Raw genomic sequence first — 113,367 nt, 5'->3', positions numbered from 1 at the left:
GGGCGGACGGGTCCAGCAGCGCCACACCCCACTTCATACCAAGGTCGATGGCCGTGTTGCCGCCAGCGCTCAGGGTCGCAATGTGGGCGACCAGTTCGTCACGATCAGAGCTGTGCGCGATGACAGCGCCATAAGTCCCGGTCGGGCACCACGAATCAGGTGTCACAACCGTGTTCTGATCCAGCGTGTAGGGATCGAAATGCGCCAGACGCTGCAACGCTTCGGTCGGGGAAATCGCACGAGACGTAAACGCGCTGTCCGGGAAGATCGCACAGTTCGAGATATTGTGCTCGTTGGTCAGCGTGTAGTGCTGCCCCACCGTCGGGCCAAGGCTGACCGTCGCGTTGTAGGGAACGATGCTGATCGTCGTCAGGCCGGCATCGTCGTTGTTGATGACGGTTTCGACGAATTCGGTTGCCGCAGTGCGCAGGTTCTCGATCTTCTCGTTCTCGCCCATGGAGCCGGAGATATCGAGGATCAGCGAAATCTCGATATTCGAAATCCGCTCTTCCGCGGCAGCAAGGCCGGTTGTCTTGAGCTGGTCGAACCCGAGGATCTGGAGGAAGTTCGCATTGAACGTCCGCTCTGCTTCGGCGGTGACCGTCCGGAAGTTCAAGCCCGAATCAACCGAGATGTTCACGTTCGCAAGCGTGTCTTCCAGATTCATCTTCGTCAGATAATCCTGAACGAGGGTCGTCGGGTCGATCTGTTGTTCAAGGTCCGCAGCCGCAAGAACGGCACGGTCCAATGTGTTTTGCAGACGGGTCCGTTCCACTTCGGAATAGATCATGTCGATCCCGATTCCGCCGTAGACCAACATGATGAAAACACCGGCAATCCCGAAGATTGTCATGTTGCCATCGGTTTCCCGAGTGTAGCGGGACAGAATCGAGGTCGCGCTCGACCGCAACTTCGACTTGCTCCGCATCTCGGTCCGCACCCTTGGCAGAAGGTTGCTTAATCCGATCATTTGTTACCTCTTCCCCGCCCTTTCAGGACGGTCTGACACCCCACTTAGATATTGGAAGATGTGAAGGCGAAACGCGGCGGGATTGCGGCTGGAAATGTGAAGAAAATAAGGAGCGTATTGTATTTTATGGATAATTCAGTGCCTAAAGGCCTTATTGATGCCCCGTGTGAAACAGTTGGCCACATTTCGCCATTTCGTTCTCTAAACCTTGTCTCAGATAAAGCGTTATAAAGTTAACCAAGCTGTCATAGGCTGGTGGAATAACGCGGCGAAGTGCAAAAAGCTCGGGAGGAATACATGAGCTCGATACCAGCCAATGAACCGACATTTCGGGAGTCAGTCGACCTGATGTTCAATCGCGCGGTTGCGCTGATGGATCTCCCGCCCGGTCTTGAAGAAAAAATCCGGGTTTGCAATGCGACCTATACTGTCCGGTTCGGCGTGCGGTTGCGCGGCCAGATCAAGACGTTCACGGGGTACCGCTCGGTTCATTCCGAACATATGGAGCCGGTCAAGGGCGGCATCCGCTATGCCCCGTCTGTGCATCAGGACGAGGTTGAGGCGCTTGCCGCGCTGATGACCTACAAATGCGCCCTGGTCGAAGCCCCGTTTGGCGGGTCCAAAGGTGGTCTGCGGATCGACCCGCGTGAATATGACGAATACGAGTTGGAACAGATCACCCGCCGCTTTGCCTATGAACTGGCGAAGCGCGATCTGATCCATCCGGCCCAGAACGTGCCCGCCCCCGATATGGGGACAGGCGAACGTGAGATGTCGTGGATCGCGGACCAATATGCCCGCATGAACACTACCGACATCAACGCGCGTGCCTGCGTCACCGGCAAACCGATCAACAATGGCGGGATCGCCGGACGGGTCGAAGCGACTGGTCGTGGCGTTCAATATGCGCTGCGGGAGTTCTTCCGTCATCCCGAAGACATCAAGAAGGCCGGTTTGTCCGGAACGCTTGATGGCAAACGGGTTGTCGTTCAGGGCTTGGGGAACGTGGGCTACCACGCGGCCAAGTTCCTGTCCGAAGAAGACGGGTGCAAGGTCATCGGCATCATCGAACGCGATGGGGCGCTTTATAATGAAGCGGGCCTGAACGTCGATGCGGTGCGCGATTGGATCGTCAAGCATGACGGCGTGACCGGCTATCCGGATGCCCGCCATACCGCCGAAGGGCCAGATGTGCTCGAGGCGGAGTGCGACATCCTGATCCCGGCGGCACTTGAAGGGGTGATCAACCTGACCAACGCGGCCCGTATCAAGGCTCCGCTGATCATCGAGGCGGCGAACGGCCCGATTACTGCAGGCGCCGACGACATTCTGCGGGCCAAGGGAACGGTCGTGATCCCGGACATGTATGCCAACGCAGGTGGTGTGACGGTGTCCTATTTCGAATGGGTCAAGAACCTGAGCCATATTCGTTTTGGCCGGATGCAGCGCCGTCAGGAAGAAGCGCGGCACCAGCTGGTCATCGACGAATTGCAGCGCCTTGATGACATGCTTGGCGACAAGTGGTCGATGACGCCGGACTTCAAGCAGAAGTACCTTCGCGGTGCGGACGAGCTTGAACTGGTGCGGTCGGGACTCGATGACACGATGCGGATCGCCTACCAGTCGATGCGCGAAGTCTGGCACGGGCGCGACGACGTCGAAGACCTGCGCACCGCTGCCTATATCGTGGCGATCACCAAGGTCGCAGCAGCGTATCGGGCCAAGGGTCTCTGACGGATGACAATGTGATTGGGCTGGGTTAGGTGTTGACCAGACCCGGCCCAATTCACGAGGACGTCCATGATCCGCAGTTTGCTTGCCACTTTTGCTCTGACCATCAGCCTGTCGGTTCCGGCCATGGCGCAGGACAAGGAAGCCGAGTGTCGCAAGATCGGCCAGATCGCGACAAACATCATGACCGAGCGGAAGAACGGCTCGAATGAACGGCGGGCGGAACGCCGGGTTTTGCGCGGCATCCCCAACATGTCCAAGAATGACGAAGTGCTCACGGTCAACCTCGTCAGTTGGATCTATTCGCTGCCCGAGGAAAAGCTGACGCCCGAAGTCAGCAATGCGCTCTATCAGACCTGCATTTCACAGTAACCCTGTCCTCAAAGACGCCCGCTCGGGGCTGCTGGGCCACTGGACTCTCGGCCCTCGAAACCCGATATTCTTGGAATGAGTTTGCCACCCAATTTTCTGGATGATCTGCGCACCCGCATCAGCCTGTCTCAGGTGGTGGGGCGCAAGGTGCTTTGGGACACGCGCAAGTCCAATCAGGCCAAAGGCGACATGTGGGCGCCATGCCCGTTTCATCAGGAAAAGTCCGCCAGTTTTCACGTCGATGATCGCAAGGGCTATTACTATTGCTTCGGCTGTCACGCCAAGGGCGACGCCATCTCGTTTGTGCGCGAGACCGAGAATGTCAGTTTCATGGAGGCGATCGAGATCCTCGCAGCCGAGGCGGGGATGCCGATGCCTGCCCGCGATCCAAAGGCGCAGGAAAAGGCGGACCACCGGACACAGCTGGTCGAAATCATGGAAAAGGCTGTACGCTTTTTCCGGCTTCAATTGCGCGGCGGGGCAGGGTCGGACGCCCGCGATTATCTTCTGCGACGCGGTCTGGATGACGCGACGCAGGACCGGTTCGACATCGGCTTTGCAGCACCGGGTTGGCAAACTCTGTGGGACCATCTGACCGGGCAGGGGATCGCGCCGGACAAGATCATCGAAGTCGGGTTGGCGAAACCGTCGCAGAAAGGTGGAAAACCTTACGACACCTTCCGCAACCGCATCATGTTCCCGATCCGCGATGCGCGTGGCAGGACCATTGCCTTTGGCGGCAGGGCAATGGACCCGGACGACAACGCGAAATACCTCAACAGCCCGGAAACACCGCTCTTCGACAAAAGCCGGACGCTTTACAATCAAGGTCCGGCGCGCGAGGCGGCGGGCAAAGGTCAGTCGTTGATCGTGGCCGAGGGCTATATGGACGTGATCGCGCTGGCTTCGGCCGGGTTCGAGGCGGCGGTGGCGCCTTTGGGTACGGCTGTGACCGAAACCCAGTTGCAGATGCTCTGGCGCATCACGGACGAGCCGATCATGGCGTTGGACGGGGACAAGGCCGGGCTGAACGCAGCGTACCGCGTGATTGATACGGCCCTGCCGCTGTTGGAAGCGGGCAAATCCCTGCGTTTTGTGCTGCTGCCACAAGGCAAGGACCCGGACGACCTGATCCGGTCCGAAGGGCGCGATGCGATGCGCGCGCTGCTGGAAACAGCACAGCCCATGGTGCAGTTGCTGTGGCGGCGCGAAACCGAGGGACGGGTTTTTGATAGCCCGGAACGCAAGGCGGCACTCGACAAGACGCTTCGAGAACGCATCCGCACGATCCAGGACCCGTCGCTGCGCAGCCACTACGGTGAAGAGATCAAGCGCTTGCGGTGGGAACTGTTCCGGTCGCCTGCCAAACGTGACAACACATCGGCACGCCGGTTTGGTACAGGCGTACCCTCAAAGCCTGTAGAAGGAACGCGGGCGTCCATGCTTGTTGCCGGTGGCTCAGGTGTCGAGACTCGTTTGCGTGAGGCGGTGATCCTCGCGGCACTGATTGTTACGCCTGATCTGATTTCGGAATTTGAAAGCCAGATCGAGGATATGTCCTGTGTTGACCCCGATCACGCGACGATCAGAACGTGCCTCTTGCGCCATGCTGGCGAACCTGCGCCTGTCGTTCAGGCCGCAGTAGATGCGCAACTTGGCGAGCCCGCCCTTGAAAAGCTGTGCCGTGCACGCCATGTGGCCATCACACCATGCCTTCGTAATCCCAGCGATCGTGAAACGGCCCGTTTGACCATTGCAGAAGAGCTGGCGAAACTGGAGGCGGGCACTGGTCTGGATGCGGAAATTGCCGAAGCGGCCGAAGACTTGTATGGTCCGGCAGATGAAACGCTGACATGGCGACTGGGACAGGCAGCCGCAGCACGCCAAATTGCGCAACGTGCGCAGTCCGAAGACAAGGCTGAATACGATCTTGGTCCAAACGGGGCCCCGATCAATCGAGAAGAACGCAGCGCATTTGCCGCTTTGATGGAAACCATTCGCTTCGAGAAACCCCGGAGTTGACGGTGTTTTGCTAAGGAACGCGTAAACAAAAAAAGGTAAACGGGTGTGCGAATCACCATTTCGCGCTAATGATTCGGGTCAATCGAATCGCCCCGCCTCGACAGGAGCATCCATGGCCGCCAAAGATAACGACGACGCCAAGACCGAAGATCGCGATGACGATGTAAGCCTCGACATGAGCCAAGCAGCGGTCAAGAAAATGATCGCCGAAGCCAGAGAGCGCGGGTACATCACCTATGATCAGCTGAATGAGGTATTGCCTCCCGATCAGGTCAGTTCCGACCAGATCGAGGATGTCATGTCGATGTTGTCCGAGATGGGAATCCAAGTCACCGAAGATGACGAGGATTCCGAGGACGATGACGACAAGGGCACAACGGACCTTGTGCAGACAGCTCGGCCCGGTGAAATCACGCTGGCGTCCGGGACTGCTGAAAAGCTGGACCGTACCGACGACCCGGTCCGCATGTATCTGCGCGAGATGGGCAGCGTCGAACTGCTGAGTCGTGAAGGCGAAATCGCGATTGCGAAACGGATTGAGGCCGGCCGCAATACGATGATTGCCGGGCTTTGCGAAAGCCCGCTGACCTTTCAGGCGATCACCATCTGGCGCGAAGAACTTCTGAGCGAAGACATCCTGCTGCGCGACGTGATCGACCTTGAAACCACGTTCGGCAACCAGATGGGTGACGATGAAGTGGTGTCGCCCGGTGTGGTCTCTGGTGGCGACGGCGGGTCCGACAGCGATTCTGGCGATGCGCAGGAACTGGATGCCGACGGCAACCCGATCAGCCGCGAAGACGATGATGACGAGGACGAACAGGCCAACATGTCCTTGGCCGCGATGGAAGCCGCGCTCAAGCCGCGCGTGCTCGAAACGCTGGATCGCATTGCGCAGGACTACGAAGAACTGGCCAGCATGCAGGACAACCGTATCTCGGCCACGTTGAACGAGGATGGATCCTTCAGCAAAGGCGATGAAGAACGGTATCAGAAACTCCGTTCCGAAATCGTTGTGCTGGTGAACGAACTGCACCTGCACAACAACCGCATCGAAGCGCTGATTGACCAGCTTTACGGCATCAACAAGCGCATCATGTCCATCGACTCTGCGATGGTGAAGCTGGCCGATCAGGCCCGCATCAACCGCCGCGAATTCATTGACGCCTATCGTGGACGAGAGCTTGACCCGAACTGGCTGGACGAAATGGCCGAAAAGGCGGGGCGTGGCTGGCAGATGTTCATCGAACGCTCGCTGGACAAGGCCGAAGAACTGCGCGCCGACATGGCGCAGGTTGGTCAGTATGTCGGTCTAGACATCAGCGAATTCCGTCGCATCGTCGCACAGGTCCAGAAGGGCGAGAAAGAGGCCCGTCAGGCCAAAAAGGAAATGGTCGAAGCGAACCTACGTCTCGTGATTTCCATCGCCAAGAAATACACGAACCGCGGTTTGCAGTTCCTCGACCTCATCCAGGAAGGCAATATCGGCCTGATGAAGGCGGTCGATAAGTTCGAATACCGCCGCGGTTACAAGTTCTCGACCTACGCCACATGGTGGATCCGGCAGGCGATCACCCGCTCCATCGCGGATCAGGCGCGCACGATCCGTATCCCGGTCCACATGATCGAAACGATCAACAAGCTGGTCCGCACCGGTCGCCAGATGCTGCACGAGATCGGCCGCGAACCGACGCCGGAGGAACTGGCAGAAAAGCTGCAGATGCCTTTGGAGAAGGTGCGCAAGGTGATGAAGATCGCCAAGGAGCCGATCTCTCTCGAAACCCCCATCGGGGACGAGGAAGACAGCCAGCTTGGCGATTTCATCGAGGACAAGAATGCCGTGCTGCCTTTGGACAGCGCCATTCAGGAAAACCTCAAGGAAACCACGACGCGGGTTCTGTCGTCGCTGACTCCGCGCGAGGAACGGGTTCTGCGGATGCGCTTTGGCATCGGCATGAACACCGACCACACTCTGGAAGAGGTCGGCCAGCAGTTCAGCGTGACGCGCGAACGGATCCGTCAGATCGAAGCTAAGGCGCTGCGCAAGCTCAAGCACCCCAGCCGGTCGCGCAAGCTGCGGTCGTTCCTGGATCAGTAAGCGATGTCGTTTCTCAAGAAACTCTTTGGCGGAGGCGGTGGATCAAACACACCGCCTTCGGCCCCTGCCGAGACCCATAACGGCTACACGATCTATGCCGAACCGGTCAAAGATGGCGGGTCGTGGCGCATTGGTGCCCGCATCGAGAAAGAGATCGACGGCGAGGTCAAATCGCATTTCATGATGCGCGCAGACACGTTGCAGGATTTCGACACAGCCGCGAAAGCGTCGATGGACAAGGCGCGCATGTTGGTGGACCAGCAGGGCGATACGATTTTCCGGTGATCACTGAATGAACCGCGTGCGGACCCTGATGGCCTATCTGCCGTGGTCCATCCTCATCTTGGTGTGTGCAACGCTTGGACTTGCCCCATTTGTGCCCGAGCCGCACATTTGGGAAAAGCTCAGGATGCTGGTCTCCGGTCAACTAACACAACCGGTGGATATCTTTGACTTTTTGCTGCACGGCACGCCATGGGCACTGCTGGTGCTCAAACTGGCCCTTCGAGGCACGACGCCGGCGAAATAAGACCCCCAACCAAGTGGCGGGGGGTCTTGTCGTTTGCCACGTGAGCGAAACCGTTCTTTAGTGCGTCGGCATCAGGAACACTTCCTGAATGGTCGCACGCAGGTCGGCTTCCAAAGCAAAGAGAACCGAACGTGCCACGTCTTCGGGCTTCAGCTTGTCGGGCTTCGCGTCGTCAAAGAATGGGGTATCCACCATGCCCGGTGCGATGACCGTGCAGCGCCCACCCCAGTCGCGCATTTCCTCGGCGATGTTGCCGCCATATCCATGCACAAACCATTTCGACGCGCCATAGACCGACCCCTTGATATGGCGACGGCCAGCAGCCGAGCCTGTCATTAGAAGGTGACCTTTGGACTGTTTCAGATGCGGCATCGCCGCCTTGGTCGTCCAGAGCAGACCCATGATGTTCAATTGCACCATGGTTTGCCATTCCTCGGGATCGCCATCATCCGTGCCGGAAACGCTCAGACCGGTGCCGGCGTTTGCGAAGGCGGCATCGACCGATCCGAAAGTGTTGGCCAGCTTGGCCAATGCGTCGGTCTGCGACGCAAGATCGGTTGCGTCACCGGGAAGGGCCACGCCGTAATCACCGAATTCATCGGCAAGAGCGGTCAGTTTGTCCTCGGACCGTGCGAAAAGGCCGACATTCCAACCGTGTTCGACTGCAGCGCGCGCGGTTGCTTCGCCGATGCCGGTTGAGGCGCCGGTGATGAAAAGGGTCTTGCGTGTCATGAAGTGTCCTTCGGCTTGGTGTCTGTTGTCAGATCACCAACCCGAAGAGGGCGGTCCGGGTTCCCCCGGACCCTCCGATCCGTTCAGCTCAGGTGTTCGTTGAAGAACGCGATCGTTCGATCCCAAGCGAGTTCCGCCGCCGCTTCGTCATAACGGGGCGTGCTGTCATTGTGGAAACCATGGTTCACGCCCGGATAGATATGGGCGGTATAGGTCTTGCCGTGTTCTTTCAGCGCAGCCTCATATGCAGGCCAGCCTTCGTTGATGCGCTCGTCCAGTTCGGCGTAATGGATCAGCAGTGGGGCCTGAATCTTGGGCACATCTGCAGCATTGGCCTGACGGCCATAGAACGGCACGGACGCGCCCAGTTCGGGATAGGCCACCGCCATCGCATTGCAGACGCCGCCGCCGTAGCAAAAGCCGACACAGCCCACTTTGCCCGTGGTGTCCGAATGCCCGGCAAGGAATTCGTAAGCTGCAAAGAAGTCGTTCATCAGCTTTTCGCCATCGACCGTGCGCTGCAATTCACGCCCTTCCGCATCGTTGCCCGGATAGCCGCCGACGCTTGTCAGCCCATCGGGGGCCAAAGCGATGAAGCCGGCTTTTGCCACGCGGCGCGCCACGTCTTCAATATAGGGGTTCAGACCACGGTTCTCATGGATGACCACAACGGCGGGTGCCGGACCTGTCAGGTTGGCGGGCTTCACCAGATAGCCGCGCACCTCGCCATGGCCGTTGGGCGAAGGATACATGATGTATTCCGGCAAAATGTCAGGGTCGTTGAAACTGACCTGCTCGGCCAAGGCATAGTTCGGCGACATCATGTTCAGCAGCGCCGCTGCCGTCAGGCCACCCACCGCGAACTTGGCCGCACGATCAAGAAACTCGCGCTTGGTGATCTGGCCGTGTGCGTAATAATCGTAAAGCTCAAGCAACTCTTGATCAAAGTCCTTGGCCGTCATGCGTTTGGTCGGGGTAATCTCGTTCATGGCAAATCTCCCTGTGACACCGTCGCGTCGCCTTTTGCAGCCCGCGTCCGTGGGAAAGAGGATAGCGCTCTGCGGTGGTCCGGCTATTGTTCATTTATGCAGACCGTTTTTCAGATAAACACAACCGGGCCGGGCCTGTACGAATTCACCGAGGAGGTTGCTGGCTGGGTTGCAGGCAGTGGCGATCTCACGCTGTTCATACAGCACACGTCGGCCAGCCTTCTGATCCAGGAAAACGCGGACCCCGAGGTCAGGACCGATCTGGCCGCCTTTTTTCATCGGCTGGTGCCGCCAACCACTGATCCATCCATGTCCTACCTGACCCACACTTACGAAGGACCCGACGATATGCCCGCCCATATCAAAGCGGCGCTGCTTCCAGTCAGCTTGTCTATTCCCGTTCTGAACGGGCGCATGGCGCTGGGAACGTGGCAGGGCATTTACCTGTTCGAGCATCGCAACGCGCCCCATACCCGCCGGGTGGTGGCGCATCTTCGCTGAGAACCTCCGGACAAACCCCGGATATGATGCATCCGGACCACCACAGTTTGCGGCTTGAATTCCCCTCTACCCAAAACTTCGCGGCTCACCTATAGTAACTGTGGATAAGTGGGAATAACCCACAGTCTGAGGCAGAGACGAAAAAAGAGGGGAACGGCCAATGCGCTGCCCGTTTTGCGGAAATATTGATTCTCAGGTGAAAGACAGTCGTCCTGCGGAGGACCACGTTGCCATTCGGCGCAGACGCTTTTGCCCGGCCTGCGGAGGCCGATTTACAACTTATGAACGCGTGCAACTGCGGGATCTCGTTGTCATCAAGACAAGCGGCAGGCGCGAGGATTTTGATCGCGACAAGCTGGAACGCTCGATCCGCATGGCGATGCAGAAACGTCCGATTGATCCGGAACGGATCGACCAGATGATTTCCGGCATCGTGCGCCGTCTGGAAAGCCTTGGTGAGACCGATATCGCATCGAAACAGATCGGTGAGATCGTCATGGAGACACTCGCCCGGATCGACACGGTCGCCTATGTGCGCTTTGCGAGTGTTTACAAGAACTTCCAGGAAGCCGACGACTTCGACAAATTCGTCAGCGAATTGCGCCCGAACGAAAAAGACAAACCCAAATCCGAAGAGTGACGCTGTCTCATGCGCCCGGATGATGCGCGCCATATGCACCGGGCGTTGGAACTGGGCCGACGCGGGATGGGCAACACATGGCCCAATCCTGCGGTGGGCTGTGTCATTGTTCAAGGCGAGACGGTGGTCGGAGAGGGATGGACCCAACCGGGCGGCCGCCCGCATGCCGAGACCGAGGCGTTGGCGCGGGCAGGCACGGCAGCACGGGGTGCTACGGCCTATGTCACGCTGGAGCCTTGCGCCCATCATGGACAGACCCCGCCCTGCACTGATGCGCTGATCGCCGCCGGAATTGCCCGTGTCGTGGCCCCCTTTGTGGACACGGATCCGCGCGTGTCGGGCCAAGGCTTTGACCGGTTGCGCGCGGCGGGTGTCGAGGTGGCGACCGGCGTTTGTGCCGATGAGGCGGCAGAGGACCATGCCGGGTTCTTCAGCCGCATCGAAACCGGACGCCCACTGCTGACGCTGAAGCTTGCCACAAGCCTCGACGGGCGGATTGCCACCGCAAGCGGCGACAGCCAGTGGATCACCGGACCTGACACCCGCGCCTACGTTCATCACCTTCGCGCGACGCATGATGCGGTGATGGTGGGGGCAGGGACCGTACGGGCGGACGATCCATTGCTGACGGTTCGGGGTATTGACGTGCCCCGGCAACCGGTGCGCATCGTCGTGTCGCGCAGGCTTGACCTGCCCATCAACAGCAATCTTGCCCGCAGTGTCGACATCGCGCCGGTGTGGTTGTGTCATGCAGACGACGCGCCAGAGGATGCCCGGCAAGCTTGGTTGAGCCATGGAGCCAAACTGATCGAGGTGCCGTTGCATGGGCGGCAGGTCGAGATTGTCGCTCTCATGCAGGCGCTAGGGGGTGCCGGTCTGACCCGCGTGTTCTGCGAGGGTGGTGGCGAACTGGCCGCGAGTTTGCTCGCCGCCGATGTCGTGGACCGATTGGACCTACATATGGGTGGCGTCGTGATCGGTGCCGAAGGTCGCCCGGCGCTGGGCGCTTTGGGTCTGGGCAAATTGGCGGACGCCCCGCGTTTTGAGCTCAAGTCCTTGCGGCAAAGTGGCGATGACGTGGTGCAAAGCTGGACGCGTCAGCGCCGCCAAAGCCAGGCATAACTGGCCATCACGCCTTGGGCCTTTGCCAGCAGGCGCAATCGCTTGGACGAAGGAACACCTCCCGCAGCCAGTCGATCCAGCGCCACTTCGATTGTGCAAGCCTGTTCGGTGATTGGATCGAAATAGCGCGGATAATCAATCAGCGCAGCATGCACCAACATCTCGAGCGTGACGACCTTACCGCGGCGTGTTGGAGTGGGGCAGAGATCTGTCGTCAGTCCCCATCCGGCGTAGAACGGCAATCCCAGCGTTGTCACGGGCACGTCGCGCAGCAACGCCTCGAACCCGGTAAGGGACGTCATGGTCCAGACCGCATCGACCTGTGCCAGCAGGCGCGCCATCGGGATGTCGGTCACAACCTCGTCCGCCCATTGGGTCGCATCGGCAACCAGACCGGGCCGCAGGCCAGCCACCACATCAGGATGCGGTTTGTAAAGGATGTGCGCCTCGGCATTCGCGTCGCGCACCCTTTTGAGAAGGGCTGCATTGGTCTGAATTTCCGGGCTGCCGATGATCACTGACGCGTCGTCTTCGACCTGTCCAGGAACCAGTAGGACAGGGCGTTTGCCCTCCATGTCCAATGGATTTGACGGAACACCCGTCGCGTATTTGGTCACCTGCTCGATCAGGATGCGCCTGATGATCCGGCGGGCACGGGCAAGCGCGTGATCCGGCAAGTCGATGCTTTGTGCGATGAGCGACTCCAGTCGCGATGGCCGGTTCGGGTCGTAGTAGATGCCGGTCTCGTCCAGAACGAGCGACAGTGGCGGAACCAGTTCCGCGCCAAGCCCCTGCGACCGGATGAACCCGTCTTCGACGCAAACCTCACCGTCTTTCGCAGCCATGCCCCAAGCCATGACCTTGGCGCCTTCGGTCGGATGCGCCCCGCGGAACCGCATGGGGTTCTGGCTGCCGAACATGGCTTGCATATGGGGGCGTTTCCACAAGCGGATATTGCGCCCGACCCAACCGTTTCGGTCCTCAAGATAGGCACGCTGCGTCGCTTCCAATGTTCCGATCACGCGCTCCAGATCGCACAGACGGTCGTGATAGGGATCGTACCAGACCGGGTAGCGCATCATCGCACCCGCAAACAGTTGCGCGCGGGTCAACTTGCGCTGTCTGCGGATCAATTGATGTTCGTCCTCCGTCAGCCCCCAGCCCGCATAGAAGGGCGTTCCGAATACGCGGGGTTTGTGGCCCGCAAGGATCGCCTCGAACCCCATATGCGAAGACAGCGTGTAAACCGCGATGGCCCCTTCGAGCAGGTCCATTGGGGCATACGCACCATCGACAAAGGAAATCCGTCCCTGCGCCTGGTCCTGGGTGTAATGTCCCTGCCGTTTGCCCGCCTGCGTTTCAGGATGTGACCGGATCAGAATACGCGCTGCCGGGTGTTCTGTCTGCGCATAGTAGAGCATCTCGGCAAACCGGGCGCGTGCCATGTCAGCCCCGGGCACCGAGGCTAGAACCGAGGCATCGCCTTCAACCTGGTCGATCACCAGCACATAGCCCGGCTCGGGCACAGTCAGGTCAGGATCGTAGGCGCTGTATTTCGACAGGCGCGACCGTTGGATCCGCCCCATCAGGTCCCGAGCCGAGTTGAGCAACGCGGAATCGTCCAGCGGATCGTCGATCAACAGGCGCTCCAAGTCGGACGGTTGAGACGCATCGAAATGCAGACCGGTCTTGTCCAGCACCAGTCCCAAAGGAGGTTCGCGCTCTACGCGTCCCGGATGCAAAGAGCGCAAGAATGCATCTTCGACCCGCAGCACCGGCGTATCGCGGCCCTCGGCCACGGCGAGCCCCCGCTCTGCGCTTGGGGCAGCGCCCCAGACGCCGATCCAATCATCGCCTGACGGTCGGCCAAGTGAAACGGACCACCCCGCAAGGTCGAGGATGCGTTTGACGCGGGCCTGCGTCAGAAATCCTGAATTGTAGACGTACAAACGCCGGGAAGTGATCTCCCCGGCGTTTGCCAATGATGACGAAGCCCGCATTACCCTGTTACGGCGAAGTGGTTCCGCCTGTGGCCACACTCCCCAGGCTCTGTGCGCTTCCAAGCGTACCGGTGATCGACGCGATGGTGCGGTTCCATTGAACGATCGGTGCTTCGGTCACATAGATCGTGTCTCGATCGCGGATCAGGAAGTCGCGGGCGATGAAAAGACCATTCGGCTCTGTCAGGTCCATCACGTAGATCAGGCGCTGTGCGCCAACCAGATCGTTCCGGCCGAGGACAGCGTTTGCGATTTCGGCTGGTTCATTGCGGAAGACAAAGACACCCGTCGGGTCTGCCGTGGATGCGCTCAGCCCGCCAAGCTGCGCCAAAGCCTCGACCAGCGACAAGGTCTGCGTGTCGAACGTCAAACGCGTTTGCGTCCCTGCAGCGCCAAGCGCAGTGAACGACCGTTGATCCGCCTGGATCAGGATGCGGTCGCCATCGCGAAGCGCGATGTCCAGTTGCGGATGGTCGTAGAGGTCTTCGAACCAGATGGTTTCGCTGACATTTCCGCGTGTGAGGGTGATCTGCGCAATCTCTGCAGCTTCACCGATCCCGCCCGCGCTCGCCAGCATCGCGGCAAGGGTCCGTGTCGGACGGGTGATCGGGAACACGCCCTGAACTCCGGCAGAGCCGAGGATGGAAACCGTGGCCCCATCACCGGCAGTCCGGCGCACTTCGACCTGCGGATCAGGCGTCTGTTCCTGAAGTTTTTCGGTGATGATCCGGCGAATGGCCTCGGGCGTATTGCCCGCCGCCTTGATCCGTCCGGCATAGGGCACAAAGATAAAGCCCGACCCATCGACCTGCACACCTTCGAGCGCGGTCGCATTGGCGGTCGGCCCGGCCAGAAGCCCGTCATCGACGTTTTCCCAGATGGTCAGACCCAGAACGTCACCGGGTCGAATGATATCGGCGCTTTGCACGCCCGCGTTTTTCAGATGATCGGAAAAGCCGAGCGCCGGAACAACGGCGGTTGTGCGTGTCACACGGTCATTGATGGCGACAACAAAGGCATCGCCTTCGCGCTGAACGGACCCCGCGAAGATCTGGTTTTTGGTCGGGCCAACACCCGGCAGGCCACATGACGCCAACACCGATGCCGACAGCACCACAGCGATGGACCGCGCCCACCGGAATTTTGAACTGAACACTGCTCGGTCTCCTCGACCAGTTATTGACTGCCTCGGTTTATATTTTTCAGGTAAGTTACCGGAATCCAGTCAGTTTGGCCAGTACTAGGGCTGGTGCATTTCAGCGAACGACACGCAACTGTTGCGCACCGGTCTCGCGGCGCTCCAAGCGGAGGTCATAGGGATCGTCGGGCGACAGCATCCTGTCGACCACCTGACGCAACAACTGGGACCGCCCCTTGGTGGAATAAAACCCGCCGGGAATTTGGCTCGTTTCGAGCAGAAACTGGCGATAGATGGCATAGGCGTTGGGGTCCGGGGGCGTTGGATCGGCAAAGAAATCGGGCAAGGACTGATGCGATACCAGTCCGGGTTTGTCATAGACGCTGACCCCAAAGCTGCGCACCGGGAGACCGCGCCACAAGGCCTGATGCGCCGAGGTCGAATTGACCGTCACCGCAGAGCGCGCCGCCTGCAGCAGGTAAGCCAGCTTACCACCGCGCACGAAATGGACGCGATCCGACACACCTTGGGTCTTTGCGCTGTCTCGGATCGTGCGTTCCAATGGGGCGCGCCCGTCTTCCAGAGGATGTGCCTTGAAGACCAGCCGGTGATGCGACGGGGCGCCCTGCGCAAATCCTGCGATCACCATGTCCACGAAGTCGGTCTGTGAGGCGAAATCCGAAAAGGCCCTGAAACTGGCGTCATGTTCAAGTTGCAACAGAACGACGTGATAGGGGCGGCCACCTGTGCGGATGCGGCGCGTGGTGATCCAGCGTTCGACCATGTAGCGGGGCCGCCGCAGCAATCGCAGCAGTTGAAGGCGAAATTCTTCGGCGACGGTCTGGTCACGGTGCGGGCGGTAGTGCGGAAAGCGTTGGTTCCGGAACAGCACATGCCAGTGATACAACGCCCCATGGACCATGTGCATCCGCAAATCACCCCACCGGTCTGGTGGCAGGGCGGGCACATCCGCTGTTCGGCTCAACGCGTTCTGCATCTGCTCCAGCGTGATCTGCATGAGCTTGGAATTGCCGTTCGACCCGTCGCGTTCATAGGTCGCCCAATAGGGGCGCAGATACCCTTCCTCGAACACATGCACTGTCAGACCGGCAGCTTTGGCGATCCTGATCGCATCGGAATGGTGACGGCGCACATCGCCGTAAAGCACGAGGTCCGTGGCCTTCGTCGTTACGAGCCAATCTTTGAATGTGCCCGGCCACTCGGACAGATCGCTTCGAAAATCCAGCAAAGACAACCTGTCCCGCCACCGTGATCCGTCCCCGGCGTTGAACGCCACACGAAAACACCTTGCCCCGGTCTCCCGCAAGCGCTCTGCCAATTCGCTGAAGAACGGGCCGTGTGGCCCCTGCAGGAACAGAAAAACGCGGGGTGCGTGGGTCTTGGGCTTGCCCGTTGTGTTTGTCATGTCGGCGCAGTATCCCTCGGACTGCCTGAAGACTAGCACAACAGGCGGCATTCTGAGAATCAAAATCCGCTAGGTTTTGCGCGGATGACGTCAGTGAGGGCAAGATCATGTTTACCGGTATCGTGACCGACATGGGCGACATCCGCAGCCTCGAACGGCGCGGCGATTTGCGGGCCCGGATCGGGACACATTACGACACCCAGAGCATCGACATCGGCGCGTCCATCGCGTGCAGCGGCGTTTGCCTGACCGTGGTGCAGCTAGGGCCGGACTGGTTCGATGTGGAGATCAGCGCGGAAACACTCGACAAGACCAATGTCGGCGCGTGGGTCGAGGGGCAGAAGATCAACCTGGAACGGGCGCTCAAACTCGGTGACGAATTGGGCGGTCATATCGTGTCCGGTCATGTCGACGGTCTGGCCGAGATTGTCGAGATGCGCCCCGAGGGGGACAGCGTGCGGTTTACGTTCGACGCCCCCCGCAGCCTGGCCCGCTTCATCGCGCCCAAGGGTTCGGTTGCATTGGACGGTACATCCCTGACGGTTAACGAGGTTGAGGACACGCGCTTCGGCGTGAACATCATTCCGCATACGCAAGAGGTCACGACCTGGGGCGCGTCCAAGGTGGGCGACAAGGTCAATCTCGAGATCGACACGCTGGCGCGGTATGTCGCGCGTCTGGCCGAGATGCAGGGCTGACGAACGCGCGGACGTGTTCGGTGTTTCAGTCGACTGAAACACGCCCCGCGTCCATCGCCGCGACAGCCCGGCGCCCGACAATCCAAGTGACCAGCACTCCGCCCCCATACGCGGTGATCAGGAACAGGAACGGGCCCAACACGGGCGCACCTTGATAGAGCGCGATCAGCAGCGGCGTTCCGCTCAGGTTGCCAAGGTTGCCCATCTGCGCCAACGCCCCGTTCGCCAAAGCTCGCGATGGCGCATCCGCGTTGATCTGGGGCACCACGGCAAAGCCCGCGCTTTGCACGAGGGCCATGCTGGCGAAGAGCAACAGCACGGTTGCCGTTGTGAACCCCACGAACAGGATCGCGACAGCCACACCTGCACACAAGGCGAAGCCCAGGGTCACAACAGGCTGCGCCGGGCGTCGCGACAGGATGGCGACCCCCACGGTCAAAGCGACTGCGATGGACACCAAGGGCGCGATTGCGGCCAGCCATGTCGGGGCCGTGCCCCCGGTCAGCAGCGGCAAGGCGGTCAGAACAGACACGAAGGTCAGCGTATAGCAGAGCCATGCCAAGGCGGGTGTGGCGATGCCGGGGGTCGCGTAGGCCGTCATATGACGGCGCAGGACCGAGATCCGCGTGGCTGGCGCAGGCGTGATGACGGGATGCGGCAGGACCAGCAGAATGGCCCCGCAGGCTACTGTCATCCAGACCCCATGCGCGCCGATCAGCAGCGACAGCCCGCCTTGTGCGATCACCCATGGGGCGATGACGGCGGTCAGAGCGAAGGCCACACCGAAGAATGTGCTCCAGAGCGTCAGTGCGGCGGGGCGATACCGATCCGGCACCGCCTCGGCGATGAGGGTCGGTGCAGCGACGACGATCAGCAAGTGCGATGCGCCCTCCAGAACACGGCTCAGCATCAGTACCGGGAGCGACGGCAGGGTTGCCTGCCAGAATGACATCACGGCCCCCAAGGCCAATGCCGCCACCAAGGCCCGCCGCGCACCGATGCGCGACACGACAATCCCGGCGACCAGCCCGAGGATCAGCCCGACAAGGCTGATCAGCGACACTGACAGCCCAAGGATGGCTTCGCTCTTGCCGGAATAGACCTGCGTCAGGGCGAGAAAACTCACTGCCAGTTTTGAGAACTGCCCAGCCGCGCCAAGCCCCGCCAGATAGAGCGTCAGGGTCAACAAAAGCGGATGAGGGGTGCGCATGTCTTGGCCTTTCGGAAGTGCGCGCACCATCTGTCATGCCGATCCGGCCTGCAATGCGCGATGCACGTTTTTCTTTGCCCAAGGGCGGCATATGTAGAGGGCATGACCGCTTTGCCCGCTTCCCTTCAATCCTGGTTCGACACAAGAGGATGGTCGATCCATCCGCATCAGCAGGAGATGCTGAACCGGGAGTCCGATCCTTGCCTGCTGCTCATCGCGCCGACCGGGGGCGGCAAGACTTTGGCGGGTTTTCTGCCGACGCTGGTCGAGTTGGCCAATGATCCGCGCGACGGGTTGCACACGCTTTATGTCAGCCCGCTCAAGGCGTTGGCTGCCGACATCAAGCGTAACCTGCGCACGCCCATTGACGAGGCCGGACTGCCGATCCGGGTCGAGGACCGCACCGGCGACACCTCGGCCCATATCAAGAAACGCCAACGCGCTGACCCGCCGCATATCCTGCTGACCACGCCCGAGTCACTGGCGTTGCTCACCAGCTACGAGGACGCGCCGCGCATGTTCAAAGGCGTGCAGCGGGTGGTTGTGGACGAGATCCACGCCTTGGCCGAAAGCAAGCGTGGCGATCAGTTGATGCTGGCGCTGGCCCGGTTGCAGGCCATGTGCCCCGACCTACGCCGCGTCGGCCTGTCCGCAACTGTCGATGATCCGGCTGCCATTGCAAAGCTGCTCGCGCGCCACCCCGACCCCTGCGAAATCATCGTCGCCGATCCGGGCCCCGAGCCGGACATCGCCATGCTGGTCACCGATGAGCCGCCGCCATGGTCCGGGGGTGGGGCGAAATACAGCATTCCGGCGGTGTTGGAGCAGGTCAAACAGCACAAGACGACGCTGATTTTTCACAACACCCGCGCTCAGGCCGAGATCTTCTTTCACAATCTCTGGCTCGCCAATGAAGACGCCTTGCCCATTGGTATCCATCACGGGTCACTCGACCGGCAACAACGTGAAAAGGTCGAAGCGGCGATGGTGCGGGGGGATCTGCGCGCGATCGTCTGCACGGGAAGCCTTGATCTGGGCATCGATTGGGGCGATGTGGATCTGGTGATCCAGATCGGTGCGCCGAAGAACGTCAAACGCCTGGTGCAGCGCATCGGGCGGGCAAACCACCGCTATAACGCGCCGTCCAAGGCGCTGCTGGTGCCTGCCAACCGGTTCGAAGTGGTCGAATGCGTGGCTGCGTTGGAGGCGGTCAAGGCGCATGATCTGGACGGCGACTGGCGCGGGCGCGGACCACGCGATGTGCTCTGCCAGCATATCCTGATTGCCGCCTGTTCCGGGCCTTTTGAGGCCGATGCGCTCTACGGCGAGATGACAAGCGCCGGGGCCTATGCCGATCTCAGCCGCAAGGAATTTGATGCGTGCGTGGAGTTTTGTGCCACTGGGGGTTATGCCCTGCGGGCCTATGATCAATGGCAGCGGCTCAAGCAATTGCCTGATGGCCGCTGGCAGTTGCGCGACCCGCGTTCCGCAGCGCGCATCCGCCAGAACATCGGCACGATTCAGGACACCGACACGCTCAAGGTCAAATGGCGGGGCCGGGGAGGCGCGCCTCTGGGCGAGATCGAGGAAGGCTTTGCCGCCACACTGACCAAGGGCGACACTTTTCTGATCGGTGGCCAGATCGTCCGCTATGAAGGGCTGCGCGAACTAACCGTCGAGGTCACCCGCGATCCGGGGCGTAAGCCAAAAATCGCCACTTTCATGGGCACGAAATTCGCCACATCCACCCAGTTGTCGAACCGCATCCTGCGCATGTTCCAGCAGGATGACTGGCCTGAGTTGCCCGCGCACACGCGAGACTGGCTGCACATCCAGCGCCGCGTCAGCCGCCTGCCCGAACCGGGTCGATTGCTGATCGAAAGCTTCCCGCATGACGGGCGCGAGCAACTGGTGGCCTACGGCTTTGCCGGGCGCAACGCGATGCAGACGCTCGGCCTCTTGCTCACCAAGCGGATGGAAGAGGAAGGGCTTGCGCCCATGGGCTTTGTCGCCACCGATTACGCCGTTCTGATCTGGGGGCTGGACGCGGTGATCGACCCCGCGCCGCTGTTCGATCTCGCCGCTTTGGAAGCCGGGTTGGACGGTTGGCTGGCGGGCAATGCGGTGATGAAACGGACCTTCCGGGCCTCCGCCACAATTGCCGGGCTGATCGAACGCAATCTGGGTGGACAGCGCAAGACCGGGCGGCAGGCGACCATGTCATCCGACATCCTCTACGACACACTGCTTAAGTACGACCCCGACCACCTGCTCATGCAGATCACCCGCGAAGAGGCGATGCGCGGATTGGTGGATTTTGCCCGCATCCGCGAGATGGCAGAACGGGTGGGCGACCGCATTGATTTGCTGCGGCTGGATCGGGTCACGCCGCTCGCTGCGCCTTTGTTCCTCGAACCGGGTCGCGTGCCCGTGCGGGGGCAGGCGGATGAACGATTGCTGGAAGAAGAGATCACCCGGCTGATGGAGACCAGTGGTCTGGCGCAGGTCGAGGCGCAACCAAGCAAGCCGAAATGGCGGGTGCCGTATTGATGAGATAAGCCGGGCAGATGCCCGGCTTACAGGGTCGTATCACACGTAGGCCGGGGCATCTGCCCGGCACGCCATCAGGTCACATCCCGGTACGAGATTTCCTTGACGTCCTTGCCGGTCTTGCCCCGCCGGACGATCAACCGGTTGAGCGCATGGATATAGGCCTTGGCCGACGCCACTACCGTGTCGGTATCCGCCGATTGCCCTGTGGCGATCATGCCGTCCTCTTCCAGCCGCACACTGACTGTGGCCTGCGCATCGGTTCCTTCGGTCACGGCATTCACCTGATAAAGCTGCAACCGCGCCTTGTTCGGATGCAGCATGCGGATCGCCTTGAAGGTCGCATCTACCGGCCCGTCGCCTTCGCTGACTGCCGATTTGTCCTCGCCGTTGATCTCCATCTCCAGCGTCGCCTCAGCCGGGCCGCCAGTGCCGCAAACCACCTTGAGGTTCACAAGCTGCAGCGCGTCATCGCCTTCGGTCGTGGCCGTCACCAGCGCGAGGATGTCGTCATCGAACACCTCTTTCTTGCGATCGGCCAGATCCTTGAAACGTACGAAGATATCCTTGAGCTGGTTGTCTCCGACCTCGACACCCAATTCCCGCAACTTGGCGCGCAGTGCAGCCCGGCCCGAATGTTTACCCAAAGGCAGGGACGTGCCAGCGATGCCCACATCCTCGGGGCGCATGATTTCGAACGTCTCGGCGTTCTTGAGCATGCCGTCCTGGTGGATGCCGCTCTCATGCGCAAAGGCGTTTTTACCCACGATGGCCTTGTTGAACTGCACCGGGAAACCCGACACGGTCGCCACGCGGCGCGAGATGTGCATGATCTTCTTGGTGTCGATGCCGGTGGTGTAGGGCATGATATCGCCCCGCACCTTGAGCGCCATCACCACCTCTTCAAGCGCGGTATTGCCGGCACGTTCGCCCAGACCATTGATCGTGCATTCGATCTGCCGCGCACCGCCTGCGACTGCAGCCAAGGCATTGGCGGTCGCCATGCCAAGGTCATTGTGGCAGTGCGTGGCGAATACCACGTCATCCGCGCCCGGCACGGTCTCGATCAACCGCCGGATCAAATCGGCGCTTTCCACCGGTGCGGTGTAGCCCACGGTATCGGGGATGTTGATCGTCGAAGCGCCCGCCTTGATCGCAATCTCGACCACGCGGCAGAGATAATCCCATTCCGTGCGCGTTGCATCCATCGGTGACCACTGCACGTTGTCACAGAGGTTGCGGGCATGGGTCACGGTCTGTTCGATCCGTTCGGCCATTTCGTCCTTGGTGAGGTTCGGGATCGCCCGGTGCAGCGGCGAGGTGCCGATAAAGGTGTGGATGCGCGGCTGCTTGGCGTTTTTCACCGCCTCCCAGCAGCGGTCGATATCGGGCAATTGCGCGCGGGCAAGGCCGCAGATCACCGCATCCTTGGTGCGATGCGCGATCTCGCTCACCGCGCGAAAATCGCCTTCCGAAGCGATGGGGAAGCCGGCTTCGATGATGTCGACCCCCATGTCATCAAGAAGCTCGGCAATCTCGAGCTTTTCGTCATGGGTCATGGTGGCCCCCGGCGATTGCTCACCGTCGCGCAAAGTGGTGTCGAAGATGACCACGCGGTCTTTTTCAGTCTGTGTCATTGTCTTGATCTTTCTGTCTTGTCCAAACCCGTCGGCGCGAAACGGTCATCCTCTGAGCGGTCGCGCCGGTTGGGCCGCGCTCAGAGGCGGATTAGGAGAAGACGGGTGGCCAGCGCAAGAGGCGCGCAGGAGCGCGTGCGGATTGCGATATGGGCCAAACGTGTCATGGGCGCGACTATACGCTGCAAATTTCGGATGAAAACCCTGTTTGTGAATTTTCAACGGCGTGTGTTTTTTCGTTTCCGATGTGGAATGGCCTTCTGGAATTTTGGCACGCCACATCGGCCCTCGTGACCAGAGCGCGCAGGCTCGCTACCGGAATCGACATCGGGTCAATCCCGATGTTCATCACAGCCACTGAAAGGCGCGCTTCAGAAAAGCCTGCGCGTCTTCGGTCACCGGTGTGCCATGCGCCATGACAACCCGCTGGATCGGCCAGTCGAGGATCGTGTCCACCCTGCGCCGCGCTGCGTCACGGTCGGAGATCGCAATACGGAACTTCCGCGGCACGGTGGGTTCGTCTTCTGTTATCAGGTCCAGCCGTGCCACCCATGAACGCCATCCTTTGTACCAGGTGCGAGGCATCTGTTGCAGCAAATCGGTGAACAGCACGGTGCCACTCGCATGATGGAAGAAGACGGCTTCTGACGTGATCCGCGTCTCAAGAAGGATATGATCAATTTCGCCGGGCCATAGCGAATACCCTGTTTCCGTCAGAAACGTGTCAATCAAGAGATCGCGGCGCTTCTTCTCAAGACTTGGGACAGCAACCACTTCGGCATCGGGACAGGCACGGACCCAATCCGCCAGATGCATATGGTGCAACCCGTTCGGAGCGATGAGGGCGTAGATCGGGCCAAGCTGCTGGATTTCTTCCAGACCTTCAGGCGTCACGGCGGTCGGGGACCAGATTGCCACGCTTCCGTCCAGAAGCCGCATCACCGCCATCCGTGTCGGATAGTGAAAGCCAAGCGCTGCCTTTATGGGCGCACCGTCAGACAGCCAGATCTCTGGGCCGAAAGGCTGCAACATCGCCGGCTGTCCCGTTTACGCACTTCAACTATGGGTTGTGATACAAAAAAGAAGCCCCTGCAAGCAAGGGCTTCTTTTCAACTTGGGTCGATGTGTGATCGCAGGGGCGTGGTGTCCAGCACCCCCGCGCGAAGTTCCGTTCGTCAAATCTTAATGGGTTGGGCTGAGAGTCTTCGTACGAAGACTCTTGAGCCGCGCCATAAAATCTTAGAGGTCAGGATAGATCGGGAAGCGTGCGCAAAGTTCGGCCACTTCGGCACGCACCTTGTTCTCGACCGCGCTGTTGCCGTCTTCGCCGTTGGCGGCCAGCCCATCGACCACTTCGATGATCCAGTCCGCGATCTGCCGGAACTCGGCCTCCATGAACCCGCGCGTGGTGCCCGCTGGCGACCCCAGACGAATGCCCGACGTGATCGTCGGCTTTTCCGGGTCGAACGGAACGCCGTTCTTGTTGCAGGTGATATGCGCGCGGCCCAATGCCTTTTCGGTCGCGTTGCCCTTCACGCCTTTCGGGCGCAGGTCAACAAGCACCACATGGGTGTCGGTGCCATGGGTCACGGTGTCCAGACCGCCCTTGATCAGCTGGTCAGACAGCGCCTGTGCGTTGCGGATGACGTTCTGCTGGTAGGTCTTGAACTCGGGGCGCAGCGCTTCGCCAAAGGCAACCGCCTTGGCCGCGATCACATGCATCAGCGGACCACCCTGAATGCCCGGGAAGATGGCCGAGTTGAACTTCTTGGCCAGCGCCTCGTCATTGGTCAGGATCATCCCGCCGCGCGGACCACGCAGGGTCTTGTGTGTGGTTGTTGTCGCGACATGGGCATGCGGAAACGGGCTGGGGTGTTCGCCCGCCGCCACGAGACCGGCAAAGTGCGCCATGTCCACATGCAGATACGCGCCAACCGAGTCCGCTATCTCGCGCATGCGGGCAAAGTCGATCTGACGCGGGATGGCCGACCCACCGGCGATGATCAGCTTCGGTTTGTGCTCATTGGCGAGCGCCTGAACCTGATCGTAGTCCAGCATGTTGTCCTCGCGGCGCACTCCGTACTGGATCGCGTTGAACCACTTGCCCGACTGGTTCGGGGCCGCGCCGTGGGTCAGGTGACCACCGGCATCAAGGCTCATGCCAAGGATCGTGTCACCGGGCTGCAAAAGCGCGGTAAAGACACCCTGGTTTGCCTGAGAGCCGGAGTTCGGCTGCACGTTGGCGAAGCCGCAGTTGAAGAGCTGGCACGCCCGCTCAATGGCAAGGTTCTCGGCCACGTCGACGAACTGGCAGCCGCCGTAATAGCGACGGCCCGGATAGCCTTCGGCGTACTTGTTGGTCATCACCGAGCCCTGCGCTTCCATCACGGCGCGGCTGACGATGTTCTCAGAGGCGATCAGCTCGATCTCGTCGCGCTGGCGGCCCAGCTCATCAGTGATCGACTTGAACAGATCCGGGTCGCTGTCGGCCAGCGATTTGGAGAAAAAACCAGTGTCACGGTGCGGAGCGTTCATGGGCAGGGCCTCCTTGAAGCGGGTCAAACTTTGGCGGTTACGTATAGGAGTTGCGCCAAAAGGCAAAGGTTGGAAAGCGACCACACGACACAAAGCTGCGCCATGTCTGGTATGCGGCAGGCGTTTGTGTTTGTTTCGGAACGGCATGACCCCGATAGGAACTCGAACATATGTCCCTGCGCATTGCCTTTGCTGCCAGCTCCGCGCCGATTGCCCAATCGGCCAAGGCGGGACTGACCCGTCGCTATGGCGATCACAACGAAGACGGCGCGGATGTGATTGTGGCCTTGGGCGGGGACGGGTTCATGCTGGCCACGCTGCACCGAACTCAGGACCTGCCCGCCCCTGTCTACGGCATGAACCGGGGAACTGTCGGCTTCCTGATGAACGAATATTCCGAACACGGGCTGGAAGAGCGGCTTGAGCAGGCGCAGGAAGAGGTCATCAACCCGCTGTCGATGCTCGCCACGTGTCGGGATGGCAGCACGCAACGGGCGCTGGCGATCAACGAAGTCTCGCTTTTGCGGGCAGGGCCTCAGGCGGCGCGTCTCAGGATCAGTGTCGATGGCAAGGTACGCATGTCCGAACTCGTCTGCGACGGCGCCTTGGTCGCAACGCCAGCCGGATCCACCGCCTATAACTATTCCGCGCACGGGCCGATCCTGCCCATCGGGTCTGACGTGTTGGCGCTCACCGCGATGGCCGCGTTTCGGCCCCGTCGTTGGCGCGGCGCGCTCTTGCCCAAGACGGCTGAGGTGACGTTCGAAGTGCTTGATCCTGACAAGCGCCCTGTGATGGCCGAAGCGGACGCCCGTGCTGTACGTGACGTTGTGCGCGTCGACATTCGTTCCGAACCGTCCATCGCACACAGGGTCCTTTTCGATCCCGGCCATGGGCTGGAAGAACGGCTGATCCAGGAGCAGTTCGTCTAAACTCAGGTCTCGTCGCAAAATCGCCAAGCTTGCGCCATGTCGGGCAGTTACCCTGCACACCGGTCAATGGTGAAAGGCGCGGGTCATGCGGGGTCTCCAAATTCTGTTTCTGGCAGCGCTGATGTGCCTGCCCACCGCGACATCGGCGCAGGAACGCGACCGCCTCGACAATCGCGGTGAAGTGCTGGGCTGGGAGGGCGTTGGCCGTCTGGACACGTCGATTGGCACGTGTACAGGCACGCTGATCGCCCGCGATCTGGTTCTCACCGCGGCTCATTGTGTGGTGGACGAGGCCACCCGCACCGTGCTGCCGAACGACCGTATGCGCTTTCATGCGGGGCTGACCCACGATTTCACCGCCGCTGTCCGGGGTGTCACCAGGATCGTACTGTCCGATGGCTATCTCGAGTTGTTTGACGCTTCCCTGACCGAACAGGTGCGCACCGATCTGGCGCTTCTGCGCCTCGACAGTCCTATTTTCGGCACCGAAGCCGAACCCTTCCGCATTCACGACCGCGCCATGGATGTGGGCTCGGTGATCCTCGTGTCCTATGGCCGGGGCAGAAACACATCGCTGCAGCGCGAATCCGGGTGTCGGCACAAACAAACCTATCGCGGTGGGCTGATGACGTTTGACTGTGATGTGACCTTCGGTTCGTCAGGTGCGCCGGTCTTTGTCAACGATCAGGGGCGGTTGCGCATCGTATCCGTGGTGTCGATGATGTCCACCGCGCCCAATGCCGAGAAAGAGGCCATCGGCATGTCACTGCCCGACTCGGTCTCGGCGATGATGCGCGACATGCGCAACGATGCGGCCCGGGCACCCGTGACCGCAGGAGCGCGCCGCGTGACCGTTGGTGAACGCGCCGGTGGGGCGCGGTTCGTCAAAGTGGATTGATCACCGCGGCAAGGGCAGGGCGGTGTCGTCCTTCAACTGGTCCATCACGATCTGACTGTGGACCCGCCCAATGGTGTCATGCGGCAATAGCACCTCCTGCACCAGCCGATTGAGTGCCGCCAGATCAGAGCAATAGACCCGGAAGATGTAGTCCGCCTCGCCGGTCAGGGTCCACGCCGCGACGATCTCGGGCGTCGTAGCAACAAGGCGTTTGATCGACTGATGCGTCCCGGTGCTTTGGGCGCGCGTTTCCACCTGAATGAACGCCTGCACCGAAAGCCCCAGTTTGTCGGGGTTCAGACGGCAGGGCGTGCCGATGATATAACCTTCGGCCTCCAACCTTTGGCGGCGGCGGCTGATTTGAGAGGCCGACATACCCAGATGTTCGGCCAGTTCCTGAGCCGAGGTTTGCCCGTCCTTCTGCAATCGGGCGAGCAGCTTGAGGTCTTTGGAATCCAACGCAGTCATGCGTCAATCGTGCGCTATTTTGTTACGACGTGCAATAATCTTGCATAATTTCGATCAAAGGGCTCAATGATTGCCCGCAATCCGCACCGGTTTCGGCGTAGCTTTCACGCAAACAAGGAGAATGCCATGGGTCCGTTTCCGCACGATGCGCCGAAAGCAAAGATCAGCAATGAAAACCCCGCCGGAACCGACGGGTTCGAATTCGTCGAATTCGCCCATCCCGATCCGGACGCGCTGCGCGAGCTTTTCACCAAGATGGGCTACACCCACACTGCCACGCACAAGACCAAGCAGATCGAGCTGTGGCAGCAGGGGGACATCACCTACATCCTGAACAATGAACCCGGCAGCCACGCCATGCGCTTTGTCGCGGAACACGGTCCTTGCGCCCCGTCGATGGGCTGGCGCGTTGTTGATGCCAAACACGCCTACGACCGTGCCGTGATGCTGGGAGCGACACCTTATGACGGTGACGACAAGGCGATGGATGTGCCTGCGATTGTCGGTATTGGCGGGTCGCTGATCTACTTCATCGACCAGTATTACGGCCAGAATCCATATAACGACGAATTCAACTGGGTTGGGACTGCCAATCCTGAAGGCGTGGGCTTCCATTACCTCGACCACCTCACGCACAATGTCCACAAGGGCAACATGGACACGTGGTTCGGCTTCTACGGCAAGATCTTCGGCTTCAAGGAAATCCGCTTCTTCGACATCGAAGGCAAATTCACCGGGCTTCTGAGCCGCGCGCTGACCTCGCCCTGTGGGCGCATCCGCATTCCAATCAACGAAGACCGGGGTGAGACCGGGCAGATCGTGGAATACCTCAAGCGCTACAAGGGCGAAGGCATCCAGCACATCGCGGTTGGTGCGCGCGACATTTACGACGCGGTAGACGAGATCGCAGAGCGTGGCCTGAAATTCATGCCTGCACCGCCCGACGCCTATTACGACCTCAGCAAAACCCGCGTGGTCGGCCATGAAGAGCCTCTCGACCGTATGAAGAAGCACGGCATTCTGATCGACGGCGAAGGTGTGGTCGGCGGCGGCGAGACCCGTATCCTGTTGCAGATTTTCTCGAAAACCGTGATCGGCCCGATCTTCTTCGAGTTCATCCAGCGCAAGGGCGATGACGGGTTCGGCGAGGGCAATTTCAAAGCCCTGTTCGAAAGCATCGAAGCCGACCAGATCGAACGCGGTGTGCTCAAGGCAAGCTGACCCGTGCGGCGCGGCCCTTAGCTTGGGTCGCGCCAGCGGTTCACGATGGGATAGCGCCGGTCCAGCCAGAAGGCGCGTTTCGACAGGCGCGCGCCGGGGGCAGATTGGAAGCGCTTGTATTCGCTGATGTAAAGCAGGTGCTCGATCTTCTTGGCATCCGCGCGGTCATAACCGGCGGCGACGCAATCGGCGATGGAGCCGTCTTCGTCCACCAAGATTTGCAAGATACCGTCCAGCACCGGATAGTCAGGCAGCGAGTCGCTGTCTTTCTGATCGGCGCGCAACTCGGCCGAGGGCGGTTTCGTTATGATCGCCTCGGGGATGACGACACCCTCTGGCCCCATCATCCAGCCGCGGTGGTGCGCATTGCGCCAGCGGCAGGCATCGAACACTCGGGTCTTGTACATGTCCTTGATCGGATTGTAGCCGCCCGCCATGTCGCCATAGATCGTGGCATAGCCCACAGCGACCTCGGACTTGTTGCCGGTGGTCAAAAGCATCTCGCCGAACTTGTTGCTGAGCGCCATCAACAGCAGACCCCGGATGCGGGACTGGATGTTCTCTTCGGTCAGATCGGGCTGGGTGCCTTCGAAGAGCGGCGCCAGCGTTTCGGTCACCGCATCACGTGTTTTACCAATTGGTACAAAATCGAAGCGACAGCCAAGGTTTTCGGCGACGGCCTTTGCGTCGTCCAGCGATCCTTGGGACGTGTATTCCGATGGCAGCATCACACAGCGCACATTCTCTGCGCCCAACGCATCGACCGCGATGGTTGCCACGATGGCCGAGTCGATCCCGCCGGACAGACCCAGCAGCACCTTTTTGAACCCGGTCTTCGCCATGTAATCCCGCAGCGCGGTGACCATGACGCGGTAGTCCTGTTCCATCGGCTCCGGATGGGTTGTGAAATCTCCATCGAGAACGTGCCAACCTTGGTCTCTGCGTTCGAGATCGACATGGCTGATCACCTCGTCGAAAATCGGGAGTTGGACAGCCGGCACCCCGCCGCGATTGAGCGCAAACGATCCGCCGTCGAAAACCTGATCGTCCTGTCCACCGACCATGTTGAGGTAAATCAGCGGCAATCCGCTTTCCACGACACGGGCGACCATGTGGTTCAGGCGGGTCTCGAACTTGTTGCGGAAATACGGGGAGCCGTTTGGCACAAGGACGACTTCCGCGCCGCTTTCCTCCAAAGCCTCGACCACGTCGGGATACCACGCATCCTCGCAGATCGGTATGCCAATGCGCACGCCGTTCACGGCCACCGGACCCTGCATCATGTCACGCGAGAAATGCCGTACCTCGTCGAAGACGTTGTAGTTCGGCAGGAAATACTTGTGCACGACCGAGGCAATCTTGCCGCCCTGCAGAACGAAATAGCTGTTGTGAAGCTTGAGGTCTTCGCCGACGGACGGCCCGCCAATCGACAACGCCGGACCGTCGGCGCAGGCTTTGGCCAAGGCGGCCAGTTCGGACTGCACATGGGCCACGAACGCAGGCTTCATGATCAGGTCCTGCGCCTGATAGCCGGTGATGAACATCTCGGGCAGCGCCACGAGATCGGCCCCTGCGGCTTTACCCTCTTCCCACGCGGCGCGGGCCTTGGCGGCATTGCCGGCAAGGTCGCCCACCGTAGGGTTCAACTGCGCCAGAGTGATGCGAAACCGGTCCGACATGGGGCGGTCCTTCCTTTCCCGATATCGCGGGTGACATAGCAGAACCCTGCGCGAGGGAAAGCGTCTTGTCGGATAAGACATTGTCTGACCCCGCCCGGTCGCTTAGGTTTCGGTCACAGGGTCATGGCAACGGACATGAGTGGGATAGCGAACAAATGAGACCGGGCAGCAACGTCTTTTTGGGTGCGGCAGTCGCACTCTTCCTCGCACAGGGTGCCGTGGCGCAGAACGCCGAGGTGCAGACCAAGCAATATGATGATGGAGGTGTCTACGAAGGCACTTTCCTCAACGGGTTGCAGCACGGCACCGGCACCTACCGTCTGCCAAATGGCTATGAATACACTGGCGATTGGGTCGAGGGCGAGATTCGCGGCAATGGCGTGGCGCGCTTTCCCAATGGGTCGGTCTATGAAGGCCAGTTCGCCAAGGGTAAACCCGAAGGGATCGGCAAGATCGTATTCGCGGATGGGTCGACCTACGAGGGGTCATGGCTCGACGGCAAGATCACCGGGCAGGGTGTGGCGCTCTATGCCAATGGCGTGCGCTACGAAGGGTCATTCCGCAATGCGCTGCATCATGGGCGTGGCACGATGCAAAGCCCGGGCGGCTATGTCTACGAAGGCGACTGGATCAACGGCGTCAAGGAAGGCAACGGGACCATCACCTACCCGGACGGGTCGATCTACGAAGGCCGCGTTGCAGATGGCGACCGTGAGGGTCAGGGCAAGCTGACCATGCCTGACGGACTGATCTATGATGGGATGTGGAAAGACGGCCAGATCGACGGGATCGGCACGCTGACGCAATCCAACGGCGATGTCTATGAGGGCCAGTTGGTGGCCGGTCGCCGCGAGGGGCAAGGCATTGTGCGTTATTCCAATGGCGATGTCTACGAAGGCGAGTTCAAGGACGACCTGCGCCATGGGCAGGGCACGTTCATCGGCACCGATGGCTATCGCTACGAAGGTGCCTGGGTCGCGGGGCAGATCGAAGGCATCGGCAAGGTCACCTATCCCGACGGGTCGGTGTACGAAGGCCAGTTCCGGGGGGATCTGGCCAATGGTGAGGGCAAGATCACCTATCCCGATGGCTCGACCTATGAAGGGGCCTGGGTCGATGGTGTGATCGACGGCAAGGGCCGTGCGGTCTATGCCAATGGTCTGGTCTATGAAGGCGATTTCAAGAACGCCCGCAACCACGGTGTGGGAGTGATGACCTACCCGGATGGGTACAAGTACGAGGGCGAATGGCTTGATGGCCAGCGCCACGGGCAGGGGACCGCGACCTATACCGATGGCACGGTCTATGTGGGCCAGTTCGCCGATGGGCAGCGTCACGGTCAGGGCGAGATCACCATGGCGGACGGGTTCAAATACGTTGGCGAGTGGCAGAACGGCGAGATCAGCGGGCAGGGGACCGCGACCTATGCCAATGGCGATGTCTATGAGGGCACGTTCCTTGATGGCAAACGTCAGGGCACCGGCACCATGCGTTATTCATCCGGGGAAACCGCCACGGGCGAGTGGGTCAACGGGGCTTTGACGGACGGCTGAGCCTGGGGTTTGCGACGCAGCGTCGAGCTATTCCCACCAGCGGTCCACCTCGGCGATCTCGTCATCGGTCCAGCCGAAGTGGTGCGCGATTTCATGCACGACGATATGGGTCACCAGATCCTGTAGCGTGACGGATTTCCGGTCGCGCCATTCGGCAAGGATCGGTTCGGCGTAAAGCCAGACCTGATCGGGAAAAGGCGACGGATCGCCCGCGGATTTCTCGGTCAGGGGGATGCCGTCATAGAGCCCGGTCAGCTCCAGCGGATCGTCGATCTCCAGCTCGTCCAGAATGTCCTGCGGTGGCCAGTCGATGACCTGCAGAAGAACGTCCTGGCATAGGTCGCGAAACGGCAAAGGCAGCCCGTTCAGGGCTGCCTCGGCATAACGTGTGATGTCGTCGATATCGTCTTGTGCGGTCATCCGTGCATCAGCACTCCGTTGGACGACCGCGTCAAGTCAAGATCAGAGCAACAGCTGATAGCTGTGCGGCACGTAGTGGAAGCCGTCACCGCGGGTTTCGACATAGCCCACACCCGGGAAGGGCATGTGGTAGCCGATGAACGGCACGGCATCGGTGGCCAGCATACCCAGCACGTTGCGGCGCGACGCGGCTGCGGCGGCTTTGTCCATGTCGAAGCGGACTTCCCAATCGGGGTGTGCCAGCGACCAGACATAGTGGTTGGTCAGGTCCGCAAGGATCAGAAGCTGCTGGTCGTTGCTGTCGAGCATGTAGGTCATGTGACCTGGCGTGTGGCCGAAGGCTGCCTTCGCGGTGATGCCGGGGGTGACACTGTCGCCGTCGCCAAGGAATGACATCTTCTCGGCCAGCGGTTTGACGTTGTTGGCAAAGCCTTCGTTGTCGGTGCCGGACCAATGGTCGAATTCCGCCTGCCCGGTGATGTAGGCGGCGTTCGCGAAGGTCTCGGCGCCATCAGTCATCAGGCCACCGATATGGTCGCCATGCATGTGGGTCAGGACAACATGAGTCACGGCGTCAGCGGAATAACCCGCCATCTCGACCGCCTGCGCGGTTGCGGCACCGTTGAGGCCGGTGTCGAACAGGATCAGCTCGGACCCGGTATTGACCAGTGTCGGCGTGAAGAAGAACTGCGCCTTGTCGACCGGAATCCGTGCCTCGGCCGAGGCGGCTGCAAATTCTTCGGCGCTGACGTTCATGCCGAAGATTGTTTGCGGTTCTTCCACTGTGCGGCTTCCGACCAGCATGGTGGTGACTTCGAAATCGCCGACGCCAAAGCGGTTGACGCGCGGGATCTGAGGCCCCTGTGCGTGTCCTGCCGCGTTTGCCTTGGTGATGCCAAGACCCGCTGCCATTGGAAGGGCGGCCGCCCCGGCAAGCAGGCTGCGGCGTGACATAGAAAATTCAGACATGATGATCGCTCCCCTGATCTAACTCGAAGGATGATAGCCTGTAATTGTGAAAGTGGATGTGCCTTCACGTCTTCGTGACTGTGCAATGGCGCAGAGACTTGGTGCGGGCCTTTCTGGACAAAAGCATCCCTTTGTGAGACAGCGCGGGCAACAGGAGACATCGTCCATGACAACCACCCGTTTCGCGCCGTCGCCCACCGGTTACATCCATGTCGGCAACCTGCGCACCGCTTTGTTCAACTACCTGATCGCCCGCAAATCCGGCGGCACGTTCATCCTGCGTATCGACGACACCGATCCCGAGCGGTCGAAGGAAGAATATGTCGATGCTTTGAAGCAGGATCTGGAGTGGTTGGGTCTGACGTGGGACCGGGTTGAACGGCAGTCAGAGCGGCTCGACCAGTACCACGCGGCAGCGGACACGCTGCGCGAGATGGGGCGCTTTTATGAGGCGTTCGAGACGCCGACTGAGTTGGACCTCAAGCGCAAGAAGCAACTGAACATGGGCAAGCCGCCGGTCTATGACCGTGCGGCGCTTGCGCTGTCCGACGACGAAAAAGCCAAACTGCGGGCCGAACGTGGCGATGGCGTCTGGCGCTTCAAGTTGGATCAGGAGCGCATCGAGTGGTCTGATGGCATTCTTGGCGACATCTCGATTGATGCGGCCAGCGTCAGCGATCCGGTACTGATCCGGGCGGACAAACAGATCCTCTACACGTTGGCATCCGTCGTGGATGACACCGAAATGGGTGTGACCCATGTGGTGCGCGGGTCGGACCACGTGACCAACACCGCAACTCAGATCCAGATCATCCGCGCGCTGGGTGGCACCGTGCCGTCCTTTGCACACCATTCGTTGCTGACCGGACCGCAGGGTGAGTCGCTGTCCAAGCGTCTGGGCACACTCGCGCTGCGCGATTTACGCGAGCAGGGCATTGAGCCAGAGGCATTGCTGAGCCTGATGGCGCGGCTGGGATCGTCGCAGCCGGTGGAACTGCGGATGTCGCTGGAAGAGATCGCGGACGGGTTCGACCTGAGCCAGTTCGGGTCGGCCCCGACGAAGTTCGACTTCGAAGACCTGTTCCCGCTCACCGCGCGCAAGCTGCACGGGTTGGATTACGCTGCCATCAAGAGCGATCTGGACACTCTCGGTGTGCCTGCGGACAAGGGCGAGGCGTTTTGGAACGTGGCCCGCGACAATATCACCACGCGGCATGATATCGCCAAATGGTGGACGCTCTGTGCCGATGGCGCAGAGCCCATGGTCGACGACGAAGACGCAGCGTTCATCGCCGAAGCAATGGCGTTGCTTCCCGAAGGGCCACTTGGCCCCGATGCGTGGAGCAACTGGACCAACGCCGTCAAAGAGGCGACCGGCCGCAAGGGCAAAGGCCTGTTCATGCCGCTGCGCAAGGCGCTGACCGGGCAGGAACGCGGGCCTGAAATGGCGGACCTGCTGCCGCTGTTGCAGACCATTCCGGCGCGGAAACTCGCCAAGGCCTAAGTGCGCTTGGCCCGCTCCTGAAGCGATTTTACCGCGTCGGGGTCTTCGATCTTGCGGTCGATGATGCCCAATGCGGTGTCCCGCGTCTTCTCGGCGGCACTGGCGAGATCGGACCAATCGCTCTTGCTCAGCCGGGTCGCCGCCTTGAGCATTTGCGCCATCACATCGAACCGGTTGCCTCCGTCCTGCATCAGGCTGGCAAACCCGTCATTCAGCAGGTCTTCGGCGCTGACCGTGCCGATGATCACCTGTTCGAATTCGACCGTGGTGTCACGGTCTTTGTCGGCCATGCCCTGACCCAGTGTCCAAAGGATGCGTTCAATGCGGTGAATCACATCAATCGCAGTGCCCGGATCGTTCACACCGGGGGACAGAGCGCGCGACGCGACCTCTGACAGGATGACAAGGCCAAAGCGGGCGTCCTGTTCGACCGTGCGTTCGTCGCCGAGGGTAAAGTTCTCGATTAGCTTGCCGGGGTCGCAGTCGCCTTCGAAATAGGCCAGCGGTGTGTCCTTGAGCACCCAACTGCCGGGAGGAGCGAAGACCCAGAGCGTGGCGTCCTTTTCCTTGAGTTGGTTATTGAGTTCCACCAGCGACAAAAACTGCACATAGCCCGACCGTGGCGCCAAAAGCGGTGTCGCGCCTTTCGGAGCCTTCGGCGCATTTTCGGCAGGCCTCGCCCCGAGATTGGATTTCTGCGCAAGCCGTTCCAAAGGTGCCTTGGCGGCTTGTTCGACAAGGTTCAGGGTGTGGTGCAGACTGCCCAACTGGCTGAGATGCGCAATCCAGCGCAGGATCGCGACCACGATCATCAGGATGCAGACCATGGTCAGGCCAAAGACGATCACAGCGGCGGATTCGCCATAGAACCCGGCCCGGAACATCACGATCGAGGCGAGCGAGAACAGGAACGCGCCGACAAAGACCGACATCACATTGAGCGTTGTCATGTCCTGCATCAACAGCCGGTAGACCCGTGGCGTCGCCTGACCCGCGGCGGAGCGGAACGCCTGCACCATGATACCCAGCGAAAAGGTGGTGACCGCCAGCATCGACGACGCAAGGATGTTGAGGATCGGCAGAACTGCGTCGCGCGAGAAACGGTCAACCAGCCATTCGGGAAGCGATCGGTCGACCAGAGGCGCGATGAGGGACACGAGCAATGCGGCGCTTCCAAACGCCGAGATGCGGATGCCGGGGCGTCGCCACAGACGTGTAAGCCAGAGCCAGATGCGTTCGCGCATCAGGCAAACACCTTGGCACGCAGGGTCAGCAGCATGTCATCGACGAATGTTTGCTCGGTCTCGGTCAGACGCTGTGCGCGCGGGTAGATCGGGTCCGCCCTGTCGTTGCGCACGGGGGTGTCCCAACCTTCTGTCGTTGTGCAGAACCGCTCGGCACCGGCTTCGCCGAATTCGCGCAGATAGCCTTGAAGAACCGCGTCCACATAGCTGAGCAGGATCGGGTGATCCTTGTCCGGTGGTGCCGCATCGCTGGGTGGGATGGCATAGATCGAGATGTCGCGCACGTCGGTCGCCGCGTGTCGCACTGCGTCGGTCACCGCAAGGCGCGCATAGGAAAATTCACGGGCATCAAGCGCCACCCAATCGTCATTCGGCACCGGCGCGATCACCCCGTCGATCACGCTGTCCGAATCGACGATGACCGACAGGAATGCTGCGGGCCGATTCGGAGCGCGCTGCCAGATTCGCCGCCAGCCCGCGATTTGCGAGGCATGGATCGGCGTAAAGCTATGGGTATTCCTGTTGACCAATGATCCGTAGCCGAAAAAAATGCGGGTGCTTCACGGGGCTATCTGCTCGCGATTGGTTGATGTATATCAAAGACAACTTTGCATGAACCGGTAGGTTTGGCCAACCGATCGGAAAGGATGACTGCCTTGCGTGTCACCAAAAGAACCAACATCGCGATGCGTGTCCTCATGTTCTGCGCCGCCAACACGGGCCGTCTTGTGACCAAGTCCGAAATCGCAGAGCGGTGCAACGCTTCTGAAAATCACCTTGCTCAGGTCATCAACCAACTGGGGCAGCTTGGGTTCCTCCACACCCAACGCGGCCGCAATGGCGGTCTGGAACTGGGTCGTCCGGCTGACGAAATCAGGATCGGCGATGTGTTCCGCGTGCTAGAAGCCCCCGTGCCGCTGGCAGAATGCTTTGCGGATGTCGACAACACCTGCCCTCTGACTGAGGCGTGTCGTCTGCGCACCGCCCTGACCGACGCCGTCGAGGCGTTCTACCAGTCGCTGGACCCGATCACGCTTGATGCGCTGGTCTGCACCAATGCGGATCTGCTGGATATTCTCAATCCCGAACGGGCCTGCGCAGCCCGAGAAGCCGCGCTTGCAGTTTGACACTTGAGACCGTTCTGAAAACGGTCTACCACTGCATACATCCACGATGGGAGAACCGGTCTTGACCGGTGCCGAAGGAGCAACCGCCCCCGGAAACTCTCAGGCCGAAGGACCGTCGCGGACATAGACTCTGGAGAGATTTCGGGCCGGACCCGGAACGCCGAAGGGATAACGATCTCAGGCGAAAGGACAGAGGGGGCATAGGACGTCTGCGCAGTCGCGCAGGATGGAATATGCCGGTTGTCGTATCACAAGCATCCGGTTGAACGTGAAGGGATGCCGCGTGAGCGACTGGAAACGCACACCGCTATACGATCTGCATGTCGCGCTGGGCGCAAAGATGGTGCCGTTTGCGGGCTACGAGATGCCCGTGCAATACAGCCTTGGCGTGATGAAAGAGCACCTGCAGTGCCGCGCCGCTGTGGGGCTGTTCGATGTGAGCCACATGGGCCAGGTGATCCTGCGATCCGACGATCCTGAGGTCGCCAAAACCGCGCTGGAACGGTTGATCCCGCAGGATGTGCTTGGTCTGGGTGAGGGACGTCAGCGGTACGGTTTCTTCACCAATGACGCAGGTGGGATCGAAGATGATCTGATGTTCGCCAATCGCGGCGATCACCTGTTCGTTGTTGTGAATGCCGCCTGCAAAGAGGCTGACGTCGCGCGAATGCGCGCAGCACTTGAGCCTGAGGTCACAGTCAAGCTGTTGGAAAACCGCGCGCTTTTGGCGTTGCAGGGGCCGAAAGCTGAGGCCGTATTGGCCGAGCATCACCCGTCAGTGGCCGAGATGCGGTTCATGGATGTGGCGATCGTGCCCATCGCCGGAGCGGAATGCTGGGTGTCGCGGTCCGGCTACACCGGCGAAGACGGATATGAGATATCCGTGCCTGTGGCGGCCGCCACAGATTTGGCAAAGGCCCTGCTGGCGCACGAGGATGTGGAGGCCATCGGACTTGGCGCCCGGGATTCGCTCCGCCTCGAAGCCGGGCTTTGCCTTTATGGGCACGATATCGACGCCACCACTTCGCCCGTTGAAGGTGGGCTGACTTGGGGCATCCAGAAGGTGCGCCGTGCCGGGGGCGACCGCGCAGGCGGGTTCCCCGGAGCCGACCGTATCCTGCGCGAGATGGCTGAAGGCGTTTCGCGCAAGCGCGTTGGCCTCTTGCCCGAAGGGCGGGCACCGATGCGCGAAGGCACGCCGCTTTTCGCAAGTGCAGACGCTGACACGCCTATCGGTGCCGTCACATCAGGCGGGTTTGGCCCAACCGTCGGTGCGCCCGTCGCCATGGGCTATGTCGATGCCGGCCACGCAGATATCGGCGCCGCGCTTTTTGGCGAAGTCCGGGGCAAACGGCTTCCTGTTTCTGTTGCCAAACTGCCCTTCGTGGCGGCAGGGTTCAAACGATAATCACTCCAAGAGGAACCATATGAAATTCACCGAGGAACATGAATGGCTGCGCGTCGAAGGCGACGAGGTGGTCGTGGGGATCACGGCGCATGCGGCAGAGCAATTGGGCGATGTGGTGTTCATCGAACTGCCCGAGGAAGGCACCATGGTCAGCAAGGACGATGAGGTTGTGGTGATCGAATTGGTCAAGGCGGCGTCGGACATCCTCGCACCACTTGATGGTGAAATCACCGAAGTGAATGAAGCGCTGGTCGAAGAGCCCGGTAAGGTCAACGAGGACCCGGAAGGCGATGCGTGGTTCTTCAAGATGAAGATTGAGGACATGTCGGCGCTGGACGACCTTATGGATGAAGCCGACTACAAGAAATATATCGGCTGATCCGGCCGGGCGGGTCCTGAGGCCTGCCCGCCCCTTGCCTAACGGAGTGCCGGATGGCGCCGTTGCAGGGCATATTTTTGAAAAGAAGAAGCAGGGGACGGTGCGCCGTTCCGAACCGTAAGGAGAGCGACATGGGTTATGATGCCATCGACTATCTGCCGTATGATTTTGCCAACCGGCGTCACATCGGCCCGTCGCCGGCGGAGATGGCCGAGATGCTGGCAACGGTTGGTGTGTCGAAGCTCGACGATCTGATTTCGCAGACTGTGCCCGAAAGCATCCGTCAGGCCGAACCGCTTGATTTCGGCAAGGCGTTGTCGGAGCGGGAGTTGCTCTATCACATGCGCGAGACCGCATCGCAGAACGAGGTTCTGACCTCGCTCATCGGGATGGGGTATCACGGCACAGTCACGCCGCCTGCGATCCAGCGGAATATCTTCGAGAACCCGGCGTGGTACACCGCCTACACGCCCTATCAGCCCGAGATTTCGCAGGGCCGGCTTGAGGCGCTGCTGAACTATCAGACCATGGTCAGCGACCTGACCGGGCTGGAGATTGCCAACGCGTCGCTCTTGGACGAGGCGACCGCCTGCGCCGAGGCGATGACCATGGCACAGCGGGTGGCCAAGTCGAAGGCGACCGCGTTTTTCGTGGATGAAAACTGCCATCCACAGAACATCACTGTCATGAAAACCCGCGCAGCTCCTTTGGGGATCGAGATCATCGTCGGTGACGTGGCGGATATGGACCCCGAGGCGGTGTTCGGCGCGATCTTCCAGTATCCGGGCACCTACGGGCATCTGCGAGATTTCACCAATGACATCGCGCGGCTGCACGGGGCCAAGGCGATTGCCATCATGTCCGCTGATCCGATGGCGCTCTGCCTGCTGAAAGAGCCGGGTGCGATGGGGGCGGATATTGCTGTGGGATCGACTCAGCGGTTCGGCATTCCGCTGGGATATGGCGGCCCGCACGCGGCTTATATGGCGACCAAGGACGACTACAAGCGCGCGATGCCGGGGAGGATCGTGGGGATCTCCATCGACAGCCACGGAAACAAGGCTTACCGCCTCGCGCTTCAAACCCGTGAGCAGCATATCCGCCGGGAAAAGGCGACATCGAACGTGTGTACCGCGCAGGCATTGCTCGCGGTGATGGCGGGCTTCTATGCGGTCTTCCACGGGCCCAAAGGGCTGCGCGCCATTGCGCAACGCATCCATCGCAAGACGGTGCGTTTGGCGAAAGGGCTGGAGGCGGCCGGCTTCAAGGTGGAGCCCAAGTCGTTTTTCGACACGATCACCGTGGATGTCGGCCTTCTGCAGCGCGGTGTTTTGCAGGCGGCCGTGCGCGAGGGTCTAAACCTGCGGGCCGTGGGCAAGACAAAGATCGGCATCACGCTGGACGAGAAATCGCGTCCAGCGACCATCGAAGCCGTCTGGCGGGCATTCGGACTGGTCAAGTCGGATGATGACCTCACGCCGGAGTATCGCCTGCCGGACGCGCTTATTCGCACCTCCGAATACCTCCAGCACGACGTGTTCCACATGAACCGGGCCGAGACCGAGATGATGCGCTACATGCGCCGTCTGGCGGACCGGGACTTGGCGCTCGACCGCGCCATGATCCCGCTGGGGTCCTGTACGATGAAGCTCAATTCAGCGGCGGAAATGATGCCGGTGAGCTGGCGCGAGTTCGCGGACATCCACCCCTATGTGCCCGACGATCAGGTGCGCGGTTATCACACGCTGATCGGGGACCTGAACGCGAAGCTGTGTACGATCACGGGCTATAACGCGATCTCGATGCAGCCCAACTCCGGCGCGCAGGGGGAATATGCGGGGCTGTTGGCAATTGCGGGCTATCACCGGGCGAACGGGCAGGGGCATCGCAACATCTGCCTGATCCCGGTCAATGCGCACGGGACCAACCCGGCCTCAGCGCAGATGGTCGGTTGGAAAGTTGTGCCGGTGAAATGCGACGAGAACGGCTCCATCGACCTTGTCGACTTCCGCGCCAAGGCCGAGCAGCATTCTGCGAACCTTGCCGGAACGATGATCACCTACCCGTCGACCCACGGTGTGTTCGAAGGCACGGTCAAGGATGTCTGCGCGATCACGCATGAACATGGCGGGCAGGTCTATATCGACGGCGCAAACATGAACGCCATGGTTGGCCTGTCGCGCCCCGGCGATCTGGGCGGCGATGTGAGCCACCTGAACCTGCACAAGACCTTCTGCATCCCGCATGGCGGCGGCGGGCCGGGTATGGGGCCGATTGGCGTCAAGGCGCATCTGATCCCGCATCTGCCGGGTGACCCGGTGTCGGGTGAAGGCGCTGTGAGTGCGGCGCCCTTCGGGTCGCCGTCCCTCTTGCCGATCTCCTGGGCCTATTGCCTGATGATGGGGGGCGAAGGCCTTACTCAGGCGACGCGCGTAGCGATCCTGAACGCGAACTACATCGCGACACGGCTCGCAGGGGCTTTTGACGTGCTCTATCGCGGTGAAAAGGGCCGCGTCGCGCATGAGTGTATCCTCGACGTGCGGCCTTTCGAGAAATCGGCGGGTGTCACCGTCGAAGACATCGCCAAACGCCTGATTGACGCAGGGTTCCACGCACCGACGATGAGTTGGCCCGTGGCGGGCACGCTGATGGTGGAACCGACGGAATCGGAGACCAAGGCGGAACTTGACCGGTTCTGCGATGCAATGCTGGCGATCCGCGAGGAAATCCGCGCCATCGAGGCAGGGGATATGGACCGCGAGGTCAATCCGCTCAAGCTGGCGCCGCATACGATGGAAGACCTCGTGCGCGACTGGGATCGGCCTTACAGCCGCGAACAGGGGTGTTTCCCGCCGGGGGCCTTCCGGGTGGACAAGTACTGGCCACCGGTCAACCGGGTCGACAACGCCTACGGGGATCGGCATCTGGTCTGCACCTGCCCGCCGATGGAGGATTACGCCGAAGCGGCGGAGTGACCCTCGCGATGAGACTTTCAGATGCAGGCCGGGCTTAGAACCCGGCCTGTTTCGTCAAAGGCCAAGGGGACGGAAAATTCCGACCACGGCGTTGCAACCGATCGGGGCGCACTACGTTCCTTGGGTATGAGACATTTATTCAGAGCCCTGAAACACCGGCTGACTGGTGGCAGACCAAAGACGCTTGCGGATGAGCAGAAGGCGATCCCGGTTGTGACCTTATCGCCCTACCGTGGTGATCTTGCGCTCAAGCATGACCGCTCACAGCATCGACGCTACACGGCGCATTTCGAGGACCTTCAGAATTGACCAAGCCGATCCTGATCATGGGGGCCACGTCCGGTATCGGGCGCTGTGCCATGAACGAGGCGGTGCGGCGCGGCCTGCCCGTGCGCGCCTTCGCACGAAGTGCGGATACACTTGAGGCGACCGAACTTGTCGAGCCGTTCAAAGGGGACGCCACCTCGGCAGAGGATGTGTTGCGCGCTTTGGATGGCGTGCGTGCGGTGGTCTATGCGTTGGGTATCACCGAACGTCTGGCGATGCTCTGGGAGGAGGAAACTCTCTTTTCAGAGACCACGCGCGTTTTGCTTCATGCAATGGCGCAGTCGGATGTGTCACGTCTGGTGGTCGTTACCGGGTTCGGCGCGGGCCGTAGCCAAAGCGCGATGAGCTGGATCGAAAAGACCGGCCACCGCGCCATTCTGGGCAAGCCCTATGCCGACAAGGACCGTCAGGAAGCGTTGATAACGGCGTCAGACACCGATTGGACGATTGTCCGTCCGGTGATCCTGACCAAAGGCGCGCGGACCGAAGACTATCGCGTGCTGCGGGATCCTGCGACATGGCGCAACGGTCTGATTTCCCGCGCCAGCGTTGCGCACTACCTGATCGACGCTGTCGAGCAGGGATTGGATGTCAAAGCGGATGTCGTTCTGACCCGTTGAGTGCCAATGATCAGTCGGCGTCCAGAAGGAACGACATCGCGTCGCGCACCCGGCCCCATGTGGCGGCGTCAGGCGCACAGAGCAGATAGCCGTCGCGCATCTGGGCGCGATAGTCAGACCCGTCGAGACATGCGACATGGCCACCGGCGCGCTTGACGATCAGGGCACCAGCGGCGTGGTCCCATGGTGTCAGGTTGGAACACAGAACAAAGTCGACATGGCCTTGCGCCACCATGCGGAACTCATGCGCCGCACAGCGAAGCATGTAGAGCCGCTGGAACCGGGTCATGAGCCCGATCAGATCGGCCCGCTTGTTTTCGGGCACGTTGTAGACCGAGGCGAAACCGCTCAACGCCTCAACCGGCCCACCTTTTGACACCGAGACGGTGCGTGCGGGACGGCGCGGGGCGATCACCTGCGCCGGGCCGGTTTCATCTGCGATCAGCAGCTCATCCGTGATCGGGTCATAAATCAGGCCGAAGACCGGAACGCCAAAGCGGGTCATCGACAGGATCACGCCGAAGGTGGCCAGCCCGTGGGCAAAGTTCCACGTGCCGTCGACCGGGTCGATGGTGAAGCCCATTTCCGCGTCGGCAAGCGCTGCAACTTTTTCATCGGTCACAGTTTCTTCGCCAACCATCAGCGCATTGGGGAACATCGCAAGCAATCCCCGCACGATCATCTTTTCCGCTTCCTTGTCGGCGGCGGTGACCACATCCATCGGACCGGATTTCTGGTCAATGTCGCCGGAGCCCAATGTGCGGAAGCGCGGCAGGATCTCGGCCCGAGCGGCGCGGCGCACGAGGTTGATGATCTGCGTACGCTGAGCTTGCGTCAGCGGGGCCGGGATCGTCATGGGGAGGCTGTCGGACATCGGGCGACTCGATTTCTTGTGGTGGGTTGCCCGGGGCATGCCAAGGGATTGGCCTCAGGGCAAGGTGGTTTATTGCCGTTCAGCTGGCCTTTCAGCCCGCTTCGCTGTGATTATTCCCGTGCGCGCAGCACTTGGGCGGGACGCGCAGCCAAAGGTCGCCACGCAAAAATCAGGCCGGCGAGGAGGGTTGCCATCACGCCCCCCACTACGACACCCAAGGCCGAGGGCCAGACCACTGCAAAGCTGCTGTCCATGATGAAGGTCATCACGGCCCAACTGCCAAGAATGCCCGCGCCAAGGGCGACCAGACCTGCACCGCCACCCAAGAGGGCCGAGCGCAGGGCAAAGCTTTGCAGGATGCGGGCGCGGCTGGCTCCGAGGGTTTTCAGAACGGCGGCTTCGTAGGTGCGCGCACCTTCACCGGCGGCTGCCGCTCCGATCAGGACCAGGAAGCCGGTGAGCAACGTGGCCGCTGCGCCCCAGCGAACTGCTGCACCGATGCCTTCAAGCAGAACACTCACCCGGTCGATGGCGTCGCGGACGCTGATCGCAGTGATGTTCGGGAATGCGGTGGCGAGTTCGCGCAGGATGCGGGCCTCGTCTTCGGCAGGGGCGTAGACGGTCGAGATGAAGGTGTGCGGTGCGCCCTGCAGGGCATTCGGGGTGAGTGTCATCACAAAGCCCATCCCGGCGGTCGAAAAATCGACATCGCGGAAGCTCGTGATCGTCGCCGAGATGTCGCGCCCAAGCACGTTGACCGTGAGCATGTCGCCGAGCGACAGGCCCATTTCCTCGGCTTCTTCGATGGCAAAGCTGACCTCGGCGGGACCGTCATGGTCGGCCTCCCACCATTCGCCCGCAACGACCCGCGTGTTGGCGTCCGGCTGGGCGGCATAGGTGATACCTCTGTCGCCGGTGACGACCCAGTGATCGCCCGCCACATCGCGCGCCGGGCGTCCGTTGATCTGGGTCAGCACACCGCGCAGCATGGGGGCTGTGTCGATACGTGCGACAGCAGGATCGCCCTCAAGCATCTCAGTGTATTGGGCAATCTGGTCGGGCTGGATGTCGACAAAGAAATAGGCCGGTGCGACCTCGGGCAGGTCGCGGTCGATGGCAGTGCGAAGGTTGCCGTCGATCTGACCGACCGCTGCCAGCACCGAAAGCCCAAGACCCAACGACAACACCACGGGAGCCGCTGCATCACGGGGACCACCGATGGAGGCCAACGCCCATCGCCAGACGGGGCGGCCGCGTGTGGCCTTGGTCGATCGCTTGGCGATCCAGCGGATGGCGATGGCCGCCAGCACCAGCACGATCAGCGCGCCGATCAAGCCACCTGCCGTCCAGAGCGTCAGGAACGGGCTGCCGGAGAAGAGCGAGGCGACACCAACGAGCAGGCCCAGCAGAACCAGCGTTGCGATCACGTAGCGCCAAGCGGGCAGTGCCTTGCCGCCGTCCAGCGCATCGCGGAACAGCATCGCGGGGCGGATGTCTTCGGTTCGGGCCAGCGGCCAGAGGGTAAAGATCAACGCGGTCAGGATGCCATAAAGCGCCGCTTCGACCAACGGGGCGGGATGGATTGTGAAGATTGCGGGCACCGGCAACGATGCGCTGATCAGCGGGCCAAAGAGGATCGGGACAAGAGCGCCCAAAACAAGGCCAATGCCGATGCCAAGCAGGCTCAATGCACCGATCTGGAGGAAGTAGGTCTGAAAGATCGTCGCGCGGGTTGCGCCAAGTGTGCGCAGCGTGGCGATGACGCTGGTCTTGCTGGCCAGGTAAGCGCGCACGGCGGCGGACACGCCGATACCGCCCACCGCAAGACCGGACAAACCGACAAGGATCAGGAAAGCGCCCAGGCGTTCGACGAACCGAGCGACGCCCGGTGCGCCGTTGCGGGAATCCCGCCAGCGCAGACCGCTGCTGGGAAAGGCGGCCTCTGTCGCGGTTTCAAGCGCGTCGAGATTGCTTTCGGGCGGAAGCAGCAGACGGTATTCGGTTTCGTAGAGCGTGCCCGGCTGCAAAAGACCTGCATCGCGCAGCGCCTCGGTGGTGACCATCGTGCGTGGGCCAAGCGAAAAGCCCGAAGCGGAACTGTCGGGTTCGGTGACAAGGATCGCCGAGAGGGTGAAATCCTGCGTGCCAAGTCGGAAGCTGTCGCCCGGTTCAAGGCCCAGCCGATCCGCCAGCAAAGGCGCCATGACCGCACCGGGTTGGATGCCATTGCCAGCCAGTGCATCTGCCAAAGGCATTGCCGGATCAAGAACCACCTCGCCCGTAAGCGGATAGGCTGCATCGACGGATTTGACCTGCGTTAGCGCACGTTCGGCCACGCCTTCGGGGTCTTTGACCACCATGGAGCGGAAATCGGTGATCTCTGAAATGCCGGTCGAGATGCTTTCGAGATAGGCGCGTTCTTCGGGTTCTGCGAAGCGGTAGGTAAACTCGACCGACGCATCGCCGCCCAAAAGGATGGACCCCTGCGCCTCCAGTCCCGACTGGATCGCCGAGCGCACCGAACCGACGCCTGCAATCGCGGCCACGCCAAGCGCGAGGCACGCAAGGAAGATGCGAAAGCCCTTGAGACCGCCGCGCAGTTCCCGGCGGGCGAACCGGGCAGCCGTGTTAAGCGCCATTACTCAGCCGCCTTTAACTGGTTGTCCGAGATATGACCATCGGTCAGCCGGATCACGCGATCGCATTTCGCGGCCAATTCGCGGCTGTGGGTCACAAGGACCAGCGTTGCCCCATGCCGGTCGCGCAGACCGAACAGCAGGTCGATAATCGCCTGCCCGTTGACCCCGTCAAGGTTGCCTGTGGGTTCATCGGCCAGCAGAATCTCGGGTCGGGTGACCGACGCCCGCGCCAGAGCCACACGCTGCTGTTCGCCGCCCGACATCTGCGCGGGGTAATGATCTGCCCGGTGGGCAAGGCCGACCGCCTCAAGCTCGGCTTCGGCACGGGCATAGGCATCCTTCTCCCCGGCCAGTTCCAAAGGTGTCGCGACGTTTTCAAGCGCGGTCATTGTCGGAATAAGGTGGAACGACTGGAAGACGACACCCATGTGATCGCGCCGAAAGCGCGCCATCTTGTCTTCGTCCATCGCGGTCAGGTCCTGACCCAGCGCGACAACACTGCCCGAAGTGGCATTCTCAAGCCCGCCCATCACCATCAGCAATGACGACTTGCCCGAGCCCGAAGGTCCGATCAGGCCCAAAGTCTCGCCCTTGTGAACGGAAAGGGTGATCCCATGTAGGATCTCGACCATTCCGGCATTGCCCCTGAGGCTGAGCGTGACATCTTTGAGGTCGAGAATGGGCTGGGTCATAGGATACGGAGCTTTATCATGTTTCACTCTTTCACATATGGGGCGTCCTGGGTTCTGAGCAAGGTGCGCGTGGCAGCTGTGTGCCTGTGCACAGTGACCGCAGTTCAGGCCGAACCGGTCGAAATTTTGGCTTTGGGCGACAGTCTGACAGCCGGATATGGCCTGCTCGACGAAAACGGGTTCGTTCCCAAGATGCGGGTCTGGCTGGAAGAGCAGGGACTGGATGTGCGTCTGGTCAATGCGGGCGTGTCCGGCGACACGACGGCAGGTGGACTGTCGCGTGTAGAGTGGTCACTGACACCTGCAACCGAGGCGTTGATCGTGGCTTTGGGGGGCAATGACCTCTTGCGCGGACTTGACCCTGCTGTGTCTCGTGCAAATCTCGAAGGCATCCTCAAGGTGGCTCAGGACAAGGGGCTGGACGTTCTGGTTGTCGGTATGGAAGCACCGGGCAACTATGGGCCGGAGTACAAGGCCGAGTTCGATGCAATGTACCCCGAATTGGCCGAAGCCTATGGCGCACTCTACTTTCCGCGCTTTTTCGAAGGTCTTTATACTGTCGGAAGCACGCCCGCCGAACTGCGCGACGTGATGCAGATGGATGGCATTCATCCAAATGCAGAAGGTGTCGATTTGATCGTCGAGGCCATGGGTCCAGCCGTGGCGGAACTGGTCAAGCGCGCGTCGGACTAAGCGCCCACAAGCGGTCCGCGCGTGGTTCGCATGAAGGTAAAACCTCGGAATACGGGCGACGACAAAGTCGCCCGTTTGCTGGTTTGTCCCTGACGCGATACGCCGTCTGGCAATCACCGAGACCAAAGACCCGGACCGATGTCAGCCCGGAGCGCGATCACGCAAGCGAGATATTCACCGCCGCTTCGCGACCATCACGACCGGCTTCGAGGTCGTAGGTCACTTTCTGATTGTCCGCAAGGCCGGTCAGACCCGACCGCTCGACTGCGGAAATATGTACGAAAACGTCTTTCCCGCCATTGTCCGGTGCAATGAACCCGTAGCCTTTGGTGGTGTTGAACCATTTGACGGTGCCAGTGGCCATCCGTTCTACTCCTGTCTGTCATGTCTTCCGCCGTGCAAGACGGCACGACGGGCGCGGTCAGTCAAATTCGCTTAACTGAGCCGGGTCGGAGCAGTGGTCGAAAATGGTAACTTTGCGGGTCAAGTTTTCGGATGATTCCGGAATCGACGCAAGAAAAAAGCCAAGTTTTCTCTTTCCTGTGAGATTGGGTTGCCTTGGGCGATCGGCGCACCATCTTTAGTCGGTCTTAGACTTCAGGGAGAGTGAACATGTCAGGCATGGACGTGCGGTTCGCCGCAAAAAGCGAGCAACAGATGCTGGACAAGCGGTATGCCGAGGCACGCGCCGATATCGAGCGTAACCGTTTGATTGAAAACGGACAATCTGGCGCGCTTTTGTTCGCCGCGATGGCCTATGGCGATGCGCTGGAACAAAATACGTTGTTCCGAACAGCGTCACATCTGGCCAAACTCTTCTGCATCGCAGCCGTGTTCATCATCCCCAACCTGCTCGTTATTCACGTTCTTCTGTAACACGCAGACTTGGTCGGCGAAGAATTGCGCGTGACCGCAACAGGTGGTCGCGCGATCAAATTAGGACGGGTTTGCCTGTCGCAGAGCCGCTGCAAATAGCGTGATTGCCGAAAATCCAAAGCAGGTGATCAGGAAAACCAGCATCGCTGTTGAGGCAAGCGCCCCACCAACCAATGCCACTGCCGCAGCCACCCATCCGAGAATGCTTCCTGCGATAAGTGTGATTGCTGCCATCTTCTACCCTTTTGACACAAGAATGCGCCTCATATCTTAACGACCAGTAAATGGCCGCGAATGATGCACGATTTATGGCAGCGGAAGGGCAATCCGGAGACATGGGCAGATCATGCCCGCGGACTGCATATTTAATCAGAGAACCGTGACAACCGTCCCGATCGGCACCCGGTCGTACAGGTCTTCAACATGCTCGTTCAGCATGCGGATGCAGCCGTTGGACACGGACTGTCCGATGGACCGGGGTGCCGTTGTCCCGTGGATGCGGAAGAACGTGTCCCGCCCGTTCTGGAAGAGGTAGAGCGCACGTGCGCCCAGAGGGTTGCCCGGGCCACCCGGCTGAACGTAGTCATTGTCGACGAACTTCGAGTACGTGTCGGGCTCGCGCTCGATCATCTCGTCGGTCGGACGCCAGGTCGGCCATTCCTTCTTCACCGCGATCTCGGCCGTACCGGTGAATTCAAGACCGGCGCGGCCTACGCCAACGCCATAACGGCGGGCAACACCCGGCTGAGTGACATGATAGAGGAAATGCGCGCGTGGCAGGATCAGGATTTGGCCTGGAACCACTTCGCTTTTGATCCGGACATTCTGGGGGCGGTAGATTGGGTCGATCTGGAAAGCTTGGGCAGATGCGATACTCGGGGCAGCCAGACCGGCAGCGGTGGCGGCCAGAAAGTGACGACGTGAAATCATGGGCAGCGCTGTTCCTTGTTGTTCTTAACTCGTACAAACGAAGTCTGCGGAACTTTGCCAACGCTTTGGGCGAAAACAAGCGCAATTGCACATTTGCCCGTCGCGCGCCCAAGTCAGTTGCGACAGAAAGGACACAAGTTCAGGCAAGCTGAGGCCTGCGCCACGCCTTCAGCCCTCATGCCGTACCGCAAAAGAAAAACCGCCCGGCGCGGGTGGCACCGGGCGGTTCAAGATCGAGAATCGCTGTGGCTTATGCCAGCGCGAGATTGATCGCGCTTTCGCGGCCGTCACGGCCTGCTTCGATGTCGAAGGTCACCTTCTGGTCGTCGCGCAGACCGGTGAGGCCCGAACGCTCAACGGCGGAGATGTGAACGAAAACGTCCTTGGAACCGCCATCGGGTGCGATGAAGCCGTAGCCTTTGGTGGTGTTGAACCATTTCACTGTGCCAGTGGCCATGTGAAGTATCCTTGTGTTGTCCGTTGCCCGCTTTGTGCGGCAACCCGGCAAAGTCACGTCTGGATCGAAAGCTGCGTGCCGGTGTCGGAAAACAGAAGGTCGAGTAGAAGATCGTTAGCGATGCTGCCTATGACAGGTTGTCGCACATTTAACAAGGGGATTCTCTTTAGATAGCCCGGGTCGGCAAGGACTTGCCCATAGGTCACTTTCTACATATGTCGATTGCCGAATATCTGGGAGGACACCAATGTCCGGCAAGAAACTCACCTGCCTTGATTGCGGTCAGATCAACCGTGTGCCCGACGACCGGCTGGATGCAGATCCCAAATGCGGGACCTGTGGCGCCACGCTGATGCCGGGCAAGGCGGTCGAGGTCGACTGGACCACGCTGCAAAAGGCCGCCCGCACCGATGAGGTGCCCTTGGTGGTCGACTTCTGGGCACCATGGTGTGGACCCTGCAAGATGATGGGGCCGGAGTTTTCCAAAGCCGCCGGCACGCTCAAGGGCCGCGCCCGTCTGGTGAAACTCAACACCGAGGACTTCCCGCAATCCGGCCAGACCTACGGTATCCGCGGTATCCCGACAATGATCCGCTTTGTCGGCGGCCGCGAAGGCGCGCGGCAGTCGGGCGCCATGCGCGCGGATCAGATTGTCGGGTGGGTGGGGTGAGTTAACCTGACCTTTACCTGATCTGGTCAAACTTGGCGCATGTCTGTCTACTTGCGCCCCCGGCTGCCCGGTGTTCCCGTTTTCTTTACAGTCTGCCTCGCCCAGAGCGGGTCACGGCTTTTGGTGGAGGAAATCGACATCCTCCGCGAAGCAGTTCAGGTGACCCACGCCAGACGCCCGTTTTGCATCGATGCCTGGGTCGTGCTTCCTGATCACATACACGCGGTCTGGACATTGCCATTGGGCGACCCGAATTATTCCGACCGATGGGGCGCTATCAAAGCGCGCTTTTCCAAGTTTGTCAGGTTGAAATGTCAGTCTGATGTTGGGCGTAGGCCGGGCTTCAGCCCGGCATTGGCTTTGCCAACAGAACTGCCTGTTGTGTCATCCGGGCGCTATGCCGGGCTGAAGCCCGGCCTACGCAAAGACAAAGGTGAATGCGCGATTTGGCAACTAAGGTTCTGGGAACATCATATTCGTGACGAGGCGGATTATGCCGCGCATCTGCGCTATTGCTGGATCAATCCCGTGAAACATGGGTTCGTTTCGCGGCCTGCGGATTGGCCTTTTTCCTCGATCCATCGCGACATACGATTGGGCAAAGTCGATCCGGAATTTGTCGCTGACGTCACGGATGGGCAGTATGGTGAAATAGCGTAGGCCGGGCTTCATCTCGGTGCAATTTCGCGAAGAAATGCCGGGCAATTGCCCGGCCTACGCCTTTACCGCACAAACTTCTTGAACTTCACCCGCTTCGGCTCAAGCGCATCCGCACCCAGGCGGCGCTTCTTGTCCTCTTCGTAATCGGCGAAGTTGCCCTCGAACCATTCGACATGGGCATCACCTTCGAAGGCGAGGATGTGCGTACACAGACGGTCGAGGAAGAAACGGTCGTGGCTGATGACCACGGCGCAGCCGGCAAAATCTTCGATGGCGTCTTCCAGTGCGCGGAGCGTTTCGACGTCGAGATCGTTGGTCGGTTCGTCGAGCAGGAGCACGTTGCCGCCCTCCTTGAGCAGGCGCGCCATGTGCACGCGGTTGCGTTCACCACCTGACAGCAGGCCGACCTTCTTCTGCTGGTCGCCCCCCTTGAAGTTGAACGACCCGCAATAGGCGCGGGAATTGACCTCGGCATCCCCGAGTTTGATCAGTTCCGCCCCGCCAGAGATGGCTTCCCATACGGTGTCGTTGGCGTTCAGATCGTCGCGCGACTGGTCGACATACGCCAACTGGACGGTATCCCCATAAGACACCTCGCCCGCGTCGGGCTGCTCCTGTCCGGTGAGCATCTTGAAGAGCGTCGATTTGCCAGCCCCGTTCGGGCCGATCACGCCGACAATGCCGCCCGGTGGCAGGCTGAAGGACAGGTCCTCGATCAGGAGCTTGTCGCCCATCGCCTTTTTCAAGCCATTGACATCAATGACTTTCGACCCAAGACGCGGGCCGTTTGGAATGATGATCTGCGCGCGCCCGACGCGCTCGCGTTCGGACTGACCGGCCATCTGTTCATAGGCCTGAATACGCGCCTTGGATTTGGCCTGACGCGCCTTCTGACCCTGCCGCATCCATGCAAGTTCACGCTCAAGCGTCTTCTGCTTGGCCTTGTCTTCGCGCGCTTCCTGCTCAAGCCGCTTGGCTTTCTGCTCCAGCCAGCTGGAATAATTGCCCTCGTAGGGAATTCCACGGCCACGGTCGAGTTCGAGAATCCAGCCGGTGATGTCGTCGAGGAAATAACGGTCGTGCGTGACGATCAGGATCGTGCCCTTGTATTCGATCAGGTGGTTCTGCAGCCACGCGATGGTTTCCGCATCGAGGTGGTTGGTCGGTTCGTCGAGCAGCAGCATATCCGGCGCTTCAAGCAGCAGTTTGCAGAGCGCGACGCGGCGCTTTTCACCACCCGAGAGCGTGGTCACATCCGCGTCATCCGCCGGGCAGCGCAGGGCTTCCATTGCGACGTCGATCTGGCTGTCCAGATCCCAGAGGTTGTTGGCATCGATCTCGTCTTGCAGAGCGGCCATTTCGTCAGCGGTTTCATCGCTGTAGTTCATAGCAAGTTCGTTGAAACGATCCAGCTTGCCCTTCTTTTCGGCCACACCCAGCATGACGTTTTCGCGTACGGTCAGCGCCGGGTCGAGCTGCGGCTCCTGCGGCAGATAGCCGACCTTGGCCCCTTCGGCTGCCCATGCCTCGCCCGAGAAATCGGTGTCCATCCCCGCCATGATCTTGAGCAGGGTCGATTTACCGGCGCCGTTGACGCCGACAACACCAATCTTGACCCCGGGAAGGAAGTTCAGGTGGATGTTTTCGAACGTCTTCTTGCCGCCGGGATACGTTTTGGAGACCCCGCTCATGTGATAGACATACTGATAGGCTGCCATGATCGCGTTCCTTTGAATTTCGGTTTTGCCGAGGGATACACGCGCAGACGGACCCGTGCAATCACGCGTGTTCAGGCTTTGTTTGGATTTGCGGTCTAGCGTGGTGGGATCATTGATCCGAAGGGTGATTCACGCCGTCATGCCAGCCGATTGGTTCAAAGTCCCTCGGGTTCACGCCTTCTATGCAACCCATGTTCACGCCGTATTGGTCTGGATCGGATCGGCGTTGATGATGCGTGTATATCCCGCAGGTCTTGCAGAAATAGTGTTTTGCCGTGTGGGTTCCAAAACTGTAAAGCGTCAGGTTGTCTTCGCCTTTGACGATCCGCAGATCCGCGCGCGCCACACTGGCGGTCGGGGTCCCCCGACGCCGGCAATAGGAACAGTCGCAGCGCCGCGCTCCGCCAAGTCCGTCTTTCAGATGCACGGAAAGCTCGACCGCGCCGCAATGGCACGTGACCTTGACCGGACCACTCATTTCCGGCGCACCGACGGAACGCGTGATCGGGAAAGCTGGTACTTGGCCTCAGGATGCGGCGGGTGGCCTTCCGTGCGCGTCCAGAACTGCGGCCCACCCAAACGCAGCCAGAGCGGGATCGTCAGTGCCAATCCGATCACAAATCCGCCCACATGGGCCCAATAGGCCACGCCCCCTTCGTCGGCGGCCGTGCCGAACCCGCCAAAGATCTGCATGGCGAACCACAGCCCCAACATGATCCACGCCGGGATTGGGAAGATGCGAAAAATGATCACGATGATGATCAGGATATCAACCTTGGCCTTTGGGAACAGCAAGAGATAACCGCCCATCACCCCGGCAATGGCCCCGGACGCACCAACAGTCGGAACAGGCGATCCGGGCGCGCTGATATAGTGGATGAACCCGGCGCCCAATCCTGCGGCAAGATAGAACAGGGTAAACCCCATATGCCCCATCTCGTCTTCCATGTTGTCGCCGAAGATGAACAGAAACAGCATGTTACCGATCAGGTGCATCCAGCCGCCATGCAGGAACATGGAGGTGAGAAATCCGCTGAACCCCTGACCTTCGCTGACCAGCGCCGGGATCAGCGCATAGTCGAAGTAAAAGCGCATGATCTCCTGGTCGCTCTGCATGAGCGGCCAATAGCTCAGGAAAATGCCGACATTCGCGACGATCAGCGCGTATGTGACAAAGGGCGTACGGCCCGACGGGTTGTGATCGCGGATCGGAAACATGCCGCGACAGTTGGCGCAAAGCGGCGGCGCGTCAAGCCGCGCCGCTCAGAAGCTGTGCGTTTCCGCCCGAGGCCGTGGTATCGACGCAGACATGGCGTTCATGACACGCGTGGCCTTTATCCGGCATCCCGGTGATCAGAGGCAGGATCGGACCGGTCCGGCTGGCCAAAGCGGCACGCAAATCGCGTGCGGTATCCGCATCTCCCCACCAGATGGCGCCATCCATGGGCAGATCGGCCAGCCACGCCGCGTCGACGCTGCCTGCTGCGACAACAGCTTTGCCACCCAAGGCTTCGACAGCCTGTGCCTGCGCGACCGCTGTTTCTGCACCTGGTCCGAGGCAAAGGATCGGTCCACGTGCCATCGAGGTCAGAACGTTGGACTCGCCAGTCGGTCCGGGAAGGGTGGTCTTGGTCGCGGACGTCTTGGTGTCGGCAGAGGCAAGCACTTTGGTCAGGCGATCCTTGTTGTCCTGCGAAGACCATCCTTCCCCGGCTGTGTCTGCCAGATGCTTGCGGAACCGGGCGAGGTAATTCGGCCCACCCGCCTTGGGGCCGGTGCCCGACAGCCCTTCACCGCCAAAAGGCTGACTGCCGACAATCGCCCCGATCTGGTTGCGGTTCACATAGATGTTGCCGGCCTTGATCCGCTCTGAGATGTGCTGCACCCGGTCGTCGATCCGGGTTTGCAGGCCAAAGGTCAGCCCGTAACCAGTGGCGTTGATGGCGTCGATCACGGTGTCGATGTCTTTCGACTTGAACGTCGCGATGTGCAGGACAGGGCCAAAAATCTCGCGCTCCATGTCGTTGATGCCAGAGACCTTGATGAGGGTGGGTGGCACAAACGTGCCGCCTTCGGGCAGGGGCAAGCGGTGTAGAACACGGCCCTCGGCCTCGGCAGCATCGACATACGAGATGATGCCGTCACGCGCCTCGGCATCAATGGCGGGGCCGACATCGGTGCCATAGGTCCACGGATCGCCGATCACCAGCGCGTCCATCGCGCCAGTCAGCATTTCGGTAAAGGCGTCGGCGATGTCTTCCTGCACGTAAAGGCAGCGCAGCGCGGAACAGCGCTGGCCTGCAGATTGAAAGGCGGATTCGACGATTGCCTGCACCGCCTGTTCCGGCAACGCGGTGCTGTCCACGATCATCGCGTTCAACCCGCCGGTTTCCGCGATCAACGGCGCGCCGGGATCAAGGTGCTCGGCCATGCTGCAATGGATGATCTGTGCGGTCTCGGTCGAGCCGGTAAAGGCAATGCCTTTGACTGCCGGGTTCGAGGTCAATGCGGCGCCCACATCGCCCGCGCCCGGCAGCAGTTGAAGCGCGGTTGTCGGAACGCCCGCCTCGTGCAGCAATTGCGCGGCGCGATGAGCGATGAGCGGCGTTTGCTCCGCCGGTTTGGCCAGCACGGCATTGCCGGTTGCCAAGGCTGCCGCGATTTGCCCGGTGAAGATCGCCAGTGGAAAGTTCCACGGGCTGATGCACGCAAAGACGCCCTGCGGTGCGGGCCCCTCTGCACGGGCCGCGTAATATCGCAGGAAATCCACCGCCTCGCGCAGTTCGGCGACCGCGTCGGGCAGCGATTTCCCGGCCTCGCGAGCCAGCAGAGCAAAGAGTTCGCCGTAATGCGCCTCGTAGAGGTCGGCGGCTTTGTTCAGCACCGCCGTACAATCTGCGGCAGAGGTTTCCCACGGCTTGGCTGCAGCACATGCTGTGACGACCGTGCCTGAATTGGCCCATGTGACCGACCCCACCGTGTCGTCGGGGCGCGCGGGGTTGATCACCGGATCCGTCGCGCCGGTTTCGGCATCGCCTGCCACCAGCGGTGTTGCAGACCATTGAATGCCAGCAAAGGGTTTGCGCGCGGCTTCGATGGCGGCGCGGGTCGGGCGATGGGTGAGGTCCCATCCTTTGGAGTTCGGGCGTTCGGGCGCGAACAACTCTGGACCGGTTGCCAACTTTGGCAAGTCATGCGCATCAAACGGATCCGAGGCGACTTCCGACGCTGGTACGTCCGTGTCGACAATCTGGTTTACGAAAGAACTGTTCGCGCCATTCTCGAGCAACCGCCGCACGAGATACGCCAGAAGGTCACGATGCGCGCCCACCGGTGCATAGATTCGGCAGCGGGTGCCTTCGGCGTCTTTGACGATGTCATGCAGCGCCTCGCCCATGCCGTGCAGGCGCTGGAATTCGAAGGTCGTATGGTCCTCCGCCATATGCAGGATGGCCGCCACTGTATGCGCATTGTGCGTGGCGAATTGCGGGTAGATCCGGTCGGTCATGCCCAGCAATTTGCGCGCGTTGGCGATGTAGCTGATGTCGGTGTGATGTTTGGCGGTGAACACCGGAAACGCCGGGAGGCCTGCCACCTGCGCGCGCTTGATCTCGGTGTCCCAATAAGCGCCTTTGACCAGCCGCACCATGATCTTGCGGTCCAGCCGTTCAGCCAGATTATAAAGCCAGTCGATGACATGCCCCGCGCGTGGCCCGTAGGCCTGCACGACCACGCCGAACCCATCCCACCCCTTGAGCGATGGTTCCGACAACACGGTTTCGATCACGTCGAGAGAGACTGAAAGGCGGTCCGCTTCTTCCGCGTCGATGTTGAGTCCGATCCCGGCCGACCGCGCCAGCTGAGCCAGCGTGCGCAGGCGCGGCACCACCTCGTTCATCACGGTGTCCTGCTGCGCTTCTTCATAGCGCGGATGCAGCGCCGACAGTTTGACCGAGATACCGGGGTTTTCGCGGATGTCCTTCGACTTGGCGGCTTCGGCGATCGCGCTGATGGCGCGGGAATAGGACAGGTGGTAACGGCGTGCGTCAGATTCCGTGCGCGCAGCTTCGCCAAGCATGTCGTAGGAATAGGTGTAGCCCTTGGTCTCCATCCTGGCCGCGCGTTTCATGGCGGACTGGATGGTTTCGCCCAACACGAACTGTGCGCCCATTTCCTTCATCGCGCGACCCACGGCGGTCCGGATCACCGGTTCGCCAAGCCGCTTGATCGCGCCGCGCAAATGGCCGACCGGGCCGGGTTGTTCGTCCTTGAGCACCTTGCCAGTCAGCATCAGCGCCCAGGTTGACGCGTTGACCAGCGGCGATGTGCTTTCCCCAAGATGGCTGGCCCAGTTCGACGGAGCGATCTTGTCTTCGATCAGCGCGTCGATGGTGGCCGCATCGGGCACACGCAGCAGCGCTTCGGCCAGACACATGAGCGCGATGCCTTCTTCGGTCGACAGGCCGTATTCGCTCAGGAATACTTCCATCAGGCCGGGGCGCGAATCTTCGCGGATCGCCGTGACCAACTTTGTTGCCCGGGCTTTGATCGCAGTGCGATCCTCTTGGGTCAGTTGCGCGGCGGTGCGCAGAGTGTCGACCTTTCGGATTTCGTCGACATAGGTGTTGTCGTCGATCAGGGGGCGCAGGTTGGGCAGCTCATCACGGGGCATGGCGATCTCCAGTCATATCCCCTACAATATCGCGTAAGCAGCAGGGCAAGTGCCGGATTATTCGCTGTGGACATGGCAAACGCACTGATTTTTTCCGGAAAGGCGGGCGAATTGAATATATCCGATCTGGACAGGTTCGACCGGGCGATTCTGCAGGAGATGGCCCGAGATGGACGCGTGTCGATCACCGAGTTGTCGCGCCGGATCGGCTTGTCGAAATCTCCCACGCAGGCGCGCCTGCGACGCCTCGAGGAAATGGGAGCGATTCAGGGCTACCGCGCCTTGCTCGATCCGATCCGGCTGGGGCTCGATCACATCGCCTTTGTCGAAGTGAAAATGACACAGACCCGCGAGGCCGCATTGGCCGCTTTCAACGAGGCGGTCGCCAAGATCCCCGAGATCGAACAGGCCCACCTGATCGCCGGGAATTTCGACTACCTGCTCAAGGTGCGGACCGCGAATATGCGCAGCTATCGCAAGGTGTTGGCCGAAAAGATCTCGACCCTGCCACATGTCGCGGCCACCTCGACCTATGTCGCCATGCAAGCGGTAAAAGAAGAGACTTTCGGGAACGTGACTTGACCGAACCGGGGTGTCCCTGCCAAATGCATCCATGCGGAGTATGATTTCAATCCTTGCCGTAGTTGCGGCGCAAAGTGCAGTAGCAGATGGGTGTCCTGTGGCGCCCGATCACACGGCTGCCCTTGATGCTCTCTATGCGCAGGTGCAACGCGCCCCGAACGAGATGATAGCTCGGACATTCTCAAGTCAGATGTGGGATCTGTGGCTTGAAGCGCCGGATGAACCCTCGCAGATGATGCTGGACGAAGCCCTTCGCGCCGCGCGGGTGGGTGATTACCTTCGTGCCACCGACCGGCTGAACAAACTGGTGTCCTACTGTCCCTTCTACGCGGAAGGCTACAACCAGCGCGCTTACGTGAATTACCTGCGCGGGGATTACCCTGCGGTTCTGCCCGACCTTGATCAGGCGATTGCCCTGAACCCGCGCCATACAGGGGCTTTGACCGGCAAGGCGCTGACCCTTATCGCCATGGGCCGTGACGACGAGGCGCAGCCGATCCTCAAGGAAGCGGTTGCCCTGAACCCGTGGCTGGGCGAACGCGCCCTTATCAAGCAGCCCAAGGGCGACGACCTCTGATCCTGCGCTGAAGCGCTGCGCATTTGCCGGAAATCGGCAATCCAAACCATTGTTTTCGCCCTTGTCCCCGGCTAGGGATAACGCGTTGCGGGCGTGATGGAATGGTAGACATATCGGACTTAAAATCCGAAGGCCTTGCGCCGTGTGGGTTCGAGTCCCACCGCCCGCACCATTCGTCAAGTTTCCCGTTTGCCACTCCCTCGGTTATCGGGTCTGATGCAGGCATCCACCCAAATCAGACACGGGAGATATCATGCCCATCCGCAATCGTTTTGCTGAATTGCACCCCGAGATCACCGTATGGCGCCGGGATTTGCACGAGCATCCCGAACTGCAATATGACCTTCCGCGCACCGCCGGGATCGTTGCGGACAAGCTGCGCGCGTTCGGATGTGACAGCGTGGTGGAAGGTATCGGGCGCACCGGTGTGGTGGCGCTGATTCAGGGCAAGACGAACCGGTCGGGCAAGACCATCGCCCTTCGCGCGGATATGGATGCACTGCCGATCTTTGAGGCGACAGGGGCAGCGCATGCCTCGAAAACTCCGGGTAAGATGCACGCCTGCGGCCATGACGGGCACACCGCGATGCTGCTCGGGGCGGCGCAGTATCTGGCGGAGACCCGCAACTTCGACGGTACGGTCGCCGTCGTGTTCCAGCCCGCCGAAGAGGGCGGTGCCGGAGCCGAGGCGATGGTGCAGGATGGGTTGATCGAAAAGTTCGGGATTTCAGAAATCTACGGGTTGCACAATTCACCGCTTTTGCCGCTCGGCCAATTCGCAATCCGCCCCGGCGCGTTCTACGCTGCGGTCGACAGCTTCCACATCAATGTGCGCGGCAAGGGTGGACATGCCGCTCGTCCCAACAACACGGTGGACACGACACTTGCCGCATCTGCCATTGTAATGGCTATGCAATCTGTGGTGTCGCGCAACACCGATCCACAGCAGGCGGTCGTGGTCTCGGTCACCTCGTTCCGCACGGAATCCGAGGCGTTCAACGTGATCCCGGAACACGCGGTCCTGCGTGGCACAGTCCGCAGCTTTGACATGGATGTGCGGGCCAAAACGCTCGAACGGATCAGGGCCATCGCGGAACTGACCGCACAAAGTTACGGCGCCACCGCCGAGTTGGGATTTGACGAAGAGCCTTATCCGGTCATGGTCAATCATGACGTGGAAACCGAACATTGTATCCGCGCCGCCGAAGGCGTGGCAGGGACGTGTATCCCGGACGCGCCGCGCACCACTGGGGGCGAGGATTTCGCCTACATGCTGCAAGCCTGTCCCGGTGCCTATATCCAGCTTGGGATCGGGCCGGGGCCGGGCCTGCATCACCCTGAATATGACTTCAACGACGAGGTCATCCCGACCGGCTGTTCCTATTGGGTGACATTGGCTGAACAGAGGCTTCCCGCATGATCATCGAGGCTGGACCCAAAACATGCCACTGGGGCTATTTCGACGCGACACTTGATGCAGTCGCGACTGTTGCCAGCGGGGCCGAAGTGACGATGAATTCCGTCTCCGGCGGACCAGATGTCTTGCCAAAGATCGGGTTCCACATCCCGCCCGAGCTGCTGGCGATTCACGAAACCGGCGTCCCCAAGGTGCCCGGTCACATCCTGACAGGGCCAGTGGCGGTCGATGGCGCGATGCCCGGCGATGTGCTTCAGGTCGATATTCTTGATGTTGGGCTTCGGCAGGACTGGGGCTACAACGTCATCCGCCCATTGGTGGGCACATTGCCGCAAGATTTCGACGAAACCCACAAGGTCATCATCCCACTGGATCGGGACAGGAATGAAGCGACCATGCCTTGGGGTCTAAAGCTGCCCCTTGCGCCGTTCTTTGGGGTGATGGCCGTTGCTCCGCCTCGGGCTTGGGGGCGCATCTCGACCATCGAACCGCGTGCTCATGGCGGCAATCTCGACAACAAGGAACTGGTGGCGGGCACGACGCTTTATTTGCCGGTCCATACAGAAGGCGCGCTGTTTTCCTGCGGCGATGGACATGGCGCACAGGGGGATGGCGAAGTCTGCGTGACGGCCATCGAAACCGCGCTTCAGGGTCGGTTTCGCCTGACCGTGCGCCGCGATCTGGATGTCACCTATCCCGAAGCCGAGACACCCACGCATATCATCACCATGGGCATGCATCCCGATCTGGATGTCTGCGTCGAGATTGCGTTGCGCCGCATGATCACCATCGTGTCGCAGCGCGCGGGGATCAGCCGGGCCGAGGCCTATATGTTGTGTTCTCTGGCGGGGGATCTGCGGATCACGCAAACTGTGAACAGGGAAAAAGGCGTCCACATGATGATGCCGAAATCCCATATCGACTGAACATTCCTCGAGGCGCACCGCATGTCTGGCCAAGCCCACGCGCGAATTCTGCTGACCGGCGACGTGCACAGCGCGGATTTTCCCGCGTGGATTGACCGCCATGCCCACAAGTTGGGTTTGGTCCGTGTCACGACGGAACGGGTGGAAGATGGGCTTCAAGTGAGGGCAAGTGGCGCGGAAGAAATGCTGCAAGCGCTGGCACTTGGAGTGAGTCTCGGCCCGGAAAGCGTGCTGGTTGATACGGTAACCATCACAACCGAGGCGTGCGTCTGAAGTCGGTTGCGATCACAATTTCATCGACTAGTGCAATAATTGGGCAGTTTTTTCCGTTTTCGGCAGATGCTGGGACGCCGCCGTATTGATCGTCGAAATCCGGTCTGTCTTACTCGTCTCGACTTCCGCGGAGAGAACATGGACTGGGTTGCTGTAGCTTTGAAGATGGATGTTCCGCCTGGCGTGGTCATCCCCAGCCGCATCTCCGACAGCGAACTTGCAATCTGGTGCACGCCGTCGGGGCGCTATCACGCCTGGTCCGACCGGTGTCCGCATCGCGGGATGCGCCTGTCGCACGGGTTTGTACGCGGCGACACGCTCGCCTGCATCTATCACGGTTGGCAATATAACGAGGCAGGCTCCTGCGACTACATCCCGGCGCATCCAAAGCTGACTCCGCCAGACACGATCTGCGTGCCTACCTATCGCTGCGTGGAAGACGGCGGGGTGATCTGGGTGTCCTTGACCGAGACCGACAGCCCGCTGCCGATGCTTGGCGGTCGCGACCCGATCCGCTCCCTGCAGATCAGCCTCTCGGCACCCGACCTTGCCGCGCATTTCGGGGCCCATAGCTTTACAACAATTGCCGTTGTCTCCGACCATGACGCGTTGCTTGCCGTGCAGCCGTGTACGGATCGCACCTGTATGGTTCATGCGCTTGCCGCGCCCGACGCCGACCGCAAGGCCGTGTCGCGCTGGCTCGAAGACCTGCGCGCTACTCTGGAAAGGGTGCCGGCATGAACGCGGCCATCGACAATCACTGGTATCCCGTCGCGATGATCTCGGGCATCGACGCCCCGCGCGAAACTTTACTGCTTGGTAAAAAAATCTCTTTGGGCCGCGAAGATGGAACCTGCTGGGTCTTGGACGCATCTGGCGCTGAGTTGCCCACCGTAGAACGGTTCGGCCATCTCTGGACCAGCCCGGGCCAACCCAATCGTGACCTCTTCACCATCCCCGAGGCCGACAGCCCCGGACGCCGTTTGGTGGATGTGGGGTCGGTCAAGGTCAAATGTTCGCCGCTCCGGGCGGTTGAGAACTTCCTCGACATCGCGCATTTCCCGTTTGTGCACACCGACATTCTGGGCGCCGAGCCACATACGGAAGTGGATCGCTACGACGTGAAGATCCGCGAAGAGGTGGACGAGGTCTGGGCAACCAAGGTGAAGTTCTACCAACCGCAGGCCGCAAAATCCGCTGCGGGCGGGATCACCACGGAATACATGTACCGCGTGCCCGCGCCGACCTGTTCGGTGCTCTACAAGACCTGCCCACCGCGCCCCGGCGAATGGGATGTCATCACACTCTTTGTCCAACCTCTGACCGAAGAATGGTGCGAGGTGTGGCCGTGGATGGCGCTTTATGACGACGATTCCACCATGTCCGAGATGGTCAGCTTCCAGCAGTTGATCTTCATGCAGGACCGGTCGATCCTGGAGAACCAGTTGCCGCGCAAGCTGCCGCTCGATCCGGGGATGGAGGTGCCGACACAGGCCGACATGACCTCGGTCGCCTATCGCCGTTGGCTCAAGAAGATCGGCTATACCTACGGCGCACAGTTGGTGGCTGCATGATCCTTTACGACTACGTCCTGAGCGCCAGTTGCTACAAGGTCCGTCTGATGGCGGCGCTGCTCGGCACGCCGCTCAACCTGCGGGCGGTGAACTTTCACCCGGGCCGCGAACACAAGTCGGCCGAGATGCTGGCGCTGAACCCGAAGGGCACGCTGCCGATCCTGCAAGACGGCGACACGGTTCTGACCGACAGCGCTGACATCCTGCGTCACCTGACGGCGGATCATCCGGAATGGCAAAATACCGATGATGACCGCTGGCTGGCCTTCGCATCTGACCTCAACGACAGCCTTGGCCTTGCCCGTCTGCACGACGTGATTGGATACGAAGCTGACATCGACCAAGCCCGCGCGAAGGGTGTCTCCGCGCTGCGCAAGCTGGAGGCGCATCTGACGGAACAACGCTTTGATGGCTTGATCTTCCTCACCGGTTCCAATCCAACCATCGCGGACATTGCTTGTTTCCCGAACACCGCGCTCGCCCCGGATGGAGGTGTGACTCTCGATCCATATCCATCCACACGCCTTTGGATGCGCGCCATCCGATCCCTGCCGGGGTTCATCGAAATGCCCGGCATCCACCGTTTGCATGAACTGGCGCACCCGGCATGACCGCGATCCTTCTCAAGAACTGCGAGGCGATTGTCACCTCGGCCAGCGATCCGGTCCTGCGGCACTGCGATATCCTTTGCGAGAACGGCGCGATCGTGGCGATTGCCCCGGACCTGTCGCGACAAGCACCCGAGGGAACAGACATCATCGACGCCACGGGGCACTTCATCTATCCCGGCCTCGTCAACACGCATCACCATTTCTTCCAATGCTTCGTGCGCAACCGCGCCGAATTGGACTGGACGCGCTATTCAGTGATCGAATGGCTGGACCGCATCTACCCCATCTTCTCGCGCCTGTCCGAGGACTGTTTCTACCACAGCTCTGTCGTGGCGATGGCCGAGTTGATCAAGCATGGCTGCACCACGGCGTTTGACCACCAGTACTGCTTTCCACGCCATGCCGGATCGCACATCATCGACCGGCAATTCGAGGCGGCAGAGCTTTTGGGCATGCGCTTTCACGCGGGGCGCGGGGGCAACACGTTGCCCAAGTCGGAAGGCAGCACGATCCCGGACGAGATGCTCGAAAGCACAGATGAATTCATTAGCGCCTGTGAACGCGCAATTGACGCGTTTCACGATCCCGCACCGCTGTCGATGCAGCAGGTGGCGGTTGCTCCCTGCCAACCGGTCAACTGCTATCGCGAGACATTCGAGCAGTCCGTCGCGCTGGCCCGCGAAAAGGGTGTGATCCTGCACAGCCATGTGGGCGAGGGCGAAAGCCCGGTGATCGAACAGGTGCACGGGATGCGCACCGTGGACTATTGCGAAGAGATCGGGTTCGCCGGGGCGGACGTGTTCTATGCCCATGGCTGGGAACTCACGCGCGCTGAACTGGCCAAGCTGGCGGCGTCGGGTACGGGCGTCTCGCACTGCCCCGAACCCGTCTATCTGGTCGGGGCCGAGGTGACGGATATCCCAGCCATGGATGCGTTGGGCGTTCGGGTGGGCCTTGGCTGCGATGGCGCGGCGTCGAACGATAATTCGAACCTCATGCACTGCATCCATTCCGGTTACATGCTGCAATGCCTCGTCGCGTCGACCCGGCAAGACGGGGTTCCGGTGCCCGGAAGGTTCCTGCATTACGCGACCGAAGGTGGCGCGTCGCTGCTGGGGCGCACGGACATCGGCGCATTGCGCCCCGGAATGGCGGCAGACCTGTTCGCCATCGACACCCGCAAGCTTGATTTCGTCGGCACACGCCATGATCCGATCAGCCTTTTGGCCAAGGTTGGCGTCGGCGCGCCCACGGATCTTACCATGATCAACGGCCGCATCGTCTGGCACAAAGGCGAATTTCCGGGGATCGACGAAGGCGCGCTGTTCGCAGCCGCCGAAGAGACACTTCACACCATTCTGCCAAACACAACCAACGGGGATAACCATGTCTGATACTCTCAAACGCCGCAGTTTTCTGAAAGGCACGCTTGCCGCCACAACCGCACTTGCGCTGCCGATGCGCGCACATGCGCAGGAGGTTCTCAAGATGGGCGTCGTGCTGCCATCGCCCGCCGCTGATGTGGGCTGGTCGCACACGCTCATGGAAGGTGTGAACACCGTCAAAGAGGCCTATGGCGACAAGCTGGAAGTGACCGTTCTGGAAAACATCGCCGAGGGTCCGGATGCGGACCGTATCGCCAACGGTCTTGTGGCTGAGGGGCACAAGGTTCTGCTGCTCGGCTCGTTCGGCTATCAGAACGGTGGCATCCAGATCGCCAAGCGCAACCGCGATGTGTCGATCATCCACGCCTCGGGCTTCATGGTCGAGCCGAATTTTGCGCCCTTCACGGCCAAATACTGGCAGGGCACCTATCTCATGGGCATGGCTGCCGCGTCGCTGACCAAGACCAAGAAGATCGGCTGCGTTGGCGCGTTTGCGATCCCGGAACTGATCACCTCGATCAACGCCTTCATGCTGGGCGCGCTGTCGGTCGATCCCGAAATCACCATGAGCGTCGTCTGGGTGAACAGCTGGTTCGACCCCGCATCGGAACAGGAAGCGGCCAAGGCGTTGATTTCGCAGGATGTCGACATCCTCTTCTCGAACGCGCAGGACACACCGTCCGTGATCGCCGTCGCGGAAGAGGCCGGGGTCTATGCGTACAACCTCAACTCCTCGATGAAGAAATACGCGCCGAGCAAATATCTTGGCGTCGTCGGCACCGATTGGGGCCCGCACTTCAAGCGTCTGGTCGATGGTCATGTCGCAGGCAATTTCCCCGGTGCGAACTACTGGCTGGGCATGGAAGACGACGTGGTCTTTACCGCCGACTGGAACCCGGACATCCCGGCTGACATGATTGCGCAAATCGAAGCCAAGCAGGCTGAAATCGCCACCGGAGACTTTGTCGTCTTCAAAGGCCCGCTCACCGATCAAGCTGGTGCTGAGCGTGTTGCGGACGGCGTTGCCATGACGGATGACGAGATCATCAGCATGGACTGGCATGTGGCGGGCGTCACCACGCCGCTGCCGTCGTGAGCCAGCCTGCGCTGCTGAGGCTTTCAAAGGTCTCCAAGCGCTACGGCACGGTTCAGGCCAATCATGACATCGACCTCGAGGTTCATTCGGGGTCGATCCATGCCGTGTTGGGCGAAAACGGGGCAGGCAAATCCACCCTGATGAAGCTCATCTACGGGGTCGAACAGCCGGATTCGGGCCATATTTACTGGAACGGGCAAGAGGTTCATCTTGCCCGACCATCGGACGCGCAAGCGCTGGGCATCGGGATGGTGTTCCAGCATTTCTCGCTCTTCGAGACGTTGAGCGTCGTGCAGAACGTGTCGCTGATGATCCCCGGAAAACCGGCAGAATTGGCGCAGAAGATCACCGATCTGGGCGACCAGTTCGGGCTGTCCGTCGATCCGCACGCGATGGTGCATCGGCTGTCGGTAGGCGAACGCCAGCGGGTCGAGATCATTCGCTGTCTGCTGCTCAACCCCAAGCTTTTGATCCTTGATGAGCCAACCTCGGTCTTGCCGCCGCAAAGCGTGCGCCGCCTGTTTGAGACCCTGCGCAAGTTACAGGCCGAGGGCATGGCGATCCTGTTCATCTCGCACAAGCTGGATGAGATCCGGGAGCTGTGCGACACCGCCAGCGTTCTGCGCGGTGGGGAGGTGACAGGTCGCGTCGACCCCCGCGAACACGACGCCCGGTCGCTGGCACAGCTGATGATCGGGCGCGAGATGCCGAACGTGGCCCATGCCGCGCCGCAACCGCCGGGCGAGGAACGCCTGCGTCTCAATGCGCTGAGCCATCCGCGTGCCAGCAGGTTTGGCACCGCGCTGGACGGGATCGACCTCAAGCTGCGCAGCGGGGAGATCATCGGCATCGCCGGAATTTCCGGCAATGGGCAGCAGGAACTGGCTGCGCTCATCTCGGGCGAAACCCGCGCACATGAACCCGGCATGATCGAAATCATGGGCAAGAAGGTCGGGCACCTTGGCCCGATGGCGCGGCGCAAGCTGGGCTTTGCCTTTGTCCCCGAAGAACGGTTAGGGCGCGGGGCGGTGCCAGAGATGTCCTTGGCCGACAACAGCCTTCTGACGGCGCATAGCCGCAACATGCTGTCGCGCGGGTTCATCAAGCGGGCCGCTGAACGCGCGTTTACACGAGAATGTATCCAAGCCTTTGACGTGCGCACGCCCGGACCTGACGCCGAGGCTGGCGCAATGTCGGGTGGGAATTTGCAGAAGTTCATCCTCGGGCGCGAAATCATGCTGAACCCCGATGTGATGCTCGTGTCACAGCCCACATGGGGCGTCGACATCGGGGCCGCGACCGCGATCCGCCGCCGTCTTCTCGACATGCGCGATCAGGGCTGCGCGATCCTCGTGATTTCCGAGGAAATGGATGAGTTGTTCGAGATCTGCAGCAAGCTCCATGTGCTTCATAAAGGGCATCTGTCGCCCGCCCTGAACGCCGCCGAGACCACACCGCAAGAGATTGGTCGTTACATGATTGGGGCTGAGACGTGAAACTCCGATTGATCCGCCGTGACTCCGCCTCGCGGCTTGCGATGTTCACCGCGCCCGTGCTTGCGCTTTTGCTCACCTGTCTGGCAAGCCTTGTCCTTTTTGCAGCCCTTGGCAAACCCGCTGGCGCGGCGCTTCATGCGCTGCTGCTCAAGCCGTTTCTGAGCTGGTACAGCTTTTCCGAAGTCCTTCTGAAGATGGCGCCTTTGTTGCTGATCGCCCAAGGTCTGGCCATCGGGTTTCGCGCCAACGTGTTCAACATCGGGGCGGAAGGCCAGTTCATCGTCGGCGCGCTGTGTGCCTCCTCCTTGCCGGTCTATTTCCCTGACGGGAATTTCCCGATGATGCTGCCTGCAATGATCGCGTTCGGCGCGTTGGGGGGCACGATTTACGCCTTGATCGCTGCTGCCTTGCGCACGCGCTTTGGGGCGTCCGAGATCCTTGTCACGCTGATGATGGCTCTGATCGCGGTGCAGATCCTGAACTACCTTCTGCTGGGGCCGTGGAAAGACCCGCGCGGGTTCAATTTCCCGCAGACGGTGATGTTCCCCGACAACGCGATGCTGCCGATCCTGTTCGACGGGACACGCACCAACATTTCGCTGCTCTTTGCGCTGGCCGCCAGCGTCTTTGCCTATCTGATGATGCAGCACCATTTCCGGGGCTACCAGCTGCGCACAGCCGGTTTGGCACCGCGTGCCGCCCTCTATGCTGGGTTCTCTGCACCCAGAATGGTCTGGCTGGGCCTTGGCTTGGGAGGGCTCGCCGCCGGGATCGCCGGTGCGAGCGAAGTGGCTGGGCCGCTGGGTCAACTCCAGCGCTCGGTCACGTCAGGCTACGGCTATGCGGCGATCATCGTCGCCTATGTGGGCGGGCTGAACCCGCTGGGGATCATCGCATCCAGCTTTCTGATTTCGGTGATCTATATCGGCGGCGACAGCGCGACCGTCTCCGCCGGCCTGCCCGTCGCGGCGGTCGAGGTGTTTCAGGGATTGCTCCTCTTCTTCTACCTGCTGACCTTTACCCTGATCCGCTTCCGGATCGAGATTGACCGTAAGGTGGCGGCATGAGCGGGCTGGAGTTTCTGCTGGCGGGAACGCTGGCCGCCTCATTGCCGTTGCTGCTGGCGGCGCTGGGCGAGATGGTTGTCGAAAAGACCGGGCTTCTGAACCTCGGGCTTGAGGGGATGATGGCCATTGGCGCGGCGATTGCCTTTATCTGCGTCTATCATACCGGGTCGCATGTGGTCGGATTTCTGGCTGCGGCACTGGTGAGCACGGTGATTGCCATGCTGTTTGCCTTTCTCGTGATCGGCGTGCGCGCCAACGAAGTGGCGGCGGGGCTGGCGATCGGCGTTCTGGGCTTGGGTCTGTCAGCGCTGTTCGGGAAAACCTATGAAAGCCTCACCATCAAAGGGCTGCCAAAGATCGACATTCCGGTGCTGTCAGACATCCCCGTAATAGGGCCAACTCTGTTGACACAAGACATCGTCGTGTGGCTGGCCATCGCCGGAACAGTTGCGCTCTGGTGGGTCCTGAACCGGACAAAGCTGGGCCTGATTATCGCAGCGGTAGGCGAAAACGCTGATGCGGCGCGGTCCATCGGCTATCCGGTGATGATGATCCGTCTGGTTGCCGTCGCCTTTGGCGGTGCCATGTGCGGTATCGCAGGGGCGTATGCGTCAACGGTTTACACACCACTTTGGGCCGATGGCATGATCGCCGGGCGCGGCTGGATCGCGCTGGCGCTGGTGGTCTTCGGAACGTGGCAGACTGGGCGAGTGGCCTTTGGCGCACTGCTTTTCGGTATCCTGTCTTTGGGCGAGCTGACAGCCCAGGCGATGGGCGTGGGTTTACCGTCGCAAGTGCTGTCGAGCTTGCCGTATCTGGTCACCATCCTGATGCTTGTGGTTATCTCGCGACGACGGTCTGGTCTGATCTGAACGTAGGTAATGGCGCGCGAATGACCCGACCCATGATTGGGTCAGTGAGTGTTGGGACCCGTTTGGTGTCTGCGCGTTCCACCAGACAGTCCGCCACAGCTTTGCTGATGGGCTGGCCGGTCTGGTCTTCGACAAACAGCCACTGCCCGGCGGGGTTGATTTCGAGGAACACCTCCTCGCCGTTCGGGCGCCGCCGGAAGTCGATCGCGCCGTAGGTCAGGTCGAGCGCTTGCATCAGCTTTCGGATGCCCGCCTCTGTTTCGGGGGCCAGCGTGGTGGGTGTGATCGCCACATTCATGTCCATGCGGAAATCAACGCGATAGGCTGCCTTCTGGCTGTCGATGGCTGCGGCGAAAATCTGGTCGCCCACAACGGTCACACGCAGGTCGCAGGTGGCCTCAATGTATTCCTGAAAAATCACCGGCGCGTATTTGACGGCGTCGATCTTGTTCAACTCCTCCGTCTTCAGAAGCCGCGTCTCGCGCCAGGCATCCTCGCTGCCCTGGAAGGGTTTGTAGATGGTCCGGTCCACGCCTTCGCGGTCGATGAACGCGCGGGCGGCGTCGGGATCGGTGGTGATGAGCGTGCGCGGCATGGTCAGGCCAACCGAGCGCGCCACATCAAGCTGCCACGCCTTCCGGCTGGCATCCTGATCGCGGCTTGGCACATTGATCCACTTCGCATCAAGCGACAGCCACAGCCCCTGGATCGCCTCGTCCACCTCGCGAATGGCGAAATGGTCGAGGACGGGATCGGTCACGTCCGGGTGCATGCCATAAGGCTGCGGTCTGCGCCACCAGACAGAGGACACCTTAGACAGATCAATCGTCCGGCCCCGATACTGCATCAAACGGCGGGACGAAGACTGACCCGCTTCGAAGATCAGGTGCGCGTCCTTGGGGAAATCGGCAAGGTTGAGCAGAGTGGCGGTGTGACCGCTTTCGGCGATGTGCTGCATCACGTGGCGGGCATGAACATCGTCGTCACTGGAAAGAATGAGGATCATGGGAAATCTCCGATTAAGGGGCGTCGGAAAGGGCCGCGAAGGCCCTTTCCTGAGGCGATCAGTTTTGGGGATCGTCGAACAGCGCTTCGATCTCGGCCATCTCGGTCAGGATCTGTTCTGCCATCGCTGACAGCTCTTCGTAATAGACGACAAGCTCTTCGATCTGCTGCGCCTCGGCATCGCCGGTGTAGGTCTGCTGGAGACCCGCCATCGCGCCGGTGGCATGGTGTGGCGTTGCCATGACGAATGGCATTGCGCCTGCTTCGCCCAGGCGCCCACCGCGCAATCCGCCGAACCGATCCGGGATGCGGTCCGAGAACTGCTTGTCGAGCCCGCTGACCTTGCGGTCGCCAATGGGGTCTGTGCCCCGATCTGCAAGAATGCTGGTCGGGCCCTGGTCAAGCACAATGCTTGTCGGCCCGCGATCCAGAAGGATATTGGTCGGCCCGCGATCGTCGATGATCGAGGTCGGACGCAGATCGCGCAGAATATTGGTTGGACCCCGGTCATCGATGACATTCGTCGGAAACTTGTCCAAGACAACTGTGGTGGGTTGCCGGTCGAAGGTCGGCAATGTGTTGATCTGATCATCGCGGACGGTGGTCAGACGATCCGACTGGATCGTCGTGATCCTGTCGGCCACCATGCTCGTAATGATATCGCGGATCGTGTTGGTGTGCGCCCCGATCGCCTGAATGGTCGGAGACGCTGCACGAACGCGCGTGATCCGCACACCAAAGTTCGACCCGGTCATCGCCGCGTTGCAGCCGCCATTGGTGTGGATGCCGACGATGCAGCCATCGCTGGCGCGCAGGATGCCGGACCCGGAATTGCCCCCCAGCGTGTCGATGTCGTTATACCGAACGCGGAAGTCCTCGAAGCTGGTGATGGGTCCCGCTTCGATCCGCTTGGGTTGCCCGGCGGGGTGGCCGATGATGCAGATCATGTCGCCCTGGTTGCCATCGTCTTCGGCAAGACGGGTGACGCCGAACTGCTGGCCGGGGTTGCCGGACAGACGGACGATGGCAAAGTCGAGACCATCAAGACGGTATTCGATCAGCTCTTCCACGGCAAAGGACACCGGGCTTTGCAGAACGCCATTGCTGTCGACCTGGAAATTGAACTCCACATTCATCCGTGTGGCGATTTCCTGTGACGAGATGATGTTGTTGGTGCCGTTGATCCGCGGCCTGTTCCAACCGCCGCCGGTCTGGTCAAAGCAATGGCCTGCCGTCAGGAACAGGTTCTCGGTGATCAGCGTACCGGTGCACCACCGCTGCCCCGCGACATTGCCCGGATTGGTGTAGACGCTGGCCAGATTGGTGTGCCAGCGCAGCACGCCGACAGGCCCCTGATGGGTGTCGACAAAGGCACGGGTGACGCCAAGGCTGCCGTCATATTGCTCCACCGGCTGGCTGTCGTCGGTGGTGCCGCATATCGTTTCGCGAATGTCGCCATATTCAAGCCGATCCGGCGTGAGCGACTCTTCGGTCATCTTCTTTCTGAGGATTTCGATGTCACCGAGGTTCGGAACGAATACCGGATCGTTCGGGCTGTCCTGCACGTGGCCGACGCCCTCTTTCTTTGATTTAGCCATGTCTGAATTCCTTGTTGAAATAGGGTCTGAAATTGCGACCGGTTCGTTGATCCGAAGGGAACCAACCTGGCCCGGTTGCGTGCCAGCCAGAGGCGCCGCCCCTAGGACGAGGTTGAAAAAGGGGGGTGGTCCGGAACTCCGATGGAAATGTCAAAACGCAGGGGAATGGTGATGCCCGCCACCTGGGTCGTCGGTGCAGGCCTCGTGTCCCGCGCGAGGGAGGTCGGCGCGCGTTCATTGGTGCGAGGGGACGGCATTTTGAAGCCGCCGGTGTGAACCGCATCACGGCCCACGGCGAGCACCTCTTCGACCAGTTCTGCGCCCGCCGTACCGTCGCGGGACATACGGTCCGCAACGGTCTTGAGATGCGCAACAAGGCGCGACACGCGGATGCCTTCGTTCGCGATCCACTTGACGGTTTTCATCTCGGGATCGGCAGACGGGTTCCAAATGCCGCCATCCACGGTCACGTAATGTCCGGACTCGGTCTGGTCGGGCACACCTGAGTGATGCAGTGCCACCACTTCCCAGAGATCGCTGAACACCGGCGCGCCGGACGAGCCGGGCTGTGTGTCGCCGGTGTAATGCGCCACATGGTCGTTGTCGGGGGGCAGGGCGGTCAGCAGGCTTTCGCGGAACACGACCTGTTTTCGGCCCGCCAGCGGGTGTTGGATGATGTTGACGGGCTGACCCTTGCGGATCTTGCCCTCGACTCCGATCAGCGGCAGATGCCCGAAATCCTCTAGACTGACGCCATCCTCGCTCACCGGCGCCACGGCAACGATGGCCATGTCGAGGCGTTCGTTGGCATGGAACAGGCGTTGGGGTTCCAGTGTGAAGCAGTGGCCAGTGGTCTGGCGGCTGTCGATCTCCAACTCGTAGCGAAACTGCACGGACGCGCGGCTTGCCGCATGATTGTTTTGCAGAACATGGTGGTTGGTCATCAGAACGCCCGGTGCAATCAGGAATCCAGTGCCAAACCCTTGGCCGGTCGAAGTGGACACGATCCGTCCAACCGCTTTTGCAGCCACAAGGGCGCGTTTGATGAACATGACCGACAGGAATTCCTCTGCTTCACCAATCACCCGTTCGAGGATCGCTGCAGTTGCTCCGGTCGGAGGCAGAACGCCGGGTGTTTTGGTTTCCAGACCTTCCAGCGCGGTCTCAAGCTCGCGGCTGAGCTTACGGCCCTGTCCATTGGCGCTCGCGGCGTCCACCATTGTCAGCAGACGACGCGTGTAGGCGTCGATCCGTTCCGGAGTTTCCGCGCTGAGCGGCCGTGCTTCATGCTGCGACTGGAGCACCGACTTGCGCTCTGCATCCGATGCTTTCCAGCGCAGGCTTGCCGCATCGACAACGGCCCGAGGATAGGCGCTTTGATCGGTCGCAGGCGCGTCTGAGATGATCGCGCCGACAGGCTGTTCTTTATCGGCGCGTCCGGACAGGAACGATCCTGCGAAATCGGTTTCGCGCAGGGGTGGCAGTCCCGACAGGGTCTCAAGCCGCAAATCCGCGCTGGTCACATCAGACATCGCAGCCTCGACCGTGCGAAGACGTGGCGTGCTGTCCAGCCCATGGGTCGCACCTGTCCCGATCAGATCAATCGTACCCGCAATCACGTCAGAGCGGTTGCACAGCCAGCCATGCGCGCCTTCGGTATAGTACCGGGCGACATCGCCCATTTCCGCCAGATCGCGCGGCACGGTTCCGTCGCCGTCAAACGACCGGTGATAAGTAAAACCACCCGCGGTTTTGGCCGCGCTGATCACGGTGTCTTCGCCTGTGCCGATGATCTGGTGAAACCGAGTATCAGGTTCGGGCAGGTCATCGCGTCCCAGTCTGGCGGCACGCAGGGCATTGGCGGTTGGCGGTATCGCGCCGTTGGGCCAGAAACTGCGCGTGAAATAGGTCTCATCCGGGCGCTTGTCCGGCGAAGGCATCATCTCGACCAAACCGGGAAAGCCGCGCAGAAACTTGTCGACAATCGTCTTGCGGTCATTGGTCAGATCGGCAAAGCCCAACGGGCCAAGCATGTCGTGGCTGAGGTCAAACACCTGCACCGGCGCATAGGAACCGTGGTTTGGTGTGCCGATGGTCACAACGCGCGAGATCAGGGACCCATCCACGTCCTCTGCCGCCATCTGCCGGGCAACCAGACCACCCATCGAATGGCAGACCAGCGACACGTCGGTGAGGCCGCGATTGCGGATCCGGTCGATCAGCATCTTTCCGGCCACCGCAGGCGATTGCCGCCAGTCGAATGGCATGAATTCGGCGTCAAACCCCGCCAGCGTCAGGCGCAGTTTCATCCGCAGATAGGGGGCGAGAACCGTTCCCGTGGCCGCGACCGTCGCGCCCCATTTCAGCTTGGCAATGCCCCCGGCGGCAAGATCGGTGGGGTCGATCCAGACCAGATCAGCCTGTCCGTTGCGGATTGCACTGAGCCGCGATCCCATGATGCCGGGGAGGATGAAGACCTTTCGACGACGGGCCTCGAACAGCGGTGCTTCGCGTGCGGCATCCTGCGCGAGATGCGACAGGTCTTCATACAGTGCATCTCCGAATTCGGCGCGCAGGGTTGCTTCGTGTTCGCCGGTGCGCAGAAAGGTCTCAACCTGAAAGTCGTCAAAAGGCAGCATGATGTGCTCCTGTCGCAAAGGGGAAAGGGTGGCCGGTCCCCGGGAGGAAAGGACCGGCCGGGGCGGTCAGGCGAGGACCGCCGCAAAGCGCATCCAGCGTTCGATCGTGTCGATCGGGTCGCCATCGGGAGTGCGCAAAGGGCTTTGGTCGGGCGAGAATTCCCGTGACAGTGCCGAGTCAGCGTCGTCCATCAAGGCACCGATGAAGGTGGCGGCGACGATCCAGCTGCCCATCTCACCGAGGCCGGGACCGGCTGTGCCCTCGGCTTCGGCAAGGCAGTAGAACCAGAGCGGGGTGGCGCTGTTGAAGGCGTGACCGTCGAGGAAGGCTGCAAGCTCGGGCTTGTTGTCCAGCCATGCCCGGACATCCGTCTGCGGATCGCTGGTGACCGCGCCGATGCTTTTTAGGTGGGCGTGCAAGGCTTGGCCGGTTGGCAGGCGCAGGCTCTTGCCACGACGCAGATTGCGGCGGGCAAGGTTCCGGAAGAGGGCACGCAATGCAGCCCCGTCTGGCGTGCCTGCGTCGAAATCTCCGCCTTCGTTCGCCATGTCACCCAAGGGCGGCGCGATCACCGTGTCCACCGCGCGCGCCACGCGCTGCGGGCCGCCATCGGCAAAGCTGGCATCGGGGGTCACGAACCGCGCCCAGTCGATGACCCAGTTCTTGGGGATGTTGTTCAGGTTCAACCCGAACCGCGCCCCGATACCGCCGCCGCCGGTGAAGGCGAAGATCTGATCGAACGGGGCCGTACCGTTGGGGCGGCCAAACGTACGGTTGTAGTCGTAGATATTGCGGACCATCGAATGGCCGAACCGGAAGGCAGCAACCGAAAATTCCAGCGGGATCACGTTGCCCACCACACGCCCCGGATTGCGCGCGGCATAGTCCGCGCGGAAGGCGTCATAATGCGCGTTGCGGGTGTCGAGGATGCGGCTCACGACCGCTGGGTCGCAGATGTCCTTGAGATAGCCATGCACGACCAGCCACTGGTAATGCAGCTTGGTCAGAGACTTGGCGGCGTCAAAATCTGCAATCCAGCCAGTGTCGTTCTCGGTCAGGAAATCTACCACCTTGTTGTGAAACCGCAGAAAGCTCAGGTGGAATTGCGCGATGATGATGTTTTCGTCATTGCGCATGTCGCCGATCAGCGCACGCTTGGGCAGTCCGGCTTCAAACTTGGCAAATGCGTCGTCGTTCATCTGTGCGCGGGCAATGTCTAGCGCAGCATCGCGGACCTTTTGCTCGACCTGATGAAAGCGTGGCAGGTCACGGTGCGGATCCAGCGTGTCGTCGGGTAGGGGGCCCGGTTCGACCGCTGTCCCGACGCGCATCTTGGCGGTGTGGACCGGATGGCGCAGGCCTGTGCGCAGGACGGACGCGGCATGTTGAATGGATGGGTCTGAAAACGTGCCGACAGGCAGCCCGCCATAGACCGAGTCGAGGTCAAAGCGCGGCGTGCGCGCGTTCTTGAGTTGACGTTCGATCTCTTCGCCCGTGGCCTTAGGTGTCGGGTCGTCAATGCCGGTCAGATCGCTTTCGCGGTCGGTCCGGGCGGTCAGTTCGTGATCAAGGAACTGCCCCCAATAGGTCAGGACCGGTGCCAATGCGCCATCGGGCGTGGCATCTACGGTATCGACATCGGGAACCATGAGGTCGCCCAACTGGTCGAGATCGGCGTCCGGTACGGCGGGCAGGTATTGGCTGGCGTCGCCACCGGGAGGCAGCAGAAAGCCGAAGTCGGCGGCTTCGTCCACGGCGATGTCACCGTCGGCGGGGCGCAGCGCCTCAAGAAGTTGAGGTTTTTCGGTGGGTGCGCGTTTCGCCTGCGCCCCACCGTGTGATTGCATTTGGAACGTCATCGTCTTTACTCCGAAGGATCGTGCGCGGCAGGGGCAGCAGCCGCTCGACACGATCCAAAGAGTAAAGAGATGGTTGACGTAGGGTGAGTGAGGACGCTGTGAACGCGTTTTTCACACCCCGATGAACGGCTGCTCCTGTGGGTGTTTCGGAGCGGTGCCGCAGACGGGCGGCACGCGGTAAGGCCCTGTTCTGGCAAGTGTCCGGGCATCGGGTGTTATGCCGGGGTAGAGCTCTGTAAAGCCCTGCCGCGCGGGGTGACCTGCGATGAAGTTTAGCGCGATCAACCGCGTTGCCGTGGCCGCGGCCGCACTTGTCCCGATGATCCGCGCACCCGATCCCGACAGCACCCCGATGGAAGGCAAGCCGGGTCTGAACCAACCTTGATCCGCCGTGGCTGTCGCGGCGGGCAGATTGGCATCGACAACGGCGCCACCCTGTGCGTCGACCTTTATCGACGCGCTACCGCTGTAACCTGAAGGTTTGAGCGTGGTTTCCATGTAGCCCGCGATGCGGAACACAGACGGCGCAGTGCCGATGCCATTGAGGCAGCCAAACCCACGGACCGGGGTCAGGGCTGGTGGTTCGAACACACGAGGCGGTGTTGGGTGGGACAGGTCGACCAGATAGCTTTGCTGGCCGCCGGTGCCCAACTGCGTCGGATCATCGTCACGCTGTACCCAGACGTCAATATGTTCACCTGTGCCAAGCGGGTCGGACCCCGTGTCGATCCTGACCGTCCACAGCCCCACTGGCGTGCGTCGCCCGGCACCAAGACTGCCAGCGGTCGGGATCATCGCCAGCATCACGCGCCAGCGGTTGCCCAGATGTTTGTCTACCGAAAGTTGGCCGATGTTCTTGCCGCCGATTTCGAGTTCAACGAACTGACGGGGATCACCGTCTTTGAGCAGGGGATCAGCCTTGACCGAGATGCTTTGCTGCAACTCGGTCGGATGTCCGGCTGGTGGGGTCACGGTGACAGCCCAGCCTTTTGGGTCGCGATCCGGCGGCAGCCAGATTTCCAGATAGCTCGACGTGCGGTCATCGGGTTTGAGCTGCCAGCCAAAACTGACCCTGCCGTCCTCCAGATCCTCGGGCGCAAACCGTGCATGCATGTTATTGGCAAAGTTGTTGCCCGTCGGCATTACCAGTTCCGTGCAGAGCTGCACCTTGCGCCGGTCCGTGATCAGAGCTTCGACCGCGCGTTCGAAACTCGACTGGCCGTCATGGCGATTGGCACTCCAGCCGTAGCTGAAATTGATCACTAGCGGAATCTCTGGGCAGTTGTACGCCTGCGCGATCATGCGGGCGCGGTTGAAGATGTACTCAATCGCGCTGAGCATCATCATTTCCTTGCCAAAGCCTGACGTGTCCCAGGCGATGGTGTTGGGCAGTTGCACGGCGATCACGGCTGCATCGTCGGGCAGGTCTGTGGCACCCACATACGGGTCATTTCCAGCGGCAATCCCGGCGATATGTGCGCCGTGGGTGGCGTGGTGCATGAGCACAGTGTCCACTTCAGGCAGATCGGCGTCGATGGCATGGGCGGCCTTGTAGGCGCGGATTTCCTGATCGCCAAATTGTGTGCGCAACTGGTCGATCCGGGTGCCCGTTATTTCGCAGCCGAAAGGAACGGCGGCTGATATATCCGCCCGCGCGGCCTGCAGCCAGCACAGGTTGATCCGAGTGTCGCCCGCCGCGTCGCGGAAGGCGCGGTGCAGGAAGGGGATACCGTCATCGATCACACCGATGATGACGCGGGGTTTGACCTTGGGTTTTTGCCAACCCTCGGGCGTGGCGGTCGCGTCGTAGGTTGCGGGCCATGTCACCGGATCAATCGGCATGTTCAGCCTGTAGCGCGTGCCGTTCAGCGCATGCAGGCAGCGCGCCAGTTCCGCGTCTTCCTGCGACGGGTCGGTATCCGGGGTCAGCGCCTTGTTCCACATGGCAAAGGGCGTGACGTCAGGATTGTCCTTCCAGAGCGGCGGGATGCGGATTTCGACGTCATCCGTGCTCGCAAGCATACCCTCACCTTCCATCAGCGCGGTGATGTGGCTCGACGGACCTTTGCGAATGGACGGGAACGCGAAGGGGCGTCCCAAGTCTTCGGAGAAGATCCAGCGTTCATAGGGACCGGTATATTTGTCGATCCGGTCGTCATCATGTCGGTGCGGGAACATGGCTCAGACTTTCTGCGCTTCGGCCACGGCTCCGGACCAGAGCCACGAAAACGCAGGCTTGGCCGAGAGTGTTGCAGAGGCCCCCGTCGCGGTCAGCCCTTTCGTCGCTGCGATAGCCGGATCGCGCTGGTCTTCATCGAAGAAGTCGTGATCGCCCGCGCTGTAGGCCAGTTCCGCGACCGGCGCGCCTGCACCTGCGCGGTTCAGCACAACCTGACCAACGATCCGGCCAAGCGATGCGCCCGCCCAACTGTCGATGGGATAATGTACGCCCGCGACGGTCCGGTTGACAGCAATGCGTTCGGCCAGACCGCGCAGCGCCTTGATGCGCTGCTCGCCGTCCGAAAGGCTGTCCCAAGCTGTCACCAGCGCTTCAAGCACGGTCAGCACGGCATAGGCCTCGGTCGCATGGGCCGACGGGAAGCTGCCGTGGCCCGGTGTCGGGATCATCGGCATCAGACGGGCGTCCAGCTGGTCGGGGCGGCGTATGGCGAGGTGGTTTTTCACGATCATCGCGGTATGCGCTGCTGCCACTTGTGTGGCCGTGATCAACTCAAAGGTCTTCTTGTTCTGGGCGCTGTGCAGACCAAGCATCATCGCGAAATAGGCGGTTGGAAAGCCAAGCTGCGATGTGATCTCGGCAGTGCGTTCTGCGCGCAGGGTGGCGTAGTCCGACACCAGACGGCATTGCGATCGCAACAGGGTGGTCGCAGGGCGGTCGAGCGTCAGAAAGGTCGTGCCGTCAAAAGACAGTGCCACGCGGTCGGGTGCGCCGCCGGCGCCGACCATTGCATTCGACCCGATGCCTGCGAGGTATTCGCTGACATAGAGCGATCCGCGCACCCATGTGGCCAAGCCGTTGAGATTATTTGGATCAGAAAACCCCAGTTCCTTGTCTGTCGGCGTTGTGCCGTCATCGGTCAGGTGCCGCAAACCTTCGGCTGTGGTCTGAAGACCGTGGGTTGTCATGGGGTCGTAACCGCCGGGGTCTTCGCTTCCCAGAAAGCCGCCCAGTCCCGTGAAGTTCGTTCCACCCCCGAAGCCGCCAAAGCCTCCGAACCCACCAAATCCGCCGAAGCCACCAAAGCCGCCGAACCCGCCAAATCCACCATATTGTGCCATGAGATGTATCCCTTGTTTGAAATTGCCTTAAGAAAGTCCCGCCTCTGCCAGAGCGGAAATCACCAGTTTCCCGGTTTTGCTGTCAGCGGAGGGGTGTGTCTTGCGATAATCGTCGAGACTGAAATACGGGAACCGCCGCAGCAGATCCTGAGCGGTCTCGCGCGCCTCGGCTCCGCGATCCAGCGCATGGAGCGCCGCAATCCGCGTTCTCAGTGTTGAAATATGCCGATCATTCGATTCAAGTGACCGGTCGGCAAGTTCGAGTGCTTTTTGATAGTCGCCACCTGCCAGATGAGCAGAGCTTGCCAGACTGTCGAAATAGTAACCGAATGGATCAATCGGTGACAGGTCGCGCGCTGTCGTTGTGGCGCGAATGGCGGATTGGCCTTCGTCCCGGAAGGCCATCAGCGACCCGCGCAAGAGCCAAGACAGGCTTTCGCTTGGGTTGATGTCTTGCGCGGCGCTGTAGCGGCGCTCGGCGACATCCATGTTCTTGAGGATGTTGCCGTTGACGAACCCGTCGATGGTCAGGCCGAAGCTTGACTGCGGATCGAGGTCCAGCGCCCTCGCCGTGCAATCCAGCGCTTTTTGCGTGTCGCCCTGACGGTCTGTGCTGTAATTCTTGAAGATACTGAGAACATACCATTTGCCCAGCCACGCAAAGACATGCGGATTGGCTGGCGCGCGGGCGGCCGCTTCGTCCAGGAACTGCCGGGCGCGCAGGAAATCCCCCAGCTTGGGGTGATGCATCGCCGTCGCTCCGGCGATCAGCAGCTTATGGTCCGGCAGTTCGGGAAGTGGGGTTTGGCGTCCCGCGTGCAGGGTCGTTTCCGCGATGGCACGCCCGACCGATTGCACCACGTTGACCAACCATCCCGAAGCTTCTTGCGAGAAATGCGCCATCGGACAGGACAAGTGTCTGTTCCACAAAAGCGTGCCGCTTTGCACATCGGTGAAATCAAGATCGGCAATCAGCGTGTCGCCCTGTCGCCGCATGCTGCCCGTCAGCAGGTAATCCACGTCAAGCGTTTCGCGCAGGTTCACGATGTCGATAAAGCGCTGCGACATCGCCCGTCCGGACAGATGTGAAATGACCGACAAAAGACTTGAGCGCGACATCATGCGGCTGGTCTCTTCGGCGATCCAGTCGCCCGCGATGGCAAGCTCTGCATCGCCCGGCGGTACGGTCAGTGGCAATGCACAGACACGCGGCCTGATCCGCGTTGGCCCGCGCTTGTTCGAGATGAAGCATAGGGCTTTCACCGAACTGGGATCTGCCCGGATGCTGTCGCGCCACGCAAGGAACGAAGGCTCGCGGACATTCAGATCGTCAAGGAACGGGCCGTCCGAGGGATGGCCGATCACCTTGACAAGGGACATATCGATTTCGATTTCCTTGTTCGTGACGGTCAGGATGCTGTCGAAATCGTCACCCAGGATCTTGCGAAGGTCCGACAGGGCACGGCGCAGGTTCTGATGGCCGCTTTCGTAATCGGCAAATCCCCAGAGCGTTTCCTGCAGAAAGCTGCGCGAGCGCCGATTGAGCGGGGCCGTCACCAACAAGGCAAAGAACGCACGATGTTTGGCACCCGTGATTTCCTGCGCAGGCGCATCAGCGTACCGCAGCACGCACGATCCGAATAAGGAAATCTCAAGCCCTGCGGCCACCTTAGCCTCTCCCGTCATATGGGAGGATGCTAGCGGCGCTCTGCGTCGGAACCAAGCTGTTCACACTTATTTCACAGTATGTGGCTAGGCGCATTTGCTAACCTGCGGGAACGGCAAGAGAAAAGGACCGTTTCATGTCCGAAAAGCAGACCTCTCTCGAGATCACCGATGCAGTTGATTTTTACCGGCAATGGCCAAGTTTGCGCGCACATGCAGAGCATTTGCTGGAGACTCAGGACTTGGCAAGCGATGACGCAGAGGTGTTGCGATGGATGATCAAGGTCGTTGATATGGTGGGCCCGCACGACATCAAACGCGAGCGCTAGTCTTCGTTGGGCACAAAAAAACCGGCCAGTGGCCGGTTTTTCCGTTGAGAAAAGGATGTCTCAGAGACCCCATTTTTCCGCAGTTCGGTCGAAGAACCCCTGAGCCTTCTTCAGTTCGATCCAGCTGTTGACGTAGTTGATCCAGACCTGATCGTTCTGGGGCAGCAACATGGCGATGGGCGACGGTGCGCGCGGGCCATCGGTTTCGATCTGGCGCAGATTCGGGAACTTGGACACAAGCGTGGAGCCTTCGATGTTCGACGTGATGAACACATCGGACCGTCCCGACAGGACCTCCTGATAGCCGCGTGCGGGTGCTTCGACCACAGTCAGCTGCGCATCCGGGAACCATTCCTTGACCAGCTTTTCGAAGGTGGTGCCCAGCGTGGTTGCGACTTTCACATCTGCCGCGTTGATCGAATCCCAGCCTGAGAAGCGGTTGACCTTATCGTCCGTGGTGAACGGGAAAATCTCGACCGAAATGTAGCTGTCCGAGAAGCCGGCCGCTTTCATGCGCGCAGGACTGATCGAAGCGGAACCGGTCATGTGGTAGTTGCCCGCGACAACGCCGTTGACCAGCGTTTTCCAGTCGGTCGGCACGAATTCAAGTTCGACGCCAAGATCGGTGGCAAGTTCGGTCATGACGTCGATGTCGTAACCGACATAGCTGTTGGTGGCCGGATCCCGCACGGACATCGGGTTCCAGTCGCCCGTTGTGCCGACTTTGAGAACGCCGCCGCTCAGAATGTCCTGAAGCGCGGATTGCGCCGATGCGGGGGCGCCGAGGAAAGACACGGCAACCGCCGCAGCAAGTCCAAGTGATTTCAGAAAACGCATGGTATTTCCCTTTTCGTGTAAGTCTTGGTGGGGTTACATAGGCTGAAAGCTCCGACGGCCATCACGACACGCCATTTTTTTGGCGCACGCGCTATCTTGAGAGCAGTAAAGGTGGATCGGAGTGTGGCATGAACGCAGACCGCGTCATAAAGATCAGTTCGCTGAACAAATCCTTCGGGGATTTCCAAGTTCTGACCAAGGTCGACCTGAATGTCAGTCTGGGCGAACGTATCGTCATTTGCGGACCTTCGGGTTCGGGCAAGTCCACTTTAATCAGATGTGTCAATGGATTGGAACAATATGATTCCGGGAGCATCATTGTCGATGGCATCTCCCTGTCCGAACCCGGCGGGGTCGAGCGTGTCCGCGCCGAGGTTGGAATGGTGTTCCAGCAGTTCAATCTGTTCCCTCATCTGACGGTCATCGAGAACCTGACATTGGGTCCGATGAAGGCGCGCGGTTTGTCACGCAAGGACGCGGATGTGCTGGCAATGGAATACCTTGAACGCGTCCGCATTCCAGAGCAGGCGCACAAACGTCCCCGCGAATTGTCCGGCGGTCAGCAGCAGCGCGTGGCGATTGCCCGGTCTTTGTGCATGAAGCCCAAGATCATGCTGTTCGACGAACCGACCTCTGCACTTGATCCCGAAATGATTTCCGAAGTGCTCGACGTGATGGTTGAACTGGCGCAGGACGGAATGACGATGCTGGTGGTCACCCACGAAATGGGCTTTGCCCGCAAGGTGGCGGATCGGATGGTGTTCATGGACAGCGGTGAAATCGTGGAAACCGGCACGCCGTCCGAGGTGTTCGAGGCACCCAAGACACAGCGCTTCAAGGCGTTCCTCGACAAGATCCTGCAGCATTGAGGCATTTCAGATGACGCGATTCTTCAAAATCTGGGTGCTCTTGGGCGCCTGTCTGTTCGTCACGGCCTGCACGAATGACGGCACATGGGGCTGGTATGTGATCGACCCGTCGACGGCGCAGGGCCAGTCGAATGTGCGGTTCCTGATCGGTGGCTTCTGGGCGACGATCCAGCTTTCGCTGATCGCGACGGTGCTCTCGATGACGATCGGGCTTCTGGTGGCTCTTCCGGGTATGTCCTCGAACCGTTGGGTCAGGCTTCCCTCACGCGTTTATATCGAGTTCGTCCGCGCCATCCCGCTGCTGCCAATGCTGTTTTGGGTGTTTTACGGCCTGCCTGTCGTGATGCGGTCCCTTGGCTTTCCGATCACCATTGACGCGTTCTGGGGCGCGATCATCACGCTGGCGATCTCGGACAGTGCATTTACCGCCGAGATCTATCGCTCTGGCATTCAGTCGATCCCCAAAGGCCAGACCGAGGCAGCCCGTACTGTTGGTCTGACCTACAGCCAGACGATGCGCTACGTGATCCTGCCACAGGCGATCCGGCGGATTCTGCCGCCGCTCGCAAACCAATTCATCTACATCGTGAAAATGTCTGCCTTCGCGTCGGTGATCGGGATGCAGGAATTGACGCGCCGCGCGAATGAACTGGTTGTGACGGAATACAGGCCGCTCGAAATCTACACATTGTTGATCCTCGAATACCTTGTGCTTGTTCTGATCATCAGCTTTTTCGTGCGGTGGCTTGAGCGCAAAATGGGTTCGGACGAAAGCCGTTAACACAGGAGAGCGTAATGAGCTGGTCAGACTTCATGAAAGAGACGGTGGGGCGTCTCGACGTGATGCAAAAGGAAACACCCGAAACCTTTGCAGGCTTCAACCAGATGGGACGTGCGGCCAAGACCAACGGCGCGCTGGATGAAAGGACCAAGGAACTGATTGCGCTGGGCATCGCCATCGCAACACGGTGCGACAGTTGCATCGCGTTTCACGTCAAGTCGCTGGTACGACTGAAGACGACCCGCGAAGAGTTCTGCGAAGCTCTGGCGATGATAGCCTATATGGGCGGCGGGCCGTCGGTTGCGTTCAGCGCCAAGGCGCTCGAAGCCTATGACGAATTCATGGGTGGGTCTGCGGGCACATCGGTCTGAGACGGCGCAAGGTTTTTCGAAAAACCTTGCAAGCGCGGTTTTGATACCGCGTATGAAGCGCGTTCGAACGCGCTTGTTTCAAGAGATTTCGAAATCTCTTGTCAGGTGACTGCCTTGCGCACCATGTCCCAATAGATCGCTTCCACTTCGGCAAGCGACAGCCGCCCGCCGCTGCGATACCATGTGTTCACGCCGTTCAGCATGCCAATGATGGCCAGCGTCGTGATCTTGGTGTCGGCAACATGAAACACTCCCGCATCCCTGCCGTCGCGCAGGATCGCCTCCAACTCGGCTTCGTAACGTCTTCGCAGGTCCTCGATGGCTCCGAAATTCTCGGGCGTCAGGTTGCGCAATTCCATGTAGGAAATGAAGACCGCCAATGGACGTTCGAGATGGAAGCGGATGTGAAACCGGCTGAAGGCTTCAAGCCTCTCCAAAGGGCTGTCAAATGAAGGTTCGCCCTGACGTGCGGCCAGCAATTCGTCCATATGCCCTTGCATCAGGTCGAAGAGGAGCGACTGCTTGTCGGGCGTGTAATTGTAAAGCGCACCGGCCTGAACGCCGACTTCCTGCGCGATCCGGCGCATCGATACAGCCGCGTAGCCGTGTTGCGCAAACAAGGCCAAAGCGGCCTCGCGCACCCGCGGCCCCGTGATATCCGAATGTGAGCCAGCCGTGCGTGCCATGGGGGGCAGATTATCTGAACACCCGTTCAGATCAAGCCCGTGGTTGCGCGCCCGCCCGCGCTGCGGCATGACATACGCAGCAATAGGAGCGTTTCTGATGTGGCGGGCATGGATCATGTTGGGTTTTGTGGTCACCGCCTGCGCGGAATTTCCGGAGGTCGATGCCGCCCTGGCAGCGGGGGAGCCACAGTCCGAGTACCCGGCCTTGCTGCCGTTCGAGCAGTTGCTCGCGCAAGAGGACCCAAGGCTCGACGCAGGCGACGTTGATGCGTTGCGTTCGCGCGCCACAGACTTGCGCAACCGCGCCGATGGTCTGCGCGGACCCGTGATCGACGGCGAAACTCGGGACCGAATGAACGACGGCGTGCAGCAACCCTGATCAGGGCCGTTGCAGCCCCGAACGCAAGGCGCTATTGCGGGCAAAATCACGCCAGACTGCAAAAGGATTGCCCGAATGACTGAACCTCTGCGCCTTGGAATTGCGGGTCTGGGCACTGTCGGTGCGGGCGTCGTCAAGATCATCCGCCAGAAAGCTGCGCTGCTTGAGGCGCGCAGCGGTCGTCCGATCAGCATTTCGGCGGTCAGCGCACGCAATCGGGTCAAGGATCGCGGTGTGCCGCTCGACAGCTACGCATGGGAAGACGATCCTGTTGCTCTGGCCAAGCGCGACGATGTGGATGTCTTTGTCGAATTGATGGGCGGCAGCGATGGCCCGGCCAAGGCAGCGACTGAAGCGGCGCTGCGGGCGGGCAAGGACGTGGTGACCGCGAACAAGGCACTGCTTGCACATCATGGACAGGCTTTGGCCGAGGCGGCGGAAAAGGCCGGTGCGGTTCTTCGGTTCGAAGCCGCTGTTGCGGGCGGGATCCCTGTGGTCAAAGCGCTGACCGAAGGCTTGGCCGGAAATGACATCACACGGGTGATGGGCGTGATGAACGGCACCTGCAATTACATTCTGACACGGATGGAATCCGCTGGTTTGACCTATGACCAGGCGTTTGCCGAAGCGGATGGTCTTGGCTATCTGGAGGCCGACCCGAACCTTGATGTGGGAGGCATTGACGCCGGTCACAAGCTGTCCTTGTTGGCGGCCATCGCCTTTGGCACTCAAGTGGCGTTCGACGCGGTCGAGCTTGAAGGCATCGGGAGGATCAGCATCGAAGACATCCGTCAGGCGGCGGACATGGGCTACAAGGTCAAGCTGCTGGGCGTGTGCCAGATGACAGGGCGCGGGTTGGAGCAGCGCATGTCGCCCTGTCTGGTCCCGGCAACATCGCCGCTGGGCCAGCTTGAAGGTGGCACCAACATGGTGGTGATCGAAGGCGATCAGGTGGGGCAGGTCGTTCTGCGTGGGCCAGGGGCGGGCGAAGGCCCCACCGCGAGCGCAGTCCTCGGGGATGTGATCGACATTGCACGGGGAACACGGGTGTCCACCTTTGGCCAACCAGCCGCCAGTTTGGAACTGGCGAAACCCGCGCAAACGGCAACACCGGTACCGTACTATCTGCGTCTCATTCTGCTCGACAAACCCGGTGCACTGGCCAAGGTGGCCGCTGCTCTGGGCGAAGCCGGAGTTTCGATCAACCGGATGCGCCAGCGCAGCCACGATCAGAACACGGCCCCGGTGTTGATCGTCACGCACAAGACAACCCGCGCTGCATTGGACAACGCCCTTGCCGCGATGGTCGGCACAAAGGTTGTCGAAGGCGAACCGGTTGCCCTGAGGATCGAACAGGTCTGACCGTTTTCGCTCAATCCATCCTTGTCAGCCGGGGGGCACGGGCTTAACACGCTTCGCAACCGACTTTTTTTGTGACTGGAGAGTTTCATGACCGCGCGCGCTGATTTCAACGACCGTATGCTGTCCCTTGGTTTGGCGCGGGTGGCAGAGCAAGCCGCCATCGCAACCGTGAACCTGATTGGGCGCGGCGATGAGAAAGCGGCGGATCAGGCGGCGGTGAACGCCATGCGCCAGCAGTTGAACCTGCTCGATATCGCGGGCGTTGTCGTGATCGGTGAAGGCGAACGCGACGAAGCGCCGATGCTCTACATTGGGGAAGAGGTCGGCACCGGCAATGGCCCCGGTGTGGACATCGCGCTTGACCCGCTGGAAGGCACGACGCTCACCGCCAAGGACATGCCCAACGCGCTGACAGTGATTGCCATGGGACCGCGTGGCTCCATGCTGCACGCACCGGATGTCTACATGGAAAAGCTGGCCATCGGGCCGGGTTTTGCCGAAGGGCTGGTCACGCTGGACATGACACCGCGCGAGCGGGTGACTGCGCTGGCACGGGTCAAGGGCTGCAGCCCGCGGGACATTACGGTGTGCGTTCTCGAACGTCCGCGACACGAAGACATGATTGCTGAAATCCGGTCCACCGGTGCGGCGATCCGGCTGATCACCGATGGTGACGTCGCAGGCGTGATGCATTGCGCCGAGCCGAACCAGACCGGGATCGACATGTATATGGGCACGGGCGGCGCACCCGAGGGTGTTCTTGCTGCAGCCGCTCTGAAATGTATGGGTGGCCAGATTCAGGGCCGTCTGGTGTTCCGCAATGATGACGAGAAAGCCCGCGCGGCCAAAGCCGGCATCACCGACCTCGACAAGATCTATTCGCGCGACGAAATGGTCACCGAAGACGTGATCTTTGCCGCGACCGGCGTCACCACGGGATCGTTGCTTGCCGGGATCAAGCGCGAGGTTGGTTATTACACCACCGAAACCCTGCTGATGCGGTCAAAGACCGGGTCGGTGCGGCGGATGACCTACCGAAATCCGATGCACTGATGGGGCAGGCGTGACCGGATATCTTGGCGTCGACAGGTCACTGACCGGGCGGCGCTGGATCGGCCCGGCGCCCGACATCACACGACATGCCGAAGCGCTGGTGCAGCAGACGGGTTTGCCGCCTGCCTTGTGCCAGACCTTGTCGCGGCTGGGCGTTGCCGCCGATGACGTGCCGACATATCTGGAACCGACTTTGCGGGCGCTCTTGCCCGACCCCAGAACCTTGCGCGACATGGAGCGCGCGGCCGGTCGTATTCTGCAGGCAGTGCGCAACCGCGAACGGATTGCCATCTTTGCCGATTACGACGTGGACGGTGGCGCCTCTGCCGCCTTGCTGATCGACTGGTTGCGGCAGCTCGACCGCAAGGCAACGCTCTATGTGCCCGACCGCATCGACGAAGGCTATGGCCCCAACGAGGCTGCGATGGAGGCTTTGGCTCGGGATCACGACCTGATCGTCTGCGTCGATTGTGGAACCCTATCACATGGCCCCATCGCTGCCGCGAAAGGGGCAGATGTTGTGGTCCTTGACCACCACCTTGGGGGTGAAACCCTGCCTGATGCCTATGCCGTGGTGAACCCCAACCGTCAGGACGAGGATGGCGCGTTGGCGCATCTCTGTGCGGCGGGCGTGGTGTTCCTGACCTTGGTCGAAGCCGGGCGGCAAATGCGCGTGTCCGGCGCACAAGGGCCTGACCTCATGTCAATGCTCGACCTCGTGGCGCTCGCCACCGTGGCCGACGTGGCCCCGCTCAAGGGTGTGAACCGCGCTCTGGTGCGGCAGGGTCTCAAGGTGATGGCGCAGCGGGCGCGGCCCGGACTGGTCGCGCTGTGCGATGTGGGACGTCTGGATACGGCGCCGACATCCTATCATCTTGGGTTTGTGCTTGGCCCAAGGGTCAATGCCGGAGGGCGGATCGGCAAGGCCGATCTGGGTGCCCGGCTTTTGGCCACCATTGATCCCAACGAGGCCAGGTCCATCGCGGAACGGCTCGATGCGCTGAACACCGAACGGCGCGAGATCGAAGAGGCCGTGCGGGCGCAGGCGTTGGAGCAGGCTGAAGAGCGTGGCTTTGACGCGCCTTTGGTCTGGGCGGCAGGCGAAGGCTGGCATCCCGGTGTTGTCGGAATCGTCGCCTCTCGTCTCAAGGAGCGCACCAATCGCCCGTCCATCGTGATCGGGTTCGACGGGGACGCGGGCAAGGGGTCCGGACGATCCGTGAGCGGGATCGATCTGGGTGCCGCCATTCAGAAGCTTGCCGCCGAAGGACATCTGGAAAAAGGCGGTGGTCACAAGATGGCCGCCGGACTGTCCCTGTCGCGTGCGCAGCTGGAACCGGCCATGGCGCGCCTTGCCGCGATCCTCGCGAAACAGGGTGCGGATCAACTTGGCGCATCGGATCTGCGTCTGGACGGGCCGTTGATGCCTGGGGCTGCAACGCCGGAGCTGGTCGACATGTTGGAACAGGCCGGACCCTTTGGGGCCGGGGCAGCGGCACCGCGATTTGCGTTCCCGGATATGCAGATCGGATTTGCGAAACGTGTGGGAAGTGCGCACCTGAAACTCAGCTTCGGGGACGGGCTTGGGGCACGGATCGACGCGATTTGCTTCGGCGCCTTCGACGGTCCTCTTGGTGCAGCGCTTGAACAACATGGTGGCGCTCGATTCCATTTGGCCGGGCGTCTGGAAATCAACGAATGGGGCGGTCGGCGTTCTGTTCAACTCCGCTTGGAGGATGCAGCACCTGCGCGCTGACCTTTTGGGTAAGTGGTTGTCTTCAATGAAATTTTTTGTCGGGGGCATAATCTTTGGTGAAGCTGCAAAAAACCACGAAAACCTTCGAATTTCCACTTGCATGGCTCCGCGCCATTGCATAAACACCGCTCACCAAGAGTGGCCCGTTCGTCTATCGGTTAGGACGCCAGGTTTTCAACCTGGAAAGAGGGGTTCGATTCCCCTACGGGCTGCCACTTGTTTCCCCGAACATTTTATATTTTGCAGAAGAACACCCTCGTCGTTGGTCTGTGCCATCGCAATTCCTGAAAGTTGGATTCGGTGGTCTGGTGTAACTTGGAAGGGTGGGAAGGCTCTGAATGGGATCGCAATCCGTTCTTGAACAGCGTATCGCTTATTCCGCCGCCAACGCGGCCCGATCCTGACGAGGTGACAGGCCGAACTTGCGCGCGTATTCGCGCGAGAACTGGGCCGAGCTTTCGTAACCGACGCGAAAGGCGATCTGAGATACTTTGGCAGATGAACTGCGCAGCGCGTCGCGCGCGTGCAGCAGGCGTAGGTCTTTTTGGTATTGCAGGGGCGACGTGCCGGTCACTGCCTTAAAATGCTCGAAAAAAGCTGAGGTGCTCATGCCGACCCGATCGGCAAGTTCTCCGACAACCACGGTGCGCGAAAGATCCGATTGAATCTCGCGCGTTGCCTGGAAGATGCGGCTGGCGGTCGTCTCGTGCCAAAGAAGTTTTTGCAGCGCAGCGGTCTGGGGCCCGAGAAGCAGGCGGGCGTGGATTTCCTCACGGGTGATCGGGGCCAGCAATTGGCGCGTCTTGCGGTTTGCGCATTGGTCGAGATACCGGATCAGCGCGTCCTCCATGGCGGGATCGGTTGGGCAAAGCGTGATGGAAAACGGGTCGCGGCCGCGCGTCCCCGGTGCAGGTGGCACTGCTGGCGCAAGGCCGCGCAGCACGTCGAGATCGAGCGGAAACACCAGCGCGACGTAGGGTGTTTCGGGCGTGGCATGGCTGATCCGTGAGACGACCGGCAGCGCGTGGCTGACAAGCAGCGATTGACCTGCTGCGACGGTCAGGCTGTGTGCGCCCGCGCTGACCTGCTTGGCGCCTTGCAGGACAAGGCACAAAAGCGGGCAATAGACAGTGGCCTGTTGCGGGCTGGGCGCGTCGAACCTCAGGAAATGCATCCCGCTTTCAGCATGGGCGAGTCCTCCCTGCGGTAGTTCGGCTTCATCCATCAGCGCCACGGCGCGGTCCAGCAACGTTGTCATGCGGCTCTCCTTGTGCGGACCAAATAGCAGGAAAGGACCGTCTTGTGTGACGGATTATTCTGATCTTCGGAGTATCAGGCAAGTTTTTTGGACAAACGGGAAAGAATTGGCGACTGGCTCGGAGTATTGTCCTTTTATCACCAAGCAAGGACAGGACACATGGCAAAGGTTTTCATCACTGGGATCGCAGGTGGCTTTGGCCTGCCCACCGCAAGGGCGCTTATGGCACAGGGGCATCACGTGGCGGGCAGCGTCCGCAGCCGCTCGGGCCGCAACGCCGCCACCGTCGCTGCGCTTGAGGCCGAAGGAGCGCAGATCGTCGAGATGGACGTGACCGACACCGCCAGCACCGAGGCGGGCGTAACCGGGGCCATTACCGCACTCGGCGGGCTGGACGTTCTGTTCAACAATGCCGGGATCGGATCCCATGGCATTCAGGAACTGATGTCGCCCGAGGACATGACCCGCGTTTTCGACGTCAATGTCACCGGCGTACAGCGCGTGATGCGCGCCGCCCTGCCGCATTTCCGGGCACAGGGGCGCGGGACGATCCTCTACACGTCCAGCCTGATCGGGCGCATTGCGACGCCGTTTTACGGCACCTATTGCGCGTCGAAATGGGCGCTGGAGGCGATGGTCGAATGCTACCGCACGGAACTTTCCGGTTTCGGCATCGAATCCTGCATCATCGAACCCGGCGCCATGCCCACAGCTTTCTTCGACGGCATGGTCACGCACGATGATCCCGCGCGCGAGGCTGAGTATGGTGATTTCGCCGCCGTTCCAGCCATGTCCGCCGAAGGGCTGGCGCAGATGCTGGAGGCCACGCCCGACCAACGACCCGAACGCATCGCCGAGGCCGTAACCGCGCTGCTGGCGCTGCCCTTTGGTGAGAAACCCTTTCGCACAGTTGTCGATCACACCGGCGTCGGCCCGGAGATCGAGCGCTACAACGTCGCGCTGCATGATGTCACCCGCACGGTCCTGACCAATTTCGGCATCGAAGAGATGCTTCGCCTCAACGCCTGAAGGAGTTTTCTCATGCCCACCATCCTCATCACCGGCGCGTCCTCCGGCATCGGCAAGGCCAGCGCCCTGCGCTTTCAGTCCGAAGGCTGGAACGTCATCGCCACCATGCGCGACCCTGCCGAGTCTGACCTTGCCCATCTGGACAACGTGCTGGTCACCCGGCTCGACGTGACCGACCCTGCCTCGATCAACGCGGCCGTCAGTGCAGGGACCGACCGCTTCGGTGCCATAGACGTCCTTCTGAACAACGCGGGCTACGGGGCCTACGGCCCGCTCGAAGCGTTTTCGACCGACCGCATCCGCCGCCAGTTCGACACCAATGTGATCGGGTTATTGGAGGTGACCAAAGCCGTGCTGCCGCATATGCGCACGCGCCGGTCGGGCACGATCGTCAACATCTCGTCCATCGGCGGGCAGATCACCTTTCCGCTGGGCGCACTCTATCATGGCACCAAGTTCGCTGTCGAAGGATTGTCCGAGGCGCTTCACTACGAGCTGGAGCCACTGGGCATTCGGGTGCGGATTGTCGAACCGGGAATGATCAAGACAGATTTCGGCGGGCGCTCTTTCGACTTTGCGATGGACGAAAGCCTGACCGACTATGCCCCCAGTGCCGAAGCGATGGGGCGGTTGTTTGGAAAGCTGGCGTCACACCCATCGGCGCCCGAGGTCGTGGCCGACGTCATCTGGCAAGCCTCCAATTCACCCGACGACCATCTGAGGTTTCGCGCCGGGCAAGACGCCACAGACCTGCTGGATCAGCGAAAGGCGCAGGATGACGCGACCTTCATCGGCAGCATCAAGGACTTGATGCGCGAATGAGAACCGGCGCATCGAAGCGGCGCAATGTCCGCGTGGATGCGCCGTTCTGTCAGAACAAATCGACCTATCGAAGGGCCGCTTGCGGCATGTTCGTTCCTTGCTAAGGCGCCGTGATGGGCGGTGGTTTTCGCCGCTTTCCCGAGAGCGCATTGCCCGCAATCGCCGCAAGCAGAACTGCGCCACCGATCAAGGTGTTCGCACTCGCCGTCTCCCCAAGGAACAGCCACACCCAGATCGGACCAAGCAGGACTTCGGCCAAGGATAACAGCGCGAGTTCGGCGGCGGGGAGGCTGCGCGAACCGAGCGTATAGAGGATCAGACCGGCGCCGACCTGGAACACGCCCATGCCCATGGCAATGCCGCCGTCATGTGGGCTCAGAACAACGGACAGCCCGAGGCCAAAGCAAATTGCCAATGTGATGACGATTGCGAAAAGGCCCGACAGGAAGACCGCTGGGAGCATTTCGCCGGTCCGGCCCCATCTCAACGACACGGTGAAGACGGCGAAACCGAAGGCCGATCCAAGCGCGGCCAGACTGCCTTTTAACGCGACGCCACCAGACTTGTCAGCGACCATGATCGCGATTCCGCCAATCGCAACGGCGATTGCAATCCAGGTAGCGGTGCGAACGGGTTCTCTCAACACGATCCACCCAAGCAGCGCGGCTATGAACGGGGCAGTCGCAAACAACAGCATGGCGTTTGCGACCGATGTGCTTTGAATCGCGTAGATGCCACCGGAATAAGCCGCGACCAGCGAAAGCCCGGCAATGATGACTGGGAAACCGACACGGCGGATCTGAACAAAGGGGCTTTCGCCAGACCGCACCCGGATAAAGATATACAGGAACAGCGACATGCTGATCGATCGATAGAGCAGTATTTGCCAAACCACAGCGTCTTCGATCAGGCGAATGCCCAGACCAACAGTTGACCAAAGAACCCCCGCCGCGAAGACAAAGAGCACACCGTACCTGTCGGCATCCGCACGGGGAGGGGATGGCGCAATGAGTGACATGTGACCGAGGTTAGCGTGCAACCAAAGCCTGCGATCACTCATTTGCGACATGGCGCGGTATGTCTCTGAGCGTCGAAACTGCCCTTCAGTCCTGCGGCCTCCATCCTTTTGGTGATGGGCTTCAGCGCGGTGCGAAGCCCTTGTCCTGCGGCCAAGCGCGACACGCGCTTTCCGGAGGTTGATGCGGTCGCGAGGCCTTGCAACGAGGTCGCGGCGCGATTTGCATATGTCACAATGGCCTTGAGTTTATCATGATGAATAGGTTTCTTGTGGGGCACGCCGCCCAAAGCGGCGCAGATCGAGAATGAGAATATGTCCGCCAAAGCATCTCCAGAGGCCAAGAACCAATCCCGACGGTCGCGCCCATTGCGTGTTGCCGAAGAGATCAAGGATTGGGTGGTCGAGCGTGGGTTGCAGCCGGGCGACCGGCTCCCGGGCGAGGCAGAGCTGATCGAGCGGTTCGGCATGGCCAAGGGCACGATCCGCGAGGCCATGCGCCTTTTACAGGCTCAGGGGCTTGTGGACACCAAGACCGGTCCGGGTGGCGGAAGCTTTGTTGGTGAAGTGACGCGCGACCGGGCGGCAGCGCTGTTGGCAAATTATTTCTACTTTCGCGATGTGACCATTCACGACATCTATCAGGTCCGCATCGCGCTTGAGCCTGAGCTTGCGGCCAGTCTTGCGGGGCGTCTCACGGACGCGCAGATCGCGGATCTGGAGGCGATCATGCAGGAGTATGCCCACCCGGCATCGGATGCCCAGGAAGAGCGTCGCCAGCACGTGGCCTCGCTGCGATTCCATGCTCGGTTGTCAGACTTCGGCGGCAACGCGCTGCTGAGTTTCTTTATCGGGTTCATGGCGCAGATCCTGACCGATCTGACGGTGTACAAGCGGCTTTATGAGACGCCGAACCACGACCTTTGGCGCACGGGACGTCAGCATCAGATTGACCTGATCGCAGCGTTGCGACGCGGAGACGCCGAGAAAGCGCGGGACATCATGCGCAGCCACATGGAAATGGCCTGTGAGCAGATGGAGACTCAAGAAGCGGTCGTAATGAAGCGCTTCATCGCCGAATGATCACGCGGTGAACGGGATCGCGCGCTCGGGGTCAGCGAGTGTCGGTACATGGTTCACCCAATCGGCATAAAGGCCACTTGTTGCGCGGTCGTGCAGAAGGGCAAGAGCCGTCAACGGGTCCTCGGAATGGTCGATGCGCAAGCTCAGCGGCGGACGGTTTGCACTCACCACCAGAAGCGCCGCGGATAACAGTCCGCGACTGTCGCCTCCGACCGCCGCAGCGCGCTTCAGAGCATTGAGCAGACGCAGATCCATTGTGCCGTCAAACGCCAAGAAGCCATCAAGGCAGGCATCCAGAACCTCCTCTGAGGCCAACAGGTTTCCGGCAACAACAACGTTTGCTGCGTGACGCACGCCGGCAGTCTGAATGCTGTTGGCCCCGGTGAATGCCCAGGTGCCACCTGCCGGATCAAGAGCCGCCAGTTGACGTTCGTCACGGCCAGCGTCGGCTTCAACCACATGTCTGATGGCGGCTTCTGCCGTCTCGCCCGCGCGCATGCGCGCCAGAACATCCTGCCCCCACATCGTACTGGGAAGCGATCCCTGCGATGCCGAAAGTCCTGATTCGGCATCGCCGCGCAACACCCAGCCGCCGACGCACAGACTGCCGGTGGTCGCCGCGCCACCGTAAGTGCCTGATTTTTCGTCAAACGCGAGTATCGATATCGTCATAGCGGCCTCCGCTCAGTCTTGGACTTGAATTTATCATGAAAATTTGGCCTGATGCAATTTATCATGATAAATTTTAACTCACCAACAGGAGAAGAAGAAGTCATGTCGCTCTTTCATGTTACCCGCCAGGGCCTCATGGCTGCTGGCACGGCGCTTGCCCTAACGTTGGGCGCGTTCAGCGGCGCCCATGCACAAACACCCCCCGGTGTACTTATTGTCGGGCAGATTGCAGAGCCAAAAGCACTGGACCCGGCCGCTGTCACGGCGGTGAACGATTTCCGCATCCTGATGAACATCTATGATGGGTTGGTGCGCTACAAGGACGGCACACTCGAAGTCGAACCGGCGCTGGCCACAAGCTGGGATATCAGTGAAGATGGAACCGTCTACACATTCACGCTGCGCGAGGGCGTCACTTTCCATGACGGCTCTGCCTTCAATGCAGACGCGGTCAAGTTCAACTTCGATCGGATGCTGAACGAGGACCATCCGTATCACGACACCGGCCCGTTCCCACTGGCATTCTTCTTTTCTGGGGTGACGTCGACCGAAGTGGTCGATGACCTGACCGTGCGCTTCACGCTGGACGGGCCCTATGCCCCGTTCCTGTCGAACCTTGCCTATCCCACGGGTCTGATCGTGTCGCCCGCTGCGGTCGAACAGCATGGTGCAGACTTCGGACGGAACCCGTCAGGGACCGGACCCTTCACCTTTGGCGAATGGCGCTCAAATGAGGCTGTCGTGATCGAGGCCAACCCCAATTACTGGGACGGTGCACCCGATCTGCAGGCGGTCGTATTCCGTCCGATCACGGATGCAAACACCCGAACGGCAGAGATGCTGGCTGGAGGCATTGACCTGATGGTCGAAGTTCCGCCCGTAGCTCTGAGCGAGTTTCAGGGCGACACATATACCATACATGAACAGGCCGGGCCGCATGTCTGGTTCCTGATCCTGAATGCCAAGGAAGGCCCCTTTGCCGACGTCCGCGTGCGGCAAGCCGCCAACTATGCGGTCAATAAGGAGGCGCTGGTCAATGAGGTGCTTGAAGGCACGGCAGAAGTGGCTGCGGGCCCCACACCGCCCGCGTTCGCGTGGGCCTATAACCCCGATCTGGAACCGTACCCCTATGATCCCGAAAAGGCGCGCGCATTGATTGCCGAAGCCGGTGCAGAGGGTGCTGAATTGACCTTCTTTGTCACCGAGGGCGGATCCGGGATGCTCGACCCGGTCGCCATGGGCACCGCGATCCAGGCCGATCTGGAAGCTGTGGGCTTTGACGTGAAGATTGAAACCTACGAATGGAACACATTCCTGGGTGAAGTGAACCCCGGCCTCGAAGGCAAGGCCGATATGGCCGAAATGGCATGGATGACCAACGACCCGGACACGCTTCCTTTCCTTGCGCTCCGCACGGCAGCATGGCCGGATCAGGGTGGTTTCAACTCAGGCTACTACTCCAACCCCGAAGTGGACAAACTTCTGGAGGCGGCCCGCGTGGCCACCGACCAGGATGAACGCGCGCGTCTCTACAAAGAGATGCAGGTCATCGTGCAGGAAGACGCACCTTGGGTCTTTGTGGCGAACTGGAAGCAGAACGCAGTCACATCCGACAAGGTCGAGAACTTTGCGCTGCAGCCCTCGTTCTTCCTGCTGCTGGACGACGTGGTAAAGAACTGATCCTCTCTGGCAAGGCGGGCTTTTGAGGCTGGCCTTGCCAATTTTTCAAGACCGAGAGGGCGATTTTGACCGGCTACATCCTCAAACGTCTCTTGTCGGCGATCCCGGTCCTGTTCGGGATCACAGTCATCGTCTTTCTGATCATGGCGATGATCCCCGGTGATCCGGCAACGGCGATCCTAGGCAACTACGCCACGCCAGAGAATGTCGAAAAGCTCAACCGTGATCTGGGCCTAGACAAGCCATTGGTGCAGCAATATTTCATCTGGCTCAGCAACATGTTGAGCGGCGATTTCGGAACATCCTTCGCGCTCAACCGCCCTGTGCTGGATGAGGTGCTCGAGCGCTTCAACGCCACGTTGGTCCTTGCGGGCACGGCTTTCGTTCTTTGCTCGTTTCTGGGTGTGATTGCCGGAGTGATCTCGGCGGCGAACCAATACGGGGCGGCTGACAAGGGAATTACGTTTGTCGTGCTGCTCGGTATCTCGATCCCGTCCTTTTTCCTCGGCATGATGATGATCCTGTTCTTCGCGGTGAACCTGCGCTGGTTTCCGGTTTCGGGAATGTGGCCCATCTATGGAGATCGCACTCTCGGCGTGCTGCTCTCGCATCTTGCGATGCCTGCAGCGGCCCTCGCCGTTGTCGCCACAGGTGTCATCGCGCGCCTGTCGCGTTCGGCCATGCTGGAAGTCCTGAGACAGGATTTTATCCGCACCGCGCGCGCCAAAGGCGTGCATGAGCGTGGTGTGATCTGGCGGCACGCGCTGAAGGCGGCCATGGTTTCGATCATCCCGGTGCTTGGAATTCAGGCCGGGTTCGTGCTGTCGGGTGCCGTCTATATCGAGATCGTCTTCCAGTGGCCCGGCGTGGGACGGATGCTGGTCGATGCGATCCTCAAGCGGGACATCCTGATGGTGCAGGGCGGTGTGGTCTTCGTCGCCGCCTGCTACGTTCTGTTCAACATCGCCGTGGACGTCGCGCAGAGCCTTCTTGATCCCAGGATCAAGACGTGACGGCGTTCTTCGTTCTGCTCGCGCGGAACCGGCTGGCGCTTGCGGGCGGACTCGTTCTGGCTGGCGTGGTTCTCCTCGCACTGATCACGCCAATCCTGCCTCTGGCCGATCCCGACGTCACGAATACATCAAACCGGTTTCAGCCGGTCTTTTCGGACGGGGCGCTCCTAGGCACCGACCATCTGGGCCGCGATTTGCTGTCCCGCGTGATGTGGGGGACGCGCCTGTCACTCGCCGTGGGATTTGCCGCCGCCATTGCTGCGGCGACCATCGGTGCGGCCATCGGTATTATCGCCGGGTACTACGGCGGGCGGACGGACAACATCATCATGCGCGGCGTCGATATGCTGATGGCCTTTCCCTATATTCTGCTTGCGCTGGCCATCGTCGCAGCCCTTGGCCCCGGCCTGTTCAACGCGCTGATCGCGGTGGCCGCCGTGAATGTGCCGTTCTTTGCGCGCAACATTCGTGGCATAACCGTCGGCATCGCAAACAAGGAATTCGTGGACGCGGCGCGCCTTGCGGGAATGTCGAACACGCGGATCATCCTGTCTGAAATCCTGCCCAATGTGATCCCGGTGATCGTCATCGCCATGTCTACAACCATTGGCTGGATGATCCTCGAAACGGCCGGCCTGTCCTTCCTCGGCCTAGGCTCACAACCTCCACAAGCCGATCTGGGTTCTATGCTGGGTGAGGCGCGCTCCGCGCTCATCACCAATCCGCACACCTCGATTGTGCCGGGCATAATGATCCTGATCATCGTCATGTCGATCAACCTGCTGGGCGACGGGGTGCGTGATGCGCTCGATCCGCGTCTGAAATCCGGGGCTTTGTCCCGCCCGATGGCGGCCACTCGGGTGGATCGCGCAGAGACGCCTCCGGCGGCAAGCGGTGTCGGCTTGCTTGAGGTCAAGGCGCTGGAAACCCAGTTTCACGTCAAGAACCGCATCTATCGCGCGGTGGGTGGTGTGGACCTGCATGTCGAAAAGGGCGAATGCCTTGGCATCATCGGGGAAAGCGGGTCTGGCAAATCGGTGACCGCGCTTTCGATCATGGGGCTTGTCGCCTCACCACCCGGTGTCATTACAGGAGGAGCGGCTTATTACGATGGCGAGGATCTGATCGGCGCGTCGTATCGCCGTCTGCGCGACATGCGCGGGCGAAACGTGTCGTATATTTTCCAGGACCCGCTTGCCACGCTGCATCCGCTGTACCGCGTCGGCGACCAGTTGATCGAGGCGATCCGGGCACATCGCCCCATCGGAAAGGCCGAGGGACGGGCCAAGGCGATCGAGTTGCTGAAAGCTGTCCGTATACCAAACGCCGAAAAGCGCATCAGCGACTATCCGCACGAGATGTCAGGAGGTATGCGCCAGCGGGTCGGCATCGCGATGGCGCTGGCCAACGACCCCGACATCATCATCGCGGATGAACCCACCACGGCGCTGGATGTCACTGTGCAGGCGCAGGTTCTGACGATCCTCGATGAATTGCGTCGCTCGCGCGGGTTGGCGATTGTCTTCATCACGCATGATTTCGGCGTCGTCGCGCAGCTCTGCGACCGGGTCGCGGTGATGTACGCGGGACGAATTGTTGAAGAAGGTGCGACCACCGACATCCTTGATGCGCCGCGTCATCCGTATACCGCACGCCTCATGGCCTGCGTGCCCGAGCTTGGCGGTGGCAAGCGGCGGCTTGAGGCTATTCCTGGTCTGCCACCCGTCGTCGACAAGCTGCCCGAAGGCTGTGCCTTTGCCGAGCGCTGCGACCGGGTGCAACCTGACTGCCGCAGGGGAGACATTGCGCTGGTCCGGAAGGACGGTCGCGGGGTCAGGTGCGTCCACCCGGTGGACACGCGGGAGGCCGCTGAATGACCGACGCATTGAAGATCACGGATCTGTCCAAGACGTTCCCGGTGGGGCGTTCGCTTTTCGGCAACCCGACAGGCACAGTGAAAGCGGTTCATCCACTGACGCTGACTGTTCGACAAGGTGAAACGCTTGGGATCGTGGGCGAGTCGGGATGTGGGAAATCAACACTCGCGCGGATGCTGGTCGGGCTGTTGGAACCCTCAACGGGACATATCGAGATCGAAGGCGCAGCGCTCGATAACGCCGACCCTGCAGAGTTCGGCAAACGCATCCAATACGTATTTCAGGATCCGATTTCTTCTCTGAATCCGCGCAAGACCATTCGCCAGATCATGGAAGCGCCGCTCAAGCTGTTGCACAACATGCCCGCCGCCGAGCGGAGCAAGCGGATCTCCGAGATTTTTGCCAGTGTAAACCTGCGCGAGGAATTTCTGGACCGGTATCCACACGAGTTTTCCGGTGGTCAGGCCCAGCGGATCGGGATTGCCCGTGCATTGGCGGCGAAGGCGCGCATTCTCATCCTCGACGAACCTGTGTCGGCCCTCGACGTTTCGGTTCAGGCGCAGGTACTGAACCTTTTGGCGGACCTGCGACGCGAATTCGATCTGACCTATCTCTTCATCAGCCACGACCTCGCGGTGGTCGAAGCCGTGAGCGACCGGATCGCGGTTCTCTATTTTGGGTCAGTGGTTGAGGTCGGACCGGCGGAAGAGGTCTTTGCCGCGCCGAAACATCCCTACACGAAACTTCTTGCCGATAGCGCGCCCGTGGTCGGCCGCCCGCTGACCTCGCCCGAGGCAGAAGGCACCGAACTGCCGGACCCCCTGAACCCTCCGTCAGGTTGCGCCTTTGCCGCGCGCTGTCCGAACGCGACAGACAAGTGCAGATCGGAAACGCCAAGGCTCTCGCCCCTTGGAAAAGAGACGACCGTCGCGTGCTTCCATCCGATCTTGGACTAGGTCGAGGCGGAAGAAGGACGGCGATTGCCATCGAAAGACCGCCGGACACCACGAAGCACACCAGTCCTGACGCCAGCCCGCATGTCCCTACTTTCCGCGATAGACAAGCAGACTTGCAAAACCCGCAGTCCGGCGACATATCCACGCCATGGCCGGGATCAGAATTCTTTGTATCGTCATAAGTAGCCTGATTGCGGGGCAGGGGATCGCGCAGTCTGAAAGCGCTCCGCGCGTGCCAAAGTCTGCGGCCGAGATCAGCCTGTCCTTTGCTCCTCTCGTCAAGGAAGCAGCACCTGCCGTGGTGAACATCTATGCCCGTCGCGTCGTTCAAACGCGGCGCAGTCCGTTCGAAGGCGATCCCTTCTTTGGTGGGCTGTTCCGCGATTTTGGTGCGCCGCGTCCGCGTGTGCAGAACTCGCTGGGTTCCGGCGTGATCGTGTCCTCCGATGGGTTCGTGGTGTCGAACTATCACGTTGTTGGGCAAGCGGATGACATCCGCGTCGTGTTGAACGACCGCCGCGAATATCAGGCGCGCGTTTTGATTGGGGATGAAGAGTCCGATCTGGCCATTCTCAAGATTGACGCCGAAGACATGCCGTTTCTCGAACTCCGGGACAGCGACACGGTCGAGGTGGGAGAGCTTGTGCTGGCCATCGGCAATCCCTTTGGCGTGGGGCAGACCGTGTCGTCGGGTATCGTGTCGGGTCTTGCCCGATCGGGAACCGCAACCGGTAACGCGCGGGGCTATTTCATTCAGACGGACGCCCCGATCAATCCCGGCAATTCCGGTGGGGCGCTGATCGACATTGCCGGGCGAATGATCGGGATCAACACGTCGATCCTGACCCGGTCCGGTGGATCGAACGGGATCGGATTTGCAATTCCTGCAGCCCTTGTCGCCGAGTTTCTGGATCAGGCCCGCGACGGCAAGACCCGTTTTGAACGTCCTTGGGCCGGAGCAACCGGTCAGCCGGTGGATGCGGATCTGTCCGATGGCCTTGGCCTGTCGCGGCCCGAAGGGGTTGTGATCACCGCTCTGCATCCGGCCAGCCCCTTGGCGACTGCGGGGATCGAGGTGGGCGATGTGGTGGTCGAAGTCGCTGGACAGCCGGTGAACACCCCTGCCGAGATGCTGTTTCGGATGTCCGTCCGTGGATTGGGCGAAGACGTCGACATGGTGTTCATTCGCGGCGGGGAACCGTTGCGCACCAAGGTGGATCTGATTGCGCCACCCGACGATCCCCCCAGGAACGCGCAGCGTCTTGGCGACCGTGATGTTCTGGCCGGTCTGCAAGTCGCGCGGATCAACCCGGCGGTCACGGCCGAGCTTGGTCTGCCTTTGAACAAGGATGGCGTGGTTGTGATCGAACCGGGACCGTTGGGGCGTCGCGTCGGGCTTCAGACGGGCGATGTAATCCGCCGGGTGGACCGCTTCGTGATCCAGTCGCCATCGGATGTTGGCCCGGCCCTCAGACAGGCCGCCCCGAACGTGTCCATTGAAGCAGAGCGCGGCGGACAGCGCCTGATCCTGCGGTTCCGGGCCTGATCTGTGGCGGATCTGTTCGACACAGGTGACACGGCCAAAGAGGCACCGCGGCCACTGGCAGACCGCTTGCGCCCGCGCAAACTGTCAGATCTGATCGGCCAGTCGCAGGTCATTGGCCCCGATGCACCTTTGACCGTGATGCTCGAAGCGGGCAGCCTTGGATCGGTGATCTTCTGGGGGCCTCCGGGGGTCGGCAAGACCACGATTGCGCGCCTGCTTGCGGATGAGACCGATCTGCATTTTGTCCAGATCAGTGCGATTTTTTCGGGTGTGCCCGAATTGCGCAAGGTGTTCGACGCGGCCAAGCAACGGCGCAAGGCGGGGCAGGGCACTCTGCTGTTCGTGGACGAGATCCACCGCTTCAACAAGGCGCAGCAGGATGGGTTCCTGCCGCATATGGAAGACGGCACCATCCTGCTGGTCGGGGCGACAACAGAAAACCCGTCCTTCGAGTTGAACGCCGCTTTGCTCAGCCGGGCGCAGGTTCTGGTACTGGAACGTCTCGACCTTGCCGATCTCGAGCGCCTTGCCCAGCGGGCCGAGGTCGAATTGGGCCGGACTTTGCCGCTGGATGGTCCGGCGCGGGAAAACCTGCTCGAGATGGCCGATGGTGACGGTCGCGCTCTGCTGAACCTCGTCGAACAGGTCATGGCTTGGCATGTCGACAAACCGCTCGACAGCGCGGCACTCGGTCAGCGTTTGATGAAACGTGCAGCGCAATACGACAAATCGGGGGATGCGCATTACAACCTGATTTCCGCGCTGCACAAATCGGTACGCGGGTCGGACCCCGATGCGGCGCTTTATTGGTTCGCGCGGATGCTCGATGCAGGCGAGGACCCGCGCTACCTTGCCCGCCGCATCACCCGCATGGCGGTGGAGGATATCGGGCTGGCAGATCCGCAGGCGCAGGCCATTTGCCTGCAAAGCTGGGAAACCTTTGAACGGTTGGGCAGCCCCGAAGGCGAATTGGCCATCGCGCAGGCGCTCGTCTATATCGCTCTCGCGCCAAAATCGAACGCCGTCTACGTGGCCTACAAGGCAGCGCGGGCCGCCGCCAAGAAAACCGGATCACTGGTGCCTCCCAAGCACATCCTGAATGCGCCGACGAAGCTGATGAAGGATCAAGGCTACGGGTCGGGCTATGCCTATGATCACGACGCGGATGACGGGTTTTCAGGGCAAGACTATTTCCCAGAAACAATGGGGCGCACCGAGTTCTACGCGCCGGTCGAGCGCGGGTTTGAGCGTGATCTGAAAAAGCGGGTCGAGTATTTCGCCAAGCTGCGGACCAAGCGGCAAACTTGACTCTTCTGGCTCTACACGCGACAGACCGCGCATGTTGACAACCCTATCCCTCGTGGCCTTAGGCGGCGCCATCGGCGCCTCTCTCCGGTATCTGACTGGGGTCGGTCTTTTGCGCCTTGTTGGCCAAGGTGATTTCCCGATAGCGATCCTGACGGTGAACATCCTGGGATCGTTTCTCATGGGGGTGTTTGTCGTTGCGGCCACCCATCGTGGCCTAACGCATCTGTCGCCCTTCGTGATGACCGGCGTATTGGGTGGGTTCACAACGTTTTCTGCCTTCTCGCTCGAAACCATGACACTCATCGAACGGGGCCAGGCCGGGTCAGCGATGCTGTATGTCGTCCTGTCCGTTGCACTGTCGGTTGGCGGTTTGGCGCTGGGCCTCTTTCTGGCGCGGAGTATCTTTGCATGAGCCAAGTTCAGATCATCACTGTCGGGCCGGGAGATACCGATCAGCGCCTTGACCGCTGGCTGAAACGGCTGTTCCCCCATCTCGCGCAGGGCCGGATCGAGAAGATGTGCCGCAAAGGAGAAGTCCGTGTCGACGGCGGCCGCGTGAAGGCCAACACGCGTCTTTCCACCGGGCAAGAGGTGCGCATCCCGCCACTTCCAACGCCCGGCGAGGTGGAGTCGCGTCCCAAGCCAACCGTGTCCGACAAAGATGCCGCGATGATGAAGTCGCTGGTCCTCTACAAAGATGACCAGATCATCGCGTTGAACAAGCCGCCGGGTCTGCCGACACAGGGCGGAAGCAAGCAAACCCGCCATGTCGACGGGCTCGCCGAGGCGCTGACCTTTGGGTTTGACGAAAAGCCCCGGCTCGTGCATCGCCTTGACAAGGACACCTCGGGTGTTCTGCTGCTGGCCCGGACACGGGCCGTCGCTGGGGCGCTGACCGAGGCGTTTCGGGCGCGCGAGACCCGCAAGATCTATTGGGCTGCTGTGGCAGGTGTTCCGTTTCCGCAGATGGGCACGATCAAGTTCGGGCTGGTCAAGGCACCGGGCCATGGTGCAGGCGGTGAAAACGAGAAAATGCGGGCGGTTCATCCCAAGGATGTCGCCACCACCGAAGGCGCGAAACACGCCACAACGGATTACGCCGTGCTCAGTGCATTGGCGAAACGCGCGGCATGGGTTGCGATGGTGCCAATCACCGGGCGGACCCACCAATTGCGCGCACATATGGCCGAGCTTGGGCATCCGATCATTGGGGACGGCAAATACGGCGGTTCCGGTCAGGAAAACCTTGGCGATGGCTGGGGCGCAATGCTGGGCGGCGGGATCAGCCGAAAGCTACATCTGCACGCCCGGTCCATCACGATCAAACACCCTGTCACTGGCGCGAAACTGACGATCACCGCTCCGCTGCCCGAGCATATGGAACGCACGTGGGAATTCCTCCAATGGGATCCGCGCGATGTGCCGGCCGATCCGTTCGAGGAAATGGAATAATGCCCGAAGCCCTGCGGCTCGTGGTGTTTGATGTGGATGGGACGCTGGTGGACAGTCGGGCCCATATCGTCGAGGCGATGGAAGACGCTTTCACCGGGCTTGGCATCGCGCCACCGACACGCGCCGCGGTGCTGCACGGTGTGGGGTTGTCCTTGCCCGAACTGATGGCCCAGCTTGTGCCGGACCAGCCTTTGCACATTCAGGCGGCCCTTGCTGACGGTTACAAATCTGCGTCTTTCGCCCGGCATGTGGCGGGTGGCGACGGGGCAAAAGCGATCTTCTTTCCCGGCATCCGGGATGTTTTGGATCAGTTGCGCGCGGACGATTTCACCTTGATGGCGACGGCCACGGGCATGTCGCGACGGGGGCTTGATCGCATCATCGAACAACATGGGCTCGAGGGGTATTTCCAATCGACCCAAGTCGCGGACACACACCCGTCCAAACCGCATCCGTCCATGCTCTTTGCAGCGCTGGGCGATACGGGCGTTGTGCCGCGAAATGCGGTCATGATTGGTGACACCAGCTACGACATGATGATGGCCAAGGCGGCGGGCACCCATGCAATTGGCGTCACATGGGGCAACCATCCCCCCGAATACCTTGCGGATGCGGACGTGATCGTGGACACCACGGATGAATTGATGACAGCACTGGCAACCTGGATCGAGGACCTTGCATGAGTGAATGGGCTCCGAAACGCTTTTGGAAATCCGCGGACACGCAGGCGACCGAGAATGGCTTTGGTATCCTGCTGGATGGGCGCCCGGTGCGCACTCCGGCCAAGGCCGTTCTGACAGTACCAAGCCTTGCCATCGCCCAAAGCATTGCAGCGGAATTCGACGCTCAGGAAGACCGGATCGACCCCCGGACGATGCCCTTTACCCGAACCGCAAATGCCGCCGTCGACAAAGTGGCGATCCAGCACGCAGAAGTGGCAGACATGCTGGCCGACTACGGTGACAGCGACTTGTTGTGTTACCGAGCAGAGGCTCCCGACGACCTTGTCGCGCGTCAGTCCACCTCATGGGACCCGCTTCTGGACTGGGCCGACTCGGTGCTGGGCGCGCGATTGGAGACCCGAGTCGGTGTCATGCACGCATCTCAGGACCCCGCTGCACTGTCCAAACTTCGTCAAAACGTGCACGAGATGAATATTTTCGAACTCGCCGCGTTCCACGATCTGGTCGCGATCAGCGGATCGCTCGTCATCGGGTTTGCCGCAAAAGCCGAATTCATGCCTGCGGAACAGCTTTGGCTAACGTCCCGTGTCGACGAGATTTGGCAACAGGAACAATGGGGCGAAGACGAAGAAGCCGCCGAGATGGCCCAACATAAGAAGGCCGCGTTTCTGCACGCCAGCGAATTCCTGCGATTGTTGCATCAGCAAACGCCTCGCTGACGCTGGGTAAACTGCGGCTTTGTGATCAAAAAATAGGCTATTCGCCTTGACCTTCGCAGATGAATCCTCACAAAATCCATGCCATCGCGAGTGGGGGGTTCCCTACTTTCGTCGTATGGGCGCTAAATGCGTTCGTCAGAAACCGTGCCGATAGGCACGGGCTAACAGGAAGAGGTAAACATGAAAAAAATTGCAATTCTTGGCGCGATGACCGTTGCCGGCCTTTCAGCTGGTGTAGCGTCTGCTGCCACGCTTGACGACGTTAAGGCACGCGGCAAGCTGAACTGCGGCGTGACGACCGGTCTCGTCGGTTTTGCAGCGCCGAATGCAAATGGCGAATGGGAAGGCTTTGACGTCGGCGTCTGCCGTGCCGTCGCTGCCGCCGTTCTCGGCGATCCGACCGCGGTCGAATTCGTACCGACGACAGGCAAGACCCGCTTTACAGCGCTGGCATCCGGCGAGATTGATCTACTGGCCCGCAACACCACGTGGACTTTCTCGCGCGACGTCGACCTTGGCTTCGAATTCGTAGGCATCAACTACTACGACGGTCAGGGCTTCATGGTCCCGAAAGCGCTCGGCGTCTCGTCGGCCAAGGAACTTGATGGCGCAACCGTCTGCATCCAGACCGGCACCACAACCGAGCTGAACCTCGCGGACTTCTTCCGCGCCAACAACATCAGCTACGAGCCGGTTCCGATCGAAACCAACGCTGAAGCACAGCCGCTCTACCTCGAAGGTGCTTGCGACGTGTACACGACAGACGCGTCCGGCCTTGCTGCCACACGTGCTGCGTTCGAAAATCCGGGTGACCACGTGGTCCTGCCGGAAATCATCTCGAAAGAGCCGCTTGGCCCGCTCGTCCGTCACGGCGACAACCAGTGGGGTGACATCGCCCGCTGGACGCTGAACGCACTGATCGCGGCAGAAGAGCTCGGCATCACGTCCGCGAACGTGGCAGAACTGGCGTCGGCTCCGGGCAGCAACCCGGAAATCAACCGTCTGCTTGGCACCGAAGGCACGCTTGGCGCGATGCTGGGTCTCGAAGCTGACTGGGCTGTCAAGGCCATCATGGCAGGCGGCAACTACGGTGAACTGTTTGAAAAGAACATCGGTGAGAACACGCCGATCGGTCTGGCACGCGGCCTGAACGCGCTGTGGACCGAAGGTGGTCTGCTCTACACGCCGCCGTTCCGCTAAAGCACTGACTACGGAAAAGGGCGCGAATAACTTCGCGCCCTTTTTCAAATCAAACAAAAAAGCCTTCGGATCAGGCACCAGAGCGCGACAAGCGCCGCCAGGAAAATCCGGAAAACCAGGGATAAAAAAATGTCCACGATTTCAGACCCACCGTCGGGGTCGTTTCAGCTATCCATGCTGATCAACGACACGCGTTACCGGTCCTATACGTTTCAATTCATCGCTCTGATCCTGCTCATTCTGGCCTTTGCCTATCTGGGCTACAATCTGCTGGCCAACCTGCAATCGGCAGGTCTGAACATCTCCTACAAATTTCTAGGTGAACCGGCAGGCTATGACATCAACCAGACCCTGATCGACTATACGAGCCAGTCTACCCACTGGCGCGCTGCGGTTGTCGGCGTGCTCAACACGCTGCTGGTGGCGTTCCTCGGCTGTATCATGGCGACGGTGATCGGTGTTGCGGTCGGGGTTCTCAGGCTCAGCGACAACTGGCTCGTGCGCCAACTCATGTCGATCTATGTCGAGATTTTCCGGAACGTGCCGGTTCTGATCTGGATTCTGATCATCATGGCGGTCTTTATCGCCGTTCTCCCGCAACCGCGCGATTTCCGCGGCGAAGACGCCACCGCCTCCATGGTGTTTGGCGCATTCGCGTTTACAGGCCGTGGGTTCTACGCTCCAGCCCCCGTGTTCGGTCCCGGCTCCGGTGTTGTCGTTGCCGTCTTCCTTGCATCAATCGTCGGGATTTTTGCGTTCCGCAACTACGCCAAGAAAGCGCTCTATGACCGGGGCCAGCTGATCCCGACACTCTGGCCATCCGTGGGCATCTTCTTCGTTCCGGCCATCCTGGCGTTCTTCATCATGGGGCGCCCGATCACGCTGGATCTGCCTTCGCTGCAGGGCTTCAACTTCCAGGGCGGCATTTTCATGCGCAACTCCCTGATTGCGCTCTGGTTCGCCCTGTCGATCTACACCGCAGCCTTCATCGCGGAAAACGTCCGTGCCGGTATTCTTGCCGTCAGTAAGGGCCAGACCGAAGCAGCGGCATCGCTGGGTCTACGTCCGGGCCGGATCATGAACCTTGTGGTGCTGCCGCAAGCATTGCGCGTGATCATTCCGCCGCTGATCTCTCAGTACCTGAACCTGACCAAGAACTCGTCTCTGGCGATTGCGGTGGGATATATGGATCTGACCGGCACATTGGGGGGCATCACGCTCAACCAGACAGGCCGTGCGATCGAGGCGATCTTCCTGCTCATGCTGTTCTATCTCGCCATTTCGCTTGCGATCTCGGCGATCATGAACGTCTACAACAATGCCGTTAGGCTGAAGGAGCGCTGAGATGTCAGATACACATGCTCATTCCGTTGCCTTCGTCCGTACAACCATGCTGCCCGAACAACCGCCCCCCGTCACCGAGGCTGGGGTGGTCAAATGGGTGCGTGAAAACCTCTTCAAAGGGTGGTTCAATTCGATCCTGACGATCCTGTCGATCTACTTCATCTACGTGATCGTCTCTGGCACATGGCCGTGGTTCGCCAATGGTATCTGGAACACCAGTTCGCTCGCTGAATGCCGCGACATGCTCGACGGTATGACGGGCGCCTGTTTCTCGGTTTTGACAGAGCGCTGGAACCAGCTTCTGTTCGGGTTCACCTATCCGACCGAGGCGTATTGGCGGCCGACACTGGCGTTCTTTCTGCTGATCGTCGCAATCGCGCCGGTTCTTTATCCCAAGGCACCGCGCCAGCTCTTGGTGTTCACAGCCATCTATCCGTTCCTTGCGTTCTGGCTGATCTGGGGCGGCACCTTGCTGACGCCTTTGATGGTGATGGTCGGGCTGATTGCAGGCTATTTCGCGTTCAAGCAGTTCGAACGCCAAAGCTTTGCGATGGGCATGCTGGCGGGACTGGTCGCGACCGTGGTCGTTATCTGGGCCGGCGGCATCATCCCCGCATCCATGCCCGACGTAATGGCCCTTCAGGCGATCCCGTCGCGTGATCTGGGCGGCTTCATGCTGAACATGATCCTCGGCACGGTCTGCGTGTCGCTGTCCTTGCCGCTGGGCATCATGCTCGCATTGGGACGCCAATCCTCCATGCCGATCATCAAGTGGATCTGCGTGATCTTCATCGAGTTCATCCGGGGCGTGCCGCTCATCACCTTGCTTTTCGTGGCAAACGTTGTGCTGGCCTACTTCTTCCCGCCGGGCTCGAACATAGACCTCGTGCTGCGTGTGATCATCATGATCACCATGTTCTCGGCCGCTTATATCGCCGAGGTGATCCGGGGTGGTCTGGCAGCGCTGCCGCGCGGTCAGTACGAAGCCGCAGACAGTCTGGGACTCGACTACGCCCAGTCGATGCGCCTGATCATTCTTCCGCAAGCGCTCAAGATCTCGATCCCGGGCATCGTGAACGTGGCGGTGGGGCTGTTCAAGGACACGACGCTGGTGTCGGTGATTTCGATGTTCGATCTCGTGGGGATGATCCGCGGGCCGATCCTCGCGTCCACCGAATGGAACGGCGTCTATTGGGAACTCTGGGGCTTTGCAGTCTTCGTGTTCTTCATCGTCTGCTTCAGCATCTCGAAATATTCACAGTGGCTCGAGCGCCAACTCGCCACCGATCACCGATAAGGCCCACGACCCGCGCACGCGGCTGGGCAAAAAACAGGAGGCCAATCCATGGCTGAAACTGCAAATGCACCGATGGCTGTCTCGGACGAGGTAGCAATTCAAATCCAGAAGATGAACAAGTGGTACGGGACGTTCCACGTTCTGCGGGACATCGACCTGACCGTCTACCGTGGCGAACGGATCGTTATTGCCGGTCCGTCGGGTTCGGGCAAGTCGACGCTGATCCGGTGCATCAACGCGCTGGAAGAGCACCAGAAGGGCTCGATCACCGTGGACGGAACCCTTCTGTCCTCTGACATCAAGAACATCGACACGATCCGCTCTGAGGTCGGGATGGTGTTCCAGCACTTCAACCTGTTCCCGCATCTGACCATTCTCGAAAACTGCACTCTGGCGCCGATCTGGGTGCGCAAGATCCCCAAGCGCGAGGCCGAACAGACCGCGATGCACTTCCTTGAAAAGGTCAAGATCCCCGAGCAGGCCAACAAGTACCCCGGCCAACTGTCGGGTGGTCAGCAGCAGCGTGTGGCGATTGCCCGGTCGCTCTGCATGCGGCCGCGCATCATGCTCTTCGACGAACCCACTTCTGCGCTCGACCCAGAGATGATCAAGGAAGTGCTCGACACGATGGTAGAGCTGGCGGAAGAGGGCATGACCATGCTCTGCGTGACCCACGAGATGGGCTTTGCCCGTCAGGTCGCCAACCGCGTGATCTTCATGGACGCGGGTCAGATCGTGGAACAGAACGAACCGGAAGAGTTCTTCAACAATCCGCAGAACGAGCGGACCAAACTGTTCCTGAGCCAGATTCTGGGTCACTGACCGCCAGCATCATGGAAAACAAAAACGCCCCGGTCACGGTCCGGGGCGATTTTAATTGGGCGTTTTCAGCCGGAATGCCCGGCCGCGATCACCTCGCGTGGAATTGCAAAGTCAACGCACCCTCCGGTCCCTTCGCGGATCTCGGCCCAGTCGGCAACATCGAACTGGATAACGCTGGTGGCACAGGTAGGATAGTCGGCAAATCGCGGGTGATCCGGTGGCACGTTGACCAGCGCCTCTGCGCATTCCGCAATCCCGCAATTATGAGCCAGCAGCAGAACCGTGTCCCCGGTCGCGCTGCGCAGCGTCTCGATGATCTCGTCCGCCTCGGCAAGGTAAAGCGCGCGTTCGAACCGGGTTGGCACCTCTGGCAGGCCCAGCAATGCAAGGGTCTGGCGGGTGCGCGTCGCCGTCGAGCACAGAACCTCGTCAGGCAACCATCCGTGTTCCTTGAGCCAACGCCCCATCGCCGGAGCGCTGTCCCGACCACGCGCATTCAAGCGTCGGCTGTGATCATCGCCCGAGGCAGACCAGTCAGACTTGGCATGACGCATGAGGATAAGTCGTTTCACGAACGCCAAGCCTTTCGTTGAGTGCGCGTCACTCTCCCAAAAAGGCGCGCATGTGGAAAGCGGATTGTTCCCTCAGACGGCCAAACTGCTCAGAGACCGGGCATACCCGCCGCACAATGCATCCCTCGCGGCAGGCCACGCCATCGGGTGACCGAATATGCGCCATGCACGCCGGGACATTGTACTCCTGACCCGGCGCAAGAGCGCCCACCGGACAGGCGGTTTCGCAGGGGCGTGTGTCACACGATAGGCAGGGTTTTTGGCCACGGGCGGGCAGGGACAGACGCATCGGCAGAGCGAGGGCAGCCCGATAACTGATGAAAAGACCCGCCGAGTTATGAACAAGCAATCCAAGCGGCGACTGCCAGCTTGCTTCGCTCCGCTCAGCCCAACGCAGAAAAGGCGCATAGGGTGGCCCGTCATAGGGAAAGATCGCCGTAGCCTCGTGATCGGCTGCGATCGAAGCAGTCACCCGCTTCGACCACCGGTCAAGCGGATGCGGCAGACCGTCGTTGTACTCAGGCGACGCTGTAAAGACACTCCAGAACGCGGGTTCGTCTGGGCCTAGCAGGACAAGGGTCTGCGTGCCCGTGGGAACGTCATCTTCTGGCACTGGATGAAACGCACCGCGAAGGGTCAGACCGACCGCCCGGGCAGAGGACTCCAGCGCGTCCAGTGTCACCGCTTTGGACGGATCAGCGACCCGGCGCCATGTTCGGTAAAGAGTTCGAGAAGACAGGCATTCGGCACGCGTCCGTCAAGGATGACCACGGCGCGCACACCCTCTTCGATCGCTTTCAACGCGGTTTCCGTCTTGGGAATCATTCCGCCCGCAATCGTGCCGTCCTCGATCATCGCGCTGACCTCTTCAGGGGTCATGGCGGTGACGACGTTGCCATTGGCATCCTTCACGCCGCTCACGTCGGTCAGCAGCAACAGGCGATCCGCCTTGAGGGCACCGGCAATCGCGCCAGCCGCGGTGTCCCCGTTCACATTGAAGGTCTCGTTGGGGTTCATGCCTGTCGCGACAGGCGCAACAACGGGAATGATCCCCGCCTTGAAAAGGTCGCGCAACACCTGCGGGTTCATCTCAACCGGGCGGCCCACGAAACCAAGTTCCGGATCATCCGCTTCGCACACCATGAGGT

The 113,367-nt window shown here is 60.8% G+C and carries 105 protein-coding genes, 2 tRNA genes and 2 riboswitches (2 of these 109 cut by a window edge); of the genes, 65 read left to right on the top strand and 42 right to left on the bottom strand.

What is annotated here, in order from left to right; all coding sequences use genetic code 11:
* Positions 1–970 carry the 5' portion of a pilus assembly protein TadG-related protein gene (locus ACMVPR_RS13545; RefSeq protein ID WP_416883313.1) on the bottom strand. Its footprint begins 701 nt before the window's first position, so 970 of the gene's 1,671 nt are visible here — the first part of the coding sequence; the start codon lies at positions 968–970; the stop codon falls past the left edge of the window.
* A gap of 297 nt (positions 971–1,267) precedes the next feature.
* Between ACMVPR_RS13545 and ACMVPR_RS13540 the strand changes: the two genes are divergently transcribed.
* The 6 genes from ACMVPR_RS13540 to ACMVPR_RS13515 all read left to right on the top strand — a co-directional run bounded on the left by ACMVPR_RS13540 (position 1,268) and on the right by ACMVPR_RS13515 (position 7,722).
* A complete protein-coding gene (locus ACMVPR_RS13540) occupies positions 1,268–2,704 on the top strand; it encodes a Glu/Leu/Phe/Val family dehydrogenase (protein WP_300588524.1) in 1,437 nt (478 codons plus the stop codon).
* 66 nt (positions 2,705–2,770) lie between these two features.
* Positions 2,771–3,073 carry a hypothetical protein gene (locus ACMVPR_RS13535; RefSeq protein WP_416883312.1) on the top strand — a complete coding sequence of 101 codons (303 nt, stop codon included), beginning with the start codon at positions 2,771–2,773 and terminating at the stop codon, positions 3,071–3,073.
* Between the two features lie 75 nt (positions 3,074–3,148).
* Positions 3,149–5,095, top strand: coding sequence for a DNA primase (gene dnaG / locus ACMVPR_RS13530; RefSeq protein ID WP_416883311.1), 1,947 nt, complete (start codon positions 3,149–3,151; stop codon positions 5,093–5,095).
* Positions 5,096–5,207: 112 nt separating this feature from the next.
* A complete protein-coding gene (gene rpoD, locus ACMVPR_RS13525; protein WP_416883310.1) occupies positions 5,208–7,193 on the top strand; it encodes an RNA polymerase sigma factor RpoD in 1,986 nt (661 codons plus the stop codon).
* Between the two features lie 3 nt (positions 7,194–7,196).
* The gene (locus ACMVPR_RS13520; protein WP_292267761.1) at positions 7,197–7,478 is read left to right on the top strand and encodes an HlyU family transcriptional regulator; all 282 of its coding nucleotides are present in this window, start codon (positions 7,197–7,199) and stop codon (positions 7,476–7,478) included.
* Positions 7,479–7,506: 28 nt separating this feature from the next.
* Positions 7,507–7,722, top strand: coding sequence for an RND transporter (locus tag ACMVPR_RS13515; protein ID WP_416883309.1), 216 nt, complete (start codon positions 7,507–7,509; stop codon positions 7,720–7,722).
* 57 nt (positions 7,723–7,779) lie between these two features.
* On the opposite strand, the gene ACMVPR_RS13510 is transcribed toward ACMVPR_RS13515, so the two are convergent.
* On the bottom strand, positions 7,780–8,454 hold the full coding sequence (locus ACMVPR_RS13510; protein WP_416883308.1) for an SDR family oxidoreductase: 675 nt from the start codon (positions 8,452–8,454) through the stop codon (positions 7,780–7,782).
* 83 nt (positions 8,455–8,537) lie between these two features.
* Positions 8,538–9,443, bottom strand: a complete 906-nt coding sequence (gene yghX, locus ACMVPR_RS13505) for a YghX family hydrolase (RefSeq protein WP_292267756.1) — start codon at positions 9,441–9,443, stop codon at positions 8,538–8,540.
* Positions 9,444–9,539: 96 nt separating this feature from the next.
* On the opposite strand from yghX, the gene ACMVPR_RS13500 reads away from it, so the two are divergent.
* The 3 genes from ACMVPR_RS13500 (at position 9,540) to ribD (ending at position 11,706) form a co-directional block, all read left to right on the top strand.
* A complete protein-coding gene (locus tag ACMVPR_RS13500; protein ID WP_416883307.1) occupies positions 9,540–9,944 on the top strand; it encodes a secondary thiamine-phosphate synthase enzyme YjbQ in 405 nt (134 codons plus the stop codon).
* Positions 9,945–10,104: 160 nt separating this feature from the next.
* Positions 10,105–10,584, top strand: coding sequence for a transcriptional regulator NrdR (nrdR, locus tag ACMVPR_RS13495; RefSeq protein WP_292267754.1), 480 nt, complete (start codon positions 10,105–10,107; stop codon positions 10,582–10,584).
* A 9-nt stretch (positions 10,585–10,593) separates the two neighbouring features.
* Positions 10,594–11,706, top strand: coding sequence for a bifunctional diaminohydroxyphosphoribosylaminopyrimidine deaminase/5-amino-6-(5-phosphoribosylamino)uracil reductase RibD (gene ribD / locus ACMVPR_RS13490; RefSeq protein WP_416883306.1), 1,113 nt, complete (start codon positions 10,594–10,596; stop codon positions 11,704–11,706).
* On the opposite strand, the gene ACMVPR_RS13485 is transcribed toward ribD, so the two are convergent.
* From ACMVPR_RS13485 to ACMVPR_RS13475, 3 genes are all read right to left on the bottom strand, one after another.
* A complete protein-coding gene (locus ACMVPR_RS13485; RefSeq protein WP_416883305.1) occupies positions 11,682–13,706 on the bottom strand; it encodes a capsular polysaccharide biosynthesis protein in 2,025 nt (674 codons plus the stop codon). The genes ribD and ACMVPR_RS13485 overlap by 25 nt on opposite strands.
* 7 nt (positions 13,707–13,713) lie before the next feature.
* Entirely contained in the window at positions 13,714–14,862 is a 1,149-nt protein-coding gene (locus tag ACMVPR_RS13480) for a polysaccharide biosynthesis/export family protein (RefSeq protein ID WP_416883304.1), read from the bottom strand.
* A 100-nt stretch (positions 14,863–14,962) separates the two neighbouring features.
* Positions 14,963–16,270, bottom strand: a complete 1,308-nt coding sequence (locus ACMVPR_RS13475; RefSeq protein WP_416883303.1) for a capsule biosynthesis protein — start codon at positions 16,268–16,270, stop codon at positions 14,963–14,965.
* Positions 16,271–16,377: 107 nt separating this feature from the next.
* Here ACMVPR_RS13475 and ACMVPR_RS13470 point away from each other — a divergent pair, with 107 nt between their 5' ends.
* Entirely contained in the window at positions 16,378–16,968 is a 591-nt protein-coding gene (locus ACMVPR_RS13470) for a riboflavin synthase (protein WP_300588497.1), read from the top strand.
* Positions 16,969–16,993: 25 nt separating this feature from the next.
* On the opposite strand, the gene ACMVPR_RS13465 is transcribed toward ACMVPR_RS13470, so the two are convergent.
* Positions 16,994–18,178 carry an MFS transporter gene (locus ACMVPR_RS13465; protein ID WP_416883302.1) on the bottom strand — a complete coding sequence of 395 codons (1,185 nt, stop codon included), beginning with the start codon at positions 18,176–18,178 and terminating at the stop codon, positions 16,994–16,996.
* A 102-nt stretch (positions 18,179–18,280) separates the two neighbouring features.
* Here ACMVPR_RS13465 and ACMVPR_RS13460 point away from each other — a divergent pair, with 102 nt between their 5' ends.
* Positions 18,281–20,728: a ligase-associated DNA damage response DEXH box helicase gene (locus ACMVPR_RS13460; RefSeq protein WP_416883301.1), complete on the top strand. Its 2,448-nt coding sequence runs from the start codon at positions 18,281–18,283 to the stop codon at positions 20,726–20,728.
* Positions 20,729–20,802: 74 nt separating this feature from the next.
* Here ACMVPR_RS13460 and ACMVPR_RS13455 read toward each other — a convergent pair whose 3' ends face one another.
* The 3 genes from ACMVPR_RS13455 to glyA form a co-directional block, all read right to left on the bottom strand.
* A complete protein-coding gene (locus ACMVPR_RS13455) occupies positions 20,803–22,365 on the bottom strand; it encodes a 2-isopropylmalate synthase (RefSeq protein ID WP_416883300.1) in 1,563 nt (520 codons plus the stop codon).
* A gap of 348 nt (positions 22,366–22,713) precedes the next feature.
* Positions 22,714–23,397, bottom strand: coding sequence for a DUF4336 domain-containing protein (locus ACMVPR_RS13450; protein WP_416883299.1), 684 nt, complete (start codon positions 23,395–23,397; stop codon positions 22,714–22,716).
* 207 nt (positions 23,398–23,604) lie between these two features.
* Entirely contained in the window at positions 23,605–24,900 is a 1,296-nt protein-coding gene (glyA, locus tag ACMVPR_RS13445; protein WP_416883298.1) for a serine hydroxymethyltransferase, read from the bottom strand.
* A 170-nt stretch (positions 24,901–25,070) separates the two neighbouring features.
* On the opposite strand from glyA, the gene ACMVPR_RS13440 reads away from it, so the two are divergent.
* Complete coding sequence (locus tag ACMVPR_RS13440; RefSeq protein ID WP_292264109.1) at positions 25,071–25,832, top strand: NAD kinase; 762 nt, start codon at positions 25,071–25,073, stop codon at positions 25,830–25,832.
* An 85-nt stretch (positions 25,833–25,917) separates the two neighbouring features.
* Positions 25,918–26,730, top strand: a complete 813-nt coding sequence (locus tag ACMVPR_RS13435; RefSeq protein WP_416883297.1) for a trypsin-like serine peptidase — start codon at positions 25,918–25,920, stop codon at positions 26,728–26,730.
* Here the strand turns inward: ACMVPR_RS13435 and ACMVPR_RS13430 are convergent, their stop codons facing one another.
* Positions 26,731–27,198, bottom strand: a complete 468-nt coding sequence (locus tag ACMVPR_RS13430) for an Lrp/AsnC family transcriptional regulator (protein ID WP_416883296.1) — start codon at positions 27,196–27,198, stop codon at positions 26,731–26,733. It abuts the gene before it with no gap.
* Positions 27,199–27,324: 126 nt separating this feature from the next.
* On the opposite strand from ACMVPR_RS13430, the gene hppD reads away from it, so the two are divergent.
* Complete coding sequence (gene hppD, locus ACMVPR_RS13425; RefSeq protein WP_300588479.1) at positions 27,325–28,419, top strand: 4-hydroxyphenylpyruvate dioxygenase; 1,095 nt, start codon at positions 27,325–27,327, stop codon at positions 28,417–28,419.
* A 17-nt stretch (positions 28,420–28,436) separates the two neighbouring features.
* Here hppD and ACMVPR_RS13420 read toward each other — a convergent pair whose 3' ends face one another.
* Positions 28,437–30,098 (bottom strand): NAD+ synthase, encoded by a 1,662-nt coding sequence (locus ACMVPR_RS13420; protein WP_416883295.1) that lies wholly within the window; start codon positions 30,096–30,098, stop codon positions 28,437–28,439.
* Between the two features lie 155 nt (positions 30,099–30,253).
* Here ACMVPR_RS13420 and ACMVPR_RS13415 point away from each other — a divergent pair, with 155 nt between their 5' ends.
* Positions 30,254–31,651, top strand: a complete 1,398-nt coding sequence (locus ACMVPR_RS13415; protein ID WP_416883294.1) for an MORN repeat-containing protein — start codon at positions 30,254–30,256, stop codon at positions 31,649–31,651.
* 27 nt (positions 31,652–31,678) lie between these two features.
* On the opposite strand, the gene ACMVPR_RS13410 is transcribed toward ACMVPR_RS13415, so the two are convergent.
* Together ACMVPR_RS13410 and ACMVPR_RS13405 are read right to left on the bottom strand one after the other, a co-directional pair.
* The gene (locus ACMVPR_RS13410) at positions 31,679–32,071 is read right to left on the bottom strand and encodes a metallopeptidase family protein (protein ID WP_416883293.1); all 393 of its coding nucleotides are present in this window, start codon (positions 32,069–32,071) and stop codon (positions 31,679–31,681) included.
* 42 nt (positions 32,072–32,113) lie between these two features.
* Positions 32,114–33,040, bottom strand: a complete 927-nt coding sequence (locus ACMVPR_RS13405; RefSeq protein ID WP_416883292.1) for an MBL fold metallo-hydrolase — start codon at positions 33,038–33,040, stop codon at positions 32,114–32,116.
* A gap of 166 nt (positions 33,041–33,206) precedes the next feature.
* On the opposite strand from ACMVPR_RS13405, the gene gltX reads away from it, so the two are divergent.
* Positions 33,207–34,544 (top strand): glutamate--tRNA ligase, encoded by a 1,338-nt coding sequence (gene gltX, locus ACMVPR_RS13400; RefSeq protein WP_416883291.1) that lies wholly within the window; start codon positions 33,207–33,209, stop codon positions 34,542–34,544.
* On the opposite strand, the gene ACMVPR_RS13395 is transcribed toward gltX, so the two are convergent.
* Positions 34,541–35,788 (bottom strand): DUF2254 domain-containing protein, encoded by a 1,248-nt coding sequence (locus ACMVPR_RS13395; protein WP_416883290.1) that lies wholly within the window; start codon positions 35,786–35,788, stop codon positions 34,541–34,543. The genes gltX and ACMVPR_RS13395 overlap by 4 nt on opposite strands.
* Positions 35,788–36,318, bottom strand: coding sequence for a gamma-glutamylcyclotransferase (locus ACMVPR_RS13390; protein WP_416883289.1), 531 nt, complete (start codon positions 36,316–36,318; stop codon positions 35,788–35,790). The genes ACMVPR_RS13395 and ACMVPR_RS13390 overlap by 1 nt, the downstream gene beginning before the upstream one ends.
* A 126-nt stretch (positions 36,319–36,444) precedes the next feature.
* Here ACMVPR_RS13390 and ACMVPR_RS13385 point away from each other — a divergent pair, with 126 nt between their 5' ends.
* From ACMVPR_RS13385 to ACMVPR_RS13365, 5 genes are all read left to right on the top strand, one after another.
* Positions 36,445–36,915 (top strand): RrF2 family transcriptional regulator, encoded by a 471-nt coding sequence (locus ACMVPR_RS13385; RefSeq protein WP_416883288.1) that lies wholly within the window; start codon positions 36,445–36,447, stop codon positions 36,913–36,915.
* A gap of 37 nt (positions 36,916–36,952) precedes the next feature.
* Positions 36,953–37,040, top strand: a riboswitch (glycine riboswitch).
* 3 nt (positions 37,041–37,043) lie between these two features.
* Positions 37,044–37,110, top strand: a riboswitch (glycine riboswitch).
* An 88-nt stretch (positions 37,111–37,198) separates the two neighbouring features.
* Positions 37,199–38,323, top strand: coding sequence for a glycine cleavage system aminomethyltransferase GcvT (gene gcvT / locus ACMVPR_RS13380; protein ID WP_416883287.1), 1,125 nt, complete (start codon positions 37,199–37,201; stop codon positions 38,321–38,323).
* Positions 38,324–38,342: 19 nt separating this feature from the next.
* The gene (gene gcvH / locus ACMVPR_RS13375; RefSeq protein ID WP_416883286.1) at positions 38,343–38,702 is read left to right on the top strand and encodes a glycine cleavage system protein GcvH; all 360 of its coding nucleotides are present in this window, start codon (positions 38,343–38,345) and stop codon (positions 38,700–38,702) included.
* A gap of 131 nt (positions 38,703–38,833) precedes the next feature.
* Complete coding sequence (gcvP, locus tag ACMVPR_RS13370) at positions 38,834–41,677, top strand: aminomethyl-transferring glycine dehydrogenase (protein ID WP_416883285.1); 2,844 nt, start codon at positions 38,834–38,836, stop codon at positions 41,675–41,677.
* A 305-nt stretch (positions 41,678–41,982) separates the two neighbouring features.
* Complete coding sequence (locus ACMVPR_RS13365; protein ID WP_416883284.1) at positions 41,983–42,624, top strand: NAD(P)-dependent oxidoreductase; 642 nt, start codon at positions 41,983–41,985, stop codon at positions 42,622–42,624.
* Between the two features lie 10 nt (positions 42,625–42,634).
* Here the strand turns inward: ACMVPR_RS13365 and ACMVPR_RS13360 are convergent, their stop codons facing one another.
* The 3 genes from ACMVPR_RS13360 to ACMVPR_RS13350 all read right to left on the bottom strand — a co-directional run bounded on the left by ACMVPR_RS13360 (position 42,635) and on the right by ACMVPR_RS13350 (position 46,829).
* Positions 42,635–43,498 carry an inositol monophosphatase family protein gene (locus ACMVPR_RS13360; RefSeq protein WP_300588457.1) on the bottom strand — a complete coding sequence of 288 codons (864 nt, stop codon included), beginning with the start codon at positions 43,496–43,498 and terminating at the stop codon, positions 42,635–42,637.
* A gap of 110 nt (positions 43,499–43,608) precedes the next feature.
* Complete coding sequence (locus ACMVPR_RS13355; protein WP_416883283.1) at positions 43,609–46,137, bottom strand: ABC transporter permease; 2,529 nt, start codon at positions 46,135–46,137, stop codon at positions 43,609–43,611.
* Positions 46,137–46,829, bottom strand: a complete 693-nt coding sequence (locus ACMVPR_RS13350) for an ABC transporter ATP-binding protein (protein ID WP_300588453.1) — start codon at positions 46,827–46,829, stop codon at positions 46,137–46,139. Before ACMVPR_RS13350 ends, ACMVPR_RS13355 begins: the two co-directional genes overlap by 1 nt.
* An 18-nt stretch (positions 46,830–46,847) precedes the next feature.
* Here ACMVPR_RS13350 and ACMVPR_RS13345 point away from each other — a divergent pair, with 18 nt between their 5' ends.
* Positions 46,848–47,522, top strand: coding sequence for an arylesterase (locus ACMVPR_RS13345; RefSeq protein ID WP_416883282.1), 675 nt, complete (start codon positions 46,848–46,850; stop codon positions 47,520–47,522).
* A gap of 157 nt (positions 47,523–47,679) precedes the next feature.
* Here ACMVPR_RS13345 and ACMVPR_RS13340 read toward each other — a convergent pair whose 3' ends face one another.
* A complete protein-coding gene (locus ACMVPR_RS13340; RefSeq protein ID WP_292264078.1) occupies positions 47,680–47,886 on the bottom strand; it encodes a cold-shock protein in 207 nt (68 codons plus the stop codon).
* Positions 47,887–48,134: 248 nt separating this feature from the next.
* Here ACMVPR_RS13340 and ACMVPR_RS13335 point away from each other — a divergent pair, with 248 nt between their 5' ends.
* On the top strand, positions 48,135–48,398 hold the full coding sequence (locus ACMVPR_RS13335; RefSeq protein WP_416883281.1) for a hypothetical protein: 264 nt from the start codon (positions 48,135–48,137) through the stop codon (positions 48,396–48,398).
* Between the two features lie 60 nt (positions 48,399–48,458).
* Here ACMVPR_RS13335 and ACMVPR_RS13330 read toward each other — a convergent pair whose 3' ends face one another.
* The 3 genes from ACMVPR_RS13330 to ACMVPR_RS13320 all read right to left on the bottom strand — a co-directional run bounded on the left by ACMVPR_RS13330 (position 48,459) and on the right by ACMVPR_RS13320 (position 49,785).
* Positions 48,459–48,632 (bottom strand): hypothetical protein, encoded by a 174-nt coding sequence (locus ACMVPR_RS13330; RefSeq protein WP_416883280.1) that lies wholly within the window; start codon positions 48,630–48,632, stop codon positions 48,459–48,461.
* Positions 48,633–48,767: 135 nt separating this feature from the next.
* Entirely contained in the window at positions 48,768–49,328 is a 561-nt protein-coding gene (locus tag ACMVPR_RS13325; RefSeq protein ID WP_300588445.1) for a L,D-transpeptidase, read from the bottom strand.
* Between the two features lie 250 nt (positions 49,329–49,578).
* Positions 49,579–49,785 (bottom strand): cold-shock protein, encoded by a 207-nt coding sequence (locus tag ACMVPR_RS13320; protein ID WP_072776072.1) that lies wholly within the window; start codon positions 49,783–49,785, stop codon positions 49,579–49,581.
* Positions 49,786–50,032: 247 nt separating this feature from the next.
* Between ACMVPR_RS13320 and ACMVPR_RS13315 the strand changes: the two genes are divergently transcribed.
* Positions 50,033–50,455 (top strand): thioredoxin family protein, encoded by a 423-nt coding sequence (locus ACMVPR_RS13315; RefSeq protein ID WP_292264069.1) that lies wholly within the window; start codon positions 50,033–50,035, stop codon positions 50,453–50,455.
* 39 nt (positions 50,456–50,494) lie between these two features.
* Positions 50,495–51,115: an REP-associated tyrosine transposase gene (locus ACMVPR_RS13310; protein ID WP_416883279.1), complete on the top strand. Its 621-nt coding sequence runs from the start codon at positions 50,495–50,497 to the stop codon at positions 51,113–51,115.
* 62 nt (positions 51,116–51,177) lie between these two features.
* Here ACMVPR_RS13310 and ettA read toward each other — a convergent pair whose 3' ends face one another.
* The 4 genes from ettA to putA all read right to left on the bottom strand — a co-directional run bounded on the left by ettA (position 51,178) and on the right by putA (position 57,505).
* On the bottom strand, positions 51,178–52,833 hold the full coding sequence (gene ettA / locus ACMVPR_RS13305) for an energy-dependent translational throttle protein EttA (RefSeq protein WP_416883278.1): 1,656 nt from the start codon (positions 52,831–52,833) through the stop codon (positions 51,178–51,180).
* 109 nt (positions 52,834–52,942) lie between these two features.
* Entirely contained in the window at positions 52,943–53,311 is a 369-nt protein-coding gene (locus tag ACMVPR_RS13300) for a GFA family protein (protein WP_416883277.1), read from the bottom strand.
* The gene (locus ACMVPR_RS13295) at positions 53,308–54,051 is read right to left on the bottom strand and encodes a rhomboid family intramembrane serine protease (RefSeq protein ID WP_416883276.1); all 744 of its coding nucleotides are present in this window, start codon (positions 54,049–54,051) and stop codon (positions 53,308–53,310) included. Before ACMVPR_RS13295 ends, ACMVPR_RS13300 begins: the two co-directional genes overlap by 4 nt.
* Before the next feature lie 31 nt (positions 54,052–54,082).
* Positions 54,083–57,505, bottom strand: a complete 3,423-nt coding sequence (gene putA, locus ACMVPR_RS13290; protein WP_416883275.1) for a bifunctional proline dehydrogenase/L-glutamate gamma-semialdehyde dehydrogenase PutA — start codon at positions 57,503–57,505, stop codon at positions 54,083–54,085.
* Positions 57,506–57,577: 72 nt separating this feature from the next.
* On the opposite strand from putA, the gene ACMVPR_RS13285 reads away from it, so the two are divergent.
* The 14 genes from ACMVPR_RS13285 (at position 57,578) to ACMVPR_RS13220 (ending at position 69,381) form a co-directional block, all read left to right on the top strand.
* Entirely contained in the window at positions 57,578–58,087 is a 510-nt protein-coding gene (locus ACMVPR_RS13285; RefSeq protein WP_292264059.1) for an Lrp/AsnC family transcriptional regulator, read from the top strand.
* Between the two features lie 97 nt (positions 58,088–58,184).
* The gene (locus tag ACMVPR_RS13280) at positions 58,185–58,664 is read left to right on the top strand and encodes a tetratricopeptide repeat protein (protein ID WP_366510392.1); all 480 of its coding nucleotides are present in this window, start codon (positions 58,185–58,187) and stop codon (positions 58,662–58,664) included.
* Positions 58,665–58,751: 87 nt separating this feature from the next.
* Positions 58,752–58,836: transfer RNA gene (locus ACMVPR_RS13275), tRNA-Leu, on the top strand.
* Between the two features lie 81 nt (positions 58,837–58,917).
* A complete protein-coding gene (locus ACMVPR_RS13270) occupies positions 58,918–60,084 on the top strand; it encodes a M20 aminoacylase family protein (RefSeq protein WP_416883274.1) in 1,167 nt (388 codons plus the stop codon).
* The gene (locus ACMVPR_RS13265; protein WP_416883273.1) at positions 60,081–61,007 is read left to right on the top strand and encodes an acetamidase/formamidase family protein; all 927 of its coding nucleotides are present in this window, start codon (positions 60,081–60,083) and stop codon (positions 61,005–61,007) included. The genes ACMVPR_RS13270 and ACMVPR_RS13265 overlap by 4 nt, the downstream gene beginning before the upstream one ends.
* A 21-nt stretch (positions 61,008–61,028) precedes the next feature.
* The gene (locus ACMVPR_RS13260) at positions 61,029–61,280 is read left to right on the top strand and encodes an acylphosphatase (protein WP_416883272.1); all 252 of its coding nucleotides are present in this window, start codon (positions 61,029–61,031) and stop codon (positions 61,278–61,280) included.
* Positions 61,281–61,418: 138 nt separating this feature from the next.
* Positions 61,419–62,021 carry a Rieske 2Fe-2S domain-containing protein gene (locus ACMVPR_RS13255; protein WP_416883271.1) on the top strand — a complete coding sequence of 201 codons (603 nt, stop codon included), beginning with the start codon at positions 61,419–61,421 and terminating at the stop codon, positions 62,019–62,021.
* On the top strand, positions 62,018–62,854 hold the full coding sequence (locus tag ACMVPR_RS13250; RefSeq protein WP_416883270.1) for an aromatic ring-hydroxylating dioxygenase subunit alpha: 837 nt from the start codon (positions 62,018–62,020) through the stop codon (positions 62,852–62,854). Before ACMVPR_RS13255 ends, ACMVPR_RS13250 begins: the two co-directional genes overlap by 4 nt.
* Complete coding sequence (locus ACMVPR_RS13245) at positions 62,851–63,465, top strand: glutathione S-transferase family protein (protein WP_416883269.1); 615 nt, start codon at positions 62,851–62,853, stop codon at positions 63,463–63,465. The genes ACMVPR_RS13250 and ACMVPR_RS13245 overlap by 4 nt, the downstream gene beginning before the upstream one ends.
* Positions 63,462–64,859, top strand: a complete 1,398-nt coding sequence (locus tag ACMVPR_RS13240) for an amidohydrolase (RefSeq protein ID WP_416883268.1) — start codon at positions 63,462–63,464, stop codon at positions 64,857–64,859. The genes ACMVPR_RS13245 and ACMVPR_RS13240 overlap by 4 nt, the downstream gene beginning before the upstream one ends.
* Positions 64,852–65,946, top strand: coding sequence for a BMP family ABC transporter substrate-binding protein (locus ACMVPR_RS13235; protein ID WP_300580411.1), 1,095 nt, complete (start codon positions 64,852–64,854; stop codon positions 65,944–65,946). Before ACMVPR_RS13240 ends, ACMVPR_RS13235 begins: the two co-directional genes overlap by 8 nt.
* The gene (locus ACMVPR_RS13230; protein ID WP_416883267.1) at positions 65,943–67,442 is read left to right on the top strand and encodes an ABC transporter ATP-binding protein; all 1,500 of its coding nucleotides are present in this window, start codon (positions 65,943–65,945) and stop codon (positions 67,440–67,442) included. The genes ACMVPR_RS13235 and ACMVPR_RS13230 overlap by 4 nt, the downstream gene beginning before the upstream one ends.
* The gene (locus tag ACMVPR_RS13225) at positions 67,439–68,509 is read left to right on the top strand and encodes an ABC transporter permease (RefSeq protein WP_416883266.1); all 1,071 of its coding nucleotides are present in this window, start codon (positions 67,439–67,441) and stop codon (positions 68,507–68,509) included. Before ACMVPR_RS13230 ends, ACMVPR_RS13225 begins: the two co-directional genes overlap by 4 nt.
* A complete protein-coding gene (locus ACMVPR_RS13220; protein WP_300580420.1) occupies positions 68,506–69,381 on the top strand; it encodes an ABC transporter permease in 876 nt (291 codons plus the stop codon). The genes ACMVPR_RS13225 and ACMVPR_RS13220 overlap by 4 nt, the downstream gene beginning before the upstream one ends.
* On the opposite strand, the gene ACMVPR_RS13215 is transcribed toward ACMVPR_RS13220, so the two are convergent.
* From ACMVPR_RS13215 to ACMVPR_RS13185, 7 genes are all read right to left on the bottom strand, one after another.
* Positions 69,350–70,387, bottom strand: coding sequence for an MvdC/MvdD family ATP grasp protein (locus ACMVPR_RS13215; RefSeq protein WP_416883265.1), 1,038 nt, complete (start codon positions 70,385–70,387; stop codon positions 69,350–69,352). The genes ACMVPR_RS13220 and ACMVPR_RS13215 overlap by 32 nt on opposite strands.
* 58 nt (positions 70,388–70,445) lie before the next feature.
* Complete coding sequence (locus ACMVPR_RS13210; RefSeq protein ID WP_416883264.1) at positions 70,446–71,984, bottom strand: trypsin-like serine peptidase; 1,539 nt, start codon at positions 71,982–71,984, stop codon at positions 70,446–70,448.
* Between the two features lie 101 nt (positions 71,985–72,085).
* Positions 72,086–74,623 (bottom strand): trypsin-like peptidase domain-containing protein, encoded by a 2,538-nt coding sequence (locus ACMVPR_RS13205; protein ID WP_416883263.1) that lies wholly within the window; start codon positions 74,621–74,623, stop codon positions 72,086–72,088.
* A gap of 66 nt (positions 74,624–74,689) precedes the next feature.
* Positions 74,690–76,483 (bottom strand): peroxidase family protein, encoded by a 1,794-nt coding sequence (locus ACMVPR_RS13200; RefSeq protein WP_416883262.1) that lies wholly within the window; start codon positions 76,481–76,483, stop codon positions 74,690–74,692.
* Between the two features lie 111 nt (positions 76,484–76,594).
* The gene (locus ACMVPR_RS13195) at positions 76,595–78,661 is read right to left on the bottom strand and encodes a S8 family serine peptidase (RefSeq protein ID WP_416883261.1); all 2,067 of its coding nucleotides are present in this window, start codon (positions 78,659–78,661) and stop codon (positions 76,595–76,597) included.
* 3 nt (positions 78,662–78,664) lie between these two features.
* Positions 78,665–79,783 carry a phosphatase PAP2 family protein gene (locus tag ACMVPR_RS13190; protein ID WP_416883260.1) on the bottom strand — a complete coding sequence of 373 codons (1,119 nt, stop codon included), beginning with the start codon at positions 79,781–79,783 and terminating at the stop codon, positions 78,665–78,667.
* A 27-nt stretch (positions 79,784–79,810) separates the two neighbouring features.
* Positions 79,811–81,469, bottom strand: a complete 1,659-nt coding sequence (locus tag ACMVPR_RS13185) for a hypothetical protein (protein ID WP_416883259.1) — start codon at positions 81,467–81,469, stop codon at positions 79,811–79,813.
* 116 nt (positions 81,470–81,585) lie between these two features.
* Between ACMVPR_RS13185 and ACMVPR_RS13180 the strand changes: the two genes are divergently transcribed.
* Complete coding sequence (locus tag ACMVPR_RS13180) at positions 81,586–81,777, top strand: hypothetical protein (RefSeq protein ID WP_416883258.1); 192 nt, start codon at positions 81,586–81,588, stop codon at positions 81,775–81,777.
* A gap of 60 nt (positions 81,778–81,837) precedes the next feature.
* On the opposite strand, the gene ACMVPR_RS13175 is transcribed toward ACMVPR_RS13180, so the two are convergent.
* A complete protein-coding gene (locus ACMVPR_RS13175; protein ID WP_416883257.1) occupies positions 81,838–82,614 on the bottom strand; it encodes a transporter substrate-binding domain-containing protein in 777 nt (258 codons plus the stop codon).
* A gap of 128 nt (positions 82,615–82,742) precedes the next feature.
* Between ACMVPR_RS13175 and ACMVPR_RS13170 the strand changes: the two genes are divergently transcribed.
* The 3 genes from ACMVPR_RS13170 to ACMVPR_RS13160 are packed head-to-tail and all read left to right on the top strand — an operon-like array spanning position 82,743 to position 84,635.
* Positions 82,743–83,483 carry an amino acid ABC transporter ATP-binding protein gene (locus tag ACMVPR_RS13170; RefSeq protein WP_416883256.1) on the top strand — a complete coding sequence of 247 codons (741 nt, stop codon included), beginning with the start codon at positions 82,743–82,745 and terminating at the stop codon, positions 83,481–83,483.
* Positions 83,484–83,493: 10 nt separating this feature from the next.
* Positions 83,494–84,264, top strand: a complete 771-nt coding sequence (locus ACMVPR_RS13165; protein WP_292270095.1) for an amino acid ABC transporter permease — start codon at positions 83,494–83,496, stop codon at positions 84,262–84,264.
* Positions 84,265–84,278: 14 nt separating this feature from the next.
* Positions 84,279–84,635, top strand: coding sequence for a carboxymuconolactone decarboxylase family protein (locus tag ACMVPR_RS13160; RefSeq protein ID WP_416883255.1), 357 nt, complete (start codon positions 84,279–84,281; stop codon positions 84,633–84,635).
* Between the two features lie 101 nt (positions 84,636–84,736).
* Here the strand turns inward: ACMVPR_RS13160 and ACMVPR_RS13155 are convergent, their stop codons facing one another.
* Positions 84,737–85,321, bottom strand: coding sequence for a TetR/AcrR family transcriptional regulator (locus tag ACMVPR_RS13155; RefSeq protein WP_416883254.1), 585 nt, complete (start codon positions 85,319–85,321; stop codon positions 84,737–84,739).
* Between the two features lie 97 nt (positions 85,322–85,418).
* On the opposite strand from ACMVPR_RS13155, the gene ACMVPR_RS13150 reads away from it, so the two are divergent.
* The 5 genes from ACMVPR_RS13150 to ACMVPR_RS13130 all read left to right on the top strand — a co-directional run bounded on the left by ACMVPR_RS13150 (position 85,419) and on the right by ACMVPR_RS13130 (position 90,086).
* Complete coding sequence (locus ACMVPR_RS13150) at positions 85,419–85,700, top strand: hypothetical protein (protein ID WP_300580456.1); 282 nt, start codon at positions 85,419–85,421, stop codon at positions 85,698–85,700.
* 75 nt (positions 85,701–85,775) lie between these two features.
* Complete coding sequence (locus ACMVPR_RS13145; protein ID WP_416883253.1) at positions 85,776–87,062, top strand: homoserine dehydrogenase; 1,287 nt, start codon at positions 85,776–85,778, stop codon at positions 87,060–87,062.
* An 87-nt stretch (positions 87,063–87,149) separates the two neighbouring features.
* A complete protein-coding gene (gene glpX / locus ACMVPR_RS13140) occupies positions 87,150–88,115 on the top strand; it encodes a class II fructose-bisphosphatase (protein WP_300580462.1) in 966 nt (321 codons plus the stop codon).
* A gap of 10 nt (positions 88,116–88,125) precedes the next feature.
* Positions 88,126–89,871 (top strand): single-stranded-DNA-specific exonuclease RecJ, encoded by a 1,746-nt coding sequence (recJ, locus tag ACMVPR_RS13135; protein ID WP_416883252.1) that lies wholly within the window; start codon positions 88,126–88,128, stop codon positions 89,869–89,871.
* 140 nt (positions 89,872–90,011) lie between these two features.
* Positions 90,012–90,086: transfer RNA gene (locus ACMVPR_RS13130), tRNA-Glu, on the top strand.
* Between the two features lie 158 nt (positions 90,087–90,244).
* Here the strand turns inward: ACMVPR_RS13130 and ACMVPR_RS13125 are convergent.
* On the bottom strand, positions 90,245–91,129 hold the full coding sequence (locus ACMVPR_RS13125; protein WP_416883251.1) for an AraC family transcriptional regulator: 885 nt from the start codon (positions 91,127–91,129) through the stop codon (positions 90,245–90,247).
* Between the two features lie 159 nt (positions 91,130–91,288).
* Here ACMVPR_RS13125 and ACMVPR_RS13120 point away from each other — a divergent pair, with 159 nt between their 5' ends.
* Together ACMVPR_RS13120 and ACMVPR_RS13115 are read left to right on the top strand one after the other, a co-directional pair.
* Positions 91,289–92,158 carry an SDR family NAD(P)-dependent oxidoreductase gene (locus tag ACMVPR_RS13120; RefSeq protein WP_416883250.1) on the top strand — a complete coding sequence of 290 codons (870 nt, stop codon included), beginning with the start codon at positions 91,289–91,291 and terminating at the stop codon, positions 92,156–92,158.
* Positions 92,159–92,170: 12 nt separating this feature from the next.
* Positions 92,171–92,980, top strand: coding sequence for an SDR family oxidoreductase (locus tag ACMVPR_RS13115; protein ID WP_416883249.1), 810 nt, complete (start codon positions 92,171–92,173; stop codon positions 92,978–92,980).
* A 100-nt stretch (positions 92,981–93,080) separates the two neighbouring features.
* Here the strand turns inward: ACMVPR_RS13115 and ACMVPR_RS13110 are convergent, their stop codons facing one another.
* Positions 93,081–93,998 carry a DMT family transporter gene (locus ACMVPR_RS13110; protein WP_416883248.1) on the bottom strand — a complete coding sequence of 306 codons (918 nt, stop codon included), beginning with the start codon at positions 93,996–93,998 and terminating at the stop codon, positions 93,081–93,083.
* A gap of 312 nt (positions 93,999–94,310) precedes the next feature.
* Here ACMVPR_RS13110 and ACMVPR_RS13105 point away from each other — a divergent pair, with 312 nt between their 5' ends.
* Complete coding sequence (locus ACMVPR_RS13105; RefSeq protein ID WP_416883247.1) at positions 94,311–95,078, top strand: FadR/GntR family transcriptional regulator; 768 nt, start codon at positions 94,311–94,313, stop codon at positions 95,076–95,078.
* Here ACMVPR_RS13105 and ACMVPR_RS13100 read toward each other — a convergent pair whose 3' ends face one another.
* The gene (locus ACMVPR_RS13100; protein WP_416883246.1) at positions 95,079–95,750 is read right to left on the bottom strand and encodes a DUF1028 domain-containing protein; all 672 of its coding nucleotides are present in this window, start codon (positions 95,748–95,750) and stop codon (positions 95,079–95,081) included. It abuts the gene before it with no gap.
* 102 nt (positions 95,751–95,852) lie between these two features.
* Between ACMVPR_RS13100 and ACMVPR_RS13095 the strand changes: the two genes are divergently transcribed.
* The 14 genes from ACMVPR_RS13095 to ACMVPR_RS13030 all read left to right on the top strand — a co-directional run bounded on the left by ACMVPR_RS13095 (position 95,853) and on the right by ACMVPR_RS13030 (position 111,647).
* Positions 95,853–97,430, top strand: coding sequence for an ABC transporter substrate-binding protein (locus ACMVPR_RS13095; protein ID WP_292268014.1), 1,578 nt, complete (start codon positions 95,853–95,855; stop codon positions 97,428–97,430).
* Between the two features lie 65 nt (positions 97,431–97,495).
* Complete coding sequence (locus tag ACMVPR_RS13090) at positions 97,496–98,443, top strand: ABC transporter permease (RefSeq protein ID WP_416883245.1); 948 nt, start codon at positions 97,496–97,498, stop codon at positions 98,441–98,443.
* Positions 98,440–100,320 carry a dipeptide/oligopeptide/nickel ABC transporter permease/ATP-binding protein gene (locus ACMVPR_RS13085; RefSeq protein ID WP_416883244.1) on the top strand — a complete coding sequence of 627 codons (1,881 nt, stop codon included), beginning with the start codon at positions 98,440–98,442 and terminating at the stop codon, positions 100,318–100,320. The genes ACMVPR_RS13090 and ACMVPR_RS13085 overlap by 4 nt, the downstream gene beginning before the upstream one ends.
* On the top strand, positions 100,317–101,276 hold the full coding sequence (locus ACMVPR_RS13080) for an ABC transporter ATP-binding protein (RefSeq protein WP_416883243.1): 960 nt from the start codon (positions 100,317–100,319) through the stop codon (positions 101,274–101,276). The genes ACMVPR_RS13085 and ACMVPR_RS13080 overlap by 4 nt, the downstream gene beginning before the upstream one ends.
* Positions 101,277–101,424: 148 nt before the next feature.
* Complete coding sequence (locus ACMVPR_RS13075) at positions 101,425–102,822, top strand: trypsin-like peptidase domain-containing protein (RefSeq protein ID WP_416883242.1); 1,398 nt, start codon at positions 101,425–101,427, stop codon at positions 102,820–102,822.
* Positions 102,823–102,825: 3 nt separating this feature from the next.
* On the top strand, positions 102,826–104,130 hold the full coding sequence (locus tag ACMVPR_RS13070; protein WP_416883241.1) for a replication-associated recombination protein A: 1,305 nt from the start codon (positions 102,826–102,828) through the stop codon (positions 104,128–104,130).
* 31 nt (positions 104,131–104,161) lie between these two features.
* Positions 104,162–104,542 carry a fluoride efflux transporter CrcB gene (gene crcB, locus ACMVPR_RS13065; protein WP_416883240.1) on the top strand — a complete coding sequence of 127 codons (381 nt, stop codon included), beginning with the start codon at positions 104,162–104,164 and terminating at the stop codon, positions 104,540–104,542.
* Positions 104,539–105,582: an RluA family pseudouridine synthase gene (locus ACMVPR_RS13060; RefSeq protein WP_416883239.1), complete on the top strand. Its 1,044-nt coding sequence runs from the start codon at positions 104,539–104,541 to the stop codon at positions 105,580–105,582. The genes crcB and ACMVPR_RS13060 overlap by 4 nt, the downstream gene beginning before the upstream one ends.
* Positions 105,582–106,265, top strand: coding sequence for an HAD-IA family hydrolase (locus ACMVPR_RS13055; RefSeq protein ID WP_416883238.1), 684 nt, complete (start codon positions 105,582–105,584; stop codon positions 106,263–106,265). The genes ACMVPR_RS13060 and ACMVPR_RS13055 overlap by 1 nt, the downstream gene beginning before the upstream one ends.
* Positions 106,262–106,984 carry an ATP12 family chaperone protein gene (locus ACMVPR_RS13050; RefSeq protein ID WP_416883237.1) on the top strand — a complete coding sequence of 241 codons (723 nt, stop codon included), beginning with the start codon at positions 106,262–106,264 and terminating at the stop codon, positions 106,982–106,984. Before ACMVPR_RS13055 ends, ACMVPR_RS13050 begins: the two co-directional genes overlap by 4 nt.
* A 180-nt stretch (positions 106,985–107,164) precedes the next feature.
* The gene (locus ACMVPR_RS13045; RefSeq protein WP_292267999.1) at positions 107,165–108,184 is read left to right on the top strand and encodes an amino acid ABC transporter substrate-binding protein; all 1,020 of its coding nucleotides are present in this window, start codon (positions 107,165–107,167) and stop codon (positions 108,182–108,184) included.
* A gap of 129 nt (positions 108,185–108,313) precedes the next feature.
* Complete coding sequence (locus tag ACMVPR_RS13040; protein ID WP_416883236.1) at positions 108,314–109,528, top strand: amino acid ABC transporter permease; 1,215 nt, start codon at positions 108,314–108,316, stop codon at positions 109,526–109,528.
* 1 nt (position 109,529) lies between these two features.
* Complete coding sequence (locus ACMVPR_RS13035; protein WP_416883235.1) at positions 109,530–110,825, top strand: ABC transporter permease subunit; 1,296 nt, start codon at positions 109,530–109,532, stop codon at positions 110,823–110,825.
* Between the two features lie 48 nt (positions 110,826–110,873).
* Positions 110,874–111,647 (top strand): amino acid ABC transporter ATP-binding protein, encoded by a 774-nt coding sequence (locus ACMVPR_RS13030; RefSeq protein WP_300580515.1) that lies wholly within the window; start codon positions 110,874–110,876, stop codon positions 111,645–111,647.
* 65 nt (positions 111,648–111,712) lie between these two features.
* Here the strand turns inward: ACMVPR_RS13030 and ACMVPR_RS13025 are convergent, their stop codons facing one another.
* The 3 genes in view from ACMVPR_RS13025 to argB are tightly spaced (at most 28 nt apart) and all read right to left on the bottom strand, a layout consistent with a single transcriptional unit that may run on beyond the window.
* A complete protein-coding gene (locus tag ACMVPR_RS13025) occupies positions 111,713–112,219 on the bottom strand; it encodes a SixA phosphatase family protein (protein WP_416883234.1) in 507 nt (168 codons plus the stop codon).
* Between the two features lie 28 nt (positions 112,220–112,247).
* Positions 112,248–112,901, bottom strand: coding sequence for a ferredoxin (locus tag ACMVPR_RS13020; protein ID WP_416883233.1), 654 nt, complete (start codon positions 112,899–112,901; stop codon positions 112,248–112,250).
* Positions 112,898–113,367: the 3' portion of an acetylglutamate kinase gene (gene argB / locus ACMVPR_RS13015; protein ID WP_300580519.1), read on the bottom strand. 400 nt of this gene lie beyond the right edge of the window; 470 of the gene's 870 nt are visible here — the last part of the coding sequence; the start codon falls outside the window, past its right edge; it ends in the stop codon at positions 112,898–112,900. The genes ACMVPR_RS13020 and argB overlap by 4 nt, the downstream gene beginning before the upstream one ends.

Source organism: Marivita sp. (assembly GCF_048006345.1).
Taxonomy (GTDB): domain Bacteria; phylum Pseudomonadota; class Alphaproteobacteria; order Rhodobacterales; family Rhodobacteraceae; genus Marivita.
This window is presented reverse-complemented; position numbering and strand designations above follow the sequence as displayed.

Coding starts and splice junctions, on each gene's coding strand:
- ACMVPR_RS13540 (WP_300588524.1), top strand. CDS start 1,268: ATGAGCTCGATACCAGCCAATGAACCGACATTTCGGGAGTCAGTCGAC.
- ACMVPR_RS13535 (WP_416883312.1), top strand. CDS start 2,771: ATGATCCGCAGTTTGCTTGCCACTTTTGCTCTGACCATCAGCCTGTCG.
- dnaG (WP_416883311.1), top strand. CDS start 3,149: ATGAGTTTGCCACCCAATTTTCTGGATGATCTGCGCACCCGCATCAGC.
- rpoD (WP_416883310.1), top strand. CDS start 5,208: ATGGCCGCCAAAGATAACGACGACGCCAAGACCGAAGATCGCGATGAC.
- ACMVPR_RS13520 (WP_292267761.1), top strand. CDS start 7,197: ATGTCGTTTCTCAAGAAACTCTTTGGCGGAGGCGGTGGATCAAACACA.
- ACMVPR_RS13515 (WP_416883309.1), top strand. CDS start 7,507: ATGGCCTATCTGCCGTGGTCCATCCTCATCTTGGTGTGTGCAACGCTT.
- ACMVPR_RS13510 (WP_416883308.1), bottom strand. CDS start 8,454: ATGACACGCAAGACCCTTTTCATCACCGGCGCCTCAACCGGCATCGGC.
- yghX (WP_292267756.1), bottom strand. CDS start 9,443: ATGAACGAGATTACCCCGACCAAACGCATGACGGCCAAGGACTTTGAT.
- ACMVPR_RS13500 (WP_416883307.1), top strand. CDS start 9,540: ATGCAGACCGTTTTTCAGATAAACACAACCGGGCCGGGCCTGTACGAA.
- nrdR (WP_292267754.1), top strand. CDS start 10,105: ATGCGCTGCCCGTTTTGCGGAAATATTGATTCTCAGGTGAAAGACAGT.
- ribD (WP_416883306.1), top strand. CDS start 10,594: ATGCGCCCGGATGATGCGCGCCATATGCACCGGGCGTTGGAACTGGGC.
- ACMVPR_RS13485 (WP_416883305.1), bottom strand. CDS start 13,706: ATGCGGGCTTCGTCATCATTGGCAAACGCCGGGGAGATCACTTCCCGG.
- ACMVPR_RS13475 (WP_416883303.1), bottom strand. CDS start 16,270: ATGACAAACACAACGGGCAAGCCCAAGACCCACGCACCCCGCGTTTTT.
- ACMVPR_RS13470 (WP_300588497.1), top strand. CDS start 16,378: ATGTTTACCGGTATCGTGACCGACATGGGCGACATCCGCAGCCTCGAA.
- ACMVPR_RS13465 (WP_416883302.1), bottom strand. CDS start 18,178: ATGCGCACCCCTCATCCGCTTTTGTTGACCCTGACGCTCTATCTGGCG.
- ACMVPR_RS13460 (WP_416883301.1), top strand. CDS start 18,281: ATGACCGCTTTGCCCGCTTCCCTTCAATCCTGGTTCGACACAAGAGGA.
- ACMVPR_RS13455 (WP_416883300.1), bottom strand. CDS start 22,365: ATGACACAGACTGAAAAAGACCGCGTGGTCATCTTCGACACCACTTTG.
- ACMVPR_RS13450 (WP_416883299.1), bottom strand. CDS start 23,397: ATGTTGCAGCCTTTCGGCCCAGAGATCTGGCTGTCTGACGGTGCGCCC.
- glyA (WP_416883298.1), bottom strand. CDS start 24,900: ATGAACGCTCCGCACCGTGACACTGGTTTTTTCTCCAAATCGCTGGCC.
- ACMVPR_RS13440 (WP_292264109.1), top strand. CDS start 25,071: ATGTCCCTGCGCATTGCCTTTGCTGCCAGCTCCGCGCCGATTGCCCAA.
- ACMVPR_RS13435 (WP_416883297.1), top strand. CDS start 25,918: ATGCGGGGTCTCCAAATTCTGTTTCTGGCAGCGCTGATGTGCCTGCCC.
- ACMVPR_RS13430 (WP_416883296.1), bottom strand. CDS start 27,198: ATGACTGCGTTGGATTCCAAAGACCTCAAGCTGCTCGCCCGATTGCAG.
- hppD (WP_300588479.1), top strand. CDS start 27,325: ATGGGTCCGTTTCCGCACGATGCGCCGAAAGCAAAGATCAGCAATGAA.
- ACMVPR_RS13420 (WP_416883295.1), bottom strand. CDS start 30,098: ATGTCGGACCGGTTTCGCATCACTCTGGCGCAGTTGAACCCTACGGTG.
- ACMVPR_RS13415 (WP_416883294.1), top strand. CDS start 30,254: ATGAGACCGGGCAGCAACGTCTTTTTGGGTGCGGCAGTCGCACTCTTC.
- ACMVPR_RS13410 (WP_416883293.1), bottom strand. CDS start 32,071: ATGACCGCACAAGACGATATCGACGACATCACACGTTATGCCGAGGCA.
- ACMVPR_RS13405 (WP_416883292.1), bottom strand. CDS start 33,040: ATGTCTGAATTTTCTATGTCACGCCGCAGCCTGCTTGCCGGGGCGGCC.
- gltX (WP_416883291.1), top strand. CDS start 33,207: ATGACAACCACCCGTTTCGCGCCGTCGCCCACCGGTTACATCCATGTC.
- ACMVPR_RS13395 (WP_416883290.1), bottom strand. CDS start 35,788: ATGCGCGAACGCATCTGGCTCTGGCTTACACGTCTGTGGCGACGCCCC.
- gcvH (WP_416883286.1), top strand. CDS start 38,343: ATGAAATTCACCGAGGAACATGAATGGCTGCGCGTCGAAGGCGACGAG.
- gcvP (WP_416883285.1), top strand. CDS start 38,834: ATGGGTTATGATGCCATCGACTATCTGCCGTATGATTTTGCCAACCGG.
- ACMVPR_RS13360 (WP_300588457.1), bottom strand. CDS start 43,498: ATGTCCGACAGCCTCCCCATGACGATCCCGGCCCCGCTGACGCAAGCT.
- ACMVPR_RS13355 (WP_416883283.1), bottom strand. CDS start 46,137: ATGGCGCTTAACACGGCTGCCCGGTTCGCCCGCCGGGAACTGCGCGGC.
- ACMVPR_RS13350 (WP_300588453.1), bottom strand. CDS start 46,829: ATGACCCAGCCCATTCTCGACCTCAAAGATGTCACGCTCAGCCTCAGG.
- ACMVPR_RS13345 (WP_416883282.1), top strand. CDS start 46,848: ATGTTTCACTCTTTCACATATGGGGCGTCCTGGGTTCTGAGCAAGGTG.
- ACMVPR_RS13340 (WP_292264078.1), bottom strand. CDS start 47,886: ATGGCCACTGGCACCGTCAAATGGTTCAACACCACCAAAGGCTACGGG.
- ACMVPR_RS13335 (WP_416883281.1), top strand. CDS start 48,135: ATGTCAGGCATGGACGTGCGGTTCGCCGCAAAAAGCGAGCAACAGATG.
- ACMVPR_RS13330 (WP_416883280.1), bottom strand. CDS start 48,632: ATGGCAGCAATCACACTTATCGCAGGAAGCATTCTCGGATGGGTGGCT.
- ACMVPR_RS13325 (WP_300588445.1), bottom strand. CDS start 49,328: ATGATTTCACGTCGTCACTTTCTGGCCGCCACCGCTGCCGGTCTGGCT.
- ACMVPR_RS13320 (WP_072776072.1), bottom strand. CDS start 49,785: ATGGCCACTGGCACAGTGAAATGGTTCAACACCACCAAAGGCTACGGC.
- ACMVPR_RS13315 (WP_292264069.1), top strand. CDS start 50,033: ATGTCCGGCAAGAAACTCACCTGCCTTGATTGCGGTCAGATCAACCGT.
- ACMVPR_RS13310 (WP_416883279.1), top strand. CDS start 50,495: ATGTCTGTCTACTTGCGCCCCCGGCTGCCCGGTGTTCCCGTTTTCTTT.
- ettA (WP_416883278.1), bottom strand. CDS start 52,833: ATGGCAGCCTATCAGTATGTCTATCACATGAGCGGGGTCTCCAAAACG.
- ACMVPR_RS13300 (WP_416883277.1), bottom strand. CDS start 53,311: ATGAGTGGTCCGGTCAAGGTCACGTGCCATTGCGGCGCGGTCGAGCTT.
- ACMVPR_RS13295 (WP_416883276.1), bottom strand. CDS start 54,051: ATGTTTCCGATCCGCGATCACAACCCGTCGGGCCGTACGCCCTTTGTC.
- putA (WP_416883275.1), bottom strand. CDS start 57,505: ATGCCCCGTGATGAGCTGCCCAACCTGCGCCCCCTGATCGACGACAAC.
- ACMVPR_RS13285 (WP_292264059.1), top strand. CDS start 57,578: ATGGCAAACGCACTGATTTTTTCCGGAAAGGCGGGCGAATTGAATATA.
- ACMVPR_RS13270 (WP_416883274.1), top strand. CDS start 58,918: ATGCCCATCCGCAATCGTTTTGCTGAATTGCACCCCGAGATCACCGTA.
- ACMVPR_RS13265 (WP_416883273.1), top strand. CDS start 60,081: ATGATCATCGAGGCTGGACCCAAAACATGCCACTGGGGCTATTTCGAC.
- ACMVPR_RS13260 (WP_416883272.1), top strand. CDS start 61,029: ATGTCTGGCCAAGCCCACGCGCGAATTCTGCTGACCGGCGACGTGCAC.
- ACMVPR_RS13255 (WP_416883271.1), top strand. CDS start 61,419: ATGGACTGGGTTGCTGTAGCTTTGAAGATGGATGTTCCGCCTGGCGTG.
- ACMVPR_RS13250 (WP_416883270.1), top strand. CDS start 62,018: ATGAACGCGGCCATCGACAATCACTGGTATCCCGTCGCGATGATCTCG.
- ACMVPR_RS13245 (WP_416883269.1), top strand. CDS start 62,851: ATGATCCTTTACGACTACGTCCTGAGCGCCAGTTGCTACAAGGTCCGT.
- ACMVPR_RS13240 (WP_416883268.1), top strand. CDS start 63,462: ATGACCGCGATCCTTCTCAAGAACTGCGAGGCGATTGTCACCTCGGCC.
- ACMVPR_RS13235 (WP_300580411.1), top strand. CDS start 64,852: ATGTCTGATACTCTCAAACGCCGCAGTTTTCTGAAAGGCACGCTTGCC.
- ACMVPR_RS13220 (WP_300580420.1), top strand. CDS start 68,506: ATGAGCGGGCTGGAGTTTCTGCTGGCGGGAACGCTGGCCGCCTCATTG.
- ACMVPR_RS13215 (WP_416883265.1), bottom strand. CDS start 70,387: ATGATCCTCATTCTTTCCAGTGACGACGATGTTCATGCCCGCCACGTG.
- ACMVPR_RS13210 (WP_416883264.1), bottom strand. CDS start 71,984: ATGGCTAAATCAAAGAAAGAGGGCGTCGGCCACGTGCAGGACAGCCCG.
- ACMVPR_RS13205 (WP_416883263.1), bottom strand. CDS start 74,623: ATGCTGCCTTTTGACGACTTTCAGGTTGAGACCTTTCTGCGCACCGGC.
- ACMVPR_RS13200 (WP_416883262.1), bottom strand. CDS start 76,483: ATGACGTTCCAAATGCAATCACACGGTGGGGCGCAGGCGAAACGCGCA.
- ACMVPR_RS13195 (WP_416883261.1), bottom strand. CDS start 78,661: ATGTTCCCGCACCGACATGATGACGACCGGATCGACAAATATACCGGT.
- ACMVPR_RS13190 (WP_416883260.1), bottom strand. CDS start 79,783: ATGGCACAATATGGTGGATTTGGCGGGTTCGGCGGCTTTGGTGGCTTC.
- ACMVPR_RS13185 (WP_416883259.1), bottom strand. CDS start 81,469: ATGACGGGAGAGGCTAAGGTGGCCGCAGGGCTTGAGATTTCCTTATTC.
- ACMVPR_RS13180 (WP_416883258.1), top strand. CDS start 81,586: ATGTCCGAAAAGCAGACCTCTCTCGAGATCACCGATGCAGTTGATTTT.
- ACMVPR_RS13175 (WP_416883257.1), bottom strand. CDS start 82,614: ATGCGTTTTCTGAAATCACTTGGACTTGCTGCGGCGGTTGCCGTGTCT.
- ACMVPR_RS13170 (WP_416883256.1), top strand. CDS start 82,743: ATGAACGCAGACCGCGTCATAAAGATCAGTTCGCTGAACAAATCCTTC.
- ACMVPR_RS13165 (WP_292270095.1), top strand. CDS start 83,494: ATGACGCGATTCTTCAAAATCTGGGTGCTCTTGGGCGCCTGTCTGTTC.
- ACMVPR_RS13160 (WP_416883255.1), top strand. CDS start 84,279: ATGAGCTGGTCAGACTTCATGAAAGAGACGGTGGGGCGTCTCGACGTG.
- ACMVPR_RS13155 (WP_416883254.1), bottom strand. CDS start 85,321: ATGGCACGCACGGCTGGCTCACATTCGGATATCACGGGGCCGCGGGTG.
- ACMVPR_RS13150 (WP_300580456.1), top strand. CDS start 85,419: ATGTGGCGGGCATGGATCATGTTGGGTTTTGTGGTCACCGCCTGCGCG.
- ACMVPR_RS13145 (WP_416883253.1), top strand. CDS start 85,776: ATGACTGAACCTCTGCGCCTTGGAATTGCGGGTCTGGGCACTGTCGGT.
- glpX (WP_300580462.1), top strand. CDS start 87,150: ATGACCGCGCGCGCTGATTTCAACGACCGTATGCTGTCCCTTGGTTTG.
- ACMVPR_RS13125 (WP_416883251.1), bottom strand. CDS start 91,129: ATGACAACGTTGCTGGACCGCGCCGTGGCGCTGATGGATGAAGCCGAA.
- ACMVPR_RS13120 (WP_416883250.1), top strand. CDS start 91,289: ATGGCAAAGGTTTTCATCACTGGGATCGCAGGTGGCTTTGGCCTGCCC.
- ACMVPR_RS13115 (WP_416883249.1), top strand. CDS start 92,171: ATGCCCACCATCCTCATCACCGGCGCGTCCTCCGGCATCGGCAAGGCC.
- ACMVPR_RS13110 (WP_416883248.1), bottom strand. CDS start 93,998: ATGTCACTCATTGCGCCATCCCCTCCCCGTGCGGATGCCGACAGGTAC.
- ACMVPR_RS13105 (WP_416883247.1), top strand. CDS start 94,311: ATGTCCGCCAAAGCATCTCCAGAGGCCAAGAACCAATCCCGACGGTCG.
- ACMVPR_RS13100 (WP_416883246.1), bottom strand. CDS start 95,750: ATGACGATATCGATACTCGCGTTTGACGAAAAATCAGGCACTTACGGT.
- ACMVPR_RS13095 (WP_292268014.1), top strand. CDS start 95,853: ATGTCGCTCTTTCATGTTACCCGCCAGGGCCTCATGGCTGCTGGCACG.
- ACMVPR_RS13080 (WP_416883243.1), top strand. CDS start 100,317: ATGACCGACGCATTGAAGATCACGGATCTGTCCAAGACGTTCCCGGTG.
- ACMVPR_RS13075 (WP_416883242.1), top strand. CDS start 101,425: ATGGCCGGGATCAGAATTCTTTGTATCGTCATAAGTAGCCTGATTGCG.
- crcB (WP_416883240.1), top strand. CDS start 104,162: ATGTTGACAACCCTATCCCTCGTGGCCTTAGGCGGCGCCATCGGCGCC.
- ACMVPR_RS13060 (WP_416883239.1), top strand. CDS start 104,539: ATGAGCCAAGTTCAGATCATCACTGTCGGGCCGGGAGATACCGATCAG.
- ACMVPR_RS13055 (WP_416883238.1), top strand. CDS start 105,582: ATGCCCGAAGCCCTGCGGCTCGTGGTGTTTGATGTGGATGGGACGCTG.
- ACMVPR_RS13050 (WP_416883237.1), top strand. CDS start 106,262: ATGAGTGAATGGGCTCCGAAACGCTTTTGGAAATCCGCGGACACGCAG.
- ACMVPR_RS13045 (WP_292267999.1), top strand. CDS start 107,165: ATGAAAAAAATTGCAATTCTTGGCGCGATGACCGTTGCCGGCCTTTCA.
- ACMVPR_RS13040 (WP_416883236.1), top strand. CDS start 108,314: ATGTCCACGATTTCAGACCCACCGTCGGGGTCGTTTCAGCTATCCATG.
- ACMVPR_RS13035 (WP_416883235.1), top strand. CDS start 109,530: ATGTCAGATACACATGCTCATTCCGTTGCCTTCGTCCGTACAACCATG.
- ACMVPR_RS13030 (WP_300580515.1), top strand. CDS start 110,874: ATGGCTGAAACTGCAAATGCACCGATGGCTGTCTCGGACGAGGTAGCA.